At 52.8% G+C, this 115,343-nt stretch carries 95 protein-coding genes (1 of these 95 running past the window's edge); 51 read left to right on the forward strand and 44 right to left on the reverse strand.

From position 1 onward, the window contains the following. The 14 genes from ACS5NO_RS15555 to ACS5NO_RS15620 all read left to right on the forward strand — a co-directional run. Nucleotides 1-500, forward strand: the end of a protein-coding gene (locus ACS5NO_RS15555) for a glycoside hydrolase family 88 protein (protein ID WP_439416012.1). Its footprint begins 1,003 nt before the window's first position; only the last 500 of its 1,503 coding nucleotides appear in the window; the start codon falls outside the window, past its left edge; it ends in the stop codon at nt 498-500. 7 nt (nt 501-507) lie between these two features. Next, on the forward strand, nt 508-1,206 hold the full coding sequence (locus ACS5NO_RS15560; protein WP_439416013.1) for an SGNH/GDSL hydrolase family protein: 699 nt from the start codon (nt 508-510) through the stop codon (nt 1,204-1,206). Continuing rightward, complete coding sequence (locus ACS5NO_RS15565; RefSeq protein ID WP_439416014.1) at nt 1,203-4,001, forward strand: GH39 family glycosyl hydrolase; 2,799 nt, start codon at nt 1,203-1,205, stop codon at nt 3,999-4,001. Before ACS5NO_RS15560 ends, ACS5NO_RS15565 begins: the two co-directional genes overlap by 4 nt. A gap of 42 nt (nt 4,002-4,043) precedes the next feature. Then, nucleotides 4,044-5,195 carry a hypothetical protein gene (locus tag ACS5NO_RS15570; RefSeq protein WP_439416015.1) on the forward strand — a complete coding sequence of 384 codons (1,152 nt, stop codon included), beginning with the start codon at nt 4,044-4,046 and terminating at the stop codon, nt 5,193-5,195. An 18-nt stretch (nt 5,196-5,213) separates the two neighbouring features. After that, the gene (locus ACS5NO_RS15575; RefSeq protein ID WP_439416016.1) at nt 5,214-6,719 is read left to right on the forward strand and encodes a GH39 family glycosyl hydrolase; all 1,506 of its coding nucleotides are present in this window, start codon (nt 5,214-5,216) and stop codon (nt 6,717-6,719) included. A gap of 514 nt (nt 6,720-7,233) precedes the next feature. Continuing rightward, the gene (locus ACS5NO_RS15580; RefSeq protein WP_439416017.1) at nt 7,234-8,721 is read left to right on the forward strand and encodes a glycoside hydrolase family 28 protein; all 1,488 of its coding nucleotides are present in this window, start codon (nt 7,234-7,236) and stop codon (nt 8,719-8,721) included. 2 nt (nt 8,722-8,723) lie between these two features. Further along, nucleotides 8,724-10,463, forward strand: coding sequence for a sodium:solute symporter family protein (locus ACS5NO_RS15585; RefSeq protein ID WP_439416018.1), 1,740 nt, complete (start codon nt 8,724-8,726; stop codon nt 10,461-10,463). 102 nt (nt 10,464-10,565) lie between these two features. Continuing rightward, on the forward strand, nt 10,566-11,267 hold the full coding sequence (locus ACS5NO_RS15590) for an SDR family oxidoreductase (RefSeq protein WP_439416019.1): 702 nt from the start codon (nt 10,566-10,568) through the stop codon (nt 11,265-11,267). Continuing rightward, nucleotides 11,264-11,971, forward strand: a complete 708-nt coding sequence (locus ACS5NO_RS15595; RefSeq protein WP_439416020.1) for an RraA family protein — start codon at nt 11,264-11,266, stop codon at nt 11,969-11,971. Before ACS5NO_RS15590 ends, ACS5NO_RS15595 begins: the two co-directional genes overlap by 4 nt. Then, nucleotides 11,971-14,067 (forward strand): heparinase II/III domain-containing protein, encoded by a 2,097-nt coding sequence (locus ACS5NO_RS15600; protein ID WP_439416021.1) that lies wholly within the window; start codon nt 11,971-11,973, stop codon nt 14,065-14,067. The genes ACS5NO_RS15595 and ACS5NO_RS15600 overlap by 1 nt, the downstream gene beginning before the upstream one ends. Then, entirely contained in the window at nt 14,060-14,452 is a 393-nt protein-coding gene (locus ACS5NO_RS15605) for a VOC family protein (protein ID WP_439416022.1), read from the forward strand. Before ACS5NO_RS15600 ends, ACS5NO_RS15605 begins: the two co-directional genes overlap by 8 nt. Before the next feature lie 51 nt (nt 14,453-14,503). Beyond that, complete coding sequence (locus ACS5NO_RS15610; RefSeq protein WP_439416023.1) at nt 14,504-15,520, forward strand: zinc-dependent alcohol dehydrogenase; 1,017 nt, start codon at nt 14,504-14,506, stop codon at nt 15,518-15,520. A 157-nt stretch (nt 15,521-15,677) separates the two neighbouring features. Next, nucleotides 15,678-16,472 carry a sialate O-acetylesterase gene (locus ACS5NO_RS15615; protein WP_439416024.1) on the forward strand — a complete coding sequence of 265 codons (795 nt, stop codon included), beginning with the start codon at nt 15,678-15,680 and terminating at the stop codon, nt 16,470-16,472. Beyond that, the gene (locus ACS5NO_RS15620; RefSeq protein ID WP_439416025.1) at nt 16,469-17,356 is read left to right on the forward strand and encodes a CE1 family esterase; all 888 of its coding nucleotides are present in this window, start codon (nt 16,469-16,471) and stop codon (nt 17,354-17,356) included. Before ACS5NO_RS15615 ends, ACS5NO_RS15620 begins: the two co-directional genes overlap by 4 nt. A gap of 10 nt (nt 17,357-17,366) precedes the next feature. On the opposite strand, the gene ACS5NO_RS15625 is transcribed toward ACS5NO_RS15620, so the two are convergent. The 3 genes from ACS5NO_RS15625 to ACS5NO_RS15635 form a co-directional block, all read right to left on the reverse strand. After that, entirely contained in the window at nt 17,367-17,768 is a 402-nt protein-coding gene (locus ACS5NO_RS15625; RefSeq protein WP_439416026.1) for a type II toxin-antitoxin system VapC family toxin, read from the reverse strand. Then, a complete protein-coding gene (locus ACS5NO_RS15630) occupies nt 17,765-17,995 on the reverse strand; it encodes a type II toxin-antitoxin system Phd/YefM family antitoxin (RefSeq protein WP_150880116.1) in 231 nt (76 codons plus the stop codon). The genes ACS5NO_RS15625 and ACS5NO_RS15630 overlap by 4 nt, the downstream gene beginning before the upstream one ends. Before the next feature lie 94 nt (nt 17,996-18,089). After that, the gene (locus ACS5NO_RS15635) at nt 18,090-18,827 is read right to left on the reverse strand and encodes an IclR family transcriptional regulator (protein ID WP_439416027.1); all 738 of its coding nucleotides are present in this window, start codon (nt 18,825-18,827) and stop codon (nt 18,090-18,092) included. A gap of 56 nt (nt 18,828-18,883) precedes the next feature. Here ACS5NO_RS15635 and ACS5NO_RS15640 point away from each other — a divergent pair, with 56 nt between their 5' ends. From ACS5NO_RS15640 to ACS5NO_RS15650, 3 genes are all read left to right on the forward strand, one after another. After that, a complete protein-coding gene (locus ACS5NO_RS15640; RefSeq protein ID WP_439416028.1) occupies nt 18,884-19,891 on the forward strand; it encodes a bile acid:sodium symporter family protein in 1,008 nt (335 codons plus the stop codon). An 84-nt stretch (nt 19,892-19,975) separates the two neighbouring features. Beyond that, nucleotides 19,976-21,250 (forward strand): MFS transporter, encoded by a 1,275-nt coding sequence (locus tag ACS5NO_RS15645; RefSeq protein WP_439416029.1) that lies wholly within the window; start codon nt 19,976-19,978, stop codon nt 21,248-21,250. A 98-nt stretch (nt 21,251-21,348) separates the two neighbouring features. Then, a complete protein-coding gene (locus ACS5NO_RS15650) occupies nt 21,349-22,020 on the forward strand; it encodes a GNAT family N-acetyltransferase (protein ID WP_439416030.1) in 672 nt (223 codons plus the stop codon). Nucleotides 22,021-22,156: 136 nt separating this feature from the next. Here the strand turns inward: ACS5NO_RS15650 and ACS5NO_RS15655 are convergent, their stop codons facing one another. Further along, the gene (locus ACS5NO_RS15655; RefSeq protein ID WP_439416031.1) at nt 22,157-22,588 is read right to left on the reverse strand and encodes a hypothetical protein; all 432 of its coding nucleotides are present in this window, start codon (nt 22,586-22,588) and stop codon (nt 22,157-22,159) included. A 270-nt stretch (nt 22,589-22,858) separates the two neighbouring features. On the opposite strand from ACS5NO_RS15655, the gene ACS5NO_RS15660 reads away from it, so the two are divergent. Next, nucleotides 22,859-23,896, forward strand: a complete 1,038-nt coding sequence (locus tag ACS5NO_RS15660) for an SDR family NAD(P)-dependent oxidoreductase (RefSeq protein ID WP_439416032.1) — start codon at nt 22,859-22,861, stop codon at nt 23,894-23,896. An 85-nt stretch (nt 23,897-23,981) separates the two neighbouring features. Next, nucleotides 23,982-25,052: an alpha/beta hydrolase gene (locus ACS5NO_RS15665; RefSeq protein ID WP_439416033.1), complete on the forward strand. Its 1,071-nt coding sequence runs from the start codon at nt 23,982-23,984 to the stop codon at nt 25,050-25,052. A 108-nt stretch (nt 25,053-25,160) separates the two neighbouring features. Here ACS5NO_RS15665 and ACS5NO_RS15670 read toward each other — a convergent pair whose 3' ends face one another. Both ACS5NO_RS15670 and ACS5NO_RS15675 read right to left on the reverse strand, forming a co-directional pair. Beyond that, complete coding sequence (locus ACS5NO_RS15670; RefSeq protein ID WP_439416034.1) at nt 25,161-25,394, reverse strand: hypothetical protein; 234 nt, start codon at nt 25,392-25,394, stop codon at nt 25,161-25,163. A 143-nt stretch (nt 25,395-25,537) separates the two neighbouring features. Further along, the gene (locus ACS5NO_RS15675; RefSeq protein WP_439416035.1) at nt 25,538-25,867 is read right to left on the reverse strand and encodes a hypothetical protein; all 330 of its coding nucleotides are present in this window, start codon (nt 25,865-25,867) and stop codon (nt 25,538-25,540) included. Between the two features lie 32 nt (nt 25,868-25,899). Here ACS5NO_RS15675 and ACS5NO_RS15680 point away from each other — a divergent pair, with 32 nt between their 5' ends. From ACS5NO_RS15680 to ACS5NO_RS15700, 5 genes are all read left to right on the forward strand, one after another. Then, nucleotides 25,900-26,190, forward strand: coding sequence for a hypothetical protein (locus tag ACS5NO_RS15680; protein WP_439416036.1), 291 nt, complete (start codon nt 25,900-25,902; stop codon nt 26,188-26,190). Continuing rightward, nucleotides 26,159-26,899 (forward strand): response regulator, encoded by a 741-nt coding sequence (locus ACS5NO_RS15685; protein WP_439416037.1) that lies wholly within the window; start codon nt 26,159-26,161, stop codon nt 26,897-26,899. Before ACS5NO_RS15680 ends, ACS5NO_RS15685 begins: the two co-directional genes overlap by 32 nt. Before the next feature lie 30 nt (nt 26,900-26,929). Beyond that, a complete protein-coding gene (locus ACS5NO_RS15690; protein WP_439416038.1) occupies nt 26,930-30,370 on the forward strand; it encodes a sensor histidine kinase in 3,441 nt (1,146 codons plus the stop codon). A 203-nt stretch (nt 30,371-30,573) separates the two neighbouring features. Next, nucleotides 30,574-31,860, forward strand: coding sequence for an Hsp70 family protein (locus tag ACS5NO_RS15695; protein WP_439416039.1), 1,287 nt, complete (start codon nt 30,574-30,576; stop codon nt 31,858-31,860). 153 nt (nt 31,861-32,013) lie between these two features. Further along, complete coding sequence (locus tag ACS5NO_RS15700; protein ID WP_439416040.1) at nt 32,014-34,656, forward strand: putative Ig domain-containing protein; 2,643 nt, start codon at nt 32,014-32,016, stop codon at nt 34,654-34,656. A 39-nt stretch (nt 34,657-34,695) separates the two neighbouring features. On the opposite strand, the gene ACS5NO_RS15705 is transcribed toward ACS5NO_RS15700, so the two are convergent. Then, the gene (locus tag ACS5NO_RS15705; RefSeq protein ID WP_421826337.1) at nt 34,696-35,079 is read right to left on the reverse strand and encodes a winged helix-turn-helix transcriptional regulator; all 384 of its coding nucleotides are present in this window, start codon (nt 35,077-35,079) and stop codon (nt 34,696-34,698) included. Nucleotides 35,080-35,179: 100 nt separating this feature from the next. On the opposite strand from ACS5NO_RS15705, the gene ACS5NO_RS15710 reads away from it, so the two are divergent. Together ACS5NO_RS15710 and ACS5NO_RS15715 are read left to right on the forward strand one after the other, a co-directional pair. Next, complete coding sequence (locus ACS5NO_RS15710; protein WP_439416041.1) at nt 35,180-36,073, forward strand: NmrA family NAD(P)-binding protein; 894 nt, start codon at nt 35,180-35,182, stop codon at nt 36,071-36,073. Between the two features lie 117 nt (nt 36,074-36,190). Further along, complete coding sequence (locus ACS5NO_RS15715; protein ID WP_439416042.1) at nt 36,191-37,615, forward strand: arylsulfatase; 1,425 nt, start codon at nt 36,191-36,193, stop codon at nt 37,613-37,615. A gap of 205 nt (nt 37,616-37,820) precedes the next feature. Here the strand turns inward: ACS5NO_RS15715 and ACS5NO_RS15720 are convergent, their stop codons facing one another. Further along, nucleotides 37,821-39,680: an alkaline phosphatase gene (locus ACS5NO_RS15720; protein WP_439416043.1), complete on the reverse strand. Its 1,860-nt coding sequence runs from the start codon at nt 39,678-39,680 to the stop codon at nt 37,821-37,823. 46 nt (nt 39,681-39,726) lie between these two features. Continuing rightward, nucleotides 39,727-39,975, reverse strand: a complete 249-nt coding sequence (locus tag ACS5NO_RS15725; RefSeq protein ID WP_439416044.1) for a hypothetical protein — start codon at nt 39,973-39,975, stop codon at nt 39,727-39,729. 307 nt (nt 39,976-40,282) lie between these two features. On the opposite strand from ACS5NO_RS15725, the gene ACS5NO_RS15730 reads away from it, so the two are divergent. After that, complete coding sequence (locus ACS5NO_RS15730) at nt 40,283-41,794, forward strand: choice-of-anchor I family protein (RefSeq protein WP_439416045.1); 1,512 nt, start codon at nt 40,283-40,285, stop codon at nt 41,792-41,794. Between the two features lie 87 nt (nt 41,795-41,881). Here ACS5NO_RS15730 and ACS5NO_RS15735 read toward each other — a convergent pair whose 3' ends face one another. From ACS5NO_RS15735 to ACS5NO_RS15745, 3 genes are all read right to left on the reverse strand, one after another. After that, nucleotides 41,882-42,199, reverse strand: coding sequence for a hypothetical protein (locus tag ACS5NO_RS15735; RefSeq protein WP_439416046.1), 318 nt, complete (start codon nt 42,197-42,199; stop codon nt 41,882-41,884). A 28-nt stretch (nt 42,200-42,227) separates the two neighbouring features. Then, nucleotides 42,228-43,199, reverse strand: a complete 972-nt coding sequence (locus tag ACS5NO_RS15740; RefSeq protein WP_439416047.1) for a Na/Pi cotransporter family protein — start codon at nt 43,197-43,199, stop codon at nt 42,228-42,230. A 145-nt stretch (nt 43,200-43,344) separates the two neighbouring features. Then, nucleotides 43,345-43,632 (reverse strand): hypothetical protein, encoded by a 288-nt coding sequence (locus ACS5NO_RS15745; protein ID WP_439416048.1) that lies wholly within the window; start codon nt 43,630-43,632, stop codon nt 43,345-43,347. A gap of 100 nt (nt 43,633-43,732) precedes the next feature. Here ACS5NO_RS15745 and ACS5NO_RS15750 point away from each other — a divergent pair, with 100 nt between their 5' ends. Together ACS5NO_RS15750 and ACS5NO_RS15755 are read left to right on the forward strand one after the other, a co-directional pair. Next, entirely contained in the window at nt 43,733-45,874 is a 2,142-nt protein-coding gene (locus ACS5NO_RS15750; RefSeq protein WP_439416049.1) for an alpha-amylase family protein, read from the forward strand. Nucleotides 45,875-45,960: 86 nt separating this feature from the next. Further along, nucleotides 45,961-46,458 (forward strand): DinB family protein, encoded by a 498-nt coding sequence (locus ACS5NO_RS15755; RefSeq protein ID WP_439416050.1) that lies wholly within the window; start codon nt 45,961-45,963, stop codon nt 46,456-46,458. 117 nt (nt 46,459-46,575) lie between these two features. Here ACS5NO_RS15755 and ACS5NO_RS15760 read toward each other — a convergent pair whose 3' ends face one another. After that, a complete protein-coding gene (locus ACS5NO_RS15760; protein ID WP_439416051.1) occupies nt 46,576-47,718 on the reverse strand; it encodes a DEAD/DEAH box helicase in 1,143 nt (380 codons plus the stop codon). A gap of 122 nt (nt 47,719-47,840) precedes the next feature. Here ACS5NO_RS15760 and ACS5NO_RS15765 point away from each other — a divergent pair, with 122 nt between their 5' ends. Continuing rightward, a complete protein-coding gene (locus tag ACS5NO_RS15765) occupies nt 47,841-48,095 on the forward strand; it encodes a DUF6364 family protein (RefSeq protein WP_439416052.1) in 255 nt (84 codons plus the stop codon). Then, nucleotides 48,092-48,514 (forward strand): type II toxin-antitoxin system VapC family toxin, encoded by a 423-nt coding sequence (locus tag ACS5NO_RS15770; protein WP_439416053.1) that lies wholly within the window; start codon nt 48,092-48,094, stop codon nt 48,512-48,514. The genes ACS5NO_RS15765 and ACS5NO_RS15770 overlap by 4 nt, the downstream gene beginning before the upstream one ends. 120 nt (nt 48,515-48,634) lie before the next feature. Here the strand turns inward: ACS5NO_RS15770 and ACS5NO_RS15775 are convergent, their stop codons facing one another. After that, nucleotides 48,635-49,966, reverse strand: coding sequence for a DEAD/DEAH box helicase (locus tag ACS5NO_RS15775; RefSeq protein ID WP_439416054.1), 1,332 nt, complete (start codon nt 49,964-49,966; stop codon nt 48,635-48,637). A gap of 70 nt (nt 49,967-50,036) precedes the next feature. Here ACS5NO_RS15775 and ACS5NO_RS15780 point away from each other — a divergent pair, with 70 nt between their 5' ends. Continuing rightward, nucleotides 50,037-50,474 carry a DUF6526 family protein gene (locus ACS5NO_RS15780; RefSeq protein WP_439416055.1) on the forward strand — a complete coding sequence of 146 codons (438 nt, stop codon included), beginning with the start codon at nt 50,037-50,039 and terminating at the stop codon, nt 50,472-50,474. A gap of 203 nt (nt 50,475-50,677) precedes the next feature. On the opposite strand, the gene ACS5NO_RS15785 is transcribed toward ACS5NO_RS15780, so the two are convergent. Beyond that, complete coding sequence (locus ACS5NO_RS15785) at nt 50,678-51,457, reverse strand: TlpA family protein disulfide reductase (protein WP_439416056.1); 780 nt, start codon at nt 51,455-51,457, stop codon at nt 50,678-50,680. 269 nt (nt 51,458-51,726) lie between these two features. Between ACS5NO_RS15785 and ACS5NO_RS15790 the strand changes: the two genes are divergently transcribed. The 3 genes from ACS5NO_RS15790 to ACS5NO_RS15800 all read left to right on the forward strand — a co-directional run bounded on the left by ACS5NO_RS15790 (nt 51,727) and on the right by ACS5NO_RS15800 (nt 55,899). Next, nucleotides 51,727-54,207: a TonB-dependent receptor gene (locus ACS5NO_RS15790; protein WP_439416057.1), complete on the forward strand. Its 2,481-nt coding sequence runs from the start codon at nt 51,727-51,729 to the stop codon at nt 54,205-54,207. 12 nt (nt 54,208-54,219) lie between these two features. Continuing rightward, nucleotides 54,220-55,074, forward strand: a complete 855-nt coding sequence (locus ACS5NO_RS15795; protein WP_439416058.1) for a GNAT family N-acetyltransferase — start codon at nt 54,220-54,222, stop codon at nt 55,072-55,074. Between the two features lie 171 nt (nt 55,075-55,245). After that, a complete protein-coding gene (locus ACS5NO_RS15800) occupies nt 55,246-55,899 on the forward strand; it encodes a hypothetical protein (protein WP_439416059.1) in 654 nt (217 codons plus the stop codon). A 9-nt stretch (nt 55,900-55,908) separates the two neighbouring features. Here ACS5NO_RS15800 and ACS5NO_RS15805 read toward each other — a convergent pair whose 3' ends face one another. The 19 genes from ACS5NO_RS15805 to ACS5NO_RS15895 form a co-directional block, all read right to left on the reverse strand. Next, the gene (locus ACS5NO_RS15805; RefSeq protein ID WP_439416060.1) at nt 55,909-56,700 is read right to left on the reverse strand and encodes an SDR family NAD(P)-dependent oxidoreductase; all 792 of its coding nucleotides are present in this window, start codon (nt 56,698-56,700) and stop codon (nt 55,909-55,911) included. A gap of 103 nt (nt 56,701-56,803) precedes the next feature. Further along, nucleotides 56,804-57,742, reverse strand: a complete 939-nt coding sequence (locus ACS5NO_RS15810) for an aldo/keto reductase (protein WP_439416061.1) — start codon at nt 57,740-57,742, stop codon at nt 56,804-56,806. A gap of 29 nt (nt 57,743-57,771) precedes the next feature. Beyond that, entirely contained in the window at nt 57,772-58,800 is a 1,029-nt protein-coding gene (locus ACS5NO_RS15815; protein ID WP_439416062.1) for a hypothetical protein, read from the reverse strand. 43 nt (nt 58,801-58,843) lie between these two features. Continuing rightward, on the reverse strand, nt 58,844-59,674 hold the full coding sequence (locus ACS5NO_RS15820; protein WP_439416063.1) for an SMP-30/gluconolactonase/LRE family protein: 831 nt from the start codon (nt 59,672-59,674) through the stop codon (nt 58,844-58,846). A 112-nt stretch (nt 59,675-59,786) separates the two neighbouring features. After that, complete coding sequence (locus ACS5NO_RS15825) at nt 59,787-61,274, reverse strand: M81 family metallopeptidase (protein ID WP_439416064.1); 1,488 nt, start codon at nt 61,272-61,274, stop codon at nt 59,787-59,789. Nucleotides 61,275-61,284: 10 nt separating this feature from the next. Further along, nucleotides 61,285-61,668, reverse strand: coding sequence for a RidA family protein (locus ACS5NO_RS15830; protein WP_439416065.1), 384 nt, complete (start codon nt 61,666-61,668; stop codon nt 61,285-61,287). After that, entirely contained in the window at nt 61,665-62,309 is a 645-nt protein-coding gene (locus tag ACS5NO_RS15835) for an RraA family protein (protein WP_439416066.1), read from the reverse strand. Before ACS5NO_RS15835 ends, ACS5NO_RS15830 begins: the two co-directional genes overlap by 4 nt. A gap of 82 nt (nt 62,310-62,391) precedes the next feature. Beyond that, nucleotides 62,392-63,648: an MFS transporter gene (locus tag ACS5NO_RS15840; RefSeq protein ID WP_439416067.1), complete on the reverse strand. Its 1,257-nt coding sequence runs from the start codon at nt 63,646-63,648 to the stop codon at nt 62,392-62,394. 35 nt (nt 63,649-63,683) lie between these two features. Beyond that, nucleotides 63,684-64,733 (reverse strand): pyridoxal-phosphate dependent enzyme, encoded by a 1,050-nt coding sequence (locus ACS5NO_RS15845; RefSeq protein WP_439416068.1) that lies wholly within the window; start codon nt 64,731-64,733, stop codon nt 63,684-63,686. A gap of 35 nt (nt 64,734-64,768) precedes the next feature. Further along, the gene (locus ACS5NO_RS15850; protein ID WP_439416069.1) at nt 64,769-65,584 is read right to left on the reverse strand and encodes an SDR family NAD(P)-dependent oxidoreductase; all 816 of its coding nucleotides are present in this window, start codon (nt 65,582-65,584) and stop codon (nt 64,769-64,771) included. Next, on the reverse strand, nt 65,574-66,497 hold the full coding sequence (locus ACS5NO_RS15855) for a succinylglutamate desuccinylase/aspartoacylase family protein (protein ID WP_439416070.1): 924 nt from the start codon (nt 66,495-66,497) through the stop codon (nt 65,574-65,576). The genes ACS5NO_RS15850 and ACS5NO_RS15855 overlap by 11 nt, the downstream gene beginning before the upstream one ends. A 1-nt stretch (nt 66,498) precedes the next feature. Next, nucleotides 66,499-67,296, reverse strand: coding sequence for an SGNH/GDSL hydrolase family protein (locus ACS5NO_RS15860; RefSeq protein WP_439416071.1), 798 nt, complete (start codon nt 67,294-67,296; stop codon nt 66,499-66,501). Between the two features lie 12 nt (nt 67,297-67,308). After that, a complete protein-coding gene (locus tag ACS5NO_RS15865) occupies nt 67,309-68,424 on the reverse strand; it encodes a sialidase family protein (RefSeq protein WP_439416072.1) in 1,116 nt (371 codons plus the stop codon). A gap of 43 nt (nt 68,425-68,467) precedes the next feature. Further along, nucleotides 68,468-70,270 (reverse strand): exo-alpha-sialidase, encoded by a 1,803-nt coding sequence (locus ACS5NO_RS15870; RefSeq protein WP_439416073.1) that lies wholly within the window; start codon nt 70,268-70,270, stop codon nt 68,468-68,470. A gap of 33 nt (nt 70,271-70,303) precedes the next feature. Continuing rightward, nucleotides 70,304-71,434 (reverse strand): sialidase family protein, encoded by a 1,131-nt coding sequence (locus ACS5NO_RS15875; protein WP_439416074.1) that lies wholly within the window; start codon nt 71,432-71,434, stop codon nt 70,304-70,306. A 30-nt stretch (nt 71,435-71,464) separates the two neighbouring features. Next, nucleotides 71,465-73,060, reverse strand: coding sequence for a sialidase family protein (locus ACS5NO_RS15880; protein ID WP_439416075.1), 1,596 nt, complete (start codon nt 73,058-73,060; stop codon nt 71,465-71,467). Nucleotides 73,061-73,211: 151 nt separating this feature from the next. Further along, nucleotides 73,212-74,123, reverse strand: a complete 912-nt coding sequence (locus ACS5NO_RS15885) for a dihydrodipicolinate synthase family protein (protein WP_439416076.1) — start codon at nt 74,121-74,123, stop codon at nt 73,212-73,214. Between the two features lie 119 nt (nt 74,124-74,242). Further along, entirely contained in the window at nt 74,243-75,715 is a 1,473-nt protein-coding gene (locus tag ACS5NO_RS15890) for a RagB/SusD family nutrient uptake outer membrane protein (RefSeq protein WP_439416077.1), read from the reverse strand. Between the two features lie 13 nt (nt 75,716-75,728). Beyond that, nucleotides 75,729-78,917 carry a SusC/RagA family TonB-linked outer membrane protein gene (locus tag ACS5NO_RS15895; RefSeq protein WP_439416078.1) on the reverse strand — a complete coding sequence of 1,063 codons (3,189 nt, stop codon included), beginning with the start codon at nt 78,915-78,917 and terminating at the stop codon, nt 75,729-75,731. Nucleotides 78,918-79,115: 198 nt separating this feature from the next. Here ACS5NO_RS15895 and ACS5NO_RS15900 point away from each other — a divergent pair, with 198 nt between their 5' ends. Further along, a complete protein-coding gene (locus tag ACS5NO_RS15900) occupies nt 79,116-79,811 on the forward strand; it encodes a FadR/GntR family transcriptional regulator (protein WP_439416079.1) in 696 nt (231 codons plus the stop codon). A 125-nt stretch (nt 79,812-79,936) separates the two neighbouring features. Here the strand turns inward: ACS5NO_RS15900 and ACS5NO_RS15905 are convergent, their stop codons facing one another. Beyond that, nucleotides 79,937-80,731, reverse strand: coding sequence for a 3-keto-disaccharide hydrolase (locus tag ACS5NO_RS15905; protein WP_439416080.1), 795 nt, complete (start codon nt 80,729-80,731; stop codon nt 79,937-79,939). A gap of 177 nt (nt 80,732-80,908) precedes the next feature. On the opposite strand from ACS5NO_RS15905, the gene ACS5NO_RS15910 reads away from it, so the two are divergent. Further along, nucleotides 80,909-82,282, forward strand: coding sequence for a Gfo/Idh/MocA family protein (locus ACS5NO_RS15910; RefSeq protein ID WP_439416081.1), 1,374 nt, complete (start codon nt 80,909-80,911; stop codon nt 82,280-82,282). A gap of 206 nt (nt 82,283-82,488) precedes the next feature. Here ACS5NO_RS15910 and ACS5NO_RS15915 read toward each other — a convergent pair whose 3' ends face one another. After that, nucleotides 82,489-83,022: a YfiT family bacillithiol transferase gene (locus ACS5NO_RS15915; protein WP_439416082.1), complete on the reverse strand. Its 534-nt coding sequence runs from the start codon at nt 83,020-83,022 to the stop codon at nt 82,489-82,491. 270 nt (nt 83,023-83,292) lie between these two features. On the opposite strand from ACS5NO_RS15915, the gene ACS5NO_RS15920 reads away from it, so the two are divergent. Together ACS5NO_RS15920 and ACS5NO_RS15925 are read left to right on the forward strand one after the other, a co-directional pair. Beyond that, nucleotides 83,293-83,748, forward strand: a complete 456-nt coding sequence (locus tag ACS5NO_RS15920; RefSeq protein ID WP_439416083.1) for a DUF4920 domain-containing protein — start codon at nt 83,293-83,295, stop codon at nt 83,746-83,748. A 93-nt stretch (nt 83,749-83,841) separates the two neighbouring features. After that, a complete protein-coding gene (locus tag ACS5NO_RS15925) occupies nt 83,842-85,134 on the forward strand; it encodes a metal-dependent hydrolase family protein (RefSeq protein WP_439416084.1) in 1,293 nt (430 codons plus the stop codon). A 108-nt stretch (nt 85,135-85,242) separates the two neighbouring features. Here ACS5NO_RS15925 and uxaC read toward each other — a convergent pair whose 3' ends face one another. Continuing rightward, nucleotides 85,243-86,655 carry a glucuronate isomerase gene (gene uxaC / locus ACS5NO_RS15930; RefSeq protein WP_439416085.1) on the reverse strand — a complete coding sequence of 471 codons (1,413 nt, stop codon included), beginning with the start codon at nt 86,653-86,655 and terminating at the stop codon, nt 85,243-85,245. Between the two features lie 214 nt (nt 86,656-86,869). Continuing rightward, on the reverse strand, nt 86,870-88,075 hold the full coding sequence (gene uxuA / locus ACS5NO_RS15935) for a mannonate dehydratase (RefSeq protein ID WP_439416086.1): 1,206 nt from the start codon (nt 88,073-88,075) through the stop codon (nt 86,870-86,872). 149 nt (nt 88,076-88,224) lie between these two features. Between uxuA and ACS5NO_RS15940 the strand changes: the two genes are divergently transcribed. The 4 genes from ACS5NO_RS15940 (at nt 88,225) to ACS5NO_RS15955 (ending at nt 93,235) form a co-directional block, all read left to right on the forward strand. Further along, on the forward strand, nt 88,225-89,562 hold the full coding sequence (locus tag ACS5NO_RS15940) for an MFS transporter (protein WP_439416087.1): 1,338 nt from the start codon (nt 88,225-88,227) through the stop codon (nt 89,560-89,562). Between the two features lie 220 nt (nt 89,563-89,782). Next, complete coding sequence (locus ACS5NO_RS15945) at nt 89,783-90,778, forward strand: PfkB family carbohydrate kinase (RefSeq protein ID WP_439416088.1); 996 nt, start codon at nt 89,783-89,785, stop codon at nt 90,776-90,778. Between the two features lie 91 nt (nt 90,779-90,869). Beyond that, nucleotides 90,870-91,544, forward strand: coding sequence for a bifunctional 4-hydroxy-2-oxoglutarate aldolase/2-dehydro-3-deoxy-phosphogluconate aldolase (locus ACS5NO_RS15950; RefSeq protein WP_439416089.1), 675 nt, complete (start codon nt 90,870-90,872; stop codon nt 91,542-91,544). Between the two features lie 146 nt (nt 91,545-91,690). Continuing rightward, complete coding sequence (locus ACS5NO_RS15955) at nt 91,691-93,235, forward strand: tagaturonate reductase (protein ID WP_114409082.1); 1,545 nt, start codon at nt 91,691-91,693, stop codon at nt 93,233-93,235. On the opposite strand, the gene ACS5NO_RS15960 is transcribed toward ACS5NO_RS15955, so the two are convergent. Then, the gene (locus ACS5NO_RS15960; RefSeq protein WP_439416090.1) at nt 93,207-93,962 is read right to left on the reverse strand and encodes a LytR/AlgR family response regulator transcription factor; all 756 of its coding nucleotides are present in this window, start codon (nt 93,960-93,962) and stop codon (nt 93,207-93,209) included. The genes ACS5NO_RS15955 and ACS5NO_RS15960 overlap by 29 nt on opposite strands. Continuing rightward, nucleotides 93,959-95,029 (reverse strand): sensor histidine kinase, encoded by a 1,071-nt coding sequence (locus ACS5NO_RS15965; RefSeq protein WP_138993274.1) that lies wholly within the window; start codon nt 95,027-95,029, stop codon nt 93,959-93,961. Before ACS5NO_RS15965 ends, ACS5NO_RS15960 begins: the two co-directional genes overlap by 4 nt. A 492-nt stretch (nt 95,030-95,521) precedes the next feature. Here ACS5NO_RS15965 and ACS5NO_RS15970 point away from each other — a divergent pair, with 492 nt between their 5' ends. The 4 genes from ACS5NO_RS15970 (at nt 95,522) to ACS5NO_RS15985 (ending at nt 102,591) form a co-directional block, all read left to right on the forward strand. Next, the gene (locus tag ACS5NO_RS15970) at nt 95,522-95,914 is read left to right on the forward strand and encodes a T9SS type A sorting domain-containing protein (protein ID WP_439416091.1); all 393 of its coding nucleotides are present in this window, start codon (nt 95,522-95,524) and stop codon (nt 95,912-95,914) included. 182 nt (nt 95,915-96,096) lie between these two features. Then, nucleotides 96,097-98,784, forward strand: coding sequence for a TonB-dependent receptor (locus tag ACS5NO_RS15975; RefSeq protein ID WP_439416092.1), 2,688 nt, complete (start codon nt 96,097-96,099; stop codon nt 98,782-98,784). A 97-nt stretch (nt 98,785-98,881) separates the two neighbouring features. Then, entirely contained in the window at nt 98,882-99,535 is a 654-nt protein-coding gene (locus ACS5NO_RS15980) for a YceI family protein (RefSeq protein ID WP_439416093.1), read from the forward strand. A gap of 179 nt (nt 99,536-99,714) precedes the next feature. Next, nucleotides 99,715-102,591, forward strand: coding sequence for a PQQ-dependent sugar dehydrogenase (locus ACS5NO_RS15985; protein ID WP_439416094.1), 2,877 nt, complete (start codon nt 99,715-99,717; stop codon nt 102,589-102,591). 71 nt (nt 102,592-102,662) lie between these two features. Here ACS5NO_RS15985 and ACS5NO_RS15990 read toward each other — a convergent pair whose 3' ends face one another. Continuing rightward, entirely contained in the window at nt 102,663-103,427 is a 765-nt protein-coding gene (locus tag ACS5NO_RS15990; protein ID WP_439416095.1) for an NUDIX hydrolase, read from the reverse strand. Nucleotides 103,428-103,529: 102 nt separating this feature from the next. Between ACS5NO_RS15990 and ACS5NO_RS15995 the strand changes: the two genes are divergently transcribed. Beyond that, nucleotides 103,530-104,720, forward strand: coding sequence for an esterase (locus ACS5NO_RS15995; protein ID WP_439416096.1), 1,191 nt, complete (start codon nt 103,530-103,532; stop codon nt 104,718-104,720). Nucleotides 104,721-104,747: 27 nt separating this feature from the next. Here the strand turns inward: ACS5NO_RS15995 and ACS5NO_RS16000 are convergent, their stop codons facing one another. Beyond that, nucleotides 104,748-105,167, reverse strand: a complete 420-nt coding sequence (locus ACS5NO_RS16000; RefSeq protein ID WP_439416097.1) for a DoxX family protein — start codon at nt 105,165-105,167, stop codon at nt 104,748-104,750. A 734-nt stretch (nt 105,168-105,901) separates the two neighbouring features. Here ACS5NO_RS16000 and ACS5NO_RS16005 point away from each other — a divergent pair. The 3 genes from ACS5NO_RS16005 (at nt 105,902) to ACS5NO_RS16015 (ending at nt 112,981) form a co-directional block, all read left to right on the forward strand. Continuing rightward, a complete protein-coding gene (locus ACS5NO_RS16005) occupies nt 105,902-106,135 on the forward strand; it encodes a response regulator transcription factor (RefSeq protein WP_439416098.1) in 234 nt (77 codons plus the stop codon). Nucleotides 106,136-106,254: 119 nt separating this feature from the next. Next, complete coding sequence (locus ACS5NO_RS16010; protein WP_439416099.1) at nt 106,255-110,709, forward strand: PA14 domain-containing protein; 4,455 nt, start codon at nt 106,255-106,257, stop codon at nt 110,707-110,709. Nucleotides 110,710-111,361: 652 nt separating this feature from the next. Next, nucleotides 111,362-112,981 (forward strand): glycosyltransferase family protein, encoded by a 1,620-nt coding sequence (locus ACS5NO_RS16015; RefSeq protein WP_439416100.1) that lies wholly within the window; start codon nt 111,362-111,364, stop codon nt 112,979-112,981. Nucleotides 112,982-113,014: 33 nt separating this feature from the next. Here the strand turns inward: ACS5NO_RS16015 and ACS5NO_RS16020 are convergent, their stop codons facing one another. Both ACS5NO_RS16020 and ACS5NO_RS16025 read right to left on the reverse strand, forming a co-directional pair. Next, complete coding sequence (locus ACS5NO_RS16020; protein WP_439416101.1) at nt 113,015-114,583, reverse strand: hypothetical protein; 1,569 nt, start codon at nt 114,581-114,583, stop codon at nt 113,015-113,017. Continuing rightward, the gene (locus tag ACS5NO_RS16025) at nt 114,573-115,178 is read right to left on the reverse strand and encodes an RNA polymerase sigma factor (RefSeq protein WP_114409068.1); all 606 of its coding nucleotides are present in this window, start codon (nt 115,176-115,178) and stop codon (nt 114,573-114,575) included. The genes ACS5NO_RS16020 and ACS5NO_RS16025 overlap by 11 nt, the downstream gene beginning before the upstream one ends. Between the last annotated feature and the right edge of the window lie 165 nt (nt 115,179-115,343).

Raw genomic sequence — 115,343 nt, forward strand, 5'->3', positions numbered from 1 at the left:
TGTATCAGGGACGAAGTCAAGCGGGAGAATGGAATGCGTATCCCAACTGGGGGCGCGGGCTGGTCTGGTATCTGCTGGGCACGGTGCGAACGCTCAACGAACTGAACCCTTTGGCGGCTCAACTCGACCCGGCGGTTCTGCAAAACCTGAAAGTCACCTTCCTGAAAACCGCCGAACGGATGCTGAAAGACCGCGACGCACAGGGTTGCTGGCACGGCTTCGTGGGCGAACCCCAAACCGGTATCGACACCTCGGCCACGGCGGGCATCGCGGCCTCGCTGGCCCTGGCGGCCCAGTACGGCTGGTTACCTTCCGAAACGCTCAAAACACTCGAAATCACGAAAAAAACCTTGTTTCAGTACCTCACACCCGACGGTTTTCTGAAGGGAGCCTGTCAGTCGAACCGGGGCGGTGTTGAATTACAACGCAGTGGTTATCGGGTCATTTCGCAATATGCCGCCGGGTTAATGGCGCAGTTTCTGGTGGCAATGAAAACGTAATTAGAACATGAAAAAAACAACCGGTATAGTTGGTCTTCTAGTGATTTGGCTGCTGATTAATGCAGTACAACCCCTGCCGAAACTGTACGTCATCGGCGATAGCATTTCGATGCGGTATGGTCCATTTCTGGAAAAATACGTCCAGGGCGTTTGGCAATATGACCGGAAAAGCGACGACGGACAGGCGGCCAAAAACCTGGATGTGCCGGTGGGAGCCAACGGGGGCGACTCGCGCATGGTGCTCGAATACCTGAAACTGAAAGCCCCCGACAAAACCTTCCAGCCGGATGTGCTGCTCCTGAACTGCGGGCTGCACGACATCAAACGGCTCCCGGAAACAAACGCCATTCAGGTCGATTCGGCCAGTTACCGGAAAAATCTGGAAGCCATTTATCAACTCCTGAAAAAGCGCAACATCCGGCTGGTCTGGATGCGGACCACCTCCGTGGAAGACGAACGGCACAACACCCGCTCGAAAGCCTTCAAACGCTACGCCCGCGATCTGGATGACTACAACCGCATTGCCGACGAGGTGATGCAGAAACACGCCGTTCCGGTCATCGACCTGTACACCTTCACACGAAGTTTGGGTAGTGAGCATTTTGTCGATCACGTGCATTACGACGACTCGGCGATGCAGTTACAGGCCGCTTACATTGCCGGTTATTTACAGGCCAACCGTTCCCTAATCCTGAAAAGAAAATGAAATTCCTAACCCCTTTCCTTCTGTCAATCAGCCTGTTTTCGATTGGGCAACCAACGGCATCGGCCCAAAATCCGGCACCCGGCCTAACGGTTTCAGAGCCAAAAGGTTTCCGGGAAGTGGCGCAGCTTCGGCTGCGTTCCACGAAAGAAATCAAGTCGTCGACCTGGTCCATCGGGGGCGAAACCCTCGACCGGGACTATACCGACTACCAATCGTACCGGCACTACCTCGGTCCACTCGGGGCCAAACGAATCCGGTTGCAGGGCGGCTGGTCGAAGTGCGAAAAAGTCAAAGGGCAGTACGATTTTGCCTGGCTCGATGCCGTCATTCCGGATGCTTATTCGCGCGGAGTAGCGCCCTGGGTGGAGTTGTCGTACGGCAATCCGATTTACCCCGGTGGTGGCGAACCCAAACTGGGCGGGCGGATTCCCACCTCGGAGGAAGCGCTGACGGCCTGGGACAACTGGGTTCGGGCGATGGTAAACCGCTATAAAAACCAGGTGACGGAGTGGGAAATCTGGAACGAACCCGACCTCAACAAGCTGAATACCGGCGAGGAAGTAGCGGTTTTCTACATCCGCACCGCCAAACTGGTGAAGGCCATTCAGCCCAACGCCAAATTGATTGCTCTGGGTGTCGCCGGGGTTCCGGCAACGGCCTTCATGCGGCCATTCCTCGATCATTTGAAGAAGGAAAATGCGCTGGATCTGGTCGATATTCTGACCTACCACGGCTACGCGCCAAACCCCGACACCTCGTATCCCAAGATCGAAGAGATGCGGAAAATGGTCTGGAGCTACAATCCAAAAATCACCTTCATGCAGGGCGAAAACGGGGCACCTTCAACCGCCAGTGCGGTCACGATCGGGGCTTTGCGGCAATACGACTGGACCGAACTGAGCCAGGCCAAGTGGGATTTGCGCCGGATGCTGGCCGACCACGGACGCGGCATTGCCACCAACCTCTTCACGATCAGCGACATCCACTATGCCGCCGGTGACCACATGACCGGCGTCAACACGAAAGGTTTGCTTAAAACCAATCCTGACAAAACCATCGAACGCCCGAAACTGGCCTACAAAGCCGCCCAACACGTTTTTTCAACCTTTGACGATCAGTTAGAATTGCTCGATCAGGCCAAACCAAGTGTCAGCCAGGCCACGGTTTCCGCGTTTCAATACCGCCAGCGGAAAAACAGCGGGAGCCTCGTCACGCTCTGGAGCGCCGAAGCCCGGCCCGCCGAAACCTATGAACCGAAACCCACCGATGTGACCATCAAGGGGAAATTTGACCAACCGGTTTTTGTTGATCTTGTGTATGGTAAAGTATACGAAATTCCGAAAAACCAGTGGAAAAAATCGGGCGACAGCTACACGTTTACGGCCATTCCAGTACCGGATTATCCGGTATTGATCGCCGAAAAAACCGCCCTGCATTTGCTAACGCCCACCGGACAATCGGCCAATCCATCGTTCAAATTCCTGGGAAAAATTGCACCCAAAAATTCACGTGATATTCAATCGTCGAACTGGTCGGTGGGTGCCGAATACATGGACCGGGATTATACGGTTTATGCGAACTGGAAAGACTATTTAGGCAAACTCGGCGTCAAAAAAGCCCGCATTCAATCGGGCTGGGCAAAATGTGAAAAGGTGAAAGGGAAATACGATTTTGCGTGGCTGGATGAAATTGTTTTCGACATGGTGAAACAGGGCGTCACGCCCTGGATCGATCTGTGTTACGGCAATCCGCTGTATTCGGGCGGTGGCGGAACCACGCTGAATGCCGCCATTCCGTTTTCGGGTGAAGCCCTGGCGGGTTGGAAAAATTACGTAGCCGCCGTTGTAACCAGGTATGGTGATAAAGTAACAGAATGGGAAATCTGGAACGAACCGAACTACAAAATTTCCATTCCCGATTACGCCGATTTTTTCATTACGACTGCCGAAACCGTTCGCTCGGTGCAGCCTAAGGCTCAAATCATTGCGTTTGCCTTGGGCAGTGGTGTCGATTACAAATTTGCGGACAGTGCCTTACAAATTATTCAGGAGAAAGGAAAACTAGGTTTAGTCAACCAAATCAGCCACCACCGGCACATTCCAAACCCCGATAACCGGGATTCGGAAGTAGAACTGGAGAAAGTGGTCGCCAAATACAGCCCTGCCATTCGCATTCGGCAGGGTGAAGCCGGTTGCCCGTCGGAATGGAATAACAATTTCGCGCTGAACAAGTACCCGTGGACGGAATTGACTCAATCGAAGCACATTCTGCGCCGGTTGCTGACGGATCTGGGCCACGACAAGGAGTCGTGCTGCTTCACGATTATGGACGCCAAAACGCCCCAGGAATGGAATCACAAAGGGCTGCTGAAAGCAAATGAAGACCTGACTGTGGCGCATGCCAAACCGGCGTATTACGCGTTTCAAAATCTGATTTCCGTTTTCGACGATCAATTGGAGCGGCTCGAAACGTATCCGTATTCCGTAAAAAAAGAAGAGAACAATACGCTTTCGCTGTATGCCTACGCCGACAAAGCCAATCAGCTTCAGGCCGTCACAGTCTGGATAAAAGACAACGTTCCTTCCGATAACAACGAGCAAACCTTGTGTGATTTTACATTCGCCAACGCCCGGTTTAAAAATCCGGTTTGGGTGGATCTCATCGCCGGAACAGTATACGAAATCCCGAAAGAGAACTGGTCGAAAAAAGAGAATGTGTTCCGGCAAATTCCGCTGTATGATTCGCCCATTCTGATTGCGGACAAATCGCTGATTAATCTGTCGGTCAATCAGTAAAAAGACGGCAGATAAAGAGACCAACGAGATAAACATACAACCATGGAAACACCAGGCTATCAACGAATTAAACAATCGGCACTGCGGTTTGTCGATGCTATGAAAATCGGCGACACGCCCGGCGTGTACCGCAAAGAAAAGGGCGAAGGGGAGAGTTTTTACGGCTCCTACCATGCCGCTCACGTCCTCGATCTGTTCGGCGAATTGCAAAACCGCCCGGCGGCAGACCTCGACATTTGGGCCAGACAATTCCAGGGTCGCCAAACCGAGCAGGGGTATTTTTCGGGGAAACCCGCCGAGTTCGGGCGCATCCGGACGCTGGACGAACTGGAACCGGTCTGGCACTACACGCGCGGTAACATCTGGGCCTTGCGGATGCTCAACCGTCAACCCGAACGCGAACTGCGGTTTCTGGACCCCATCCTCGACGCTGACCGGCTGTATCGTTGGGTGAAGCATTACGACTGGCGCAATTCGTGGGCGGCTGGGAATCAGGTACTGGCAGCGGCTACGGCTCTGTTTGCGCTACGCGATTGGTTTGGTGCCTCAGAAGTGGATTCGTTGATGGAAAAGGCGGTTTTCCCGGCCCTGGAAGAATTGCAGGACCCGAAAACCGGCTATTGGGGAACGCAACTGGGCGCCGATCCGGCCAACGGGTTGTTCGGAACCATTCACGTCGTCCCGATCTATTTTGCGCTGGGCTGGCCGCTGCGCCACCTTGAACGTTCCGTCGATTCGACGCTGGCGTGTCAGTTGCCCGACGGCTCGTTCTGGCCCGGCGGCTCCGACTGCCCGGATTTCGACGGCGCCTATCAAATGGTGAACCTGATGGCCCTGACCGACTACCGGCGCGACGATGTCGAAGCCGCCTGCCGACGGTATCTGGCTCACGCGCTACAGCATGAAAGTGCCGACGGCGTCGGCTGGCTGTTGCACCGCCGGGACAGCAAACCCGCCGACTGGGTGCCGCGCCCGCACTGGATCTGGAAAGAAGGCGAAACCACAGCCTCGGCAGAACTGCGGGATGAAGATCCAAACCGCACGCACATCATGCTGGGTTCCTGGTTTTATCCCCTTTCGATTGCGCTGGTCAGTCACTTCCTCGGCGATACCGGATACGAAGGCCCCTATCATTTCAACAGCCATTCGCTGCACGTCTGCAATGTGTTCAATGAGCCGTTGAGTTATTCCTAACCCCTGAAAAACAACCTGATGATGGAAAATAACCGCCGGGATTTCCTGAAAACACTATCCATTCTGCCGTTTACAACATCCTTAAAAATTGACTCAGAACCGGTTGATTTGGTTTCTGAACCCGCCAACCCACTGAAAAAAATTGGCTCGGTTCGGCTGAAAAAACCGTCTGAGATCAAGCGTTCGCCGTTCGGAATTGGCTGCGAAACGCTGGACCGGGACTTGTGGAAACCGAAAGAAGTGTATCCGTGGATCGATAACCTGCCGGTGAAATGGGGACGTTTACAAACCGGCTGGGGCCGCGTAGAACGCGAAAAAGGCAAGTATGACTGGGCCTGGCTCGACGAAAGTGTCGATGGGCTGGTCAGCCGGGGTGTGAAGCCATTTTTCAATGTTGGCTATGGCAATACCAATTACACGGCTGGCGAAGTGGGCCATCATCCGCTGGACATTCCTGTGGCAAACGAAGCCTGGAAACGGTACGTAACCGCCCTGACCAAACGCTACAAGGATAAAATCAAGCATTACGAAATCTGGAACGAGCCGAATCTGGGAGGATTCTGGGCACCCGATAAGCCCAACGCCAAAAAGTACGTTCAACTGGTTCGAGAAACCGCGCCGATTATCCGGAAAAACTGCCCCGATGCCGTCATCGTCGGCGGGGTGGTTTCGAGGATGCCCGCCAAATACATCCGGGAGCTTTTCGAAGCCGGTCTTGCCGATCTGATCGATATTTTTTCCTTCCATCCCTACACCACCATTCCCGAAAGTTACTCGGAGCGGACGCTGGCGTTGCGCAAACTGATCGATCACTACAACCCCAAAATCAAGATCTGGCAGGGCGAAAACGGTTTTCCGTCCGATCCCAACAGCACTGGTTTTTCGGGTGAAGGGCCGTGGACGGAAGCCATTCAGGCCAAAATCATGCTCCGCCGGTTGCTGACCGATTGTTCGCTGGATCTGCCGATGACCTTATGGTTTCTCATCGTCGATCTGCACGATTATCCGAAGGGTTCGGGCAAAGTGAATTACAAGGGGATTTTACGGCAAAAACCGGAAATCAAACCCAAGATCGCCTATAAAGCCCTGCAACATTTGGGAAGTCTGGTTCACGGTGATGTGCATACCCGCGGCTCCATCGTTCATGCGGTGTCGGGGAAAGAGCCGGTTGCGGAGAAAGACTACCAGCTTTTCGGCGATGGCACTAAAAAGAGCCTTGCTGGCATCTGTTCAACGGTTTTGAATACCGACAACGGCCCGGTGCTGGCCTACTGGTCGGGCGAGAAAGCCGCCGACAGCAAGCCCGCCGACAGCATCCACCTGTATCATTGGGACTGGGAAGGTCCGGGATTTCAGGAACCGGTTCTGGTGGACTTGATCACGGGCGATATTCTCGAATTGACGGGTCAGGAAAAACTCTTCGACAACGACAAATACCGCGTCGGATCGGAGGCCCAGCTTTTCCGGCAACTGCCTTTGCAGGATTATCCAATGCTGATTATGGAGAAGAGTAAAGTGGTGTAATATCAATCGTTTGAAATTCAGACAATTCTACAACTCATTGGCTTTCAAGAATCAACCGTTTTCGGGCGTTAAATGCGTCATCCCTACGGGATTAAGGGCATGGGGTCCATAAAATTTCTACAAAATGGTTCATCCCTATGGGATTATTAAATCCGAAAATCCCATAAGGATGAACCATTTTGTAACCCCCGGTTTCAAACGGAAAAAACGAAAAAGACAGGGTCAAATCCCGTAGGGATGAACCATTTTGTAACCCCCGGTTTCAAACGGAAAAAACGAAAAAGACAGGGTCAAATCCCGTAGGGATGAACCATTTTGTAGACCCCGGTTCAAACGGGGAAAAACGAAAAAGACAGGTCAAAATCCCGTAGGGATGAACCATTTTGTAACCCCCGGTTTCAAACGGGGGAAATCGAACGAGACAGGGTCAAATCCCGTAGGGATGACGCATTGTGTAGACCCCGGTTCAAAGGGGAAACCATAACCGGTCTGATTACCCATAAACCACTTGAAAATGAATTACTTACTAAATCCTCTCTTACTCTGGATGGTCTTCACAACCATCGGTTTTGCCCAAAAACCGCCCGGGGTGTGGGATGTTTTCGACACGGGCGCGAAAGGCGACGGCAAAACGATGGATACCAAAGCCATCCAGACCGCCATCGACCGCTGCTACGCGGCCGGGGGTGGCAAGGTGTATTTGCACAACGGCCAGTTTTTGTCCGGAACGATTTATCTGAAAAGCCAGGTAACGCTGTATGTAGAAGCCGGGGCGGTTTTACTGGGCAGCGAAAAAGCCTCCGATTACCCGGATCAGTCCTCTGAGTATCCAACGTACGACGAACATCCGCTGACCAGCAAAGCGTTTATTTACGCCGAAAACAGCCAAGATGTGACGATTGAAGGGCGCGGAACCATCGACGGCCGGGGTGATTTGATCGACAACCGCAAGCTGACCGATCCGTATGTACGGCCCTCGTTCAAATACCGTCCCCGCATCATCCACCTGCGCGGGTGCGAAAATGTTCAGGTCAGAAACCTGACGCTGCGCAATGCGGCCTCCTGGCTTCAGACCTATCAGGCGTGTAAAAATCTGGTTATCGATGGGATTACCGTCGACACCCGGGAGAACAAGGACGTCGAGAATCCGAATCGGGAACACGCCGTTCGCCACCGCAACACGGACGGTCTGGACGTGGTCGATTGCGAGCAGGTTCGGATTGCCAACTGCCTGATCAGCAGTGGCGACGACGGAATTTGCCTCAAGAGTTTTTCGCCCGACCGCGGCTGCCGGAACATTACCATTTCCAACTGCATCGTCAGTTGCGGAGCCAGCGGGATCAAAATCGGGACCGAAACCGCCGGGGCTTTCGAGGACATTACGATCCAGAACTGCACGGTTTTCGACACCTTTGGCGAAGGAATTGCCATCATGACCGTCGATGGGGCGCGGATCGAACGGGTCACGATTTCGAACATTACGCTGCGGAATATCAAACGCTCGGCGCTGTTTATCCGGCTCAACACGCGCAATAAGAAATTCGGCCAACCGGGCACGGTCAACAAACCGGTTCTGAAAGACATTATGATCGAAAACATTCAGGGAAGTCGACTCGCGTCGCTGGGTTGTTCGATCACCGGCCTGGCCGACTATCCGCTGGAAAATGTGCAAATCCGATCGATCAATTTTGAATTTGAGGGTGGAATTACGGACGTAAAACCGGATGCTCCGGTGCCGGAAAAAGTCGATGCCTATCCGGTCGGAACGATGTTTGGCCCTACCCTGCCCGCGTACGGTTTTTACGTTCGACACGTCAAAAACATCACATTCGACCAGATTCACCTCCGTTTTGTCAAACCGGATCAGCGGCCCGCGTTGGTCATCGACAGCGCGGAGGAGGTGGAAATTCGGGGACTGAAAGCGCAACGTGTGGCCCAGACGCCGGAATTGATTCAACTGAAAAACGTCAGAAACTCCCCCAACCTTCCAAAACTTAACTAACCGTGCAAACCCTCCAATCCTTAGACTATTGGGCCATTGCCATTTACATGCTGCTGATGGCGGGCATCGGGCTGTTCCTGGGCAAGTTTGTCAAGAACATCAGCGACTATTTCAAAGGGGGCAACGCGATTCCGTGGGTGTCGGGCGCGATCAGCAACTTCATGACCAAGTTCAGCACGTTCATCTTCGTGGCCTACGCCGGGATTGCGTATCAACACGGTTTTGTGGCCCTGACGCTGATCTGGAGTACGGTTTTGCCCGCGCTGGTCGGCGTTGCCATTTTTGCGAAACGCTGGCGTCGGGCGGGGGTTCTGACGCCCCTGGAATACCTCGAAACCCGGTTTAATGCGCCGGTTCGTCAGGTGTTTTCCTGGATGGGTGTTTTCTTCAAAATCCTCGACAACATGGTGCGGCTGTATGCCCTCGGCCTGTTTGTCAAAGCTGCCACCTCGCTTTCGCTGGAAACGTCGATTCTGGTTTGCGGCATCATCGTCGCGCTGTACACGGTGGTCGGCGGGTTGTGGGCAGTCGTCGTCACGGACGTCGTTCAGTTCATTATCCTCATCGTCGCCACGCTGATTCTAGTGCCGCTGACCATTCAGGCTGCCGGGGGATTGCCCAAGATGATGGCGACGATTCCCGAGCATTTTACGTGGTTCAACGGCCCGAAAGGCATGCCGCTCTACCTGATGGTGTATTACCTCATGATTCTGGTGAAATATAGCGGCAACTGGACGTTCATCCAGCGGTTTTACAGCGTCCGCGACGAGCGCGCCAGCCAGAAACAGGGAATGCTGACGGCGGTTTTCTTTTTCCTGTTTCCGATTATTTTCCTCTTCCCTTCGATTGCCGCCAAAGCCCTGATTCCCAATCTGGAAAACCCGGAAATGGCCTACGTCAGCGTGTGCCTGAAATTACTGCCGGAAGGCATCATGGGGCTGATGGTCGCGGCCATGTTTGCGGCCACCATGTCGGTTTTGAGTGGCGAATACAACGTGACGGCGGGCGTGCTGACCCGCGACATTTACCAGCGGCTCTTCAATCCCAAAGCTGCCGACAAGGAAATGCTCTGGGTCGGTCGGCTGATGACGGTGGTGCTGGGGTCACTCATCACGATTGGCGCGCTGTACGTCGGCGGTTTTGGCGGGGCATTTGAAGCCAATAAACTGTTTACGGGCCTGTTTGCCATTCCGATGACGTTGCCGCTGGTGCTGGGCATTGTTCTGAAAAAACCGCAACCCTGGGGTGCCTTCGCAACCTTGATCGTCGGCATGGGACTGGGGCTGATCCTGAACGCCATGCCGCAGGTTTCGTGGGAATGGGCGACGTTCATCGAGATTGTGGCATGCGTACTGGTGTTCCTGCTGTCGGGCATTACGTCCGTCCAAACCGATGCTTACCGCCTTCGCGTGGAAGCTTTTTTCCGACGATTAAATACCCCCCTGACCGAAGCCGAAAAACCGCAGGAAAACCCGGCTTTCATGCAGGTCATGAACCGCTTGTATGCCGTGGCGCTGACAGTAACCGGGTCACTGTTCCTCGTCATGAGCCTGCCTTCCCTGTCCGAAACCAGCGGCCGGGTGGCCTGCGGTGCCGGTTTGCTGTGTCTGTTGCTGGCCCCGCTGATGTGGTACCGAACCCGGAACTTGCCGAATGCTGGTTCGGATTTGAAATCCGAACCCCTGTCTGTCGCGGATTTGAAATCCGCAGCCAAAGTCCATTCGGATTCCAAATCGAAATGAGCAAGCTAGCATCAAACGACGGGCGGACTTGAAATCCGCAACAGAAATTAAATTCATTCGGATTTGAAATCCGAATGAGCAAACTAGACAAATCAACTGATTATGAATAACGTAAAAGACAAAACCATCTTTATCACCGGCGCATCCGGCGGCATTGGAAAAGCCACCGCACTGGAACTCCTCGAACAGGGAGCAAAGGTGTTCGACTTCAGCCGGACACACCAGCTAGCCGACGAAATCAGTCACGAAAACCTGCGGTCGTTCAAAGGTGATGTCAGCCAGGAAGCCGATGTGCTGGCCGGTTTTGCGGCTTGTGTGGAAGCCTTCGGAACCGTCGATGTGCTGATTAACAACGCCGGCATCGGGCTGCTTTCCACGGACCTTTCGACCACCGACCTCGACACCTACGAACAAATGATGAACACCAACGTTCGGGGCGTTTTTCTGTGCAACCGCGAAGCCCTGAAGGTGATGAAACCCAAAAAACAGGGCCACATCGTGACGGTTATTTCGATGGCGGGCTACCGGACCAATCCAAACGCACCGATCTACTGTGCGTCCAAATTCGGAGCACGCGGACTCAGCAGCGGGCTGGCCGATCAGGTGCAGAAAGAAGGCATCAAAGTCACCGACGTCAACCCCGGCCCAACCGACAGCAACTACTGGGGCGACCGCAAAGTGGCCCGCGAAAAATTCCTGAACGTGGCGGATGTCGCCCGCGTCATCGTCTTCGTGCTGAACCAGCCGGACTACGTCGTCATTCGGGAAATCAATTTTGACAACATGAAATTTTTAGCAGGATGAACACCATCGAATCCAACGGACATAGCCCGGCAAAAACCGCGTCGATTTACCCTATTTCCATTGCCGAAATGCGGGAGCGGTATCTGAAACTCTATACCGGAGCCGTCAACGACGTACTACGGTTTCGCTACACCATGCAGGCCAGCAGTCTGCCCGCGCAGTTTGCGCCCTTGCGGGAAGAAATGAAGCTGGCCGGGCAGGCTTTCACCATTAAAGGCGGGCCCGACATTACGACCGACGGCGAAATGGAAACCCGCGCCGAAATGCTCGAAGCGCTGCACCAGGATTCGGTCGTCGTCTGGGATTGCACCGGCGATACCGTGACCTCACAGTGGGGCGAAGTGATGACGATGGCGGCCCTTCGCGCGGGGTGTCGGGGAGCCATCATCAACGGCATTCGAGACACGCAAGCCATTCTGGAACAGCACTTTCCAGTATTTTTCAAGTATAAGGCCAATACCGGGATGCTGGGCCGGTTTCGCATGTATCATTACCAGAAACCGATCCTGATGGGTGAAGTCGTGGTGCAGCCCGGCGACTGGATTTTTGGCGACATCGACGGCGTTATTTCGGTTCCGCAGGCGATTGCCTACGATGTGTTGCTGGCAGCCGAGGACATTGTCCACAACGAGGTGAACATCAAGGAGATGGTCGTAAGCGGCATGCGACCGACGGAGGTGGTTCGTAACGGCGGCTATTTCTGATGGAAACCGTCGACACCCTGCGTCTGTTTTTGACCGAGTCCGAAAAAGAAGCGATTCTGACCAGCACCGACGCAACGGTCAAGCGGTTTCGGAACGCACTCGAACGGCGGGTCACCGAGCGATTGGCGACACCCGGTTTGCAAGCTGAAAACCCGGCACCTGGCCGGGCCTCGCTGGGTTGGTGGTATCCGGCGGCCGAATACCTGTCCGACGCAGCCATGCAGTATGCCCTCGCCCCTACCGACGAGCTGGCCAACTGGCTGCGGAGCGTGACGCTGTCCATCGCCCGCCGTCCTGCCAGCAACTGGGTCGGCCCGTGGTTTCGGGATCATTCCCAGCCGTTTACGGGTCATCTGGAAACCGCTCACCTCTGTTGGGGCGTGTCGGCGGTGCTGGATCTGGCCGGAACGGTTTTCACCGAAGCGGAATGGGAAGAAGTGGGCGAAGCCTTGTCCGAAAAAGGCATCGTTTTATGCCGCCGGTGGTTGCAAAAAAACAATCACCTGGCCAACTGGCGGGGCATTCTGGCATCCGGGGCGCTGGTGGCTTCGGCTACTTTGGGCCGGGAAGACTGGCTCGACGAATTGACGCCTGAACTGGCGCAGATGGCGCACGCCTTTCAACCTGACGGTTCCTACGGCGAGTCGTTGCAATACGGTAACTACCTGGCGAATGCGCTGATGCTGGCCTACGAGTCGCTGGTTCGGAAATACCCGGTTCACGCCCGGCAACTGGCTATCGACGCCTATGGCCGGGGCATGAGCTGGATGTCGCAGAGCATGTTGTATCGAAAACCGATGGAAAACTGGGGTGACGAACCCCGCGCCCGGGCCATCAATTTCAATGATTCGGCGGCTTTGTTTCGGCCCTCGGGCGATTTACTGCTGCACGTCGCCATCCGTTCCGACAATCCGGTACAGGCGGGTTTGGCGCGCTGGCTGTTTCAGGAATACTACGAACCCTGCCCAACGCAGGGACCGCACGATCTGGCCACGTTCGGCATGCGGAACGACTGGGGTTTTCTGACCCTGCCGCTGTTGATTCCACCAAGCCAAGCCATCAGTCCGCAGAAAACCGGGTTGCCCCTGACAACCTCGTTCAGCAACGGTCATGCGTTTATGCGCGATGCCTGGGATGGCTGCACGGTCGTTGCCATCAACGGCGGTGGCGACGGTTTGCACGGCCCCGGCCACCTGCACGGCGATCTGAACAGTTTCATTTTGGTTCACAACCGCGAACGGCTGTTGGTCGATCCGGGTCATAGCTGCTACCGAAACCTGATTCATGGGCTGGAAAGCAGCACGCAAACCCACAACACCTGTACGTTTCTGGTGGAAAGCGAATCGCTTGGTTTGCAGGAAGACCTCGCGAAAGCGTCCCTGCTCGAACAGAAAAGTGTGCTGCCCCGGCGGTTGCTCGTCAATGGCATTCCCGGCCCACCCATCGACCGGGGCAACCGGCGACGGGTGGTGGAACGCGAGGGGCTGGTTTCCGTCATTGGCTCGGACGTCGGAACTGCTTATGGCTCACCCATTCAACGGTTTACGCGGCTCTGGCTGCTGGCCGGTAGCCATGTTCTCTTCGTCGTGGACCGGATCGAAGCGACGCAACCCGTTACGACGGTCTGGAACTGGCTCGTCAACAACCGCGATGGACAGGCCCGGGTAGACAGTCCGGGCAATGGCCTGACGGTTCGCCGGAATGATGCCGGCATGAAACTGTTCCACACGGGGGCGGGCCGGTCGGGTCATCCGGTCTATGGCTACGTTCACGATGCTTATCACGTTGAACCCGATCAGTTGGGCGAAGGACGACCGGGAAGCGGTTTGCTGTACCGCTGGACCGAGACCAAACCGGCCCTGAACCGAACCGTAGTCCATGCAATAGCCCTCGATGACGCTTTCCAACTGGATCAATGGCAGTTACAATCGAATGATGCGTCTTTTACGCTCACCAACGGACCGCAGCACTGGACGCTCCGGATTCTGGACGAAACCGCCAGCCACCTTTCGCTGACTTCGGGACAGGGGCAACAGTGGACCATTCAGCAACACGATGAAATATATACCTTAACCCGACAATATCCACATGGCTAACCCTCTGAAAATTACGGGCATCGATCACCCCGGCGTAGCGGCTAACGATGTTGAACAACTGGCCGACTGGTACTGCGAGGTCTTTGGCTATGAAAAATGGTTTCGCCACGAAAAACCGGTCTGGATGCTCAAAGCCCCCGACGGGACGCTGCTCGAAGTGATGCCTAAAGACGACACCGTCCGGCCCGAACGCACGACCTGGACACCCGGCTGGTCGCACCTGGCCCTGCGGGTGGCCAATCTGGAGGAAGCCATTGCTTTTTTAGATACCAAAAACGTCGTGTGGGGCGGATCGGTCATCAACGCCATCGGGGGCGGCAAAGTCCGCACGCTCTACGACCCCGACGGCAACATGCTCCAGATTCTCGAGCGAATACCTGGGTGACACTATATGGCATTCACACATTCGCTCATTCACTCATTCACTCATTGAAGGATGAAAGCACTCCATTTTACAGGAAACAAAACATTTGATTTACAGGAGGTTGACCATCAGTCGGTTTTGCCCGGTGAGGTTCGTCTGAAAGTGGCCTACTGTGGCATTTGCGGAACCGACGTGCATATTTACCACGGCGCAATGGCCCAGCGCCTTTCGCTGCCGCAAGTGATCGGCCACGAGGTGTCGGGCGAAATCGACGCGGTGGGCGAAGGCGTTACCGGCTGGCAACCGGGCGACCGGGTGACGGTTCGGCCCCTCAAACCGGGGACGGAAATGCCCGTCGACAACGGCGTTCGGCACATTGGACAGAACCTGAAATTCATCGGTATCGACACGCCGGGCGGGATGCAGCAATACTGGAACGTGCCCGCTTACACGCTCCACCGGCTCCCCGACCAGTTGCCGCTCCCGATCGGCGCCCTGATTGAACCGCTGGCGGTGGCCTGCCACGATGTGCGGCTTGGCGACGTAAAACCGGGGGAAAACGTCGTCATCATTGGCGGTGGTCCCATCGGCATGCTGGTCGCGCTGGTCGCTCAACAGAAAGGTGCTAATGTCCTGATTTCCGAAGTCAACCCGACGCGTCTGCAACTGGCTGAATCGCTGAAACTGGCGACGGTGAACCCCAAGGAAACCGATCTGGTGGCCCGCGTAGAGGAGTTTACGGGTGGCGCGATGGCCGATGTCGTTTTTGAGGTTTCGGGGGTACAGGCGGGGGTGACGGCCATGACCAGTCTGGCGCGGGTACGGGGTCGGATTGTGATGGTTGCCATTCACGCCGAACCCAAAGCCGTCGATCTGTTCCGGTTTTTCTGGCGCGAACTCAAGCTCATCGGTGCCCGGGTTTACGAACCCGAAGACTTCGAAGAGGCCATTGCATTGGCCGCCAGCGGATTGCTGCCTCTTGACGCGCTCATTACGCAGGTTTCTCCCTTAGCCGACGCTCAGGCGGTTTTTGAAACGATCGACAACAATCCGGCCGGGATGAAATACCTGCTGCAATGTGACGTCTAGTCCTTTAGTTACCAACGAAAAAAGCTGCCGGGTAAGGATCGTCGACCAGACGAATCCGTTCTCTTTCTGTTGGGTCAGCCTGGAAACAAATGAGCGTTTTAAACGAAAAATACAGTATAACTGGCGCTCCTGTGAGTTTTATCCCAAAATTAGCCCCATGAAAACATTCGTCAAAGCCGCGGTTTTCACGCTGGTTTTCGGTATTGTCCTGGCGTTCAGGCAGGATGCCCCGCCCCGTTTGCAGCTTTTCCTGCTCATTGGCCAGTCGAACATGGCGGGTCGCGGAGTTCCCGAAGCCGAGGACCAGCAGCCCAATCCGCACATCTGGATGCTGACCAAAGAGCAAACCTGGGTTCCGGCCCGTGACCCGATGCACTTCGACAAACCAGCAGTGATCGGCGTCGGTCCGGGTCTGGCCTTCGCGAAACGGCTGGCCGAAACCGATCCCAGCCTGAACATCGGGCTGGTTCCCTGCGCGGTGGGCGGTTCGGGTATCGATGTCTGGAAACCGGGGGCTTATTACGAACCGACGAAATCCTATCCGTACGACGATGCCATGCGACGGGCGAAAAAAGCGCTTGAAAACGGTCAACTGGCCGGTATTCTCTGGCACCAGGGCGAGTCGGATTCCAAACCGGGCAACACGGCGGTGTATGGTGAAAAACTGGCGGAACTGGTGCAGCGGTTGCGGAAAGAACTGAACGCGCCGAAGGTACCGTTTGTCGTTGGAACGCTGGGAGATTTTGTCGTGAAGCGAAATCCAAATGCCGGTCTGATCAACGAAGCCTTGCAACGGGCCACCAAAACCATCCCCCACTCGTACTATGCCGTTGCCACCGGTTTGACGCACAAGGGCGATTCTACGCATTTCGATACGCCTTCGGCCCGAACGCTGGGCCGCCGGTATGCCGACGTTTTTATTCAGCATAAACTCCTGAAACCCAAACCATGAGTATCTTCTTTCCTTCTCCGGTGCAGCGATGGGTAGCCGTTCTTGTTCTTGTTTTAACGGCTGGCCTGGCCAAAAGCCAGCTCGTGAGTGATTCCGTGTCGATCGAAAGCCATTCCCGAACGTTTCATTTTTTAAAACCGTCGAAGCCGAATGCAACCCTGCTGTTTGTGCTGCACGGTTCGGGCGGGAATGGACCAGGAATCCGGAAAGGTGCCGGGAAGCTGGAAGAAATTGCGCCCGCTGAAAACATCCTGCTGGTGTATCCCGACGGTTATAAAAAATACTGGAACGAATGCCGGAAAACCGCCCAATCGGCGGCTAATCAGGAAAATATCAACGACAATGCGTTTTTTGAGACGATGATCGGGTACTTCCGGAAAAACTACCAGATCGACCCGAAACGTGTTTTTGCGGTCGGCACGTCCGGCGGTGGTCACATGGCCTACAAGCTGGCATTGACGATGCCCGAACAATTCCGGGCCATCACCGCCCTCATTGCCAACCTGCCCGACACGAACAACCTGGATTGTCCGGAAAAACGGATGGCGGTTCCAGTACTGATCGTGAATGGAACGGCAGATCAAACAAATCCGTATGAAGGCGGGGAAGTCAAAACCAACGGGATCAGTCTGGGAATGGTGCGATCGACGGACCGGACGTTCCACTACTGGTCGGAACTGGCCGGTTATGCCCGAAAACCGAAGAAAAGCCGCCTGCCCGATACTGACCCGACCGACGGAAAAACCATTGAGCGATATACCTACAAGCAGAAAGGCAAACCGGAAGTGACCTTGCTGAAAGTGCTGGGAGGAAAGCATGACTACCCCAACGACATCAACGTCTATCTGGAAGCCTGGGCGTTTTTTAAGCGGCAACTAGAGTAGTAAAGATGGGTTAACTAATAACTTTCAGCCCTTCTGAACCGTATTTTTTCACATTCTCATCGTCGCTAATAAATGTGTAATTGGCTTTGAGCGCTTGCCAAATTAAGATCCGATCAAAAGGATCTTTGTGATAATCAGCCGATAATTGGTGAAATGAACTTGTTTCCAAATCAGTAAGTGGAAGTAATTCATAGCCGGATTCAAGGCAAATTTTCGGTAAGTCGTCAGGCCAGAGATCGTCTAACCCTATTTTTCCAGTACGGAATTTGATGGAAATTTCCAAGAAACTCACGGCACTCACGTAGACTTGATTAGCTTCCCGATCCGCCAAAACAGCACGTACACGACTGGATAGTTTAGAAGGTTCAAACAGAACCCAAATCAAGATGTGTGTATCCAGCAGATACTTCATATTTCAAATTCTTCACTGGTCGTTATACCGAAATCATCCCTGAGAAAATATTTTTTTCCTTGCAGGGCTCCCAATTTTCTAGGCTTTATTTCCTCTTCTTTAGGAACCAGAAAAGCCTTAATCTCTTTCTTTTTACCAAAAGTGATGGCCACTTTTGCTCCGGCTTCAACTTCTTTTAAGACTTCAGAAAAATGAGTTTTCAACTCGCCTACACTCATCGTTTTCATAGAACATTATCATTTTTTACTAAACTATATTTTTCTTGCCAACTTGACAAGAAAAGCTCCATTTAGGTTCATATCAAACGCAAAACCTTTGGTTTCAACTCGCCAGTCGCTTGTTGATCTGCCCGGCGGCTTCCCGAACGGCATTGATGATGACGGGGATGCGGTTGGGTGTGTAGCGGCTTTCTGGCAAAAACACGCTCAGACTGGCGACCACCTGCCCGCCTTTCCACAACGGAACGGCAATGCCCACAATGTGTTTGATCGAGCGGGTGATGACCATTTCTTCCCGACGAATCGCGTCCAGAGCCGCCAGAAACTGCTCCCGGGTTTCGACGTTCGGCCAGACCGGTGCAGCCGGCAGCCCAATGGCTTCTACCAGGGCGTCAATTTCTTTCAGGGACAAAAAAGCCACCAGAATGCGCCCGGTAGCGGTCGAATAAATGTCCGATTCGGTGCGGCTTCGTACCTGCAAATCCTGGTCGCTGTTGGCAATATGGAGCAAAAACCGCTTGTTGTTTCGCAGAATACCCAGCAGGGAAGTCTCGTTTAGTTGGGCCGTCAACTCCTCCATGATGTCTCTGGCCGCCAGAACCAGATGTTCATTATACGCCACATTATCAGTCAGTTGGTAGGCCATTGCGCCCAGCCGGTAGCCCTTTCTACGGCCCACGTGATCTAAATATTTTTTATCGACCAAAGTCTTTACAATATTTGCACAGGTAGGCTGATTCAGGCCGACAGCTGCAGCCAGTTCCGTCAGAGTCGTGGGGTCATTCTCTTTCTTGGCCACATACTCTAAAATTTCTAACGCGCGGACAACAACCTGAATCATCATGAGAGGGAATTTGGGGCCGTAATTTACGAATAATTCAACCATCCTGACGTGTTGTGAAAAACCGCTCCTTTTCAATTTCCTCCCTTCGTTCGGTAGCCGCCCGGGCGGGATTAGACTGGTTTTTGCTGGCCCTGCTCAGCATGATCGGTCTGGCGTATCTGTGGCCCACACCCGGCATTCAGGAAGGTCCCTTTTCGCTGTCGAATCTGGCCAATCTGGGCGTTTCGGTCATTTTCTTTTTCTACGGCCTGCGACTCAGTGGCGACAAGCTCCGGGCGGGGCTCAGCAACTGGCAACTCCACGCGACGATCCACCTGACCACGTTTGTGGTTTTTCCGCTGGTGGTCTGGGCAGCCATGTATCTGTTCGGCACCGACGAAACCCGCCTGCTGTGGCTCGGCACATTTTACGTAGCCGCCTTGCCGTCAACGGTTTCGTCGTCGGTGGTGATGGTTTCCATTGCGGGCGGCAACATTCCGGCGGCCATTTTCAACGCCAGCATTTCCAGCCTGATCGGCGTCTTCCTGACGCCCTTGTGGATGGGCCTTTTCCTATCGACCGGTTCGGGTGATTACGATCTGGCGAGTGTCATCGGAAAGCTGGCGTTGCAGGTCATTGCGCCGGTTGTTCTCGGTATTCTACTCAACCGCTGGCTGGGTGCCTGGGCCGAGCGGTATAAAAAAGCGTTGAGTACCTTCGACAAGATTGTCATCCTGATGATCGTCTATACCTCGTTTTGCGAATCCTTCGAGCGCCGGATGTTTCAGAGTCTGACGGTTTCGGATTTGCTGGTACTGGGCACCTGTATGCTCGGTTTGTTTTTTCTGATTTACGGTCTGGTCAATGGCATCAGCCGCCTGCTCGGTTTCAACCGCGCCGACCGGATTACGGCTTTGTTCTGCGGCTCTAAAAAATCACTGGTTCAGGGCAGCGTGATGGTCACGGTTTTGTTTCCGGCCAATGTCGTCGGCATCGCTCTGTTGCCCATCATGATGTACCACGCCCTGCAACTCATTGCCGCCAGTGTGCTGGCCCAGGCCATGGCTCGGCGGGGTGCGTAATGGTCATTCTTCCGGGCAAAAAAACTTTTGCATTTTCTCCCGTACGCCCCCGCAACTTTGCAGAGTCCTTTTAGTTGTAAGGGAATGTCATCTTTTCCCCCACTGGCTGAAAGCGCCCGCTTACGGTATGCCACTTTCTTTTATCTGTATTTTATGCAGGGTATTCCGTCCGGATTTGCCCTCACAGCATTGGCTAACTACCTGATTGGACGAGGATTGCCAGCGGCAGCCGTGGGCAGCTTTGTTTCCATTGTGGGTCTGCCCTGGATTCTGCAACTGGTATGGGGGCCGTTCATCGACCGCTATCGCTATTCGGTGGTGGGGCATTACAAACATTGGATCGTTCTTACCCAATGGGCGGCAGCGGGAGCGTCACTGGTGCTGTTAGTGGTGCAAGATCCGGCGGTTCAGACAGGGTTGCTGGGGACGCTTTTCTTTGCGCATTCGGTGGTGGCGTCTGTGCAGGACGCAAGTGTCGATGCCATGGCAATTCTGATAACGCCCGAACGCGAGCGGGGACGCGTAAATGCCTTCATGCGGGGCGGTCTTCTGCTGGGCATTTCGTTCGGTGCGGCTGCCTTGTCAGTGGTGTTGCATCGCTACGGTTTTCGGGTGGCGGTGGGCGTGCAATCGGCTCTGCTGGTGATTTTTTCACTGCTGTTTTTCGTCACGAAATTACACCGCACCGATCCGCTTTTGCCCCGGTTTGGTCGGCCAGCCACCGGCGGCTCCCGGGCCGAAGAGCGGAGCTTGCGCCACTTGTTTAGTCAATTGGGTGCCGCTTTGATCAACCCACTGAGCCTGCGCATCTTCGGGGTCATCGGGCTATCGTACCTTAGCTTTGCGGTTTTTATCCGATCGCTGAATTTTTACCTGATCCGTACGCTTCATTGGAGTGATCAGGACCTTTCGGTACTTACCGGCGGTTGGGGAAGCCTGACAACTCTGGCCGTTGTGTTTGCCGGCGGTTATCTGGCCGACCGGCTGGGTCCCATTCGTCTGCAAATCCGGGTGTTGCTGGTGCTGGCGTTTTTTTTGATTGGATTCAATGTGCTGCTCTTTACGATGACGAACCGAACGTTGATAACCGCCGGCCTTCTGTTCTGGGGCATTGCTGATCCGCTGTACAGCATTGCCGCTTTTCCCATTTTAATGACGCTTTGCCGGAAAGAAATTGCCGGTTCGCAGTTTACCGCGTATATGGCACTGATCAACCTCTCGGACATTGGCGGAGCCTACGCCAGTGGCTGGTTGCTGGAAGTGGTGCCCGGACCGCTTTTGGGTCTGTCGGCGGGCTTGGTGCTGCTGATTTTGCTGGGATGGCTCGCACGGCTGCAAAACAAAGAAGAAGCGGTTTAGAACATGCCGGACGATAAGCCCTCTTTTCGCTGGCTAATCTGCACTTTCGTCCTTAACTTGAAACCGCATTAAAAAAAGCACCCTTATACGCCCCAATAATGAGAGGAGGTCAACTGGATTTGTACCTGAGCCTGGGTTATTTTCGGATGCATCAGAAGCTGTTTACATGCCGGTATTTGCTTTCCTACGACTCCATTCTGCCCGTTCACTGGCTGCGGTTTACGCTGGCAAAGGTGAATTACGGGAGCAAACAACGCAGTTTGCTGCGACGAAACGAGAAATTTTCGCTAACCGTAAAGCCCTTTGTGCTGACGGAAGAAGCCGAAGAACTTTTTAGCCTGTATCGCGAAACCGTCGACTTTGAAGCCCCGGATTCGGTCGAATTCTGGCTGTTTAATGAGGCCATCTATCCCTACAGCGTGTTTGATACGTACGCCATCGAAGTCCGGGATGGCGAGCGGTTGATTGCGGTTGGCATTTTCGATAAGGGCGACCAAAGCATTGCCGGGATCATGAATTTTTACCACCCCGACTACCGCAAATACAGCTTGGGAAAGTACCTGATGCTGCAAAAAATCAACTACGCCCGGCTTCAGCACATGCAGTTTTACTACCCCGGCTACATTGTCACCAATTACCCCAAATTTGATTACAAACTGTTCCCCGGCGAAGCGGCCAGTGAGGTCTACGATGACAACAGCGGGGATTGGCTTCCGTTCTCCTGGGAAACCGTTCACGCGCTGGCCGCCGTGATTCTGGACGAACCTTAACCAGCCGTTCCCCGGCCACAAAAAAAGCGGATTGCTCCGCTTTTTCAGTCAAGAAAGGGTGGGTATGTAAGCGCTGGAGTTGATGGGAACGAGCCTGCAATGTACAGGACCCGTAAACCAAAAACCGTAAACCGATTTAGTACCGGCGACCGTAATAACCGCGGTCGTTCCGGCGGTATTGTTGTTGGTAAGCAAATAATCTTTCGCGTTGGAATGGCGTCAACACCGACATCATTTCCTGATTTTTCCGACGCAGCGTATATTGGTAGGCCTGTGGGTCCCGGCGTCGGGCGGCTTCCATTTCGCGGTAATCATACCGGTCTTCGATGCGCTTCAACTCCCGTTCCTGACGACGGGACAGACCGACGATGGCATCCAGGCGGTCAATTTTAATGTCTTCCTGAATATCGTCCCGGCGTTGGTTATCATAGCGGCCATTGCCGTAGCGATCGTTGTCGTAGCGCGGGTTGGGGGCCGGGTAGCGGTCGTTGTCGTATCCGCGTTGGGCCATAACAGTTCCGGTGCTTAAAAAGGCTAAGGTGACGAGGGTGATGATGGTCGTTTTCATGGTTGGTCGTTTTTATTTGTTGTAATATGCCTCTTAGAGGGGCAACCCCGGCCAACGTTTAATGCGGTTTTATTTATTTCTTTCTCCCCCCGCCTTTTATCGACCAATGGCCTTTTTTTGCCGATAAATTCTATTTTTTAATCGATCAATCTTATTTTACCCCTTCATTCCGCTGGTTTCTCCGTGTACTCGTACGCAAGAATACCGCCGGGCAACAACATTCCGTTCCGAAGCGGGTTGAATAAAGAAGGACTGAAAGACAAACGAACCATGAGATTATCCAACACAAATAGAATGGGGCTGTGGGGATTAGCGGGCATTGGTGTCGCGGTGGCGGCCAAAACGCTGATCGATCAATGGCGCAAAACCGACTTTCGGGGCAAAACCGTTGTCATCACGGGCGGTTCGCGCGGGCTGGGACTGGTGCTGGCGCGGGAATTTGCGCAGGAAGGTGCCAACCTGGCCATTTGCGCCCGCGACCCGGAAGAGCTGGAACGCGCCAAAGCCGACCTCGAACTGAATGGCGGTACGGTTTTTACCTACGCCTGTGATGTCACTGAGAAAGCGCAGGTCGTAGCCTTCATTCAGGCCGTTCAGCAGGAAGTGGGGCCGGTGGACGTGCTGGTGAACAACGCCGGAACGATTCTGGTGACACCCATCGAACACGCAACAGAAGCCGACTTTCGGGAAGTGATGGAAACCAATTTCTGGGCGGCTTTTCACACCATCAACGCGGTGCTGCCCCAGATGCGCGAACGCCGGTCGGCGGGGGGACGCATCATCAACATAGCGTCGTTCGGCGGAAAAGTGGCTTTTCCGCACCTGCTGCCCTATTCGACCAGTAAATTTGCGTTAGTCGGTTATTCGGAAGGACTCCGGGCCGAACTGATCAAAGACGGTATTTATGTCACCACCGTTTGCCCCGGTTTGATGCGAACCGGAAGCCCGCGAAATGCCCTCTTCAAAGGCCAAAACGAAAAAGAATATGCGTGGTTCAAGATCGGCGACTCCCTGCCGGTTTTGTCGAAGAGCGCGGAAGAAAGTGCCCGGCAAATTCTGGAAGCCTGCCGGTATGGCCGCGCCGAACTGATCATTTCACTGCCCGCCAAAGTTGCAGCCGCCGTACACGGGTTGTTTCCGGGGCTGACGGCCGAAGTGCTGTCGGTCATCAATTTGTTACTCCCGGCACCCGGCGGCATTGGCGAACAACGGGCCAAAGGAAAAGACAGCGAATCATCCCTGAGCCGCTCGGTTTTCACAACCCGGACCGACGACGCTGCGGAAGCGAACAATCAATATGCCTGGTAACTTCTTTTCGGTTGCGGCTTCAGGAATGCTTTGTCTTTGTTCAACTTATCGGTAAGTTGCTGGAAAAAGCATTCCTGAACCGTTCATGAAAACGTCACTGGTTTCCGCCCTTGCCATCCTGTTCGCCGTCTGCATCGCCTTTCCGGCCACCAGCCAGTCCGTCGCTACCAAAAAAGGGACCGCCGAACGCATCAAAGTTCACGGCAAAGGCCTGGAAGGCAATCTTTCCGGCGATTCGCCCGACCGCGATGTGTCGGTTTATTTGCCACCCAGTTACAAAACCGACAAAAACCGCCGGTATCCGGTTTTGTATCTGCTGCACGGTTTTACGGATAATGACGCCCAGTGGTACGGTTTTACCAAACACTGGATCAACCTGCCGGAAGTAGTCGACAAAGCCTTGTCGGACCCCGCCGTGCGCGAAATGATCATTGTCACGCCCAATGCGTATACCAGGTTTTTTGGAAGTTTTTACTCCAATTCAGTCACCACCGGCAACTGGGAAGACTACGTAGCGAAGGAACTGGTGGGCTACATCGATAGCCATTACCGGACTATTCCCACTGCCGCCAGCCGCGGGTTAAGCGGGCATTCGATGGGTGGTTACGGCACCATGCGGATCGGTCAGAAATACCCGGATATTTTTTCCAGCATCTACCTGCTGAGTCCCTGCTGTATGAGCGCCAACCTCACCCAAAACCGGAACGAAGCGGCTGCGGGCCGGATGGAAGCCATCAAAAGTATGGAAGAACTGGAGAAAGCCGATTTTGGCACCAAGGCGGCTTTTTCAACGGCTGCGGCTTGGGCTCCTAACCCGACCAAACCGCCTTTTTATCTGGATTTGCCGGTCAAGGACGGACAGCCCCAGCCGGGCATTCTGGCGAAACTGGCGGCCAATGCCCCGCTGTCCGGCATTGACCAGTCGATTTCGAACCTGAAAAAACTGCACGCCATTGCCTTCGATGCCGGCTCGAAAGACGTTAGCATTGCCGCCAACAACAAAGTGCTGGACGGCGTTCTGAATGATTACCAGATCAAGCACACCTACGAAGAATACGAGGGTGACCACATCAACCGGATTGGCGAACGCATCGGGACCAAAGTGTTGCAGTTCTTTTCGGCCAATCTATCGTTCGATCAACCGAAGCGTCGTTAGGATTTCCTGATGGGAACACGAATGAAACGGATGGAACGGATCAAAAACGGATTTTAATCTTCGCTAATCCGTTCCATCCGTGTTCCTAACAAGTAAGTAGCCCATCTCTTATTTTTGCGTCGAATCCTTTTTCAGTTCCCGGTAATCCTGACGGGCGGAATCCAGTTCAGCCTGTTCTTCCTGAACTTCACTGCTGTCTCCTTCCTGCTGGGCCTCAATTACATCCTTGTATTCATCGCCGACTTGCTCGGCTTTATTTTCGGTTTTGGAGTCACAGGCCAACTGCGTGGTGGCTGTGAGCAGGGCCAGCGAAAGCCCCCATATCCATGGTTTCGTTTTCATACGTTGAAGATTGTTCTTTCGAAAAGAACCACTTGCGGGTTGGTTTGTTTGAAAAATCCTGGTGATGGCACCGCGTCACTGTCGTAGCGTTGTAATTTTCAGGCCATCGACTGGTTGGCTGCGGCCTGGATACCGTGATCCGGTCAATGCCGACGTACCCAGTTTTCCAGGGCTGGCAAGGGGCCTTCAAAACGGCCGGGGCCGCAGATGGCTTCCCCCTTTCCGGCCTGAAGGTCGAGCACCAACTCGCAGGAAACCCAACCCGGATACCGGCGAACCGTCAGTTGAACAACCGAATCACTGAGCCACGTAACCGGCCCGGCACTCCAGACATCGCCCCGCAAGTCGAAAAGCACCAAGTCATCCGCCACCCGGAAGATGCCCGGCACTTCGACCCAGTGGCTCATTCGAACTTCAAAAACATCGAACCGGATGGTATAAGTCCCCTCGGGCGATAACGATTCGTCTTTCATCGATTCCGGCAAAAACTGCGTGGGTAAAGTAAATGAGACCAATTGATCCGGCTTCAAAAGCCATGTTACCATTTATTGCGAACAGACACAAAGATGCGGTTAAAAAGTTGGAGAAATGGTACGAAAAACTTATCATTGAATCACTATTCTACGCTTTTTGTCCAGAATTTATAAGCCAATCGTTTGATCGTCAAGCGAAATCCTGCCTTTTTCATCCCGGTAGTGCCGCGAATGCAAACCTAAAAATTACGATTTCTCTGAGCCCTATTTTGAAATGTAACCCGTTTGAAAATGCCGATTCACGTATTGGTCATCGAAGATGAAGCACAAATCCGGAAAAACTTACAGGAAATGCTGGTCATGCGGGGCTATGAAGTGACAGCCGCTGCCAACGGTCAGGGAGGCATCGCCGAGGCCATTCAGCAGCCCCCGGATGTAATTCTGTGCGATATTATGATGCCGAAACTGGATGGCTACAAGGTTCTGGAATCGATCCGTACCAACCCGACCTTAGCCCATGTTCCGTTTATATTCCTGACCGCAAAAGCCGACATGGCCGACCTGCGCCGGGGCATGACGCTGGGCGCGGATGACTACCTTGCCAAACCTTTTGGCATGAAAGAACTGGTGGCCGCCATCGAGAGCCGGCTCAAACGGCAGCAACAGAAACAGCAAGCTCCCCCGCCAACTCTGTTTATGAAAACCATCCAGGGGCACGATGAACGAGGGCATATGGTGCTTCAAACTGAGGACTGTCTGTATTTTTTCATCCGGAACAAAAAGAATTTTGTACGACACCTGCTGGGCACGTTTCAAATTCATGTCCCATTTGAGAAGTTAGCGACCGATCTGGACCCGAGCCTTTTTTTCAGGGCCAATCGAAACAGCATTATTCATCGGAAAACCGTCCAGAAATACGCGTATTGGGAAAATGGCAAATATTGTCTGTTTCTGCTGATCGATGGTCAACCTCTGGAAGCCATTCTGCCCAGAGCGCGGTATAATTCGTTTAAAAAGTGGCTGGCCGAATAGTCCGCCCGCTCCTCCTAAACCCGGTCTGATGTGGAAAAGCTTTTGCAGTATTGGTTCAATCGTTCGCAGCAGGGTGTTGCCATTCTGGAGCCGATTCGCAATGAACACCGGGCCATTACCGATTTTCGTTGCCGACTGGTCAATACAGCGTTCGCCCAGATAGCCGGGTTATCGGTCGAGGAAATAACCGGAAAAACCGTCAGCGGGTGCTGGCCAACGGCCGATGCCCATCGGCGGCTGGAGCGACTGGTGTCGTTTCTCCAGTCGGGGCATCCTCAGCAACTCGATGAACACTACCAGAATACCAACCTGAACGTTTGGGTTCACATCACCCTCACGCCCATTGAAGACCAATTTTTAGCTGAAGTTCAGGATATTACGGAGCAAAAAACCGCCGAACTGGAACTCCAGCGACGGCTGTCCATGGAATCCATCATTTCGGCTATTTCGAGTCAGTTCATCACCCTCGACGGCTTTGAACTCGATGCCTGCATCACCGATGCGCTGGAACAGATCAGTCGTTTTAACGGTGCCGACCGGGCCGCGATTTTCCGGTATTCAGACGATCAGCAGCGGGGAAGTTGTTCACACGAATGGTGCGGACCGGGCATTACGTCGAGCAGCCACCGATTTCAAAATTTGCCGCGAGCCGTTTTTGCCTGGCTCTACACCCGGTTAGAAAACCGGCAGGTAATTCAGTTGACCACCGACAAACTGCCCCCCGAGGCCGCAGAAGAAAAAGCCATTTTCGATTCCATTGCCATTCGGTCGATGATTGCGGTCCCCCTGGTTCTGGATGATAAAACACAGGGTTTCATCGGTTTTTACGCCATTGATAAACCCAAAATCTGGGACGAAAACGACGTTCATTTGCTCCAGACTTTCAGTACCCTCGTCGTAAATGCCCAGCACCGGCAGCACCAGGAGTCGGCCATTCGCCGGGCGAATCAGCGGCTACAGGGTCTCCATACGATCGACCAGGCGCTCCTGAGCCACCAACCGATCGAACAATCACCCCTGCTGACTGCCCTGCACCACATCAATGCACTGGTCCCCTGTGAACGGCTAACCATTTTTCGTTTCCATGAAACCACGGGCCTGGCCGTGGCCGAATACCGGCTGGCCGAGGGTGTGCTGGAGGTAACCCCCGGTCTGGCTTTTTCAAGCCATTTTATCCTGGATATGCTCCGGCAGTCGAGCCACGTTCAGTACCTTCCCGATTTGCAACCTGACGACGACGGTTTTCCGCCGGGACTTGACCTGTATGAACGGGGTTTCCGCTCACTGGTAATCCTTCCGCTCTACCGCCGTCAGGTATGCATCGGCGCGTTCACCCTCGTGTCGACGGTTTCCCATTTTTTCACGGAAGAACACCTGCAGATTGCCCAGGAAGTAGCGAGCCAGTTGGCATTTGTGCTGAATCAGCAACTGGCTGATAAAGAACTGAAACAACAGAACGAACACCTCGAACAGCGGGTGGAAGAACGTACCCGGGAGATCGGGCAGTTGTCGGCCCTGCACCAGGCGGTGCTGCAACACGCCGGTCAGGCCATCGTTTCCACCGACATCAACGGGGTTGTTCAGACGGCGAACCAGGCTGCCGAAAAATTACTGGGTTATCAAAGCCATGAACTCCTTGGGCGGGTTCCGAAGATCTACCCCGGCCCGCCCGACAACCCCCTCCCCTTTATTACCTACGAGTTGAAAGATTCGGACAGTGCCCCGGCCGATCTCTTTCAGGTGGCCCTGAAAAACAAGGACTATTCGTATCAGGAATGCATGGCCATCGGAAAAGATGGCCGACAGGTACCGATTCTGCTCGTCACCACTACCTTAAAAGAGCAGGACGGTACGGTGGTGGGCTACGTGGGCATCTGCACTGATATTTCGGCGCTAAAAGCCGCCGAAACCCAGTTGCGAAACCTCAACCAGCGGCTCCAGTTGGCAACGCAGGCCGCTGGGCAGGGAATCTGGGAGGACGATCTGGTCAATAACCGGTTGATCTGGGACGATCACCTCTGGACAATTTTTGGAATGAAACCAGGCCGGACCGACTGGACTTTTCAGAAATTCATTCAGATGGTTCATCCGGACGATCTGCCTGCTTTTCTGGAAGGAACCCGGCATGGAAAACACCAGAATACCTGGGACGATCGTTTCTCGAACGTCTGCCGGATTATAAAACCGGATGGGACCATCATGTATCTGGAACAGGACGGGCTGGTGGTCCGAGATCACCAGGGGCATCCGGTCCGGGCCATCGGCATTGCCTGGGACGTTACGGAGCGAAAACTGGCCGAAGAAGCCCTCCGGGAAAGTGAACAGCGGTTTCGGGAAATTGCCGAAAATGTCGATGAAGTTTTCTGGATTCATTCCGTCGAACCGTTCCAATTGCTGTACATCAATCCGGCGTATGAACGTGTATTTGGCAGTTCGTCGCCCCACACAGCGTCGTTTCTGAATACCATTCTGGAAGAAGACCGGGCGCTGGTCAAAGCCGAATTTAAAAAATACCGGCAGGGCCAGGAAGTAACGCTCCAGTGTCGGGTGCTGGGCATCCACCAGGAAATCTGCTGGCTTCACGTTCGGACCTTTGTCATGAAAGACGACCGGGGCCTTCCGATACGCTACATTGGCATTGTCAACGACATTTCCAGCCAGAAAGAAAAAGAGATCGTGCTACTGAAATCGCTGGAACGGGAGCAGGAACTGAATCAACTCAAGTCACAGTTTGTCAGCACGGCTTCGCACGAGTTTCGGACGCCCCTGACCACCATTCAATCCAGCGTCGATCTGGTCCGGCTCTACCTGGATAGTCCGGCAACCACCGCTCAACCCGCCATCCGAAAACATTTGAGGGTGATTGAAAAAGAGGTCGAACGCGTGAGCGAACTGCTCAGCGATCTGCTGACCATCGGTAGCATTGAGGCTGGAAAAGTCAGTTTCAAGCCCCGGTGGGTTGATGTCATCGCAGTCTGCATGGAAATTATTGCCACCCATTTTCGCCAGCGAAGTGATGAGCGGGCTGTCCAGGTGCTGGTCGAGGGAACGCCTTGCCCGGTGTATCTGGACGAAAAACTGATGAACCATGTGATTGTCAATCTGCTGTCGAATGCCTTTAAATTTTCAAAAGACGATCCGCACCTCCGCATTCAGTTCAAAAAAGACGGTCTGGTTTTGCAGGTCATCGACCGGGGCATCGGCATACCGGCCAAGGATCTTTCAAGGCTTTTTCAGAGCTTCTTCCGGGCCAGCAACACCGCCGGGATTCAGGGAACCGGCCTGGGCCTGGTCATCACGCGGCAATTTGTGGAAATACACGGAGGGCATCTGGACATTCAGAGCGAGGAAAACAGCGGAACAACCGTCACCGTCACGTTGACCAAAGCCTTGAATGAATCACCGGTTTCAGACGCGACCAGTCTGCCGAAAGTCGTAGAAGCTGCTTTTCCCGGTACCCCTCACTTTTAACGCTGGCTCTATATCAACCTAAACTAAAGCCGGGAAGAATGGTGCAACCGTCCTATAAAAATCATCGTTTGCGAGAATTTTAAAAAGTTTACTCGTACCTTTGCGCCCCTTTATCCAATCACAGCCGTGCTTTCCTGCTTCGGTCAGGCTCTTTTCCTGACGGTGAAAGGCTTTTGCGGGCTACATTTTGAGCTAAAACCGGGATGACAACACTCTCTTGCGGAATCGACTTTGGTACCTCCAACTCCAGCATTGCCCTTGCCAACGACGACGAAATCAGCCTCGTACCGGTTGAACAGACGCACGTAACCATTCCGAGTGCCATTTTCTTCCAGCGCGCCGACAACAAGGCTTTCTATGGCCGAACCGCGGTCAATCTGTTTTTCGACCGCCAGCAGGGCCGCTTCATGCGGAGTCTGAAGCGGGTTTTGGGAACCCCTCTGATGAAACACGGCACCGTGGTGAACGGCACGACCATGAATTTCTCCAGCATCATCGCATCTTTTCTAAAAAAAATGAAGGAAAAAGCGGATGCCGTGGCAGGTCAGGAAATTGAGAATGTGGTGATGGGCCGACCCGTTCATTTTGTCGATCACTCGCCCGAATCGGATGCCCAGGCGCAGGCCGAACTGAAAGAAATTGCGTTGCGGATTGGCTTCAAAACCGTTGAATTCCAGTTTGAACCCATCGCGGCCGCCTTTGCCCACGAAGCCCGGCTCACCGGCGAAAAGCTGGCGATCGTGGCCGATCTGGGCGGTGGAACCTCCGATTTTACCGTAATCCGGTTATCGAGTCAATCCGTCCGGAAAACGGATCGTTCGTCGGACATTTTAGCCAATACCGGGGTGCGGGTTGGCGGCAACGATTTTGACAAAGACCTGAGCCTGGCCGCCATCATGCCCGAACTAGGTTACCGGAGCCGCTATGGCGACAAACAACTGGAAGTTCCGCTGAAACCGTTTCACGATCTGGCCGAATGGAGCAAGGTCAACTTCCTCTACACGCCCAAACTCATCATGCAAACCCGGCAGTTGCTGTTTCAGTCGCACGACAAAAAGCGGTACAAACGGCTGCTGAGTGTTCTCGAAAACGAAACCGGTCACGCCGTCCTGGCGGCTACCGAAGGCGCCAAAATTGCCCTGACGGATCAGGATGAACACGATACGCCCTTCGATTTTGTGGAATCGGATTTTGTAATTCCGATCCGGCGGAAGCTGTTTGAAACGGCTATTTTCGGCGAAGTTGAAAAGATTGTGGCATCAGCTAGAGACTGTTTGCAGGATGCCGGGGTGCGGCAACAGGACATCGACCTGGTCATTCTGACCGGCGGCTCCACCGAAGTACCACTGATTCAGACCGAATTCAAGCGGCTTTTCCCGAATGCGGCCATTGCCGACGAAAACAAGCTCTCCAGCGTTGGCCTGGGGCTGGCCTACGACAGCCAGAGCAAATTCGGCCGGAATTCGGCCCGCCAAATCGCATCGGTCTAGCCCGCAAACGGTAGCAAACCGGGTCGGTCGGCTCGCTGCCACAAAACCCGGTTTTTATCGAACGGTCAATAGTAGTCGCTACAGTATCAGGTATTTATCAAAAAAAGGTGGAATTTTAGGGTCGATATCCTCACCCGTTCAATCTTCGTTTTGATGAAAACTTTTCTACGCATTTCCCGACCGAATCAGGGCCAGCGGCTGTTGCTGGCCTGCCTGTTCCTGACCAGCCTGACGGTTTACAGCCAGGAGATTTATTACGTTACCCCAGGCGGAGGGGCCGTTACCAAAGACGGTTCTTCCTGGGAAAATGCCTTCGATGGCACCCAACTCCAGGCCGCCATCGAAGCCGCCAGCACCTATTCCCAATCCAACGGTAATGTGGACGTTCAGGTCTGGGTGGCCGCCGGTCTCTATAAACCCACCGGCTCTGCCGACCGCACCATCAGTTTTTCCATGCGAAACCACGTCGCCGTGTATGGCGGTTTTGAGGGCGACGAAAACCTGTTGAGCGAACGCCCCGCCCTCAACCTTTCTACCCCTTCCAGCACCACCCTCAGCGGGGAAATCGGGGGAGCCGGGAACACCGACAATTCCTACCACGTCGTCAGCAATCTCTCCGGATCGCTGACCACCAGCGCCGTGCTCGACGGTTTTGTGATTACGGCAGGCAATGCCGATAGTGCCGTTGAAGACGTTCATAGGGTTGGCGGAGGAATGACCAATCTCAACGACAGCCCCACGGTTCGGCACTGTTTCTTTGTGAGCAATACCGCCAAATCGGGCGGAGCAGTGCACAATCTGGCCAATTCGGGCGGCATCTGCAGCCCGGAATTCATCGATTGCCATTTTATGAGCAATACGGCGGGCATCTCGGACGGGCCGGGCGGGGCGATGTATAACTATGCCGACCTGGGCAGCCAATGTCGCCCCAGGCTGACGCACTCTAGCTTTACCCTGAATACCGCCGGAAACGGCGGGAGCCTTTTTAACGGAACCAATGCCGGAGGCACCTGCAGCCCGGTGATCACCCGGTGTCAATTTACCAACAATACCTCCACCGGCAACAGTGGTGTACTCGCCAACGATGGCGGTAGCCCGACCGTAACGAATTGCAGTTTTGTTGGCAATTCGGCATCACGCGGAGGCATATCCGTGAATTACTCGATTCAGCTTTTCACCAATTGCAGCTTTTCGGGCAACTCAGCAACCCTGGGCGGAGGAATCGCGTACCAAACCGGGGGTGGAACTACCTTTAAAAACTGCATTGTCTGGAACAACGGCGGTTCTCAAACCTTCTTTAACTCAAACGGTTCCACCATCACCGGCACCTACAGCCTGTTCGATACGGAAGTCACGGGGTATGGCGGAGCCAACAACCTGACCACCGCAGTTCTGCCTCTTGTCAGCGAAACCGACCTGCAACTCTCGCCCGGCTCGCCCGCCATCAACGCCGGTGATCCCACCAGCAGCACCACCACCAGTGGCACCACGGACCTGGCCGGGAATCCCCGTTTCTACAACGGCGGCCCCATCGATCAGGGCGCTTTTGAATTTCGGGGGGAATTGCCGACGCCAGTGAGCGGCAGTTTCGACGGGTATATTTATGGCGCCGACTGCGAAAGTTTCCGGGGCTGGGCCTGGGATCGCGACAAGAGCAATACCGTCGTTTCTGTTGACATCCTGGATGGTGATGTAGTGATTGCCACATTGCCCGCGGGTGATTTTCGCCAGGACCTGCTCGACGCGGGTAAAGGCAATGGCCAACACGCTTTTCGGTATGTCCTGCCCGAATCGCTCAGAGACAACCTGCCCCACTTCCTGTCGGCCCGGGTGACGGGCAGCGGTTTCATCCTCAAAAATTCGCCCAAAGCACTCATTTGCCAGAACAGCACCGAACCGGTGGGCAACCAGCCCCCCGTGCCGCCCTCGCCCACGGTGCTGATTACGCCCCTGACCGCGCAGGTGGATGTGCCTTTCTCGGCTACCCTTCCCGCCTTCACCGACCCCGAAGGCAGCCCCCTGACGTATGTCCTCAGCGGTTTACCGGCGGGTTTGAGTCTGGGTTCGGAAAACAGGATGATCAGCGGAACACCCACCGAACCGGGGAGCTTCCTGCTGACGTATTCGGCCACGGATGTGCCCGGTTCCACCAACAGCGTGAGCTTTGTTTTAACCGTCCATCCCGCGTCAACTACCACCGTAACCGGGAGTTTCGACGGCTACCTGGACAAAGTCGAATGCGGTACGATCCGGGGCTGGGTGTGGGATCGCAATAAACCCAACACGCCGGTGACGGTGGAGTTCTACACCGATGAAGCGGTTTGGGGCAGCACCGTCGCCAACATCTACCGGGATGATTTGAAGAATGCCGGGAAAGGCAACGGGGCGCATGCCTACCGCTTCGAAGTTCCGGTCACACTGAAAGGAACCGGCCCGCATCTGATCTCGGCGCGGGTGCAGGGCAGCACGTTTGTATTGAAGAACTCGGGAAAACTTTTGAACTGCCCCCTGCCCGGCCGGAAGGGTGCGGAACAACCCGAAGCGCTGGAAATGATTGTGTTGGGCAATCCGGTTTTCGGCCCAACGCTCGGGGTAGAAGTCCGGGGGGCAGAGGGACGCCCCCTGCGCCTGCAACTGACGGATGCGAACGGCCGGGCCGTGGCCGATTGGGCGGTTGAAGCAGCCGCGAAAATAGAACAAAAAACGTTGTTCCTCGGTCATCAACCTGCAGGGCTGCTGTTCCTGCGGGCCACCAGCGGGGCAAGAACCGCAACCTTGAAAGTACTCAAACCGTAGACCCGATCGGGGCGGTTTTCAAACCACACGAAAACCGCCCTAGTGCAATCCCAGCGTCTTTGCATACGCTTTCCCCCAGTCCACCATCGACTGCAAAACCGGCAGGGTGGCTTTTCCCTGTTCCGTCAGACTGTATTCGACCCGGGGCGGAATTTCGGCGTAGATTTTCCGGTTCAGGATTCCGTTTCGCTCCAGATCCCGCAGTTCCTGCGTCAGCATTTTCTTGCTGATACCGGGCATGGCGCGCTGCATTTCGCCGAATCGGTTGATCCCCCGCGACACGTTGTAAATAATAACCGGCTTCCATTTTCCGCCAATGATCAGGCTGGTGAGCGTCACCGGACACTTCGTCAACCCATAAGCCGCTAAATCTTCCGAACTATTTCCTTTTTCAAGTACCTCATTATCAATTATAGTCTCCATTTTGATACTAAGAAACATTAAAGTGATTACTTGACAAATATAAACTATTAGGTCTAGTTTTGGCAAGATTTATTTCTAAAAAGTAATCAACTTAAGTGCTATGTACGTCATCACAGGAGCCAGCGGCCATACGGGCACACCCATCGCCCGGCAACTTCTACAAGCCGGAAAACCGGTCAGGGTCATCGGTCGGTCAGCAGACCATTTGAAAGAACTCATCGACAGCGGTGCCCAGGCGGCCATCGGAAGTCTGGAAAACCCGGATTTTCTGATCGAGGCTTTTCGGGGTGCTACGGCGGTCTATGCCATCATTCCTCCCAACTTTACGACCCCCGATTTTACAGGCTATCAAAAACGGGTCGCCGACGCTCTGACAGCCGCCATTCGGGCCAATCACGTCCCCTACGTGGTCAGTTTAAGCAGCTTTGGGGCACATTTGCCCGACCAGAACGGCGTCATTCAGGGCATGACCTATCTGGAAAACCAACTCAACGCGGTGGAAGATCTGCGGGTCGTTCATCTGCGGGCCGGTTTCTTTTTTCAGAATCTTTTCAGCAGCATCGGTTTACTGAAAGCAACGGGTTTGCTGGCGGGTTTTCCCATCGAAGGCGATAAACCGCTGGCGCTGGTTCACACCGACGACATTGCCGCCGTAGCCGCCCACCAGTTGCTGGCGTTGGATTTTGAAGGCAAAACCGTCCGGTTTGTGGCCGGACCGCGTGACCTGACCTTCGATGAAGTGGCGCAGATTGTGGGCCAGGCCCTCGGAAAACCGGATTTAGCCTGGACCGCTTTCCCCTACGAGCAGGCGCGGGCGGGCATGATCCAGTCGGGCATGACGCCCAGTCTGGCCGATAACTACGTGGAATTCTGCCAGCGCGTTAACGATGGCGGTCTGATGGGCGGTTTTGAACGCAATGCCGACAACACCACGCCGACAACCCTCGAAGACTTTGCCCGCAACGAACTGGTCCCCGTCTATCAGGCAAACTAAGCAGAAGCGACGGAAATCCTGCTCATGATCCGGGTGATTGCTCACAAAATGCCGGATCGTGAGTAGGATTTCCGTCAAATCGATTTTAGGAGGAAGAAGCCGACTAACCGTTCGATCATGCGTACCCTGCTTGTTTCCTTTTATCTGCTGTTTTCCCTGCCTGCTTTTGTTACGGCCCAAACCCGTCCCAACATCATCTTCATTCTGGCCGACGACCTGGGCTACGGCGACCTGGGCATCAACGGTCAGAAGCTGATCAAAACCCCGAACATCGACCGGCTAGCGGCCGAAGGGGTGCGGTTTACGCAGTTTTACGCGGGAACGTCGGTTTGCGCGCCCTCCCGTTCGTCGCTCATGACGGGCCACCACACCGGGCATACCTACATCCGGGGCAACAAAGGTGTCGACCCCGAGGGCCAGCAACCCCTGGCCGATTCGGTGGTGACAATGGCGGAAATTCTGAAGAAAGCGGGTTACACGACGGCCGCTTTTGGCAAATGGGGACTGGGGCCAGTCGGTTCCGAAGGTGATCCCAACCAACAGGGCTTCGACCGCTTCTACGGCTACAACTGCCAGAGCCTGGCGCACCGGTATTATCCGAATCACCTCTGGGACAACAGCAAAAAAATCGTTCTGGCTGAAAACGAAAACCTACTAAAAACCAGCCAGTATGGCCCTGATCTGATCCAGCAACAAGCACTGGGCTTCGTTAAAAACAACGACCCGAAAAAACCATTTTTCCTCTTCCTGCCCTATACCCTCCCCCATGCCGAACTGCTGGTTCCCAACGACAGCATCTTCCAATACTATAAAGGAAAATTCGCCGAAAAACCGTACAAAGGTGCCGATTATGGCCCGAACGCCAGCGTCGGCGGCTATGCCTCGCAGGCGTATCCCCGGGCTACGTTCGCAGCGATGGTCACCCGGCTCGATCTGTACGTCGGTCAGCTTCTGGCGACGTTAAAAGAAAAAGGACTGGATCAGAACACGCTCATTATTTTTTCCAGCGACAACGGCCCGCACCGCGAAGGGGGTGCCGACCCGGTTTTCTTCAACAGCGGGGGCGGTTTTCGCGGTTTCAAGCGCGACCTCTACGAAGGCGGCATCCGGGAGCCGATGATTGCCCGCTGGCCCGGCACCATCAAACCCGGCACCCAAAATGAGCACGTGGGAGCCTTCTGGGATCTGCTGCCCACCTTTGCCGAACTGGCTGGAACGAAAGCCCCCGCAGGTATCGACGGAATTTCGTTCGTTCCGGCTCTGACGGGAAAAGGCACTCAGAAAAAACACGCCTTTCTCTATTGGGAGTTTCACGAACAGGGGGGCAAGCAAGCCGTTCGGCAGGGCAACTGGAAGGCAGTTCGACTGAATGCCGCCGGGAATACCAACCAACCCGTCGAACTCTATGACCTGGCAAAAGACCCGGCTGAAACCACAAATCTGGCGGCCAAACACCCCGCGAAAGCCACCGAATTAGGCCGATTGATGACGGAATCCCACACGCCCTCGGCTTTGTTCCCGTTCGGAGGTGCAGGGCGGTAACCCAATTCTTCAGCATTTAACAGGTGGCGAAACTGTCCAACTTCGGAACCAAGGATTATTACTACCCGATTCCGTTCGATGAGAACAAATTGAATCCGGAAAAGATGTACCAGAATCCGGGGTATTGTTCCGCCAAACCGGCACGAATGCAAAAGAGGAGTCATCCGGGTGGTGACTCTTCTTTTTTTATTAACCGCCGGAAGAATTATTTGGTCTTTTGCGTATTCCGATAACGGCCCAAAACCGCCATAATCTTATGGTGAATGGCGGTATTTTCGTAGATGCCCCGAAAGTCCAGCGAATGAGGGCCATACGCAAAAACCGGCACCATCACGCCCGAATGGTCATTGGTGCTGAAATGTCCATCCACATACCCGCGTTTTAGATCGCCATCGAGCAGGGTCAGCCCCCCGGTTTCGTGATCGGCGGTGGCAATCACCAGCGTTTCCCCGTTCTGGTCGGCAAACTTCAGCGCTTCGCCGACCGCCTGATCAAAATCCAGCATTTCCTGAACCACATACCGGACATCATTCGCGTGGCCACCATAATCGATCTGCGCGCCTTCGGCCATGATAAAGAATCCGGCGGGGTTGGGGCTTAACTCAGCCAGGGTTTTGCGCAGACTCGTGGTCAGAAAATCCTTCCGGCCCTGGCCGACGGAAACGACCGATTCATCGTCCAGCAACACAAAAGGCGCTTTCAACTGCGCCAGTTTGCCGAATCGATCCGCTACCGCATACCCCCGCTGCCGGAGGGTATCCAGGACTTTCTCCTCGTTAAAAAACCGGTAGCCGCCCCCAATCAGAATCTGAACCGGATTTTGCAGAAAATCTGCCGCAATTTCCCGTTCGAAAGACCGGTCGGGCTGGTGCCCATAGAAAGCGGCTGGGGTGGCATCCGTCACGCTCCCGGCACTGATCAATCCACTGACCATATTCCAGGGTTTGATGAGAGCCGGAATGGCCGGACGGGGCCTTCCCGTCGAGTCTACCCCAATGGCCCGGTTGTTGGTCTTCTCACCCGTTGCCATCGCCGTTGCTCCGGCGGCCGAATCCGTAATGTAGGTATCTGCGGCACTGGTTTTGGAAAAGCCCAGATTCAGCACCTGCGTCAGATTCAACTGACCCTGATTGGCAGTTATCCCGGCGTAGATCTGGGCCAGTCCCATGCCGTCGCCAATGAGCAGAATCACGTTCTTTACCCGGCTGAGCGCGTCGTTTTGCCGGTACGTCGGCTGGTAAACCGCGTGAACGGTTTTATTCCGGTATTCAGCGGTGGGGCGGCTGTTGAGAAAATTGGCCAGTTCGGTAATGTGGTCGGTATTGATGTAATCGACGCCCAGATTGATCAGCGTCTTCCAAGTGTTCACGTTGTCGGGTGTCGCCCACAACCGCAGCTTTTTGCCTTGCTGGTGGGTTTTCCGGATCACTTCGTTCAGCTTTTTCCGTTCAGCATTGACGATCAACCCCTTGCCATTCCAGCGCGTATAGGTCAGAAACGACTGGCTGATTAAGCCAATGCGTTTCAGTTGATCTGGCGAGTACGTTATTTCAGGACGTCCGTCAAAGAGCAGCCAATCCGGATAGGTTTTGAATTCTTCCGGTTCCGGCACTTGGCCGCTCACCACGACCTGTACCGAAGCCCCGGAGCCGAACACGTTCGGATGGGCCGCCAGAGTCTGAACCAACAGCGGCAGCGTCTGGCGGGCCGGGGTTTTGAGATCGATCAGGAGTTGCAGCGGGCGAGTTGTTTTCGGCTCAATCTTCCCCTGACCGGTTTTCACCTGCTGAACCAGGGGCTGAATATACAACGCATCCAGGGTTCGGCCGGGGTCGATGTCCGTCTCATCGTGGGCCACGTAGAGAACGCCGTTTCGGGCGTGAACATCGACTTCGATCGAACCGAATTGTTGGTGGTAGGCCTGCCAGAAAGGAATCGATTGCTCGTAATCATTGTGCGAATGCGCCTGGGCCGTCGTGTAGAGGCCATTCGGTTGGGCAAGGGCGGAGCGAATGGGCATGAAACTGGCCAGAATAACGATAAGCAGTGCTTGTTTCAAATTCATTTCCGGGAGGAAGAAAAATAATGAACGGATTGCTTTCTACAGCTACTCAACTCCATTTCCCCACACCTTCCGGAACCTGCCGGTAGTTCAATTCCTCCAGAACCGCCCGGGCAAAAGCCGATCGGTCGGATTTACGATACTGGTCGGGCGTCAGAGCGCCGGAGGGCGCGACAAAAACCTGGCTAACCCGTTGGCAGGCTGACCAGAGTGGACGGTTTCTCTCAATTTTGAATTGCCGAATTGGCGTGTCAGCGCCAAACCACAGGCTGATGATGTTGTTTGAAGTGCCTTTCATGACCTGTTGGTCGTTACAAGTTGTGATGCGTGTCCTGGCTGGAGATTCGGTCGGATTGCGGAGCCGGATGCGGACTGAGCAAAGGTAAAAGCAAGGCGTAACAAGCAGATTACGGTACGATCAAGTCTGAAAAGGTTCTGTTAACCTTCCGGTAACATCCCTACGGCTTCGGTCAAAAAAGCGACGAACACTCACCATAAATACCTGTCAAGGAGCCTGTTAAATAATTGTTAAGCTTTTTTCCTGCGTGGTTTCTGTCCCTGATCGGCTCCTATTTTTGTTTCTTTCACCCCTCATAAACACGAGCATGATTCAGAACAAATGGCGGATCGGGCTGGCCCTTTTAGCGGTATTGACCAACGCCTGTATCAACGATCACCAGCCACCCGGGGCGTCGCAGGAAAACCCGGCCACCTTCAAGGAAATTTCCTCAACGGATTTAGGCGGGGAAGCCTCCGCCGAAATTGCGACCTACGACCCGATCAGCAAACGCCTGTTTGTGGTCAACAATGAATCAACCCCCAAAGTCGATGTCCTGGATCTGACGGCCTACCCCACGGTGACCAAATTACAACCCATCGATTTGACGGCCCTCGGCGGTGTAGCCAACAGCGTGGCGGTATACGGCGGAAAACTTGCCATCGCCCTCGAAGCCACCAACAAACAGGCGAACGGGAGCGTGATCGTTCTGAACACGACGGATTTGACTTCCGTCAAACAGATTACCGTGGGCGCGCTGCCCGACATGGTCACCTTTAGCCCCAATGGTGCTTACATCGTTACAGCCAACGAGGGCGAACCCAGTGCCGACTATACCACTGATCCGGTGGGTTCCATTTCGATCATCAACGTCGCCGATAACTACAGCGTCAAAACCCTCACCTTCGAGTCGTTTGCGGCTTCGTTGCCGCAGTTGTCGGCGGGCGGTTTCCGGATCTACGGCCCCGGTGCGACCTTTGCGCAGGATGTGGAGCCGGAATACGTAGCGATTTCGTCGGATTCGAAAAAAGCGTGGGTAACGCTCCAGGAAAACAATGGCATTGCCGAAGTTGATCTGGTGACGGGAACCATTTTAAAAATCAACCCACTGGGAACCAAGGACATTAACCTGGCCAACAACGCCATGGACCCCAGCGATCAGGACAGTAAAATTAGTCTGGGGACCTGGCCCGTTCAATCCTTTTTCCTGCCCGACGCGATTTCCTACTTTTCAGCCAGTGGCAATGGGTATCTGATTACGGCCAACGAAGGCGACGCCCGGGAATATTCGGCGTTTGATGAACAGGTACGGGTCAGCAGCCTCACCCTGGACGCCACGGCTTTTCCAACCGCAGCGAACTTGAAACTCCCCGCCAACCTGGGCCGCCTGCGGGTGACCAAAACGGCCGGCAATACCGGTGGCGTCTACACCGAGCTTTACGGCTTTGGTGGCCGCGGCTTCAGCATTTACAACGCATCCACCGGAGCACGGGTGTATGACTCGGGCAAAAGTCTGGAAGAGCAGGTTATTGCCGCCAATCTCAACCTCTATGATGATGGGCGTTCGGACGACAAGGGTGTTGAACCGGAAGGCGTCACCGTCGGAATGATCAACGGCAAACCCATCGCGTTTGTCGGCATGGAACGGGCTGATGCGATTGCCATTTATGACGTCACGAACCCGGCGGCTCCCCAATTTCTCCAGCTTTTCAAAACCGGGGATGCCCCGGAAGGCGTGTTGTTTGTTCCGGCCGAAAATAGCCCAAACGGCCGCAGTATGCTGGTGGTGAGCAGCGAAGGCGACGGAACGGTCAAGATTTATCAGCCGGATAAAGTATAAAAAAAGACGCTTTACTTTTCCTGTAAAAAGACAACACCGGCGTTGAGAAACCAACGCCGGTGTTGTCTTTTTACAGGAAAAGTAAAGCTAGTCCCGATCCTGTGGAATGACCATTCGTACCCGAAAAGCACCAATCTCCTTTTCAACCAACCGGATCAGGTGCGTTATCGCCGATTCGATTTCCTGACTTTTGGGCGGATTGATACCCAGAAAAAGAATCGCCGAGTTGATCTCGATTTCGCAGTCGACCTCGTTCAGATAAAGCATAAAATCGCCCAGTGAAATCCGGATTTCGCCATTAAAAAAATACTCGACACTTTGGATTTGCCGGTGCCGGGGACCAATCTCCAACCCTTCCCGGGCAATAAACCGCAATCGTTTCTCTATCTTATCAAAAATGTGCATATCCGTGTAGGTTAACACCGAAAAACTATCAATGGGACATGACCGCCCGTTTTGGGGTTGAAATGGTATCCGGAACCCACCGCTCGAACACAGCGGCTAAGCGGGACGTAAAAGGAGCAGCCATCAAAACCCCCAGAACGTTAAACAGGACGTGGGCATTGGCCAACTGGCGCCCAACCGGGGCCTGTTTACTGATCAAAAGCACGAGTTCGGTGAAAGGCACAATCAGCAATAAGCCCAGCGTGATGGACAGCAGGTTGAAAAGGAGATGGAAAAGCCCGGTACGAACAGCCGCTTTCGTGCGTCCAACGGATGCCACCAGCGTATCGGCGCAAGTTCCCAGTTCGGCTCCCATCATGACGGCAATCCCCGCCCCGATAGTCAGCAGACCTTGCCCGGCCAGAACGACCGACATGCCCACGGTGGCAGACGACGATTGCAGCAAAACCGTTACCCCCGCACCCGTAAGGGCACCAATCCACGGTTCAGCCAATCCCTTCATCCAGTTCACCACCTGGGGAAGATGTTTCAGCGGTTGAACGGCTTCCTCCATGAGAAAGAGTCCCAGAAAAAGCATTCCGAACCCCAGGATGACCTGCCCCCATTGGGTGAGGGTTTCGCGCCGGGCCAGAATCATGATTCCCAGACCAACCGCCATGGGTACGCCCGCCCATTTTCCGATGTCAAACGCAATGAGTTCACTTGAAAAGGTGGTTCCGATATTGGCCCCCAACACAATGCCGATAGCCTGTCGAAAGGTCAACGCCCCGGAATTGACCAGCGCGATGGTCATGATGATGACTGCAGAAGAAGAGTCCAGCAGCGTGGTGACCACGACGCCCGTCAAGATGCTGGTGAATACCGTCCGGGTAAATGTCTTCAGCCAGCCCTGTAGCTTGTCCCCCGAAATCGCTTTCAAACCGTCTGACAGGTAATTGAGGGCAAACAGAAAAAGGGTCAAACCGGATAAGACGAGCAGGATAATTTCCAGATACGCCATAAAAGAAAGCCACTTGGTTCATCGAAGTTACGGCTTGCCCGGTTTTTATCACTGCACGGAAGATTATGGATTTGTTATGATTAACCGGCTCTAAAACCGGGCGACGAACCAGGGCTTTGTTTCAGTCGACAGTGGTATAAGCTGCTCATTCCGCCGGGTCGTTGCCCTCCGGCGTAAACCGCACCAGCGCATCGCCGAGCATCATGTCCTCCTTTTTTGTTATGCGTTTTAACCGAGCAAACGCATCTTTCCGCACCTTGATTGAGGCATCATCGAAGCGTTTAAACGTAGCCCAGTCGACATAAGCCCGGTTGGAATCGGTATCCAGAAAACCGCCGTATTCGAGTTGGTGTTTGTCCAGTTCCAGCACGTAAATCACGGTCAGCGTAATGGGCTGGTTCGTTTTGGAGTAGAAAGTCCAGGTCAGTTTCATACCGGTAAGGTACGTTCTGGTTTTGTAGAAGCCATTGATTTGCGCCTACTTTCTGACTACTTTTATTCTTTCCAGCTTTCCATCAGCCCATTCCGTTCCCGTGAAAAAACCGCTTCTTCTTTGTTTGGTTTGCTTTCTGTTTTCGTTTACTGCCGGAATTGCCCAAAAAACAGCCCAGCCAGCCCCATCCGTAAAATGGCCGGACAACCTGCCGTGGTGGAAAGCCAACAACCTGCGCGTGATCCAGACCAATTTACCGGCCTACGAAGCCGCCACGCTCCAACCGGATTCGCTGCTGAAAGACCTTCTGGCGTGTTCGGCCAACACGCTGCTGATCAACGCGGGCGGCATTATGGCCTTCTACCCCACCCGGCTCGATTTTCAGTATACCAACCCCTACATGAAACCGAATACGCTGGCTGAGGTCATCAAAAAGTGCCACGAAAACGGCATTCGGGTGGTGGTGCGGTTCGACTTCAGCCGGGTTCACGAAAGCATCTTCAAAGCCCACCCCGACTGGTGTTATATTTCCCCAAAAGGCGAACGGATCATCAACACGGATATGTACGTGGTGTCGATCAACGCGCCGTATGTGCAGGACCGGGCGTTCAAAATCATCGCCGAGGTGATCGACCAGTTTCCGATCGATGGTATTTTCCTGAACATGCCGGGTTATCAGGTCAATAACCCGTATGAAGGCAAATACCACGGCATCGACCAGAACGAAGCGGATAAAAAAGCCTTCGCAGCCTTCAGTTCGGGAATGACCTTGCCCACCGTCGAGAACAAAGCCGACCCGGTTTTTCAAAAGTACCTGGCCTTTAAAAAAGCCACGGTCGAAGACTGGTCGAAGCGATTGCACGAACTGGTAAAGTCCAAAAATAACCAGATTGCGATCTGCACGTATATGGACAAATACGTCGACATCATCCGGCACGAATCCCAGTCGAACACCAGCCTTCCCTACTGGCCTTACACAGCTTCCGACAACGTGAGCAATGCCGTCAATTCCTTTCCCGATCACATCATTAGCAACGCCAGCATTCAGCAGATTTCGTTTCAGTCGCGCTACAATGCCGTGGAACCAGAGGAAGTCGGAATTCGGTTGTACGAAAACATCGCCAACGGTTCGGGTCTGGATATCAGCCTGATGGGTGATATGAGAGGGTACGAAGATGAACGAAACTTCGACATCGTCAAAACCATTTACGCCCACCACAAGAAGCATGAACCGTATTTCGGGAACTACCAATCCGTCGCTAAAATTGCCGTAGTAGCTCCCGGCGCCTGGCCGAGTGGCGAACCCATGCAGGAATACCGGGGCATCGTACTGATGCTGAAAGAAGCCCACCTGCCATTCGACATCATCGAAGACGCACAGATCGGCAACCTGGCCGAGAAAGTCAAAAAATACAAACTCCTGATTTTGCCGGAAATCACCTACCTGAGTGCCGAAGCCATCCGGGTTTTGAAAGAAGCGAGCCAGCAAGGTACCCACCTCATTGCCACCAACCGGACGCTGTTCGACAGTCCGGAAACCTTGCAGGAGTTGTTCGGGGCCAAAATTATCCAGAAAGACCACGACGGGGCCGGGTTTTACCTCAACCCCGAAAACAAAACCGTCTTCAAGCGTTTTCAGAAACAGTCGATGCTTTTCTGGAAATTCAATCTGGGACTCTACGATCTGAAAGCCGCCGATGCGGTTTTTCTGCCCATTCTGGCAAAGGGCCGCCCCGGCCCGCCAGAGATCATTGGTGGCCACGACCCCACCGGGTATTACGCGATGGGTGTCAAAAAACACGCTAAAAGTCAGGCGGTTATCTTACCGATCAATCTGGGGCGGCTCTATTACATGCACGGCTACGAACAACACAAAAACATTCTGCTCGACGCCATCGACTACCTGTTTCCGGAAGCGGGCCAACTGGTTCAGACCAACGCGCCCGAACGAATCGAAGTCATTTTGCAGGAATACACGAAAAACGTCCCGGCCAACATCACGAAGAAAACTTCCGACGGCCTGATTCTGCACCTGGTCAACCTGACCGGTTTTAGCGGAAACACGTATTTCAAACCGCTGCCGGTTTATGAGCTAACCTTCAGAATCAAGTCGGATTTCAAACCTTCAAAAGTCTTCTCATTGGTGACCGAAAAACCGGTTCCGTTTACCTGGAAAGACGGTTTTGTGGAGTTAAAAGTGGCCAAACTCGGCGACTTCGACGGGCTGGTGCTGGACCGGTAAATTTAATGGCTTTCCGCCAAAGGCTACTGACATAGGGCTGTCACCGGGTCGCGTTTACTTTGTATCGTAAACAAACCCCAACGACTATGTCACAGATCGAAATGCTTTTGAAGGAAATGGAGCAGGAAGCCAAAACCACCCGGAACATGCTGGGCCGCGTTCCCAACGATAAATATGACTGGCGACCGCACGAAAAAAGCATGACCGTCCGGGCGCTGGCCACCCACATTGCCGAATTGCCTTCGTGGGTGACGCTGGCGTTGACCACCGAAGAACTCGATTTTGCCACGACTCCGTATCAGCCCGTAGCGATTAACGATACAGCCCAGTTGCTGGACTATTTTGAACGGATGCTGGCCGACGGAAAAGCGCATCTGGAACAGGCTACTGAAGATCAACTGGAAGGTCGGTGGGTGCTGCGCGAAGGCGAACAAATTTACAGCGACACCTCGAAAGGCGAAATGATCCGCATTTCGTTCAGTCAGATTGTGCACCACCGGGCGCAACTGGGTGTATACCTGCGTCTGCTGAATATTCCGATTCCGGGCAGCTACGGCCCAAGTGCTGATGAACCTGGTTTTTGATTGAGCGATGAAAGAGATGAGACGAGAGAAGAAAGACATACACCTGCACCGGATTATTATCGGTTCGATTTCTTTTGCCCCTTGTCTCTGCTCTCTTGTCTCTTGTCTTTTTTCCGGTCAATACCCCTTCAAACTCAATTCTTCGGTATCGACCATTTCAACGCGCTTGCCCATTTTTTTCTGGATGATTTTAAAATGGTGTTCGTCGTCGGGGCAGATCAGGGAAATGGCTTCCCCTTCGGCCTCGGCGCGGCCCGTTCTGCCAATCCGGTGAATGTAATCTTTGGGAGAACGTGGCAATTCGTAGTTGATCACAAACGGCAACAATTGAATATCGATCCCTCTGGAAATCAGATCGGTAGCCACCATCACCGGCAACTTCCCCGACTTGAATTTACTCAGCGTTTCGGTCCGCGCGCCCTGGCTTTTATCGCCGTGAATGGCTTCGGCCTGCACGCCGTTTTTCCGCAGCTTCACCACCAGATTGTCGGCCGTCCGGGTCGACGAAACAAACACCAGCACCTGCGTCATCTTCCGTTCCTTGATCAAATACCGCAGCAACGGCCCTTTCCGTTCCGGGTCGATCCGGTAGGCGACCTGCTTGATCAGATCCAGATTCTGCGGTTCTTCGGCAATTTCAATTTTAATCGGATTGCGCAGCAGGTTTTCCCGGATTCCCTGAATCGCATCGCCCAGCGTGGCCGAAAACAGAATGTTCTGACGGCTTTTGGGCAACATTTCAAAAATCTCATTCATCTCGCCGGCAAAGCCCAGGTCCAGCATTTTATCGGCTTCGTCGAGCACCAAAATTGCCACTTCCCAGAGGTGTAAGGCGTTGGACGACACCAGATCCAGCAGGCGGCCCGGCGTTGCCACCACAACTTCGGCACCCAGCAAGGCAATCATCTGCGGATTGATCGACACCCCACCATAAACCGCCAGGGTTTTCACTTTTCGGGGTAAATTGGCACTTAAGGTTTGAAACACTTCGGCCACCTGAACGGCCAGTTCGCGGGTGGGCACCAGCACCAGTACTTTTACATTGCGATCGTTGGTGGTCTTTCTGCGCTGAAACATTTCCAGAATCGGCAGCACAAAACCGGCGGTTTTGCCCGAGCCGGTTTTGGCAATTCCCAGCACATCGTGCCCTTTCAGAATGGTCGGAATCGCTTCCTGCTGAATGGGATAGGGTTCGGTATACTGTTGCTCCGCGACGGCTTTCAGGAGCGGTTCGGATAATCCAAGCGATGAAAAAGACATAATCTTCTAAAAGGAGGAAGGATAGAAATGGCTTCCGGCTTCAAATATACCACTAAATACCGGGGCGGTGGTTTTGTACGTATGAAATTACTATATTTACACGTACAATTTTATCTTTTCGTATGGACACGAAATTAACGCTGAAGCTCGATGAAGACGTGATTCAGCAAGCTAAAATCTACGCAGCATCGCAGAACAGAAGCCTCTCTGGGTTGGTAGAAGGGTATTTAAAATCGCTGGTCAGTCAGAACGATTCAGAAAACGAGGAAATCAAAATTTCTCCGTTCGTTAAAAGCATGACTTCACGGACAATGATCCCGTCAGATTTGGATTCAAAGGATGAATACAGCAAGCATCTGATGGAGAAATATCGATGAACGTGCGGCTTTTTCTGGATACCAACATCATGCTGGATTTACTCGGGCATCGCATTCCCTACTACGAACCCATAGCCAAATTAGCCAGTCTGGCGGAGAAAGAAGAAATCCAACTAGCGGTTTCGGCTCTTTCGTTTGCTACGGTGAATTATTTTCTGTCCAAATATGAAGGCAAAGAAAGAGCAAAGGATATGCTTCGAAAATTTCGGATTATAGCCCGGATCATTAGCGTCGATGACTTGATTATTGAAAAGGGATTAAATTCTAATTTCTCTGACTTTGAAGATTCCCTGCAATACTTCTGTGCCTTGAAAGGCGAGTGCAACAGTATACTAACCCGAAACCCAAAGGATTTTAAGGAGTCAGAACTTCCAATCATGACCGCCCAGGAGTATTTGGTCAGCATTGGACGGAAATGATCAGTTCTCTTTGATCCACAAAATGCTGTCAATCAGTCACTTCATACCTAGAAAAGCTTCATGATAGTATCAAATGATACTATCAAAGGTAAGACGTCCGGTGCAATTGTAGTCTTCCCGTCAGTTATTTTTCCGGGTTTTCTTGATCGGTTTCCCGTACTTCTTCATCATCTCCTCCGCGTGGTTCCGGCGCACATTGACCTTCTTGTTTTTCTCGATTTTCTCGTGAAACGCCCCCCCGAACGTATCGCTCAGGTGAATTTTAACGCCCGGGTTTTTCATGTTCACCTTCGGTTTTTCATCTTCGGTCAGCACGTCCGAAATGACAAGGTCCTCGGGGAGCGGCAAGATCGGAATGGCGTAATTCATCAATTGCTCGATGGTGGCCTGCTGCTCTTTTTCCTTTTCGGTGATGAACGCAATGGCGATCCCGTTCCGGTCGGCGCGGCCCGTCCGGCCAATCCGGTGAATGTACATTTCGGGCACTTCCGGGATGTCGAAATTGACGACGTGCGACACCTCGGCCACATCCAGCCCGCGGGCGATGATGTCGGTCGCAATCAGAATGCGGTAGTTCCCCTCCTGAAACTGCCGGACCGAATTGAAGCGGTGATTTTGTTCCTTGTTGGAGTGAATAACGCCGATTTGCTCGGGAAACTTCGCTTCCAGTTGTTCGTAAAGCTGGTTAGCCAGATTTTTGGTCGCCACAAAAACCAGCACTTTGGTCATATCGGCATTCTGGCGGAGCAGCAACTCCAGCAGATTGATCTTGGTATAAAAATTCGGAACCGCATACGCCGTCTGGCTGATGTTTTCCAGGGGCGTTCCCACCGGAGCCGCTTCGACCCGAACCGGATTGTTGAAATACGTTTCGATCAAACCCTCCACCTCTTCGGTCATGGTGGCCGAAAACAGCAGGTTCTGCCGCCGGACCGGCAACAAATCCAGAATGGTGGTCAATTGCGTCCGAAATCCGAGGTTCAGCATTTCGTCCACCTCATCGATCACCAGCCGCTTGATGGTTTTGGTTTTCAGTAAACCCTTGATGGACAAGTCGATCAGCCGACCCGGTGTAGCCACCAGCACATCCATTCCCTGCTCCACTTCGGCAATCTGCGGCTTGATGTTCACCCCGCCGTAGATGCCCACCACGGCCAGATTCATATAGGGGGTCAACTGCTTCACCGCTTCCACGACCTGCACCACCAGTTCCCGCGTCGGAACAATGATGAGCAGTTGCGGAAGCCGATCTTTCGAAAACTGGAATTGCCGCAGACACGGCAGCAGATACGCAAACGTCTTGCCGGTTCCGGTTTGGGCAATGCCACACACATCTTTTCCCGACATCACCACCGAAAATACCGTCTGCTGAATTGGCGTGGGTGTGGTGTAGCCCAGATCCGTCAAGGCATTTAAAAGCGGTTTATTCAGATTTAATTCTTCAAAAGTCATATCCTTTTCTATATCCAAAACCATTTAGGCTCTTTTACTCTTTACGTAGGAACGCTTACCCATAGCCTCCATGAAAACACAAAATTACGAAAACCACGTTCGGTATTACCCTCCGCACCACTTTGTATTTTACCCGGTCGTTCTTATTCTGCTGGGAATCAGCCTATACTACACGTTCAAAGCCGATGAGCCGACCTTGATCTGGTTGTTCATTTCCCTGCTGATTGTCCTGATCACCTGGGTAGCTTTCATGCTGCGGCAGCATTATGCGCTTAACAATCAGAACCGAATCGTTCGGCTGGAGATGCGGTTTCGGTATTATCTACTGACCAACCGGCGATTGGAAACCATCGAAAACCAACTTTCGTTCGGCCAGCTTCTTGCCCTGCGGTTTGCATCGGACGACGAACTACCGGATTTGACCCAACGCGCTATTGCTGAAAACCTTAGCCCGGACGAAATCAAAAAGTCGGTTGTCAACTGGATGCCCGATCACCTGCGGGTGTAAGCAGAGCGGTATACGGTTTTGGCTTTTAGGGAAATGCTGGGTGTGTTTTAGGAAAATCAAAGAATTCCCGTAGGGATGATTCATTTTGTAGCAACCGCGGCCCCAGAATTCCAAAAAATCCCGTAGGGATGATCCATTTTGTAGCAACCGTCCCGACAGAGTTTCGGCCTTTATTTAAACACTTCTACCCGATTGAACGGGTATTACTGCGCCGTTTCTTTCTTCAATGCATACACCAGGGCATGATAATCAGTTACTTTTTTGGTGATCAGTCCCTGCTTATTGATCACGAAATGAGTGGGATACGCGTTGATTTGCAATTGGTCGGTCAGATAACTTTCCTGATCCGGAATCACAACATAATCGAATTGTTTTTTCTTTAAAAACGCGGCCACCTTCTGCCGGGAATCCAGACAAAGACTGAGAAACACCACGTCCGGGCGGTTTTTGTAGTGGCTTTTCAGTTCATTCAGCGCCGGCATTTCCTGAACACACGGCAAACAGGCAATAAACCAGCATTTCAATACCACAATTTTCCCTTTTGTCGTCTCATTGGTGTAGGTATTTCCTTCCATGTCCGTAAAACGATAGGCAGGCAGTGCCGTCCCTTCCTTCTGAAAATGCTCCAGTTCTTCCAATCCCCAGTACTTCACTGTCGTTTTAATATCCTGACTAGCAGCGTCCTCTATTTTAGCCAGTTGATACACGGCGACCGAATCGTCCGATTTCAGCCGCAAGGGAAAATACCGTCCGGTGGAAATGGATTTCAAAAAACTTTCCTGCGTCATGGAGTTGGCAAGTGTATCCAGCGCCTGGTAGTCGTCAGACAACTTTACATTTTTTTCGCGGTAAGCCAGAAAACTCGTGATGTCTTTCAGAAGGATAGCAGGCTCCGCAACGGGGTCGCCGTATCGTTTATTCTGACTACAGGAAATTGTGAACAGATTCACCAAAACAATTCCAAAAACAAGGCTCCACTTCATCGTAGTAACGTACTGATTATCGATCATTTTTCACTCTTTTTTGCCAGAAAAATCCTACTTTTGCAGAAATAGGTAGTTGTAAGCTATCCGGACCATTCTGTTTCGAACGCAAACTACACCCATTTCAAGTAGTTAAGGCCATCTCTTCACGATTTGCGAGCAGTATCACATCGCCGACCCAAACCAACCGGAGTCGATCTCACCATCTGTGCGTATCTAATAGTAAAAAAAGCATCAAACGGCCTTTGTTGTCTATACGAAATAAGCGAATGAACCGAACCTTTACCACCCTTTTCCTGCTACCGGGCATGTCTTCCCTAAACTTCAAAAAATACATTTTTTACGCAAGTCAACTGGTGATTTTCTGTGTCTTTACCTTCTCGTCTGGCTACGCCCAGGATGGCAAACTGAAAGTGAAGGGAAAAGCACTGGACGCCCAAACCAACGCGCCACTTATTTTTGCCAGCGTCCGGTTGTTCAAACAGGCCGACAGTTCATTCGTTGCGGGGGCCATTACCACCGAAACCGGCGAATTTTCGGTCGATGCTGTCGCCGGAAATTACTACGCCGTTCTGGAATTTATCGGGTATAAATCCCTGAAAAAATCCGCCATCCGCCTGACCCGCGACAATTCTCCGCTCGACATCGGCACGCTTAAACTCGCGGCTTCGGCCAGCACATTGGATGAAGTGGTGGTGCAGGGCGAAAAAAGTTCGATGGAATTTTCGCTGGATAAAAAGATTTTCAACGTGGGGAAAGACCTCGCCAACGCGGGCGGAACAGCCGCCGATATTCTGAGTAATGTGCCGTCGGTGGCCGTAGATGTCGAGGGCAACGTCAGCCTGCGGGGCAGCAACAGCGTCCGGATTCTGATCGACGGAAAACCGTCGGGCCTGGTCAGCATCAAGGGTGGCAGCGGTTTGCAACAGTTGCAGGGCAGCAGCATCGAACGCATCGAAGTGATCACCAACCCGTCGGCGCGCTACGAAGCGGAAGGCATGGGCGGTATTATCAACATCATTCTGAAGAAAGAACGGAAAGAGGGTTTCAATGGCTCCTTTGACGTCATTGTCGGACACCCGACCAATTATGGGCTGGCCGCCAACGTCAATTACCGGCGCAAAAACCTGAATTTTTTCGTCAATTATACCGCGGCCTACCGGAACACGCCCGGCCGCAGCACCCTGTATCAGGAGCTGTATCGCAACGATTCGACGTTTCTGACCGAGCAAAACTCGACCAGCAAACTCAAGGGGCAAAACAACAACGCCCGGGCCGGGATCGACTATTTTTTCAACGACAAAAACGTCCTGACTGGCGCGTATACCTGGCGGATCAGCAAAGGCAAACGGTTTACGGACATCCGGTACCGCGATTACATTTCCAGCCTGAGCAACCCGCAGAGCATCACCTACCGCACGCAGGACGAAACCGAAACAGAACCCAATTCCGAATACGCCCTGACCTACAAACGGTCGTTCAAACGCCAGGGCCACGAACTGACCGCCGACCTGCGGTATCTGGACAACTGGGAAAGTTCGGATCAGTATTTCGGTCAGCGGACGGTTCTGCCCGATGGCGGCCCTTCCGGCATCCCGAGTTCGCTGCAACGGTCGATCAACGACGAAACCGAGAAGCAGTTTCTGGTGCAGATCGACTACATCCAGCCGTTTGCAAAAGACGGCAAGTTTGAGGCCGGTTTGCGGAGCAGTACGCGCGACATGACCAACAACTACTGGGTGCGGGAACAGACTTCCGATGGCGGCTGGATTCCGGTTCCGGGCCTGACCAACGACTTTCTGTACGAAGAAAACATCAATGCGGTTTACGGGATGATTGGCAACAAAACCCGCAAATTCTCATACCAGGCGGGGTTGCGGGCCGAGTGGACAGACGTCACCACGACGCTGAAACAAACCAACGAGGTCAATCCCCGCAGCTACGCCAACCTGTTTCCGAGCGTTCACGTCACCTACGACATGCCGCAGCAGAATGCGCTGCAACTGAGCTACAGCCGCCGGGTTCGCCGACCAAACTACAACGACCTCAGCCCGTTTTCGACCTTTAGTGACAACCGGAACTTCTGGAGCGGCAACCCCGATCTGAACCCGGAATTTACGGATGCCTTCGAAATTGGCCACATCAAATACTTCGCGAAAGGTTCGATCGGGTCGTCGCTGTACTACCGGCATACCACTGGCAAAATCGTGCGCATCCGCCGGGTCGATGAAAACGGTTTTTCGAATACGCGCCCCGAAAACCTGGCAACTGAAGACTCCTACGGGGCCGAGTTTACCAGCTCGTTCACGCCGGTTAAATGGTGGAAAATGGATGGTAGCTTTAACTTCTTCCGCGCCGTTACCAACGGCGACAACCTCGACGCTAACTTTCAGAGCGATACCTATAGCTGGTTTGTGCGGGCCACCAACCGGCTGACGGTTTGGGAAAAAACCGACGTTCAACTGCGCGCCAACTATGAGGCTCCCCAGCTTACGCCCCAGGGCAAACGGAAAGCCATTGCCACGCTGGATTTTGCGGTCAGCAAAGACATCATGAAAAACAACGCCACGCTGACCCTGAACGTAATCGACGTGTTCAATTCCCGCCGGTTCCGCTCCATCACCGAGGGTGCCAATTTCTACACTGAAACCAACTCGCAGGGGCGGCTTCGTCAAATCAACCTGACGTTCAATTACCGCTTGCGGCAGGCCAAAAAGAAAACGAAAGACGTCGGCGAAGGCGATTATTAAGATTTTTCGGACATGAACACCCTCCAAATCCGCCGGATGACGCTGCCGGAAGTACAGGACATTGCCGTGGAATGGGCGGCTGCCGAAGGTTGGAATCCTGGTTTGGGCGACGCAGCCTGTTTCTATGCAGCGGACCCCGACGGTTTTCTGGCGGGCTGGCTCGACGGCCAGCCCGTTGCCTGCATCTCGGCGGTGCGCTATGCTCCGGATTTTGGGTTCATCGGTTTCTACATTGTTCGGCCCGGCTACCGGGGGCAGGGTCACGGTTTGGCCCTCTGGAAAGCGGCTATGCAGCACCTGGAAGGGCGCACCATCGGTCTGGATGGCGTGGTCGAACAGCAGGAAAACTACCGGCGATCCGGTTTTGCGTTGGCCTACAACAACATCCGTTTCGAAAGCACCACGCCACTGCCCATTACCGCAGAATCCGGTGCCACGGTCGTTCCGGGCGACCAGCTTCCTTTCGAATCCCTCCTGGCCTACGACCGGCGTTATTTCCCGGCTGACCGGGCGGATTTTCTGGCGGCATGGCTTCAACAACGTGACTCCAAGGCGTTGGCGGTTGTTGTCGGCGAGGAAATTCAAGGGTATGGCGTGATTCGGCCCAGCCGCGAGGGGTATAAAATTGGCCCCCTGTTTGCCGAAACGCCCGTTTTTGCCGATCAGCTTCTGACCCGACTCGTTCAATCCATTGCCCCCCAAACCCGGTTTTATTTGGATGTTCCGGCAGCTAACCCGGCAGCCGTGGCCCTCGCCCGGCAGTACGGCATGCAGCCGGTTTTTGAAACCGCCCGGATGTATACCGGAAACGCCCCCCGCATTGCCGTGAACGGCATCTTTGGCGTAACCACCTTCGAACTGGGCTGAGCCCGCTTCCATTCGCTGGCTCACGGGCTACGAATCCTGAAAGAGCACCCGTTATGTACCCAATCCCGCCAGTTACCAATTTGGCGTATTGGAAGTCCTTCAGCCTTGCGATCTTTGAATACCGATCCCAACGACCTGGTCAGCGGGAGCAAACGCTAACGAACACGACGCATGGCCCTTACACACCCCTTTAACACGACTCCACAACCGTACTCTCAGGAATCCACCAACGTCATTTACGAACTGCTGTTCTGTGACTCCCTGGCGTATTACAAAAACCGCATTCAGTCGCCGTACGAATATCCGTGGACGGTTTTGCTGGCCGATACCGCAGACGCTTCCGATTTGCAGAACGTAGCGGCTGATCCGGACGTCGAAACCCGGATCAAAGCCCTTGCCTGTCAGCGGTTACGGGAAAATGGACTCCCCATCGAAAAAAGAGAATTGCTGGCAGTTGTCGTCGAAGTCGGTTTGGATAATGGACTCGATGTGCTGGCTTCGTATCAGGACGGAACCGCCCGCTACATCAATCATACCGAACGGATGGTGATTTGGGAAGCCACCGATTCCCGATCCAACATTCTGACATCCAACCTGTTCAACGCCAGCATCAACATCGTGACCAAAATTGGTCCCTGGGACGGCCCCCGGCGACCTCATCCCGTCGAGGGAAATGTCCGGATTTCGTTTCTGGTGTCTGACGGACTTTATTTTGGCGAAGGTCCCATCAACGTTCTATTCAGTGACGCCCTGGCGAGTCCGGCCCTGACGGCCGCCACCGAACTCATGCAATATGTAACGGAAAAAGACCTCGCCAATCAGTGACGTTCTTTTTTACCAGCTTGTCCAACCACCATCGACCAGTAAATTCTGCCCCGTAACAAACGCTGACGCATCAGAGGCCATGAAAATAATCGGACCTTTGATGTCGTCATCGTTGGCAAAACGGCCCAGGGGCGTCAGGCGTTTGTAGTTTTCGACAAATTCTTCCTTCCCGCTCATCTGCTCCACACCGGGGCCATAGCCGCCGGGGCTGATGCAATTCGCCCGGATGTTGTCTTTCCCGTAGTAATTCGCCAGCCATTTGGTGAAACCCACCATACCCCATTTGTCGTACGTATAATTGACCGGACTGGTCATGCCGGTATTTCCATACACCGGAAAATGCGGACCAACCGCGCCCTGAATCGAGCTGATGTTGATGATGTTACCGGATTTTTGCGGAAGCATCACGGCAATCACGGCCTGGGTGATCAGCACCAGACCGGTCGAATTAATCCGCTGGGCTTTTTCCCAGCTTTCCCGGTCGATATCGGCCAGATTCTTAAATCCTTCGCGGGAAACCGCATTGTTGACCAGCACATCAATCCGGCCAAAGCGGTTTTTCACTTCGTCTACAAACGCGCGAATCGAGTTTTCATTTTCCAGATCCAGCGCCATGCCCTCGGCCCGCCAGCCTTTTTCTCGAATGGTCGCGGCAAATTTCCGGCATTTTTCACCATCCCGCGACGCAATGATGACCTCCGCACCGGCTTCGGCCAGAGCCCACGAAATGGGCGTCCCAAAAAAGCCCGCGCCACCGGTTACGATGGCAGTTTTGCCGTCAAGACTGAATAGGTTTTTCATTTATTTTTCCTTCGATATTCGTTATTCAATATTTAATCTATAACTGATAGACAAACAACACTTTAATATCGAATAATGAATTACGAATATTGAATAACGAAGTTTAAAAACGCCACACCGCCGGTGTCACGATCTCTTCCTCCACCGCCTGAAACACGTCCTGGATTTCGGCCAGCACGTCGGGTGGAATCGCCGGGCCATTCAGCAAAGCAATATTCTGCTGGATTTGGGCCTGATTGACTGCTCCGAAAACGATGCTATCGACCGCGGGCAAATCCCGGACGAACGAAAAAGCGAGTTGAGCCACGGACATTTGCGCCCGCTGCGCCAGTTTTTGCAGTGCAACCAGGTGCAGTTCTGCTTTTTTCAGACTGCCCTTCAACTGCGCCGGATTCATAAAAAACAGCCCCTGCAAAAACACGCTGCGCGCAAAAACCAGCTTCGACTGGCTCCGCAACTGATTCAGCAGCCCGGTTTTCAAGAGCCGTTGATCGAAAACGTTCACCGGAATCTGCGTCGCTTCCAGCACCTCTTCTTTCAGGATATACGCCACATCTTCAGGCTCATACGCCGAAACACCCCCGATGTCGATCAGCCCTTCCTCTTTCAGTCGGCGCACCATCATCGGCAGAATTTTGATCACTTCCGCCATTGGTTCCGCGCCTTTGTGATGCAGGCAAACCGGCAGTCGATCAACTTTCAAAGCCGCCAGCGACTCCTTTACGCTCCGATGTACCTCTTCCCATGCCCGCTCCGGATGGCCGAGGTTGGCCGGGTTGATTTTGAATTTTGACACCAGATTCAGGTCGTACGCCTGACCGGTTTCTTCCAGAAAATCACCCAACACCTGCTCCGAATGTCCGTACTGACGGGCGGTATCCAGCGTATTGATCCCGGCTTGTGCGGCAAGCTGAAGCATTTGGAAACTCTCCGCCCGATCCGGCATCCCTTCCGAATTCGAGATACCGTAATTTAACCCCAACTGAACGGTTCCCAGCGTCAACTGCGAAAACCGGTAATTATGAAAAATGCGATACGTCATGAATGACTTATTTTTTATACACCAGGCAACTAGTTCACACTCACCACCGACGGCGTCCGAATACCCGGTTTTATTTCTCCGCTGACGTACACCCAACGGTTGTTCCAGAACACCACGGGCAAGGTTACCCGGGCTTCGAACCGGGTTTGCTGACCGATGTATTCCCAGCTATCGGCTTCGGGAAAATAAAAAAGCAGACTTTGAATAATTCCGGGATGGGTGGCCGGTGTTTTATAAGCTGCCGTTACCGCATCGACCCCGCCCCAGAACAAAAACCGGTCGTTGTTCAGAACGGGCAAAACCGTTCCGCCAGCCGACATGCCCCGGGGCATTGGCGCCAGATTTTCCCAGACACCAACCCATTTGTTGTTCTTTTGCTCCAGCCGTAAACGAAACGCATCCAGCAGAATAGACCGGTATTTCTCACCTTTGGCATTAAGTCCGACGGTTTCCCCGCCAAAAAGATAAAGGTGATTACGATAAACCGTACAAACTGGAAACTGCCGCTCCGGCCCCGGCCACGAATCGATTTCGAACCAGCCCTGCGAGCGGTTTTTCAAATCCAGCGCGTAGCACTTTTTCAAGGGTGTTCCGGTTGGCGTGCTGATTCCTCCGGCAATCACAATCACATCACCCAGCAGCGTACCGGCCATGTTCGCCAGCAGAACCGGCAGTTCCGGGTAACTCGATTGAATCAGTTTCTTTCCATTCCATTCATACCCGATTACCCGGTTTAGATGACCGCTTTCCGTGCTTCCACCAATCAGAATGAGGGTATTCTGGTACGAAACCGTTACGCCATAGCCCGACGGTTCGGGCAGTTTTTCATCCGCTTTCAGCCAGTTTTTCCCATCGGCCAGAACGTAGATATCGTCGTACCATTTCTTTTTTCCGCCTTCCCAGGGGTATTTGTCGGGGAAATTGGCCCCGCCCAAACAAACCAGCGCGCCGCGGCTAACACCCGCGAACATCCCCGCCCAGCCTTTTCTACCCGGCAGCGGGGGCAATTCCGACCACTCGACCGCAGGCTGCGCTACGGTTTTTAATGCAATTGTCATGAGTAAAACCAAGCGATAAAAAAGTAACTTCATCTTCGTTGGGTTAAGGATAAACCGTGATCAAAACCACTCCGCCCGGCCCCGGTTCGCCGAATCCGCCGGTTACGAGCAGCGTCTTACGTTCCGGCTGATCTTCCAGAAAGCACAGGTTGCTGGTTAGTGGCAAGGTGGTATCCAGTGAAAACTGCCATTCGCCCCGGGACGACAACACCTGAATCGCCTGCATCCCGTAATGCGCCACCCAAACCCGACCCTGCTGATCAAGCGCCAGGCCATCGGGTAAATTGTCAATGGGATTCCCGGAGGGATGGGCTGGAAGATCCGCAAAAACCGTCGCCGGGTTTTTCGGCATTCCCGGTTCGGTCAGTTCGATCACCAACACCCGGTTTTGGTAACTTTCGGCAACGTACAACTTCGTTTCATCGGCCGACAGCACCAGCCCGTTGGCGTAATCAATGCCGTCGGCAACCAGGCGCTCGGTTCCGTCCGCTCCGACAAAAAACATTTTTCCATGGGTTCGGATCGAGTCGGTAAAATAGAAATTCTGCCGGGAGTCGATCACCAGATCATTGGGCGACTGCACATCCACACTGGCACAAACCTTCTGAATAACAGACCCTTGATACGCTCCATCCGAACCGAACCGGCTGATGGCAGCCTGCTCAGGATCACACACCCAGTGTTCTCCAGTGGGCAAAACAACCTGCCCGTTGGGGCAAGCGGTTTTTCCCCAGACGGTGTAATCCCCCGCTTTATCCAGCCGAATGATTTCACCGCCGGTGAGCGTCGTAACATACCAGTTTCCATCCCGATCCACCGCCGGGCCTTCGGTGTAAAAAGGCAGATCAAAAAGCTTTTCGACGGTGTAGTTCATGTCTTTTTATATTTCATTATTCATTATTTAATATTCGATATTTAACTACTTGATAAAAAACGACTTAAGAATAAATATCGAACACTGAATATTGAATAACGAATAATGAAGTTTAGGGGAGCTGGTAGGTTTGTTCAAACGGAAACAATGGCCTCCTCCGGTTTTGGTACGCAAACAGCGTCATATCGGCCTGGGTCACGCCCGGCGTGTCGACCTGCACAATGGCCGGGCAAACCGGGGCATAGGCGGCAATCGGAGCGTTGACGCCTTTGGCGATGATGATGGCAAACGCGTCCGGTTTCAGGCCAAAAGCCGTCATTTGACGAAGGCTGTAGGGCGGTGTTCGGCGGGTGGTCAGCATGACGGTATTGCCTTTTTGGGTTTCCACCAGCACGGTTTCGCCCATGTCGTAATTCACAAAACCGCCGTGTTTGGGCGTCGACTCCGTAAATTTTCCGTCCGAAAACCGCGTGAGCTGCACCTCCGTTTTGTAGGGTTTTCCGGCTTCTCCCATCGCCAATGGAAACGCATCACCAATGGCATGTTGACTCGCTTGCTCCACCGCCGACGGATCGTACAGGCAGATAAAAACCGGTCCGATGTCCTTCATTTCCAGCGCTTCCAGCAAATGCGTGCTGTTGCCGGGTGCGCCCCCACCGACGTTGTCGCCCATGTCCAGCATCAAAACCGGTTTGGGTAAAGCCGCCAGCGTCGGCAAGACGGCCTGAATACCGGTTTTTAGTCCGTTAAATTCTTCTTTTCGGTCAAGGATATAGTCAGAAAGTTGCTGCCCGGTTTTCTGGATCAGCTTCTGCGCGTCGGCTTCCTGTTTTTGGTCGGCAACCAGAATGAAAGCCGAACCCATTTCGGCCACATCGGCATACGGGAAACCCAGCAGCAAACTCGCCGACAGCAGGTGGTTTTGTTCCCCCGTTTCCGTCAAATGCGCCAGCAAACTCCGGCAGGGGTCCTGCGAGGTGTATTGTTGCTCGATGCTGATCGCCATCGGCAATTGCACCAGGTGTTGCAAGGGCTGAACCGTGCCCCGCAACATGTCCACCAGAATCTGGGCGGCTTTCCGGCCCGTCGCCCGCTGGTCGATGTGCGGATTGGTGGCATATGCGACCAGCGCATCCGTGGCCGAAACCATCGCCGGGCTGACGTTGGCGTGTGGGTCCAGCGTGCCGGTTATCGGTATTTCAGGACCCAGTTTTTCCCGCAGCAAACCCAGCCAATGCCCATCCAGATCGGGATACGATTCGGCCACCCCGGCTCCATGCGGCACTACGACGCAACCATCGACCGGCAAAACGGCCTCAAGTGCCGACCACATTTCGGCCAGGATAGCCTCGTAAGCTTCTCGTTGGATCAAACCGCCCGGCGTGGCGGAGGCATACAAAACCGGAACGAGTTCCAGATCGGGAGAAGCATCGATCACGTCGATGACGCCACTGATTTCGTGGTGTGCGCCCTCGTATTCGGTTCGAATGGCCTCCCCCGCCAGCCAATAGCCGTTTTTGAAATCGTCCAGCGTGGTGGGGGTTTCAATAAAAGTGTTGGTTTCGTGGTAAATGCCCAGCAGCGCAATTCGTTTTCGCATTGTTGCGGTTTTATTTTCCTACGTAAATCACGACATCGACTTCAAACTTCAGCAAATCGCCCAGGCAACCGATCAGCGTGGTCCGGGCCGGATACGGAGCGTTAAAATACTCCCGGTAAATGGCGTTGAACTCGGCCAGGTATTCCTGTTTGCCGACGTAATTCCGAACCTGAACGGCATCGTCCAGACTCGCTCCGGCGGCTTCCACAATCCGTTTCAGGTTTTCGAACGACCGGCGGCATTCGCCTTCGAAAGTGTCATTGACGATGGCTCCGGTGTCGTCCACTGAGGCTTGTCCCGACACAAACAGGTAATCGCCGGACACAATACCGGGCGAAAAAGGGAGGTGACTTTTCGGGATGTTTTCCCCGCTTACAACAACTTTCTTGCTCATAATACACCAAATTTTTGATAGGCTTCCCAGGCTTTCATGCCGTTTTTAATGGCGTCACGCGTGATATTTTCAGCATCCACTTTCTGAATCGCGGCCGCAATCACCTGCTCTTCCACTTCCTGCGGAACGACGACAATACCGTCTTCGTCGGCCATCACCAGATCGCCGGGCCGGAATTTTACGCCGTCGATTTCCACCGTCACGTCCAGATCGACCACCCGCTGGCGGTTCTGGCTGTCGTACGGATTTCTGGAGGTTGCAAAAACCGGAAATTCCATCGCCCGCATTTTGTCGATATCCCGAACCCCGCCATGAACGATGACGCCCAGACAACCGCTGTTGCGGGCCGCCGTCGACAAGAGTTCACCCCAGATGCCGGAACGCGTGGAACCGCCTGCCGCACAGATCAGTACATCGCCCGGCTGGCAGGAATCGACGGCCTGTAGTTCCAGTTCGTAGGGATTCGGGTCGGCGTCATACATGTCCGCCCACAAGCTGGTTTTGCAACGACCCAGCAACTTATTGATGCCGGTATAGGCGTGAAACGGAATGCGCGTGGCCTGGTGTGTATAGCCCAACTGGTCGAGTACATCCGACAGCACGGCCACGTATAGTTTGTCTTTTAATTCTTCCAGATTCATTTTAAAACAGGTTTATTTATTAGCCCCTAAATCCCCTGAAGGGGACTTGGACGCGGAATCTTCCAGATGCATAAAGTCCCCTTTAGGCCGGGCCGACGCTTCGGGATTTAGGGGTAATATCTTCCGGTTTTGGTTTGATGGTATATAGCAAGGCGGCAGAAATCAGCATGGTAAGGGCGGCAAACTGGAACATCCGGCTGAGATCCACGTCGGCATCCCGCAACATACCGCCCGCATACAGCCCCACGCCACCCACGATGCATGCCACCAGATTCAATACGCCGTAACCCGTGGCGCGGTATCGCTGATCGGCAATCAGACATAGAATCGGCATCATGTTCGCATCCAGGAAGGTGCGCGTGAAGGCATAAATCATGAAACAGACAATGGCAATGGGAAGGACGCTGGTGCTGCTGGCGATAAAAATACCGGGGGCGGCAATCACTAGCCCGATAAAAGGCACCAGAATCCGGCCGCGTGGGTTGGTACGACTCCAGCGGTCGGCCAGAAAACCGCCCGTCAGAACGCCCACCAGCGAGGCCGTGTGAAAATAGCCCGTGGCATACAGACCGGCGACGGTTTGGGACAGGTTGAAATGCTCTTTGTAATACGTTGGTAACCAACCGACAACCAGCCAGCTCACAATTCCACCCAGCCCCCAGAAGGTTAGTGCTACCACATAATTCCGTCGACTGAACAGATCCCGAAGGGCTGCCGTGAAACGAATGGCCGGTTCCGGTTCGGTCGAAAGCGTATCTTTTTCGGGTACAACCGGATCGCGCAACACCAACGCCAGCAACACCGCATACCCAACACCAATGAGTCCAAAAACGCCAAATGCGTAGCTCCAGGTCCGGCTTTCGGCCAACCAGCCGCCCACAAAGCCCAGGCTCTGCCCAATCATGATCCCGCCCATGTGAATGCCCGTCGCCAGCGAGCGCGTGGCACCCCGGTGGTAGTCGACAATCAGCGCCAGAGCCGCCGGAATGTAACAGGCTTCGCTGACGCCCATGAGCGCGCGGGTCAGCAGGAGTTCTTCAAAGGTGGTGGCCCGGGCAGTGAACCAAGTGACGATTGACCAGACAAACAGGCTCCCGACAATGACCCGGCTGCGGTTGAACCGGTCGGCCAGAAACCCGGCCAGCGGACTCAGCAAACCGTATACCCACAGGAAAACCGAGGTCAGCAAGCCGAACTGCCCGTCGGTCATCGGAATTTCGGCCAGAATGGAACTCCGCATCGTGGTAATCATCATCCGGTCGAGGTAGTTCAGACAGCCGACCACACAGAGTAAACCCACGATGAGCCACGGATAAAAAGACGGTCGCGATAGAGTCATGGCTTGATAACGTGGGGATTAGTTGAGAAAAACAATTACAAAAACGGCTGAATCAGCCCGATGGCCCGGCCAACGTCCACCGTCTCCACGGGCGGCAAGCCAAAGTTTCTTTCGACCGACGCCATGTCCTTAAAACCGCTGCCAGTGACCAGGCAAACCACAGTTTCGTCGCGGCTCACTTCGTTTCGGGCCACGGCGTCCTCCAGCCCGGCCAGCGCGACCGCTCCGGCGGGTTCGCTAAAAATCCCCTCCTTCTGAGCCAGTGCTTTCTGCCAGGCAAAAACCCGTTCGTCCGTCACGACGTAGCCCGTGCCGCCGGTTTTCCGACAATTCGCGATTACCTCATCGCCATCCAGCACCCCCGGCACCTGCAAACCGCTGACCGTCGTGGTGGAGGCTGCCACCGCGCTGGCTTTCCGATCCTGGTTCCGCAACGCACTCGCGATCGTATCGTTTCCTTCGGGTTGAACACAGTTGACTTTCACTAAAGCAGAAGCCGGTTTTTCCGTCAGAACACCCCGGGTAATGGCCAGCGTCAGCCCGCCCCCACCGGCTGGCGAAAAAATATGATCGACCCGACCTTCCAGCGTTTCCAGAATTTCGGAAGCCATCGTCTGCACGCCCTGCATGGCGGACGGGCAATACCGGTAGGCACTGATCGGCAGCGGTATTGCATGGGTCCGGCAGAGGGTTTCGAGTTCGTCAAATACCGCCGAAGTGATTGCCGGATCTTTACCAAAACCGTGTACCATAAAAATATGGGCTCCGTATAACTGCATCTGCCGGATTTTGGGCAAGGGCGCCCCGTCTACCACCACCAGAATGCATTGAATGCCCGCAGCCGCGCAGTACGCCGACAAAGCCGCGCCGGTATTGCCGCTGGAGGTGGCAATACAGACTTTCTGGCCTTTGGCATTCAGCTCACTCACCAGAACAGCCGCGAAACGGTCTTTGTAGGAACCGGTCGGATTTAGGCTTTCCAGTTTGAAATACAGGTTGTTGAGACCCAACGATGGCCCAATTGACCGGGAACGGACGAGTGGCGTCTGCCCTTCGCCCAGAAGTACGCGGTGTTGAGGTGCCACCGTCGGTACTTGATTTTGGTATTTCCAGATCGTGTTCAAAACTCGGTGGGGAATTGGGTTTTCTTGGCTGAATAATTACTGAAATTGGGCTTAAAACCGCCGTCGATGGTCAGGGTAGTGCCGCTGATGTAGGAAGCCTGCGGGGAACACAGCCAGAAAACCGCTTCGGCCACTTCGCGGGAATGACCACCCCGCGCGAGCGGAATGAAATCGGTGAGTTCGGCGGTCAAGCGGGCGCTGATGTTTTCTCCTTCCGGATCAACGTAGTCGTTGCTGAGTTCCGTATCGATGTAACCCGGCGCAACGCCCACCACCCGAATACCGTTCCGACCATAGGTAATGGCAAATTCCGCCGTCAGGCTTTCCAGTGCTCCTTTGGCCGCAATGTAGGCCGGGCCGCAGCCCCCTGGCCGGGACGCCATGACGCTGGAAACGTTGACCACTACGCCCCCATCGGCCTGTTTTTCCATCTGACTCGCGACCCCTTTCGTCAGAAAAACCGGGGCCGTCAGACAAACCCGGAGCGTTTTTTCCCAGGTTTCAAGGTTCATGGTCCGCAGCGTTTCCAGCGTTCGCCAGGCGGCATTATTCACCAACGCGTCAATCTGCCCACCCCATTCCACAGTCTGATTGACCAGCTCTTGCAGATAGGACGACTGTTCCAGATCGCCCGGAATTGCCAAGCAATCAGCACCGTATGCACTTTTTAATTCAAGCCCTAACGCATTTAGCGGTTTTTCGGCAATATCCGAAAGTACCAGCCGAAAGCCTTCTTCGGCGAATTTCGTGGCCGTGGCCCGACCGATTCCCCCGGCGGCTCCGGTGATGAGCACGACTTTTTTATCTCTCATGAATCACAATTTTACCGGGCTTTTCGATGGGCAGAACCCCGCCCAACGCATCACCCTTTTTCACGTTTACCGTCGTTCGCAGGAGAAAAGCCAGCCCGGCGATTTCCGAGATTACGTCCGTAGCGTTGCCCGAAACCGGGTCAACAATTCGGCCCCAACGCTGCCCAGCCCGGATGAAATCACCCGGTTTTACGGCAGTGATAAAAATACCGTCAGCCGGCGAAGGCATCTTGGCCTGTAGATAGCCACTGTCAGGCCGATCATCTTCCACCCAGTACAGTTCAGTAATCGGCATGGTTTGAGCAGGTTCATCGATCATTTTCAAGTGCTTCAGCAGATTGAGAAAACCGTCCTGATAGGCCGTCACGACCGGCTCCCGGAAGCCGGTTCCTCCGCCGTATTCCAGGTAAATGGCCGGAATGTTGGCATCACGCGCCACGGAAAGGGTGCGTCCGTTCGGGCAGTGATCGGTTCCCCACACGATGGGGAGGTTATACGCCAGCGCCATTTCTCGCTGTTTTTCCAATACCTCCGGCGACAGATGAAGCATGTAACCGGCCAATGGATAAATGTCGTACGCCAATCCACCGGTGTGCATGTCGACATAATAATCCGCTTCCCGGATGAGCGCACTAATGCGGTCGGCGGTTTGCTCCGACACCGAACCGGTGGCATTTCCCGGACAAATCCGGGCCAGATCCAGCCCGTCTTCCCCGCAGCGGCTGGCGAGCGCGTAGGCCGACGCGTTTACCACCGGCACAATCGTCACGCTGCCGGACACCAATCTCCCTTCCAACGCCCCAATCAGTTCACGAGCCGCCAGCATTGGTTCGTATTCATCCCCGTGAACACCCGCCGACAGCAGGACGTGAGGGCCGGGTAAGACTCCATTTATTCGTTGATAGTCAATCATTTCAGTGTTCCCCTTCATAATACGGCCCTCCACAAGTCGGTTCTTTGGGGTCAAAAATGGCTACTGCTTTGAACAACTGGCGGGCGATTTCCTGATGGCCCCGCGCGCCCGGATGCAGCGGATCGTTGAGCCATTCGCGGTTTACATCAACGCCGGTCGTGGTTTGCCAATGGTGGTAGTTATCGACCAGAATCACCTGTTTCGTTTCTGCTACGGTTCGAATTACCGAAATGTAATCCGGCAGCGTTTTACGTTCCGGGGCTTTTTGGATAATGATCGGATTCGGCGTATGCAGAATCGGGATCGCGCTCAACGCACGGATTTTCTCCACAAGGCTAATCAGATTTTGCTCAAAAACGGCGGGCGTGATTTCTTTCCGCGCACAGTCGTTCGTTCCGATCATCAGCGACACCACCGCCGGTTTGAACTGCGCGACCCGCCAGTCGAAATCGCTCAGGATGTTGCTGGTGGCATTGCCGCTGATGCCGGTATTGACCACCAGATCACGCACCCTTTTCAACTCCCAGCGAAGCCGTTCGGCGAAAATTTCGGGGTAGCTGCGAAAACCGTGCGTGTGCTTGGCTCCGTGCGTGATGCTGTCGCCGGTGAAAAGCCAGACACTCGGCTCTTTTTGTGCGAACAGCCCTTTGATCCGTTCCAAATCCGGAACCGTGGCCCGGTTTTTCTCCTCCGCTGACGCCATTCCGGGAAAAACCGGCACTAGAACGGTCGGCAGAACCACACCCAGTCCGGCCATTTTGATGAATTTCCGACGGGAAAAGTCCGACTCTATTTTCATGCGAAAACCGGTTTATTGGTACAAGGCCGCCAGATTCAGCCGGTTGATTCGGGTGGTCGACAAATGGGTTTTGGCTTTCTGGCTACCCGCGCAGTACCCCAATAAAGCCTCTTTTTTGGTAAAATGAATGGCGATGTAGCAATACCAGCCGTCGGGATCGGTTTCGATGTTGCGGACGTGTTGCCAGGTTTTGCCGTCATCTTTGGAAATGGACACCGACAGCGGGGTGCGCTTGTCTTTGATGGCCGGAATGCTGCCGTCGTTGTTGTTCCAGACCACCAGCAGATCGCCGGTCGAAGGAATGCGGGCGATGGACGCTGGCGACAGGGGCGATTTCAGATTGCTCGGCTCGATGTGGCTCCAGGTCTGGCCTTTGTCTTTGGAATACGCCAGTTGCTGCACCCCGCCACTGGCGCGAATGAACATCATAATCGTGCCGTTTTTCAATTCGATCAAACCGGGTTCCTGCGTGATGATATCGGTCGTGTTGGGGACGGCTTCACCGGATGATTTCCAGGTGACTCCGTTGTCATCCGAATAGTAACTGTACAAAGTGGCTTTGTTCTGCCATTTTCCGTTGAGAGACCGGTGGAGTGCCACCGCCATGAGCAAACGGCCATTTTTCAATTGGATCACGCGGTTGTTGTTCAACACAAAATAGCCTTGCTGGTCCGTAATGCAGGGCGTGGGTTTGCTCCAGGTTTTGGCTTCGTCGGTCGAAATCCGCATCTGGGGAATGCAGTCCTGCTCGGAGTTCTTTTTGAGGTAAAACAGCGCAATTTTGCCATTTTTCAGCCGCAGCAACGAAACCGACATCACGTTCATATCGCCTTCTTTTTCCACAATGAGCTGATCCTGTTGCGTCCAGGTTTTGCCGCCATCTTTCGAAAACCGCCCCGCCAGATAGGCCGGGGCGTGATCGCTGGTGCTGCCGCCGGTGTAATGGCTATAGACAAACAGAATGCGACCGTCTTTCAGCGTGACGAAATCGCCTTCGCTGTTGCGGGGGTTGTTGTCGCCGGGGTTCAATTCCAGAGCAACCGTGGCCACGGATTCGGTATCGGGCTGCGCCCGGGCGGCTCCAAAAGCCAGTAATATGAATGACAGGATTAACAGTGGTTTGGTCATGGGTTTAGTAATTAGTCGTGTCTCTTGTCTCACTTCTCTTGTCTTACCTCTTCGTATTATAAATCCAGTCCAGGTTCAGGCGTGTGACGTTGGTGACCGATAGTCCTGTGCCTTTGGGGCGGTTTCCGGCGCAGTAACTCAGCAAAACCTCCTTTTTCCCCACGAAATGGATGGCCGTGTAACAATACCAGCCATCGGGGTCAGCTTCCAGCGTTTTGACGTGCTGCCACGTTTGGCCCTCGTCTTTCGAAACGGCGATGTTCAGGGGCGTCCGTCGGCCTTTGATCGGGTTGCCTTCCTGGTTGCCGTTGTTGTTCCAGACCATCAGCAGATCGCCGGTGGCCGGGATTCGGGCGATGGTGGCCGGCGAAACCGGCGACGCAATGGTGGTCGGCTGCGACGGACTCCAGGTCTGCCCCTGATCGGTCGAATAGGCCGCATACTGAACCCCGGCATCCGTCCGGATGATCATCATCAGCCGGTCTTTCAAAGCAACCAGCCCCGGTTCCTGCAGGGTAATCACATCCGGATTGGCCACCTCCTGACTCACCTTCCAGGTTTTGCCGGTATCGTCGGAATAATACGAAAATAAGCGGCCTTTTCCATTAAATCGGCCTCCCGGTGGTGTTTCGTGCAAGGCAACCGGCATCAGGAGCCGACCGGTTTTCAACTGAATCACGCGGTTGTTGTTCAACACAAAATAGCCTTTCCGGTCGGTGATGCAGGGAATGGCGTCGCTCCAGGTTTTGGCTTCGTCGGTCGAAATCCGCATCATCGGAATGCAATCGTCCATGGAATTTTTCCGGGCGTAAAACAGGGCGATTCGGCCATCCTGCAACCGCAGTAGCGAAACCGACATCACATTCATGCCGCCTTCATTGCTGACGATGAGTTGGTCGTCTGGCGTCCAGGTTTTGCCCCCGTCGCTGGAATACCGCCCTACGAGCGTGGCCGCAGCAAAATCGCTGGAGGAGTTACCGGCAAAACGCGAGTAAATGAACAGAATCCGGCCGTCTTTCAGCGTCACAAAATCGCCCTCGCTGTTGCGCGGGTTGTCGGCTCCCGGATTGAGTTGCAGCACGAGGCTTTTCTCACCGACCTTGTTCTTTCCGTTGAGTTTGGTCACCCGCAGGATTTCGTCCACCATGTTCCCGGCAATCAGTTCGTGGCCCCGGTCGTTGGGGTGAACGCCGTCGAGCATCAGCGAATCGAAGCTGACACCCGTCCGGTTTTGGTAATCCACAAACGCTTTGTAGTTGTCGACCAGACCCGTCCGGTATTTCCGGGAATAGTTCCGTACCACCTCGACATACTGCAAAAGCCGCTCGTTCTGGTAGTCTGCGTATTTTTTACCCAGCAGATTCGGAACCGTCAGAATGACTAGACTTTCGTTTTTTTGCAGCGATTCGATCATGTAGGCCAGGTTCTTCCGGTAGTTCTCCAGCGGAATCCGCGACGGCCCCGTGGCTCCTCCGCTGTCGATGTGGGCGTCGTTGATGCCAAAGCCGATGATTACCAGATCGGGATGAACCGCCAGCACATCCGACTCAAACCGGTCGCGGGCGTGTCTGATTTTGAACAGGTTATGATCCGTCTGACGACCGGTATGGCTACCGGGAATTCCGGCATTGATGACCGTGGCACTCACGCCTTTCTGAGACAGCAGGTGGGGCAATCGCTGCGCAAAAACCTGATTGACGGTTTTGCGGGTGGCCGTGATGGAGTTGCCGAAAGCGACAATGGTCAAATTGCCATCACCACCTTCCACCGGTTTTTCGGCAAAAACCGGAAAACCAAGGAAAAAGCAGAAAACCGTTATTCGCAAAAATCGTATCGAAAGTCGCATAGATCACCTGTTTAAAGAGCTACGTGCCGCTTTCTACCTTAGAAAGTCTTTTTCGTTCAGCTTCACCCGCAACTCGCCCTGCATGACGGTGATCCAGAGCACGCCCGGTTTTTCTTCGAAAACGTACGGATACGAAATCCGGGGCTGCTTTCCGCGTTCAGCAAAAACGACCGGTTTGCTCCAGCTTTTACCTTCATCGTCCGAAAACGCAATCGACAGTTCATCGCGGTGGTTGCTGGCCGGAATTTCCGACCATTGGCTGTCGCCCCCGCTCAGCTTATACGACACCTGGCCATCCGGGAAACGGCGGTTCCAGACCAGCACCAGCTTGCCATCCTGCAACCGTTTGAGCAGACCAGGTGCTGAACTCGCGCTGATGTTTGTGGGGTTGAACCTGTTCCAGGTCACGCCGTCGTCTTTGGAATAGGCTTCCCAGAACGTTCCCCAGTTGGTGCGCAGCAGCAGCCACAGGCGTCCGTCTTTCAACTGTTCCAGCGTGGCTTCCGTGACGCCCCCGTGGTGGCCGGTTCCGCCCAAGTCGATGATGGTGCTGCGGGTCCAGGTTTTGCCGTCGTTCTTCGACGAATAGGTCAACACCGAATGTCGTCCGGGGTTGTGCCTCATCATCATGGAGGTAAAAACGATGCTGCCGTCTTTGGTTTCGATCATGTCGCGAATGGCACCGGTCCAGTCGTCGTGCAGTTTCTGGGCGTCCTGCCAGGTTTTTCCGCCGTCAAGGCTGCGGACGGCGTAGGTCGGCAGTTTGGCGTCGGGCGAGTCCGAGATTTCCTTCTGCCAGTTCCAGTTGGCCCGCTCTTTCAGGTTCATACAGGCCAGAATGATCACATTCCGTTTGGTACGGATCAACGCCCGTTCGTCGCTGATTTCAAATTTCGCCGGGTCTTTAAAGATCGTGTATTCCGTCCAGGTTTTCCCGTCGTCCTTGCTGATCAGGCTTTTGGTTTTGTCGACGGTTAGAATACTGCCGTCGGCCAGCCGCACAAACGGCCCCATTTTCAGGCCCGGAATTTCCTGAACATGCTCCGCAATCCAGGACCCCGACGCGGTGATTTTTCCGGCGTCTTTATTGATCTGAGCGAGCAGAGAACCGCTGGCCATCAGCGCCAGAAGGCTAGCTACTTTTAATCGATGCGCTATTTTCATACAAAGCAGGTGGTTTAAGGTTTAGGATAGTCAGTTTGTCTTTATTGTGCCCGTCATCGCGACCGAGTGAAGCGACACACCGACGGGTTTTCCCCGTTGGTCGCGCAGGCTGATCCGCAGGTAGTTTATTCCAAAATCCGGTTGGCGACAAAAATTCGTCCGGGCCACGATTCGGTTGTTCATCACTAAAAGAGCCTCTTGTTTCTGGCAATTCCACCGGATTTCCACCGTCATCCGGGACGGTTTCGGCCCGGTTTTGGCCAGTTCGGCGGATTTAATCTTGAATTCGGCTACGGCATGGTCAGCCGCCAGCGAGTCGTCCGGCACCGAAAAATGGTCGGTTAGCGCCAGTGAAACCGCCTGCGCATCGGGCGGTAGATCCAGGTCGGCTTTCAGCGTTCCCTGCCGGGTCGCCGGAAAATTCCAGACCAGGGCCGGGCGTTCGGTTGTCGAAATCAGGGCCGTTTTCCCCTCATCGCGGGCTTCGGTTTGCTCGAGCCAATCGGGGTCAAACAACACCACGGATTTGGCGTCACCCTGTCCGGCCACCAATGCCACCTTGCCCTCCGCCGTTTCCGCTGCCGATGCGTAGGCGGTGCCCCGGTCGTTTTTTTCAACCCGACCCGGTTTGGCCGCAGGCATCGTCAGCACTTCCCGAAAGCCCTGCCAGGTTTTGCCCTCATCGCGGCTGATGGCGGCATGCAGCATTTCCCGGCCTCCGGCGGCATAACTCCGGGGATTATCCCAACGCTGGTTGCTATTCAACAGCAGCACCAGACGGCGGTCCGACAGCCGGAGCAGTTCGGCCGGGGAGTCCGACGAAATAAACCGGGTTGGCCGGGCCGCCTGCCAAGTTTGGCCCTGATCACCGGAAAACGATTCATACAAATGTCCTTTGTTGGTCCGAACCAGCATCCACAACCGCCCGTCGGTTAATTCCACCACATCCGGCTCAATACCGCCGTACCGAACCGGCATCGTGTTGTCAATTTCGACCCGGATCGGATTAGCCGACGGTTTCCAGGTTTGTCCGTTGTCGTCCGAATACAGTGAAATGATGTCGTTCCAGCCGTAATCAACCTGCCCCGCTCCCGGTTTTTCCTGCCGCTCGGAAACCGCTTTGGCAAAAGACACCAACAGGCGTCCGGTGCTGAGCCGGATGAAACTCCGGATCGAACCGACATAGCCGTCGTAAATCTTCTGGGGCTGACTCCACGGCTTTCCAGTGCCGGTTGTCCGGCCATACCACACATCCAGATGCCGCCCCCGGTAGCCGTTGGTACCGGTACCCCACAGATGGAAAATGCCGTGCAGTTCGCCCTGCGGGTCTTCCAGCACCCGGTTGGCGTAATATGCCTGCCCCGGCAAATCAAACTCTTTCACCGGTGGCTCCCAGTGAATACCGTCGGCCGAAGATATGGACCGGAGTTGGTTGGCATCACCGGGGCGGTTGATGTAAAAGATGGTCAGTCCGCCGTTTTTCCGCCTGATCAGGGTTGCTTCATTCCCCGGTGCCGGAGCCACCCAGACCGGTTCGTAGAGATCGGTTACCCGCTTCGGCACCGGACGCAGTCGCATCCCGGCAGAGGCTTCGGCAACTTGCGCATAGCTTTCCTGTAATGACATCCCAAAAGACACCGTGAGACCACACACCGCAATTTGGAGTGTCCGTTTCAGGGATGTATTTAAAAAGAAAGCGGTCATTTTTCTGGTATTAAACCTGTAAGGTCTGGGCGACCCCGTCTTGAAGACCTTGCAGGTTTAGCGGTTTTCTCAACTAGTTACTAACCAATCCACTAACCGCCGAAATCCGGTCGCAGATCTCCAGCACGTCTTTTTCGTTCCATTCACCGTTGCCCATGCCCAAAGGCGGGTTGGGCAATCCGATGTTGATGTCGTGTTTGAGCAGCATGGCCTGGTGGAAGAACGACCAGATGTTGGGCAGCACGTCATGAATAATCTCCTGAAAGGTCAGCATGAAGCGGTTTCCCAGTTCAAAATTTCCCTTAATAAATTCCTCCCGCACAAATTTGCACTCTTCTCCCCAGAGGTTAAAAAAGCTTCCGATGGCGCCCACGGTGCCGCACAGGGTGGCCTGACAGAACAGTTCGTCGGCCCCGCTGAACAGAATCAGCTTGTCCTGCGAAAGAATATGAATCAGGCTCACTTCGTACAGATTCTGGGTGGTGAGCTTCATACCGGCAATGTTGGGCAGGGTCAGAATCTGCTCGATGTAGTGCCGGGCGTCGCCCCCAAACACGCTGTGGTTACCGATGTGATACGGAAAAAAAGGAATGTCGATGGACGAGCCAATGGCCTTATAGTGTTCCAGCGCATTGCGAACACCGGACTGGTAATAAATCGGGCCAACGGTCGAAATCCCGTATACGCCCTGTTCCTGAGCGGCCTGCGCCAGCCGAATCGACTCCCGCGTGTTCAGCGCGCCCACCTGGGCAATCACCGGCATGGCCCCGCTGACGGTTTCCATGACGGCCTGGGTGATGTCCATCCGCTGTTTTTCCGAAAACAGAAATCCCTGTCCGGTGGAGCCCAGCACATACAGGCCGTCCAGTTTTTGTTTGATACAGAGTTCTACAATTTTTTCCAGTTGTTGAAAGTCAGGGTTGCCGTTCTGATCGACCGGTGTGAACAAGGCTGGCCACAGGCCACCGATTGGTGAATGCATCATGGTGTTTGTGTACTTGAATTTGGTTTATGGTTTACGGTATTCAGTTTACGGTATTCGGTTTACGCGTCAGTCCCGGCGGAGAACCGCACCGTAAACCGAATACTGTAAACCGTAAACCGCTATTCATATCCCGGATTCTGGACAAGTTTAGAATTCCGGCTTATGACGGTTTCGGAGAGCGGGAACAGCAGCAGGTTGGTTTGCCCTTTGCGGTCGGCGAGTGAGGGAACGAGGTCGAACGCTTTGTTGAACCGAACCAGATCCCACCAGCGTTTGCCTTCAAAAGCCAGTTCGAACAGGCGTTCCTTGAGAATGGCGTCGTCGTTGGCGGCTTTGGTGGATGACACGAACCGGTGTTTCTCAAACTGATCACCGTAGGCCCGCTGCCGAATCAGATTGATTTCGGTGGCCGGGTCCTGCCCCAGCGCGTTTTTGGCTTCGGCAATCATCAGCAACACGTCGGCGTAGCGGTAAATGATGACATCGTCCAGAAACCGCCGACCATTCGCATCGATAAAACCGCTGAACTTGGTCATGATCGACGTGTAGAAGGTTGCTTTCCCCTGGGCATCTTTGCCGTAAATTTCCACGAACGATTTGTCCTTGCGTTTGTCGTCCGTCGTAAACTGTTTGCGCATGGTTTCGGAGGGTGCCCACCAGTTCATACCGCCCCCCAGACCAATTTTCTGGAGGGTTGCGGCATCCGTTCCCGGTGGAAGGTCGCTGTCGCGGATGTACATATCGCCACTGTAGTTGTTGATGGCTTCCAGATCCTGGTAGCGCACCGCAAACACGATTTCCTTGTTGCCTTTGTTGGTATAACTGAACACGTCCGCAAAATTCGGCAGCAGGGCGACATCGCTTTTCTGAACTTCCTGCAAAGCCGCCAGAGCGGTATTGAGGGCCGCTTCTCCGCCGTTCCTGCGTTTGGCAATCCAGAGATACACATCCCCTTTCAGGGCATTGGCCGCCGGTTTCGACCAGGCTCCGCGCCGAGTCGGGTAGGTATTGGTGGGGAAAAGCTCCAGGGCTTTGGCCAGATCGTCGGTGATCAGTTTAAACATCTCCTCTTCCGAAGCCCGCGGTTTGTAGATCGTTTCCGGGTCCGACGATTCCGTTGGCTCCAGCAGCAGTGGTGTTCCGCCCCAGGTACGCACCAGCACGAAATAGAGATACGCCCGCATGGTATACGCTTCCGCCAGAATGGTGTTTTTGGCACTTTCTGATGTAAACGCGATGGCTGGTGTGTATTTCAGAATCAGGTTAATGTCGTGGATCACCGTGTAAATCGTCCCCCAGTCGGGGCCGGGCGCGGTAATTTTATGCAGGCGGTTTTGAAAATAGGGGATCCGGAAATCAGCATTCAGGATACCGGTTCCCATGATTTCGCTGCGGGACTCGCCGAGGTAGTAGAGGTTAAAATTGGTGAAGGCCCGGAAACGGGCGTACATCCCACTTTTGGCACCCGTTACGTCTTCCTGCGTTTTCCAGTAGGAGGCCGCCGTGATCTGGCTTTCGGGTTGAACATCCAGTTCTTTGTCACAGGAACACAACAAAGAAATGAACAACAGGGCGATGAGGTTGTTTTTCATGATCGTTTCTTGATTAGAATGACACGTTCAGACCTACGATGAAATTTCTAGGAACCGGATACCGACCGTTGTCCTGCCCCCCTTCCTCGGGATTGAGTCCGGAATATTTCGTAAAATACTTCAGGTTGTTGGCCGTCACATTCAGCCGCAGGTTGCTCAGGCCGAGCTTCGATGTCAGACCGGATGGCAGGCTGTAGCCCAGCGAAATTTCCCGGATGGCCAGAAAATTGCCTTTCTCGAAATAGTAGGAATTCTGCCGGAAGAGGTTGCTCTGCACCTGCTGATCGGCGTAGTAATACCGGGCAATGTCGGTCTGATCGCCCGGTTTTTGCCACGAGCGCAGGATGTCGGTGGAGGCATTGTTTTCGCCCACAAACTGACCGTTGTACAACGCCCGGGTGTAGTTGTAGATGGTGTGCCCCAGTGTGAAATCGGCGCGGGCCGTCAGGCTGAAATTCCGGTACGCCAGCGAGGTGGTAAAACCGCCCGTCACCGTCGGATATATATTGCCGAGGTAGACGCGGTCGAACGAGTTGATTTCACCGTTGCCGTCCACATCGAGCCAGTTGACATCGCCCCCGAACTTCGTTTTGCTGGCCAGTGGCACAATAATATCGCGCGGGGCTGCAGCCGCTTCTTCGTCGGTGGCAAAAATTCCAAGCTGTTTGTAGGCGTAGTAATCACCGATCCGGCCCCCTTCCTGAAGCCCTCCGCGCCATTCGTTTTTGCCCGTTTCGGGGTCATAGACCAGCACTCCGCCGACCCGGTTCCGGTCGTTTCCGTTGTCGGGCAATTTCAGAATTTTCTGCTGGTTGGTGGCAATGTTGAAGCTGGCGTTCCAGTTAAAACCCGACTCCGAACGGATGATCGTTCCCGCCACTTCCACTTCAATGCCCTGATTTTGCAGACTGCCGTAGTTGGTTAGAATGGATTGAAAACCGGTTTCCAGCGGCAATTCCAGGTTGGTGAGCAGGTTGTCGGTGCGTTTCCGGAAGTAGTCCACCAATAGATTCACCCGCCCGTTGAACAAGCCAATGTCCATCCCGACGTCATACGTCTGGGTCTGTTCCCACTTGAGGTTCGAGTTCGGAATGACGGTATTCTGAATGGCCGCCGTGCCGTCATACCGTGACCCCACGCTGTAGGTTCCCTGCGCCTGAAAATCACCCAGTTGCCCGAGATTTCCGTTTACGCCGTAGCTGGATCGCAGTTTCAGCGTGTTCACCACCCGCGCCAGCCCGGCTTCTTTCCAGAATGACTCGTTGTGAATATTCCAGCCCACCGAGGCTCCGGGAAACAAGCCCCACTTGTTGTTCTGCCCCAAATTAGAAGCCCCGTCGTAGCGGGCGTTCAGCGAGAGTAAATACTTCTGGGCGAAATTGTAGTTGGCGCGTCCGAAAAAGCTCAAAATCCGTTGCTGCGTGATCGAACTGCTGACGGCGGTTGGGGTGGCCGAAGCGTTCAAGGTCGGAATAATATCCGTGGAAGCGCCCTGACCCGTTGCCGACAAAGCCGATATTTTCCGGTCGAAATACGAACTACCGAGCATAAAATCCAGCCCGTGCTGATTGAAGCTTTTGGTATAATTCAGAATGGCATCGACCTGCTGCTGCCAGTGCGTCGAGCGGGCTCCGGTGGCTACCCGCGAATCGATGAAGGCCAGCGGGCCGTTCAGATACGATTTTTGAAAGGAGTTATTATTGGTTTCAATGACGTAAAGGGAGGTAGAAGGCTCAAACGTCAGCCCCGGTAGGATGTTCCAGGTCAAACCGCCACCGAGGGTCAGCCGGTAGAGGTGGTTATCGGTCGCATAGCGGTTCAACTGATACAGCGGATTGCCAATGGATCGGTTAAAACCGGGCGACATGGTGCCGTCTTCAAAATACAGTTTGGCTGTGGGCGGCAGGGCCAGCGCGCGCTGAAAAATCTGGTTATCGTTAAAGACCTGGTTGTTGCCCGAATTGGTAAAGTTGGTAAACGCATTGACTTTCAGCTTTTCCCGAATCTTCAGGTCTCCGCTGAAATCAAAGGTAAACCGCCGAAAATCCGTATTGATGGCAATGCCCTGTGATTTGAGGTAGCCGACACCCAGGTTATAACTCCCCTTGTCAGTGCCGCCCATGGCGCCCAGATAATAGTTTTGGGAAATACCGGTTTGAAACAATACATCCTGCCAGTCGGTATTCTTGAAAATCAGGGTTTTGGTCGGATCGGCGGGGTCGGCAATGCTTTCCCAGCCTTCGCCCAGTTTGTATTGATTCTGGGGGGTGAGGTACTGAACCGTCGAATAGGTGCGGTTGGACAGATCGTTTCCGGTGCCGAAACTGTTGGCGAGGGTCAGCACGTTCATGCGTTCCGGAATCTTCTTGGCCGAGTTCAGCACCCCTAACCGACCGTAGTATACGTAGTCGCGGGCCGACATCATGTTGTAGCGTTTGGCCAGTTGCGAAAACGTGGTGTTCTGCCGGAAGGTGATCAGCATTTTGCCGGATTTGCCTTTTTTCGTCGTGATAATCACCACCCCGTTGGCTCCTCTGGCCCCGTAAATGGAGGTAGATGACGCATCTTTCAGGACTTGCAGCGTTTCGATGTCGTCGGCATTGATGTCGTTCATGTCTGACCGGATAACACCGTCGATGATATACAGTGGCGAAGAACCGTCGGGATTGTTGATCGACGTTCCGCCCCGGATGATGACCCGCGGAGCCGCTCCGGGCTGGCCCGTCGTCGTTTGCACTCGCACGCCCGGCAAGGTTCCCTGCAAGGCCGAAGCGGCATTGGCATACGGAATGTTTTCCAACACCTTGTTATCCAGCTTGGAAATCGAAGTCGTTACGGTTTCGCGGGACTGGGAACCGTAGCCGACTACCACCACTTCATTCAGCGTTTTCAGATCAGGTTCCAGCACCACACTCACGTCCGTCTGGTTGCCGACAACGACCTCTTTGGTCTGGTAGCCGATGTAGCTAAAGACCAGCGTTTTGTCGCCGGACGCATTGATCGTGAATTTCCCGTTCCCATCCGTCGTGACCCCAATCTGGGTGCCTTTCACCACCACGGTAACAAAAGGAAGCGGGGCCTGGTCGGCACTCGATGTAACGGTTCCTCTGACCGATTGGGCCTGGGCTTTCGCACCGTATCCCATTACCAGCCAACAACAGAGAACGAGGACTCTACAATAGATTTGGGGCAGTGTCTTCATGGAAGTAGATGATTAGAATCATAGAAGAAAGGAATGGAATCAGGATCTTTGAGCGAATTATATTCTATCTTTACATTTGTCCTACAAATATAATAGTCGTATTTTAATTACAATGAAATTGTATCAAAAAAGATATAGTACTTCAAAAAGTGCCAAAATACCGGGGCATTGCATTACATTTGCACCAAAAAATGAAACATGAATAGTAAATTAGGGTTGCTGGAACCGTTGGAGAGTCTGTCGATGACCGATCGTGTTGAAAATATCCTGCGTGAATACTTTACGGAGAATGCTTTTAAACCCGGCGATGCGCTTCCGAACGAACTGGAAATTGCTCAGAAACTGAATGTCAGCCGGAATGTGGTTCGGGAAGCCCTGAGTCGGCTTCGGATGCTGGGGATGATTGAAGCCCGGCCCCGGCGCGGCATGATCATGTCGCAACCCGATTTGCTGGCCGGGATCGAAAAAGTGTTGAATCCGTTTATACTCAGCCAGAGCAACCAGAAGGATATTTTCGAATTGCGGCTGATTCTGGAAATGGGAATCGCCGAGTTTTTATTTGCCCGAAAAACGCAGAAGGATCTGGACGAGCTGGAGCAGATTGTCGAAAAGCAGAAGACGCTGCCGGTTCTCTCGAAAGAAGACGAGATTGAATTTCACGGCAAGTTGTATGATATGACGGGCAATGAGACGTTCCAGCGGTTTCAAAGCCTGCTATTCCCGGTTTTTGAACACGTTTTTGCTTCTATGACCAACCAGAAAGACAACTACGTGCTTATCGACCCGGTTTCCCACGCCGACCTGTTCAGGATCCTCAAGGACGGAACCCCCGAAGCGTTCCGGAAAGCGATGCACAAACACCTTGAGGTGTATTATAATACGATTAAGAAGTGAAGGCGCGGGAGGGATAATAGAATTATAAATATTAAATGATGAATGTTAAATGTAAAAGTCAAAGAGCGCCTACCACTTTTACATTTAACATTCATCATTTTACATTTAACATTCTCTTCCTTACTTCAAAAATCCGTTTCCGATTTTTTCAGATCCAGTTCTTTGATCCAGATGTTGCGGTAATAGACATCGTGCCCTTCGGCCTGGAGTTTCAGGCCACCCGGCGTATCGGTGATGCCTTTGCCGCCGTCATTCCCGCCGTCGATGCCTGAATTGGGTCCACCCCACACTTGGTTAATTTCCTGGTTGGTATGCACTTTTTTGCCGTTGAAATACATCGTCAGCCGGGCTTTTTCGGTGCGCTTACCATCCTTAAACCGGGCTGCCCGAAAAACGATGTCGTATGAATTCCATTTTCCGACGCCGTTGTAAGCGTGGTACGGTGACGGCGTTTCGTTGATCACAGCCGCCATCCCGTGCGAAGTGGTGTCGCCGTCGAGCACCTGAATTTCGTAGCGGTTTTGCAGATAAACGCCACTGTTGCCACCCGGTTTTAGAATATAAAACTCGATATGCAGCCGGAAATCCCGGAAAGCCTGTTTCGTTACGATGTCGGCCGTGCCGTATTTGCCACCCGCAGCCGTGGGGTCGTTGGTGTTCAGAACCGTGCCTTTCCCATCCGGATCTTTTTCAATGGTCCACTTGATGGGCGGAGTTGCGGCAAACCGGGGGCCTTCCCAGTAGATCCACTTCGAATCGAGCATCTGGCGAGACCCGTCAAACAGGATTTCTGCTCCTTTGGGTGCTTTGGTGCCGACGCCCACCTGAGCCTTAACTGAAACAATTGAATACAAGGCAATTACCAGAGTAAAAAGAAATTTAGAAGCAACCGTCGAAAGGCGAAAAGTAGAATAGTTCATCAGAAAAAGGGGTTTGGAATCGATCCGTAAAGGTCCGTTAAAGATAAGCGGGATTCGGTGAATTATCGATTGGAAATTTTCGATGATCCAATTAATTTACATCGGGTTAACGCGCCGGAATGGAGTAGTTGACCCGCCAATTTTGCTTACTGAATTCTAAACCTACTCCCTTTGAAAATGAAAGATAACGCTTTTACCGTGTCTCGGCGGGATTTTCTGCTGGCGGCTGCGGCCACCGCACTGGCTCCTCCGCTGGTGCTCCAGGCCTCCAAAAGAAAGATCGCTCCAAACGACAAACTTAACCATGCCTGCATCGGTGTGGGCGGCATGGGCTGGGGCGACCTCAACCAATTCGGCAAACATCCGCGGGTCAATATTGTGGCAATCTGCGATGTAGATGCGATCCGGTTGAAAAAGGCTTCCGATGCTTATCCGCAGGCCCGGACGTATACCGACTGGCGCGAACTCCTTGAAAAAGAGGGCGATAAAATCGACTCAGTCAACGTAACCGTACCGGATCATAATCACTTTGCCATTGCCATTCAGGCCATCCGGAACGGCAAACACGTGTATTGCCAGAAACCGATGTGCCACGATGTGGCCGAGGTGCGGGTGCTGACCGAAGCCGCCGTTAAGGCCGGTGTCGTGACCCAGCTCGGCACCCAGATAGCCGCGGGCAAAGGCGACCGCACCGCCGTTCAGTGGATCAAAGAAGGCGCCATCGGCAAGGTAAAACACGCCTATCTCTGCTCCAACCGCCCCGGTGCCGTTGAACATTACCGGCTCATTGGTCCGCGCCCGGCCGAACCCCAGGAAGCCCCCTCGACCCTAAACTGGGACCTCTGGGTGGGCACGGCCCCGATGCGCCCTTTTTCGCCGGACATCTACCACCCGACCAAATGGCGGGCGTGGCAGGATTTCGGTACCGGCTGGTCGGGCGACATCGGCTGCCACATTTTCGACGCCGTTTGGAAAGGGCTGGGACTGAAACCGCCCAAGTCGGTGATTGCCGAAGTGCAAAAATCCTGGGAAGACTCACCCGCCCGGCGGGGTGACACCTGGCCGCAGGGCAACCACATTACGTGGTCGTTTCCGGGCAACAAAATGACCGCTTCCCGCACCCTGCCGGTCGAGTGGTTCGACGGGGAGTTTTACCCACCGAAAGAAATTCGGGCGTTGTTCTCGGAGACCGACTATCCGGCAGAGTCGGCGATGTTGATCGGCACGAAAGGTGCCCTGCTGATTCCGCACGGCAAGATGCCGGTTTTGCTGCCGGGCGATCAATTTAAGAATTACAAAGTGCCGGAGCTGGAAGAACGCAACCATTACCACCACTTCGCGGAGGCTTGTCTGGGTGGCCCGAAAACCGAATCCCATTTTGCCCAATCCGGGCCAATGACCGAGGCTATTTTATTGGGTACCGTAGCGATTCGGGTGCCGGGCAAACTGCTGGAATGGGACGCTGCCCGAATGAAATTTCCGAACAATCCCGACGCCGAGCGCTACCTGAGCCGAATTTACCGCGACGGCTGGCGTATTGCCGGGTTGTAAAGGGCCAGGCAATGCGCCCCCGGTTAAAACCGGGGGCGACAACATGATTCATCCCTACGGGATTCATTTTCCGTAGAAGTGGTCCTGGTTCCTACAAAATGAATCGTCCCTACGGGATTGATTGCCTAAGGTAATTCCGTAGGAATGAATCGTATTGTAGCAGGTTTCAACCCGTTGACGAATGCAACCAATCCCGTAGGGATGAATCATATTATCGCTTCTCCCGCTAACGCCAGTTTGATGTGCGCCAGATGGTGCTGCGTGTGCCAGGCCGACATGGCGATGGCCTGCGCCTGACTGAACCAGAGTTTGCGAACCGGATGGAAGTATTTGATTGCCAACTGCTCATCCGTCAGCGATTTCAGCAGGTATACATACCGGCGCGTGATGCCATCAAACGAAACCAGCGAATCTTCAATCGGCGCGGTCAGCGAATCCGGTGTGGCTACCCAGGCATCCATATTAATCAGGGTGACGACCTCGTAATCAGGCTCGGTGAGGGCTTTTTTCATCCGCAAAAAATGCAGCAGTTGAATGTCGCTGACGTGGTGAATCAATTGCTGAACGCTCCAACTCCCCTCGCGGTAGGTCTTCGCCAGCTCCTCCGGCGACAGGTTTTCGACCAACTCCCGGTAGCGAGCGGGCATGGCTTCAACGATGGCAATCAAGTGCTGCAATTCCGCCGGTGCGTAGCTTTCCTGCGTCGTAAGCGGGCCGATGGGGTATTTCCGGTTTTCCATGGTGGTTCAAAAGCTGTGGTTTTGTATCCGTTGAACCGGCAAGTTCTAAAAAAAGATGGAATGCCTGTTGATCGACAGGCATTCCATTGAAATAAATGGCATGGAACGGACCGGTTTGCACGAAAGGACTCTTTTGCACTCAGATTTGCCCTATTGAAATGCAAAACAAGCTGGTATAGAAAAGCGTATTCTGTTCATAGTCGGGTTAGAATAACAAACGCTTTTTACTATTTTTGTATTCCATCACGTCAAGACCGCATCAGACAGACTATGAAAACATTAGCCATCCTGACCCTCGCCCTCGGAATCTCGCTCAGCGCCGTCGCGCAGGACAATGTGAGCTACCACGGCAAAAAAATAACCGCCGACCACGCGACGCCAACCACCGAGCTGCCCGCCAAAATGGGCGACAAGACGAAACTGGACACCAAAGTGGAAGGCACCGTCGAATCGGTCTGTCAGGTGAAAGGCTGCTGGATGCGGGTGAAAGCCGCCGACGGCCAGGCCATGCTGGTGCGGTTCCGCGACTACGGTTTCTTTGTTCCGAAAGACATTGTTGGCAAAAGCGTCGTTTTTGAAGGCACCGCCGAAACCAAAACCACTTCCGTCGCCGAGTTGCGCCATTACGCCGAAGATGCCGGGAAAAGCAAGGAAGAAATTGCCAAAATCACCGAGCCCGAAAAAGCCATCACGTTTGTGGCCGATGGGGTGATCGTGAAGAAATAAAAAGCCCGATTAAACCGCCTTCGGGCGTTCGATAAATGTGTATCTTGAAAGCCGCAACCTCTGCGGCTTTTTTGCTTTTTAAAATCCAACTGCATGAAAAAAAACTACTTTTCCGCCGTAATTCTTTTCTTATTCCTGACGTCGCCCCTGCTAACGCTGGCCCAGCAACGCACCCTGATTCACTGCGGCAACCTGCTTGACGGCGTTCGCAACGAACTCCAGCGCGAAATGACCGTGGTCGTGGAAGGCACGAAAATTACCGCTATTCAGAAAGGTTATTCCAAACCGGCGGCTTCGGACCGGGTAATCGACCTGAAAAGCAAAACCGTGTTGCCCGGCCTGATCGACATGCACGTCCACCTCGAAGGCGAAACCCGCCGGGGCGGCACCCTCGACCGGTTTACGATGAACGTGCCGGATGTGGCTTTTCAGTCTGCCAAATACGCCCAAACGACCTTGCTGGCCGGTTTTACGACGGTGCGGGATCTGGGCGGCAGTGGCGTCAACGTGGCCTTGCGCAATGCCATCAACCGGGGGCTGGTCGACGGTCCCCGCATTTTCACGGCGGGTAAAACCATCGCCACCACCGGTGGTCATGCCGACCCGACCAACGGCTACCGCAAGGATTTGATGGGTGATCCGGGTCCGCTGGAAGGCGTCATCAACAGCCCCGAAGAAGCCCGCAAAGCCGTTCGGCAACGCTACAAAGACGGTTCTGACCTGATCAAAATCACGGCCACCGGTGGGGTGCTGAGCAACGCCAAAGACGGTTCGGGGCCGCAGTTTACGGAAGAAGAAGTACGGGCGGTGGTGGAAGCCGCCAAAGATTACGGTTTTGCCGTTGCCGCCCACGCCCACGGCGCCGAAGGCATGAAGCGGGCCATCCGCGCGGGGGTGAACACCATCGAACACGGCACAATGATGGACGATGAAGCCATCGAGTTATTCAAAAAGCACGGTACCTATTACGTCCCCACCATCATTGCTGGGAAAGTGACCTCCGATTCGGCCAAAATATTCGGGTATTATACGCCTTTTGTTACGCGCAAAGCCCTCGCCATCGGCCCACTGATTCAGGCTACTTTCGCCAAAGCGTACAAGGCCGGGGTCAAAATCGCGTTCGGTACGGATGCCGGCGTTTTCGTTCACGGCTATAATGCGAAGGAATTTGAGTACATGGTCGAAGCCGGAATGCCACCCCTGGAAGCGATCAAATCAGCAACGATGGTCAATGCCGAGTTGCTGGGGATGAAAACGCAGATTGGCTCGGTCGAAACCGGCAAACTCGCCGACCTGATTGCCGTCGACGAAAACCCTGTCCAGAACATCAAAACCCTGCAACAGGTACGGTTTGTGATGAAAGAAGGGAAAGTGTATAAACAGTGAAATGAGGAATGCTAAATGTAAAATGATGAATGTTAAATGTAAAAGTGCATGGAGTTGAAACACTTTTACATTTAACATTCATCATTTTACATTTAGCATTCCCCTCTTTTAAAACTTGAAATACTCCTTCGCATTGTTGTAGCAAATATCCTGCACCAGTTTGCCGATCCAGTCGATGTCGTTGGGCAGTTCGCCGTTTTCAACGTCGTTGCCGAAGATATTGCAGAGAATCCGGCGGAAATATTCGTGGCGCGGATACGACAGAAAACTGCGCGAATCGGTCAGCATTCCGACAAACCGGCTCAGCAGTCCCATGTTCGACAGCGCGTTGATCTGCTTCTGCATTCCCTCCTTCTGGTCCTGAAACCACCAGCCCGAGCCGAACTGAATTTTACCCGGCATCGATCCATCGTTGAAATTACCGATCATCGTGGCCATCACTTCGTTATCGCCGGAATTGAGGTTATACAGAATGGTTTTCGCCAGTTGATCGCGGTCATCCAGGCCCCCTAAAAACCGGGCCAGCGGACTCGCCTGACGGAAATCGCCGATGCTGTCCCAACCCGTATCGGGGCCGAGGGTCCGCAACGCGCGTTTGTTGTTGTTCCGCAACGCACCCAGGTGGAATTGTTGCGTCCAGCCCTTTTCCCAGTCCCATTCCGCAAACCGGTCGAGCATATATGACTTGAATTGCCGGTTCTCGGTTTCACTCAATGCAACGTTCGACAGCAATTTCTCAAACACGCTGCGCACGCCCGATTCTGTATATGGCTCGGCATAAATCAGTTCCAGACCGTGGTCGGAAAGGCGACAACCCGCCTGGGCAAAGTAGTCATGCCGTTGTTTCAGGCACTCCATAAACGTGTCGAGCGAGCGAATTTCCTGGTTGCAAACCGCTCCTACTCGCGTTACATACGCCTGAAAAACCGCTACGTCGTCGATCGCCATCGCCTTGTCGGGCCGGAACGTGGGCAACACTTTTACCTCAAAACCGTCGGCGGCAATCTTTTTATGGTACTCCAGCGAATCCGTCGGATCGTCGGTGGTGCAGACGGTTTTCACGTTGAAATGCCGCAGCAGTGTGCGGGTCGACATGCCGGGGAGTTGTTCCGTACAGCGGTCATACACCTCGCGGGCGGTGGTACCATTCAAAACCGTTTCGACGCCAAACGGGTTTTTCAGCTCCATGTGCGTCCAGTGGTACAGCGGATTCCGCATCGTGTACGGCACGGTTTCTGCCCATTTCTGAAACTTTTCGTAATCCGACGCATCGCCGGTGCAGTACTTTTCGGCTACCCCATTGGTGCGCATGGCCCGCCATTTGTAGTGGTCGCCATAAAGCCAGATTTGCGTCAGGTTCTCGAACGTTTTATCGGCAGCAATCTGATCGGGTGGCAGGTGACAGTGGTAATCGATGATGGGCATCGCCTTGGCGTAGTCGTGGTAGAGCCGCCGGGCGGTATCGGTCTGGAGAAGAAAATCTTCGTCTAAAAAGGATTTGATGGGTTGATCAACCAGCATGGTCGTACGGGGTTGCGTTCCCCCAACAAAGACTAAGGCGTCGGCTTTTTACCCGTCAACAGGGCATCAAGTACAAACGAACAGCCTGGAAGGTTTTCAGTTTACGGTATTCAGTTTACGGTGGCTGACGCATTTCTTCTTGGCTCACGTCAGCCACCGTAAACTGAAAACTGTAAACCGTAAACTTATTTTTCTCCCACCAAGATACAAAAAACTACAGACTCGACCGCTCGATTCCCAGCATCAGGCCACGGAGTTCGGCGAGTCCGCGCAGTCGTCCGATGGCAGTGTAACCGGGATTCGTCCGTTTTCCGGAATTCAGGTCATCGAGCATTTTGTGGCCGTGATCGGGGCGGAACGGCATTCTGAAATCTTCCAGCCCTTCCTCCTCCCGCCGTCGCTGTTCGCCCAGCAACGCACTGATGACGCCGAACATATCCACATCCCCGTCCAGGTGATTGGCTTCAAAAAAGTTACCTTCTTCGTCGCGTTTCGTACTGCGCAGGTGAATAAAATGAATGCGGTTTCCCAGTCGATCGACCATGCCCACCAGATCGTTGTCGGGCCGGACGCCGTAGGAACCGGTGCAGAAACACAGGCCATTGGCCGGCACATCGACCGCATCCAGCACCATCCGGGCATCGGCTTCCGTACTCACCACGCGGGGCAGCCCCAGAATCGGATACGGGGGATCATCGGGATGGATCGACAGTCGAACGCCCGCGTCCTGCGCAACGGGCGCAATTTCCCGCAAAAACGCGTACAGATTTTCTCGTAACTCCTTATCACCGACGTGTTTATAGGCATTCAGGGTTTCCTGAAACTGCTCCACCGTGTAGCTTTCTTCCGAACCCGGCAAACCTGCCAGAATATTTAACTGCAAACGCCGGGCCGCGGCTTCGTCCAGGGCTTCAAAGCGGTTTCGGGCTTTCAGAAGCTGTTCAGGCGTATAGTGTGCTTCGGCACCGGGGCGTTTCAGAATGAACAATTCAAAAGCCGCAAACTCCGTGGCATCAAACCGCAAAGCCGTCGAACCGTCCGGCATCAGGTAGTCCAGATCGGTGCGGGTCCAGTCCAGCACCGGCATAAAATTGTAGCAAACCGTATCGATGCCACAGCGGCCCAGGTTAACAATCGACTCTTTGTAATTTTCAATGTACTGCTGAAAACCGTCGGAGCGGGTTTTGATGGCATCGTGAACCGGAATGCTTTCGACCACCGACCACGTCAGGCGGTGTTCGCCGGGTGCACCGGCTTCAATGATGGATTTACGGGTGGTAATTTCATCGACGGACCACACCTGTCCGTTGGGAATATGGTGCAACGCCGTTACAATGCCCGTCGCTCCGGCTTGTTTGATGTCGGCGAGACTAACGGGATCGGCGGGGCCGAACCATCTCCAGGTTTGTTCTAATGCCATTTTTTTGCGCGTATTTTTGATTGAAAAAGCAGGCCATTGGATGGCTCTACTCATTTCGCCTTCCGGCCTTTCGATCTACTATTTTTTCGTGACATTTCGGTAAGTTTGGCAAAATTTTGTCTTTATCGCATCGCTAACCCCTTTTCATAATGTCCGCCCCCTCCGGAAATTATCGCTGGCGAATCGTGCTGCTTCTGTTTTTTGCAACGACCATCAACTACATCGACCGGCAGGTGTTGTCGTTTACGATGATCGACGAAACGTTCCGGCGGGAAATGATGGGCAAGGCGGCCGATGAAGCCCTGACGGAAAGTGATCTGGATCAGTTTAAAGTGCTGTATAGTTACGTCGACACGGTTTTCAAGGTGGCCTACGCCCTGGGTTTTCTCCTCATCGGCTGGCTCATCGACCGGGTGGGCACGAAGCGGGGATTTTCCATTTCGATCATTCTCTGGAGCGTTGCCGGCATTTTGAATGCATTCATCGGATCGTTGCGGGGGCTGAACATCGTCCGGTTTATGCTGGGCGTCGGCGAAGCGGGCAACTTTCCGTCGGCGATCAAATCGGTGGCCGAGTGGTTTCCCAAAAAGGAACGGTCGTTTGCGACGGGCCTTTTCAATGCCGGCACCAACGTCGGTATCATTGCCACGGCAGTTCTGATTCCGTGGCTGACCATTCAGTTTGGCTGGCGGTTTTCGTTTGTGGCTACGGGTCTGTTGGGTTTTCTGGTGCTGATTGCCTGGCTCCGAATCTACCACCGCCCGGAAGAACACCCACGGGTCACCAAGGCCGAACTGGCTTATATTCAACAGGATTACGAAGAAGACCTTCCGGAAGAAAAGCTGTCGTGGTGGCGTCTGCTGGGTTTTCGGCAAACCTGGGCGTTCATTGTCGGCAAGTTCATGTGTGACCCCATCTGGTGGTTTTACCTGAGCTGGCTCCCCGATTTTTTCAACAGCAGCGAATCGCTCGACCAGCGGCTCGATCTGAAGAATGTCGGCTTGCCTTTTCTGGTCATTTACATCGTTTCCGATGGCGGCAGCGTGCTGTTCGGGTGGCTGTCGTCCAAGTTCATTCACATGGGCTGGTCGGCCAACCGGGCCCGCAAAACCACCATGCTGATCTGTGCGATTTGCGTGGTTCCAATTTTTTTTGCGGCTCAGACCAGTAGTATTTACGTAGCAATTGCCTTGATTTCTTTAGCGACGGCGGCCCACCAGGGCTGGTCGGCCAATATTTACACGTTTGCGTCGGATTTATTTCCCAAAAATGCCGTGGCTTCAGTCACCGGTATCGGCGGGATGTTCGGAGCGATGGGCGGTATTTTGCTGGCGGCTGTGGCGGGCAATATCCGCGTCAGTCTGGGTTATTTACCGTTGTTTATCATTGCCAGTTCAACCTATCTGATTGCGCTGGTAATCATCCATTTCCTGTCGCCAACCCTGGAGCCGGTGACGAAAAAGGAACTGGAAAGTATCGGTGTTTAAAATTGAAAGAGGGTTTTAAATGGGTTAATGGCTAAATGGTTGAATGGTTACATGGTTAAAATGGCTGGAAATGGTTACATGGTTAAAAATGGTTGTCAGTCACCCGTTTTCAACCATGTAACCATCCCAAACCATTCAACCATTTTAACCATGTAACCATTCAACCATTTAGCCATCAACCCATTTTCAATCACCAAAAACCATATCAACCATTCAGTACTTGAAAAAAATTGTCACTTTCGGTGAAGTCATGATGCGTCTGGCGCCACCGGGTTTTGCAAAATTTACGCAGGCGCATTCGTTGAATGTGGTCTATGGCGGAACGGAGGCCAATGTGGCGGTTTCGCTGGCTTGTTTCGGTTGCCAGACGGCCCACGTCACCCGTTTTCCCGACCATGCGCTGGGGCGGGCTGCGGCCGCTACGTTGCGGTATCACGGCGTCGATACGACGAGCATCAGTTTCGGCGACGGACGGCTGGGGCTGTATTTCCTGGAAACCGGGGCCGTGAGTCGCGCCAGCCAGATCATTTACGACCGCTACGATTCCGCTTTTTCGCTGATTCGACCCGGTGATTTCGACTGGGAAACAATTCTCTCCGGTGCCGACTGGTTCCACTGGTCGGGCATCACGCCCGCCCTGTCGCAACAGGCCGCCGATTGTTTGCAGGAAGCCATCGAAACGGCCAACCGGCTGGGGGTAATGGTTTCGGGTGATATTTATTTCCGGAGTAATCTGTGGAAATACGGCAAAAAACCGCAGGACATTTTACCCGCATTAACCGCCGGTTGCGATCTGGTGCTGGGCAATCAGGAAAATTTCGAAGAACTCTACGGCGTAAAAGCAGACTCCTTCGAAGATGCCTGCCGGAAAATGCAGATCCAGTTTCCGCGGATTCAGTATTTTACCGATACCGAACGGCAATCCCTGAGCGCGTCGCATAACCGGCTGATGGCCAAGTTTTTCGATGGTTCAAAAACCTATTCATCAGATGTATATGACATCACGCACATCGTCGACCGAATCGGGGGTGGTGATGCGTATCTGGCCGGATTGATCTACGGGTTGTTAACCAAAAACGATCCGCAATACGCCGTTGAATTTGGTGCGGCTGCTTCGGCCCTGAAACACACCGTCGAAGGCGACGCCAATCTGGTTTCGGTTCAGGAAGTAGAAGCCATGGTCGGTGGTGACAAGTCGGGACGACTGAGAAGATGATTGTGAATTAAGAGTTAAGAGTTAAGAGTTAAGAGTTAGCTGACGCATGTAACTCTTAACTCTTAACTCTTAACTCATAACTAAGAATACTGTGGCTCGTTTTTCAAGATTAGAAGTTTATCAAACCATTCGGCAGGTGCCGGTGGTACCGGTTTTTTACCACGCCGACGCCGACGTTTGTCGTGAGGTGCTGGGGGCCTGCTACCGGGCCGGCATCCGGGCGTTTGAATTTACGAACCGGGGTGATTTTGCGCACGAACTGTTTGCGGAACTCGCCAAAATAGCCGCCCGTGATTTCCCGGAGCTGGTGCTGGGCGCCGGAACGCTGGTGGAAGCCGGAACGGCGGCCCTTTACATTCAGTCGGGGGCCAATTTCATCGTGGGGCCGTCGTTTCACGAGTCCATCGCCCGCACCTGTAACCGCCGGAAAGTGGCCTACATGCCGGGCTGTGCAACGCTCACCGAGATTTCAACCGCCGAAGAGTTTGGGGTGGAAGTGGTCAAGGTCTTTCCTGGCGACACGCTGGGACCCGGCTTTGTCAAAGCCGTGAAAGGTCCGATGCCGTGGACGAGTGTCATGGTGACGGGTGGCGTCGAGCCGACCCGCGAAAGCCTCAGCACCTGGTTCAAGGCGGGCGTAACCGCCGTGGGCATTGGCTCCCAGTTGTTCCCGAAAGAGGTGCTGGCCAACCGCCAATACGATCAAATCGAAACAAAAGCCAAAGAAGTACTCGCCATTCTGGCGGAGTTAAGAGTTAAGAATTAAGAGTTAAGAATTAAGAGTTGGCCAATTCTTAACTCTTAATTCTTAACTCTTAACTTAAATTGCGCTCTATTCATTTAGGATTTACTTTTACACAATACTGGTAACATTTGACGCCGTCCAGGCGACCAAGCAACGTATCCATCATCATGACACCACTGAATCGTTCGAATCATCCGGCCACCATTCACCCTGAGCGCGTGTTGCAATTTGGCACAGGCGTTTTGTTGCGTGGATTACCCGACTATTTGATCCATAAAGCTAACCAGCAGGGTATTTTCAACGGCAGCATCGTTGTGGTGAAATCCACCGGGGGCGCAACGGATGAATTTGCCGAACAGGATGGGTTGTATACGGTGGTGACGCGAGGAATTCAGAAGGGTCAAACGGTGGATAAACACACGGTGGTGTCGGCCGTCAGCCGCGTCATTTCGGCCAAGGAAGACTGGAAAGCCGTGCTCGACATTGCCAAAAAACCGTCGTTGCAGGTCATCATTTCCAACACGACCGAAGTTGGAATCCAGTATGTGGCCGAGAGCATTTTCCAGAATCCTCCGCAGTCATATCCGGCCAAACTAACGGCTTTCTTATACGAACGATTCAAGAATTTTGGCGGTGGCCGCAGCAAAGGGATGGTGGTCATTCCCACCGAACTAATTACCGACAACGGGCTGAAACTGCGCGACATCGTCGAAAAAGTAGCCAAACACAACGAACTCGGCAAGCTGTTTATGAAGTGGCTGAAATACCATGTTCGCTTCTGTAACTCACTGGTCGATCGGATTGTACCGGGAAAACCCGACGCCGAAACCCTGCTCCGAAAACAGGAAGAACTGGGCTATGAAGATAAGTTACTGATCATGGCCGAACCCTACCGGCTGTGGGCCATCGAAGGCGACGACCGCGTCAAAAGCGTGTTGACCTTTGCGAAAGCCGACCCGAGTGTCGTGATCGACGAAGACATCAATTTTTACCGCGAGCGCAAACTCCGCGTTCTGAACGGAGGCCATACCATCAGCGTGCCGCTGGCGTATTTGCTCGGTCTGGAAACCGTCAACGAAATGATGCTGCACCCGCTGATGGGTCGTTTCGTGGAGGAGGTGATTACGCAGGAGATTGTGCCGACCCTGCCCGAGTGGATGATTCCGGAAGAAAACCCGGATGCCGTGCGCGAATTTGCCGCCGACGTGCTCGACCGGTTCCGCAATCCGTATATCGAACACCTTCTGCTCAGCATTACGATGCAGGAAACCTCCAAAATGCGCGCCCGGAATCTGCCGACCATTCAGCGGTTTGTGGAACAGCAACAGCAGGTGCCACAACGAATGGTACTCGGTTTTGCGGCTTACCTGCGGTTTATGAAAGCCGTTCGGTTCGAAAAAGGGGCCTATCTGGGCGAAGCGACTACGCCTTCCGGTGGCATCATCACCTACCCCATCCGCGACGATTACGCCGAATATTTCTTCAATATGTGGCAGAAAGTCGATGTACACGATGCGGCTTCGGTGCGCAATTTCGTTCACGCCATCTGCGACGATTCGGCCCTGTGGGAAATGGATCTGCGACCCCTCAGCGGTTTTGCCGACGCCGTTGCCGAACAGCTCAATAATCTGCTCACGCTGGGCGTTGAAGCGACTATTGAACGCCAGATGGCAACCGCCGAGTCTACGACCAGCGGCTCAGGAATTGATTGAAAGCATCTTTGTGCTGGTCACTGACGGGAATGGTGGCCGAACCAATCTGGATGGTGTTGCGCGTTACGGCCTCAATTTTGTCCAAAGCGACGATAAACGAGCGGTGAACGCGCATAAACCGCCGGGAGGGCAGTTTGTCTTCCAGGGCTTTCAAACTCGTTAGCGACAGAATCGGCTTCGGAACAGCTTCGGGGCGGTCTTTTCGTAAGTGCACTTTCACGTAATCCTTCAGTCCTTCGATGTAGAGAATGTCATTGAAGGCAATCCGGACCAGTTGGTACTCCACTTTCAGAAACAGGTATTCTTCTTCCGGTTCGGGCGCAACCGGCAGCGTGATGGTGGGCCGGTTGATCAACTCAAAGTAGGCCCGGGCCTTGTTGGCTGCCCGCAAAAATTCTTCGTAATTAAACGGTTTGAGCAGGTAATCCAGCGCATCGACCTTGTAGCCTTCCAGCGCAAAATGATTAAAAGCCGTTGTGAAAATGATCCTTGGGGCGCTGCCGGTTTGATTCCGCTCCAACACACGGGCGAGCTCCATCCCCGTCAGATCGGGCATTTGAATATCCAGAAACAACAGATCGACCGGATGATCGTGCAGGCCCTGTAAGGCTTCGACGGCGCTGCTGTAGCGACCAGCCAGGGTAAGAAACGGCGTTTTTTCGACAAACGCACACACCAGCCCGAGGGCCAGGGGTTCGTCGTCTACCGCAATGCAATTGAGGGTCATGTAAGTTGCAGGTTCAGATGAACCAGGTACTCGTTTTCGGGGGTGTCTTCTTTCACCGAAAGCTCATAGCGCTCGGGATAGAGCAAATCGAGCCGCCGACGTGTGTTGGTAAGGCCGATGCCACTGCCGACTTCGAGTGACTGATTTTTTTCGGGAAAGATCGTGTTTCTCACTTCCATTTCCAACTTTGACCCTTCCTGGTGAATAACAATACTGATCCGGCTGGGTCGCATGGCACTGACCCCGTGTTTAAAAGCATTTTCGACAAAAGGCAGCAGCAGCATCGGCGCCACCGGCACATCCTGCAAAGGTGTTGGCTGTTCGAGCGTCACGGTTACTTTATCCGTTAGCCGAAGCTGCATGAGTTGAATGTAATCCTGAACAAAGTCGATTTCCTTGCTCAGCATGGTGGTATCGTTACCGGTTTCGTAGAGAACGTACCGCATCATACGCGACAGCCGGTGCAGGGCTTCCCGCGACGCTTCTACGTCGAGGAGCGTCAGGGCGTAAATGTTGTTGAGCGTATTGAAAAAAAAGTGGGGATTGATCTGGGCTTTCAGAAAAGACAATTCGGAACTAACCCGGGCCTGTTCCAGACTCAGCCGCAGCCGGGCGTCTTCCTGCCATTTCTGAACGGAGGCAATGCTGGTTCCGATGCCTAACATCAAAAACGTGGTAACCAGCACCGACTGGCTCCAGCCCCAGATATTCCGGGGTTTCCGAACTCCACCCTCGGGGTGAAACGCCCTGAACATCAGTTCCGGTAAGTTAAACCAGGTGTCGATGCTAAACAGCAGGATCAGGACAATGGCCGCCGTCAGAACAAGCGATCCAACATACATCCCGGTTTTATCGCGGAAGAGCAGTTGAGGCACCAATACCAGCGTGTTGAGGTAAAAGGCACCGACCAGCAGACAGAAGTAAATCCCCTGTTTGATCCAGAACAAAGTGGGCAACGTAACATCCCAGTTCAATGGCTGATAAACCAGCAGGGCAAAGCCCAGCAAGCCCCAGGCCAGAACGTGCGTCAGGACCGGGACATTACGACGTAACGTGAGTAAATTCATGGGATGATAGGATGATTGCGAGCAAAACACTCAGGTTCAAAAATCTTCTGAAACGACAAAACAACCTGGTATCAAATGAAACCAGGTTGTCCAACTACCATCTCTATTAAAAAATATCTGTGCAGCAAGTGTATCTATGTAGTGATCGTTCGACGGAAATCAAGGAAGGTGTCGAAACGGGTAAAAGTGTCAATTGATTTACAATCATACGGCACAAAAGCCAAAACCGACGGGAAGAATCGACAAATTGCCAGCTTGTCCCGACCAATAGCCGATTTTTACCTATTAGCCACCTCCGAACCTCTTTTCGGAACAAAACCGGTTCATTTTTGGCATTAATCGGTCGAAACACGCCTTTAGTCGACATCCGTAACTTGCTGGTATATCGCGTTTTGCGGGCCGTTTTTTCCGCTGTTGCTTTGTATCGTTGATCAGCCGAAACCGGCCACCAACCCACCAATCAGTTCATTTCACACAAAAATACATAATCGTATGAAAACCGCATTTGCTTCCATCGTTGCCGCTCTTTTGGTCAGTGCCTCATCCTTGAGTTTCGCCAACATCACCCCCAAACCGGGTGATCAGGCCCCCTTCGAGTCCTCGGTCATTGCGTTTCCGTCTACCATGAAAATTGACGTAGTTGTTCAGAATCTGGAAGGTGCCAACCTGACGATCCGGCTCGTCGACCGCCTGGGCAATATCCAGGCCACGCAAAGACTCGGCAAACACGAGAAAGCCCTCCGTACCCGCTTCGATATCAGTGCTCTAACCGACGGCATCTACAAAGTAGTGGTGTCGGATGGTGCCAACACCCGGACGCAGGAAATCAATATTTCGACCAACGTGCCAACCCCCACGACCTACCGCACGGTTTCCATTGGGTAATTTGTTGATCAGGACAACCGCCGATGGGTAGTTGTCCTGATCTTCATCCCAATAATACCATTTGGATTCATCGGTCAAAAGACGTCATCCGGCGACGTTTTCACGCCCTTAGTCTATTTCGTTTTCCAGAATCCCCCCACAATCGTTGATTTGCATATTCATTGTCTAATGAACTCGAAATCATGAACAAATTTTCCCTCTCTCTATTTGTTACAGTACTATGCAGTCTGGCTGCCGTTCAGACATTCGCCCAGTTTCCGGGCGGGGGCGGTGGTTTTGGCGGGGGTCGCATGGGACCCGGTGGCCAGCGCGGTGGTGAAAAAGAAAAAACATTCATTCCCGGAACGGTAGACGACGATAAACCCCGCGGCAACGGCAAGATTTCCGGTCTGGTGATGGACTCGACTTCCAACAAACCCGTTGAATATACGACCATTGCCCTGCTCGACATCAAAACCGGCAAGCCCATTGACGGAACCACCGCCGACGGCAAAGGAAAATTTACCCTATCCAAACTCGCTCCCGGCGAATACCGACTCCAATACTCTTTCATTGGTTACCAAAATAAAGTGTCGGCTCCAATCAAAATTGAGAAGGGGTCGGATATGAACGTGGGCGTCATCAAACTGTCGCAGGACGTGCGGCTGCTCAACGAAGTAACCGTTACGGGTCAGGCGGCTCTGATTGAAGAGAAAGTAGACCGGCTGGTGTATAACGCCGAAAAAGACATTACGTCCAAAGGGGGCGATGCCGCCGACATCATGCGGAAAGTCCCGATGCTGAGCGTCGACCTGGACGGTAACGTCAGTCTGCGTGGCAGCAGCAACGTTCGGGTTCTGATCAACAACAAACCGTCGACCATTGTGGCCAGCAGCGTAGCCGACGCGCTCAAGCAGATTCCGGCCGACATGATCAAGTCGATTGAAGTCATCACCAGCCCATCGGCCAAATACGACGCGGAAGGTTCAGCTGGTATCATCAACATCGTCACCAAAAAGAATACGCTACAGGGCGCAACCCTAAACATGGACGTCGGCACGGGCAACCGGAGTTCGAACCTGAACCTGAACGCCAGCTACCGTCAGGGCAAAATGGGCTTCAACCTCGGCGGTTTTGGCCGGGCGATGTACAACATCAGAGGAGCTTTCAACAGCACGCAACAGACCATCGGCCAACTGGGCACGACCACCACAATTCAAAACGCCGATACCCGCCAGGCCGGGATGTTCGGTAACTATCAGTTGGGGTGGGATTACGACATTGACAAAAACACCTCGCTGTCGGCCAGCCTGCGCTACGGGATGCGGAACATGACCAACTATCAGGACAACCTGCAAACGCTGTCGTACATCAACCTGCTGTCTACCATGACCGGTCGGAACGTGGAAACCAAAAACCTCTCCGGTACGGTCGATGCCAACGTGAGCTACACCAAGACGTACAAGCCAAACCAGGAATTCAGCGTTCTGGGGTTATACAGCCGCAATAACAACACCAACAACTTTGTGGCGGAACTGCTCAATGGCACCGACATGCAAACCATCACCAGCCGCCAGCGCAACGACAACCTGAGCTACAACCAGGAATCGACCTTGCAGATGGATTACCAGACGCCGATCAAAGCAAATCAGTTGCTGGAGTTTGGCGGAAAAGGCATCTTTCGGAATGTCAACAGCGACTACCAGTATTATACGACGATGGGCGATAACGAGAACTATCAGATCAGCCCGATTCAACCGGCCAATACGCTGGACTACAACCAGAACATCATGGCAACGTACGTTGCCTACACGTATGCATCCAAGACGAAATGGACACTGAAAGCCGGTGGCCGTTACGAGTACACGTTCATCAACGCCAAGTTCAGTAACGAGCAGGGCAGCGATTTGAGTGACATTCCGGACTACGGTGTTTTTGTACCGAGCGTGAACCTGTCGAAAGGACTGAAAGGCGGAAAAATCGTGAAACTAGGTTACAACCGCCGGATTCAACGGCCGGGCATCCAGTTCCTGAACCCCAACATCAACGCTGCTAACCCCCTCAACACCAGCCAGGGGAATCCGTATCTGAGACCGGAATATACCGACAACGTTGAACTGGGCCTGAGCGGTCAGATCAAGAAATTCTACATGAATGCAACGCTGTTTGCCCGCCAGACCAACAACTCCATTACGAGTGTTCGGGATGTGACACAGATCAATACCGGAACCACCGAAAACCCGGTGTTTCAGCAGGCCATCAGCAGTACCTTCCAGAACATCGGGAAAGAGCAGGCCTATGGGGTGAATTTATTCACGAATGTGACCCTGTTCTCCAAATGGCAACTGGGTGGTGGTGTTGATCTGTACCACACGTATCTGACCAACAACAACGCCAGTGCCATCTACGGCGCTTCCAACTCGGGCTGGGTCATCGGTGGCCGGTTGTTCACGAGCGTTACGCTGAAAAACGGCTGGGGCCTACAGGGCTTCGGTGGAGGACGCGGGCGGCAGATCAACCTGCAGGGTTATCAGGGCAGCTTTGCGTTCTACAACCTGGGTGTCAAGAAAGATTTCAATAACAAACGGGGCAGCATCGGTCTGGGTGCCGAAAACTTCCTGAACCACCCCTTTAAAGTGCGTTCGGAATCGTCATCACCGATTTTGACCCAGAGAAGCGTCAACAGCATGTACAATGCCGGGGTTCGCGTGAACTTCTCCTACCGGCTGGGTAAAATGAGTCTCGACGGTTCCGGTTTCAGCTTCGGCCGCCGGAAGAAAACCATCAACAACGACGACCAGAAAGGCGGTGGTGGTGACGATGGCGGTGGTGCCGTACAACAGGCTCCCGCCACCGGTGGCGCAACGGGCGGACGTCCCCGTCAAAAATAATTTGGAGTACCCTGAATCCATGGCCGCACTTTCAGACCAAACTCTGAAAGTGCGGTTTAGTTAAAACCGTATCATTTAACCAACCTCTCTATTTTTTATGAAAACGAAGCAAATTTTTGCCGGCCTGTTAGCTCTGGGTATGCTGGCTTCCACCCCATTGACCATCATCGCCGGAACGCCGGGATCGGACAAACGTCCGGGAAAAGTCGTCGCCAAAACCGTTACCTACGCGGTTGATACCGAACAGAGTACCGTGGTCTGGAACGCCAAGAAAGTGGGCGGTGAACATACCGGAAACATCAAATTATCGAAAGGCGAATTCGTTTTCAATGGCAACAAGTTGACAGCGGGTACGTTTACGGCCGACATGACGACACTGAGCGAGAATAAAAACAGCGAGCGCGTGGTGAACCACCTGAAAGGCGATGATTTCTTTTCCGTCGACAAGAACCCAACGGCCGCTTTCAAAATCACGAAGCTGGATGCCATTTCGGGAGCCAAAGCCGGAGAAGCCAACTACAACGTAACCGGCGATCTGACCATCAAAGGAAACACCAACCCCATTACGTTTCCGGCGGTTGTGAAAGTAGCGGGCGACGCGGTGGAAGCTACGGCGAAACTGGTTGTCAACCGGCTGGCGTACGACATCAAATACCGGGCTGCGGTTATCGGTACGGCGGCTGATAAAATCATTGAAGATACCTTTACGCTGGATCTGAAACTGGTCGGCAAGAAATCGAAACCGATGTAATTCAGAACCGTGCAGTTTCTGCTCACCGTTTTAAGTCATTCGTTGTCAAAAGGATTTACGCGTTTTCATTAATTAATACTATTTTTAATGAAAACCGCTACATTCTAATGGCAACGAATGATTTTTTTATGGCATTCGCTGCTCAACAACAAACCACAAAGAATACCGGACCAATTAGCATGAACTACAAAGACTATTTACCAAAACCGCTTTCCATCCTGCTGAATACCGGGTTGCTGATTGGGTTGGCTTCGTTTACGATACAAGACAACCCCAAAGATCAAAAACCGGATGAAAGCCGGTTTACGCCCGTCGTCATTGCTGAGAATTTAGACGAACCGATGGTGTTTGAAGTGCTCAAAGATGGCACGGCCTACATCATCGAACGCAAAGGCGCTTTCAAAAAATACGACCCGGCGACCAAAACCGTCAATCTGATTGCGACCATTCCCGTCAACACCAAATACACCAGTGCAGAAGGCGTCTCACGCGAAGCTGAAGAAGGGCTGATGGGGCTGTCGCTCGACCCCAATTTCGATAAAAACCACTGGGTGTATCTGTATTATGCCCACCCAACCGAAAAGAAGCACATTCTGACCCGATGGAATCTGGTCGATGACAAGCTGAGTTCCGAAAAGGTGGTGCTGGAAGTAACAACCCAGCGCGAAGTATGCTGCCATACCGGGGGTGGGATGACCTGGGACAAAGCCGGGAATCTCTACCTGACCGTTGGCAACAACACCGGCAACCAGCAGGCGGCCCAAACCGACGAACGACCCGGCCGCGCCAGTTGGGATGACCAGGGACACGCCGGTAACACCAACGATTTACGCGGTAAAATTCTGCGCATTCACCCCGAAGCCGATGGTTCGTATACCATTCCGGAAGGCAATCTGTACCCAAAAGGAACCGCCAAAACCCGTCCTGAAATCTATTCGATGGGCCACCGCAACCCCTGGCGGATTTCCATCGACAGCAAAACCGGTTTTCTCTACTGGGGCGAAGTTGGCCCCGATGCGGGTGAAGACACCGAAATTGGTCCGCGCGGGTACGATGAGCTGAACCAGGGCCGGAAACCGGGCAACTTCGGCTGGCCGTGGTTTGTCGGCAACGACCAGGCTTTCCCGGTTTTCGATTATGCAACGAATAAACCGCTGGACAAAAAAGACCCTAAAAAACTTGTTAACAATTCGCCCAACAACACCGGTTTGACAGAACTACCGCCCGTAGCGCCTTCTTTCATCTATTACCCGTACGGTATTTCGGAGAAATTCCCGCTGGTGGGCAGCGGTTCGCGCAGTGCGACGGGTGGCCCGATTTATCACCGCTCCGATTTCAAAGATCCCAAGCGTCCGTGGCCAGCGTATTACGAAGGAAAATGGATTGCGACCGACTTCTCCCGGGGCTGGATTATGGCCATCACGATGGACGAAAATGGCGATTACCAATCCATGGAGCGGGTATTACCCAACTACCGCCCGGTTGAACCGATCGACATGAAATTTGGGCCGGATGGTGATTTGTATACACTGGAATACGGCAGCAACTGGTTCCGAAAAAGCGATAATTCGCGGCTGGTTCGGCTCGAATACAACGGCGGAAACCGCAAACCGCTTGTGCAGGCAGCCGCCAGCAAAAAAGGCGGCACGGTTCCTTTCCAGATCACCTTATCGTCGGAAGGCAGTAAAGATTTTGACGGCGACGCGCTGAAATACCAGTGGAAAGTGGCTTCGGGCGGTGGGGCCGCCCGGGTTTTTACGACTGCAAACCCAACCGTATCCTTCGATAAACCGGGCGTTTATACCGCCACGCTGACGGTGAGCGATCCGAAAGGCGCCAGCAACAGCCAGTCGGTAAAAATCATCGCAGGCAATGAACCGCCCGTTGTGGCCGTGAATTTAACCGGTAACAAGTCCTTTTTCTTCCCCGATAAACCGATTCAGTACGCGGTTCAGGTAAGCGATAAAGAAGATGGTAAACTTGCCGGGCCGAATGCAACATCGGGGCAAATCAGTCCGTCGCGGGTCGCCATCAGCATCGATTACACATCCGAAGGCTTCGATTACGCCGAAGTGATTCAGAGTCAGCGCAGTGTCGATGCTTCGACGCAATTCGCCGTGGCCCAGACCCTGATCGGCCAGAGCGATTGCAAAGTATGTCATCAGGTTACCACTAAATCCGTTGGGCCGTCTTTTCATGACATTGCCAACCGGTATAAAGGCAAATCCGAAGCGTCGGGTCAATTGGTCAAAAAAATCATCAACGGTGGTGGTGGCGTCTGGGGCGAAGTCGTGATGCCCGCTCACCCGGCAATGTCGGCCGGTGATGCCGCTGCGATTGTTAAATACATTCTGAACAGCACCGAAAAAACCTTGAGTACCCTGCCGACGCAGGGTAGTTATGCGCTCAAAATTCCGGAAGGCGACAACGGAAAAGGGACGGTACTGGTGCGGGCGGCTTATACCGACCGGCCGGTCAAAACCATTCCTTCGCAGACCTCGGAAAGCCAGCTTATTCTGCGCAACCCGGAAGTCAGCCCGGCCGATGCTGAGGTCACCAAAGGCGTTGATATCAAAGCCCGGGGTATGGGAACCGGGGTGAGTTTGGTGGCTTTTTCAAAGGGGTACATCGGGTATAAAAAGCTGGACCTGACCGACATCAAACAACTGGAACTCATTGCTTCGGCTCAGAAACGCGATGGCAGTATCGGCGGAACCATTGAAATCCGGCTGGACTCTCCAACGGGCGATCTGATCGGTCAAACCGTTGTGGAGGTGGCCCAACCGAGAGCGCCAGGGGCCGCACCCACGGCGACGGCCATTCAAACCGCCGGTGGCAATGCGCCCACAGCCGGAACGGGTGTTACCACTCCGCCAAAATCAACCACGGCGGCTGCTCCTTCTTACACGCCCCGTGGCCCGGTTCCTCTGAAAGTTGCACTGAAAGAAACCAACGGGGTTCATGATGTCTACCTGGTTTTCAAAAATGAACAAGCGAAAGCCATTGAGCCGCTACTGTCTCTGGTCAGTATCAAGTTCAGCCCGGTAGAAAAATAGGCATACTCTTACCAAAACGAACAGAGCCCGAATGGAGGTTTTCTCGGCTCGGGCGCTGTTCGTTTTGAACGTTAACTAAAGGCAAGATTACCTTCCTGCAACGCTTTTTCGTACTTTTCTTTATTAAACCGGAACAAATACGGCGACTTGAAAGCTCCTCCTTTCCGTTGCTCTTCCAGCCGTTCGATGATGCCCAACGCCCGCATTTTCTTGGAAAAATTACGGGGATCCAGCGGTCGGTTCAGGATTGTTTCGTAGAGTCGCTGGAGTTCGGGCATGGTGAATTTTTCGGGCAGCAGATTATAGCCAACTGGCTGCCAGCTCAGTTGAACCCGTAACGTTCTGAGGGCCACGGCGACAATATGGTTGTGATCGAAAAGCAAGGAGGGCAATTTTTCAACATCCCACCACCGGCATTCATCCGTTAGAAAATCAGCGGTGGGAGTTACTTTCGAAAAATCGACCAAGGCAAAATAGCCAATTGACACGGTGCGGTCGGGCCATTGTCGGGTCGAGGTATCCGGCCAACTCAGTTTCTGGCTGATTTCCTGCCGATTATACCGTACGTCTTCGCCAAAGGTGTGAAACTGTTGCAGAAAAAGCTCCTTAATCCCGGTGCGTTCTTCCAGAATACGTTGAGCAGCCACGTCGACCGATTCATTCTTGTAGATAAAACCGCCCGGCAATCCCCACTCCTCGGTCTGCTTCCATCGTAACAACAACACTTTCAACTGGTTATCATAAAATCCAAAAATCACGCAGTCGATTGAAAGGCCCAACACACACCGTATGTCGACCTCTTTGAAATACTCCTCCAGTTGTTTTTTGTAATTCATAGGGAAAAAATAAAAAATAAGCTTTATGTATTCCTTACATATTCACTATTTATTTTTATACCCTGTCAGCGGTCGCAGACTCTGACAGGTATAAACCTACCCATGATGAAATCATTCCCCATCCGAATTTTCCTGGGCTTTCTGTTTGTGACCCAGTTTCCATCCGTTCAGGCGCAGCAAGCGCACGTTAATTTAGACTGGAATCCGCATAAAAACACCCAAAACCTGAATCCCTTTGGTGCCAACGTCATCTCACCGGAGGTAAGCGACGATCACAGGGTGACGTTTCGACTCAAGGCACCCCGGGCTCAGGAAGTGCTGTTAACCGGTGGCCCCATGCTGCTGGCACTCAAGGCCAGTAAACCGATTCCGTTTAAAAAGGACAACGATACGCTGTGGACGCTGACCGTCGGGCCGGTGAAACCGGACATTTACGTCTACAAATTTATCATCGACGGTGTAACCGTGGTCGACCCCAACAACACCCTCACCGGTTTTTCGGACCAGCCGGGCTACAGCCAGTTGGTCGTTCACGGCGATGGCCCGGCGTATTACGATGCCCGCCAGGTACCACACGGAACCTTAAGCCGCCACACGTACCATTCTGATGTGCTTAACGGCGAACGTGAATTATATGTCTATACACCACCTGGTTATAACCCGAAGAAAAAATACCCGGTTTTATACCTGCTGGGCGGAAGCGGGGAACTGGCTTCCACCTGGTCGCTGGACGGTCGGGCCAACTTTATTGCCGACAACCTGATTGCGGAAGGCAAAGCCGTTCCGATGATTATTGCCATGCCGAACAACCAGGTGATTCACCGTAGTGACCCAAGGCATACCGAGTTGACATTCAAGCTGTTTGAAGAAGAATTGAGAAAGCAGATTGTACCGTTCGTCGATAAGAACTACAGTACGCAAACCACCCCGAAAGGCCGGGCGTTGGCGGGTCTATCGATGGGCGGACGACACACCCAACTGGTGGGTTTCAATTGCCTGGATTTGTTCAGTTCGTTTGGTTGCCTGAGTTCCGGCGATCTAAATACTGAGCAGACCAGCGCAACATTCCTGAACGATCCGGATATCAATAAAAAAGTAGATTATCTCCTCGTTGGACAAGGGACCGGCGAGGTGGCCACCATTGGGCTACGGGCGGTTGCGTTGCATGAGGCTTTGCAAAAACACAATGTGAAGCACGATTATTACGTAGGGGGCGATGGTGCTCACGATTGGGCAACCTGGCGACATTTGCTCTATTACCGCTTGCTACCAAATCTATGGCAAAAGAAATAGTTTAGTTTTCTCCTACCCTACCGGCTATCAACCCGGCCAAGTTTTATTGGTACGGCCATCGACAGAGTGCTTGCCGGGGCCTACAAAATAGAGGGTAAAATAGACCAGGAAATACAACAAAGGCATCTCTTTTTTCCCAAAAGGGTCTGCTCCGTGGGCAAAAAACGTAACCACGAGCATGTTGATCATGAGGATGATGGCTCCTACCCGGGTTTGAAATCCGATCAGAATCAGAATTGAGCACACAAACTCGGCCATCATAGATAGAACCAGCGATGGCGCACTACCAATTCCAATGGGATCGCCGAAGGTGAAATTGCCGGTAAGTACTTTCATGAATTTAGGCCAGCCATGTGTCAACATTAGAGCTGCGACACCCATTCTCAGCACCAGTAGTGAAAAATGCACCATCAATGGGCTAGCTTTTGTTCCTAACAGTGGTTTCATAGCAAATTGTCTGGTTACTTACCTAAACGGCCTTTCGCAGGCGTCTGTTTAGGTTTTTTTGCAAAAATACGTTTTGCCCGAATCCAGAGACCAATGTAGAATCTCTCCCGCCCGGATCGTTTTCCTTTCCTAATTTTCTATTCTTTGAAAGTTGTCAGCCAATTTACCTTTCATTAATAACGCTCTGAGTCAGGACTTTATATAGTGTTCGGCAAACCGTAAAGTCCTATAAAACAAATCATTTTGACTTCAACTGGCAGCAATTATTTCTCAAAAAAGTACTCTATAATTTACAATATATAAATAGTATATTGCCTATTATTAAAAACAGAGATCACGTCTTATGAATACAATAATTGGTATACCATCTAACCATTTTATAGCCTCTTACATGACCGAAATTGCCAGATCGGTATGTTTAAGTATAAACATAATTTTTGATGTTCAACAAGTTGAAAAGGTCTTAAAACAACAACCTATTGATTGGATTTTATTTGACATCTATGAAAAATCGACAATTTATTTTGATGTTCTTCAAGAATTAAGATTGCGGAACCAACGTTTCCAATTAGCGATATTAGTAGACAATAGCGTAAATTATACAAAAAATTATCGACTATCATATTCAGGATTTAAAGCCCGATTTAGTCTGTGGTTTTCATGAATTACCACAATGTTTAAGGTTAATTTCCCTGGGACAGCGCTTTCTTCCGTCATTACCCCCCAAGTCGCGAATGCATGCTATACAAGGATGGAATGAATTGACTGGGCGCGAAAAAGAAGTACTGTGGGAATTAGCGGAAGGCAAATCTACAGCAGAAATAGCCGGTCTATTATACATTAGCACCAAAACAGTCGAAAACCATAAAGCAAGTATTTCTTCGAAGCTAAATGTAAATGGAGGGCCGGGGTCTTTGTTAAGATTCATTTTTAAAAACAAAGTAGACATTTTATCAACTAAATATTAAATACAGAGACAAAAATAGGTAATCTACCCTAAAAATATACATAATATCACTCATGTAGTAAAGGAAAGGCTTTGTGAATTTTACAAAAACACTATCGTAAAATTTACATCCTTGCTATCATGAGAAAAAGAATCTACCTTGCAGGAGGAAATCGTGCCTTAATAAACTTAATAGCATTATTGACGCTATTAAGTTTACCATCTTTTCGATTTAGTAACATAAATAAGGAAGAAAAATTCCCGACTATTTTGCTAAAGAATATGGAGAAACCCGCTACATACGTACTTGAAAAGAGCCGAAACCCGGGAAGCGGTAAATCCAGGAGATCGATTCTTTCTCCTTCCTATCCATCCCCCAATCGCAAATCAGCCTCCTCGGGTAGCGATCCGATTCGTTTTGTCTTTTACACCAATAAAAAGCAGGTCAGCCTTGGTGAAGAAGTGGAATTAACGATAACGGCTCACTACATGGCCATGCATCCCGGCTTGCTAGCGACCTTTCCCGGCTCAAATGCGTTTAGCCTCAAAGTGCTCGTCCCAGACGGTTTCGTTCAAACGGGCGGTGACTATGTCGACCTCATCGGTACAGAGCTTTCAACCCAGCGGAAAACGGTTACCTATTCTCTCAAGGGAAAGTTTGTTTCAATTTCCAGCAATAACACCTTCCGCTTGCTACGAAGCCACAAGGACGCCGGTGCTGACAGCAAATTTATTGAAAAAGGCAAATTCCAGATTCATTGCCACAACTCCGCCGAGAGCCTTGCCAATGCTGGGTCTTTGAAAGGATCGCGAATTGCTGCTGAATTAGCTTCACTTACCGGTTGTTACATTATCCGATCTAAAAAAACCGGTCAATTGCTCCAATCGCTATCCGGCGATGTGGTCGAACAACGAACCGCCAACAACCAGGCAAACCAGATATGGAAAGCTGAAAGTGTAGGAGCCAATCAATACCGGTTCACCACGCAGGATGGCTCCGGCAAAACCATGCAGGTCAATGCCGCCAGCCAAGGCGAATTAGTCCGAATCGGAACCTACACCGGAGCCGATTTGCAGAAATGGACCCTTCAAAGCGACAACAACGGCAGTTACCGGCTTATCACCTCCAATGGACTTACCTGGGATATGCGAAATTATGGCGCAGAACCACAGCTTCAGTTGTGGGGTAACCTCACCGAAGATTTCGCCGACCAGCGTCTGTTTGGCTTCGAGTCTACTGGTTGTCCTACCGCCCCTCCTGCAACCGGTTCCTGCACCACCTTGCGAAATGCCGACTCTCCTGCCAACCTGACTAGCGGTTTGACTTATAAGTATTATCAAAGCATTGCCAATAACGACTGGTGTTCGGCCACCGGATTCAGCAACCAGGCTATCGTTAGCTCCGGCTCAGTTGGCACCATCAGTCTAACGCCCCGCCAACGCGATGACCATTTTGGCTTCGAGTTTGCGGGATACATCCAAGTACCGGCTGATGGACAGTATACCTTCTTCATCACCAGTGATGATGATTCCCAACTCCTGATTGGGGACCAGTTGATCGCTGCCGACCGGGGTTGCCACGGCATCAACTCAACAGGCCAGGAACCCAATGGGAACATTTGTCTGCGGGCCGGTTACCACCCCATCCAGATTCTTTACAGCCAGGGAACCGAAGGCTTGGGATTAAAAACATTCTGGCAGGGTCCCACCTTTGCCAAACAGGAGATCCCCGCCAGTGCTTTGTTTCGCAGTGGAAGTGCTACTGTAGCCTGTAACTTCGTTGTCAGTGCAACGGCACCGGCCACAGCGGGTTGTGGCAGTGCCATCACACTCAATGCCCCCTGCACAGGATCTGATTGCGACGGAGTTAGTTATCAATGGAGCACGGGACAAAATGGCCAATCAGTCAACACCACGGCCGCTGGCAATAATGGCACTACAACATATGCGGTTACTTCCAGTAAAGCCGGATGCGATACCAAAACCGCTCAAACATCGGTCACCGTTAACGGGTGTGAATCATCACTTACAGGCTGTTACGTTATTAGATCCAAAAAAACTGGTCAGTTGCTCCAATCACTGTCCGGCGAGGTGGTCGAACAACGAACCGCCAATAGCCAGGCAAACCAGATATGGAAAGCCGAAAGTGTAGGGACAAATCAATACCGATTCACCACGCAGGATGGTTCCGGCAAAAGCATGCAGGTCAATGCCGCCAGTCAAGGCGAATTACTCCGAATCGGAACCTACACCGGAGCCGATTTACAGAAATGGACAATCCAAAGCGACAACAACGGCAGTTATCGAATCAACACCTCCAATGGACTTACCTGGGATATGCGAAATTATGGCGCAGAACCACAGCTTCAGTTGTGGGGTAACCTCACCGAAGGTTTCGCCGACCAGCGTCTGTTTGGCTTCGAGTCTACTGGTTGTCCTACCGCCCCTCCTGCAACCGGTTCCTGCACCACCTTGCGAAATGCCGACTCTCCTGCCAACCTGACTAGCGGTTTGACTTATAAGTATTATCAAAGCATTGCCAATAACGACTGGTGTTCGGCCACCGGATTCAGCAACCAGGCTATCGTTAGCTCCGGCTCAGTTGGCACCATCAGTCTAACGCCCCGCCAACGCGATGACCATTTTGGCTTCGAGTTTGCGGGATACATCCAAGTACCGGCTGATGGACAGTATACCTTCTTCATCACCAGTGATGATGATTCCCAACTCCTGATTGGGGACCAGTTGATCGCTGCCGACCGGGGTTGCCACGGCATCAACTCAACAGGCCAGGAACCCAATGGGAACATTTGTCTGCGGGCCGGTTACCACCCCATCCAGATTCTTTACAGCCAGGGAACCGAAGGCTTGGGATTAAAAACATTCTGGCAGGGTCCCACCTTTGCCAAACAGGAGATATCTGCCAGTGCTTTGTTCCGCAGTGGAACTCCAACTACAGTGGGTTGTAATTTTGTCGTCAGTGCCACAGCACCGGCTACAGCTAATTGCAGTAGTGCCATAACCCTCAATGCCCCCTGCACAGGAGCTGATTGCGACGGGGTTAGCTATCAGTGGAGCACGGGGCAAAATGGTCAATCGGTCAACATCACGGCCGCTGGCAATAATGGCACTACAACATATGCGGTTACTGCCAGTAAAGCCGGATGCGATAATAAAATTGCTCAAGCCACTGTAACTGTTAGTTCTTGTCCCAGCAGTACAAACGTTGCCACTAAAACGTTTATGATGACCTCTATAGTTGGTGAGGAATGGAGTGACAAAAAAGACTATGGCACACGTAAATACGTAAACATGCCTGAACCCGGATCTAATTTGCCCTCACCCCATCGTTTAATACCTCCTAAAAACTCAGATCTTAAAGTAACAAAGATTAGGAATATTGCAAAAATAATGGATTACTGGCAACAACTGGGCGGAACCCATGTGTCAATGCCCATGAAATGGGATGATACAGAAATGAGTCCAGGGGAGTTTGAGTTCCGTCATTGGGACTATATATTTGCTAAAGCCGATAGCCACGGACTTAAAGTAAATATTAACATCTGGCCATTATTGGATTTTAGTCAACCTCCTGCTAGTTCGCAATATAATACCAGCGCACCATGGCGCTATGAGGGAGCAGATGCTGCCCAGAAATTTGTATCAGATGCCAATGGGGGGCATACTGAACCTATAAATCATTTCATGAGCTACCATTCGTCCAAAATGGCGAACTACCGACGATGGCTGAACGGTGTGGCCAATTACCTGGCGACGAAAGCTAACCTGATTGGGTATGTTGCTGTTGTAGTCAACCACCACAAAGAGGCAAATTATTACCTTAATGCTTATACAGATTACCACCCCAGCACGGTAAGTGCCTGGCAAGATTGGCATGATATTACTTATTCAGGACGTCCGAATCCTCCTGTTGATGGAGGGTCAAGTTTAAATCACAAACGCTGGCTTCAGTTCCGATCGAAGGTTCTTATAGATTTTGTTAAGGAATGGGTCGGAATTTTTAAAGCCAAAAATATCAAAACAGTACTTGACGTCGGAAGCTTTACCGATAGTAATGACAAACGGGGTACTTGGGCTTTGTTAGGAATGCTTCCTCCGGAGTTGGATGGAGTAAAACATAACCCTGGCTATAACTATCAGTCGGCTTTTGAAACCCGTATCGTAGCAACTGCACGACCTTCACTTGCGTCAGTGGAATGGAGCAACGAATGCAATGAGCAACCTTGTCCGTCAACTCTTGTACCTACTTTAATTGACAAAATCAAGACCAGTATCGACGCAGGAGCAACTGATATTTCATTTGCTATCTTTGATTTACCTCTTGATTATTTCCCCCCTGGAAATGATTTAGAGCAAGTTGTGAATGCGCTCAAAAATTCAGGGTATTGGAATAAAACTATACAATCACTTCCGAATAACTGTGTGATGGAGGTAAAGGTAACTGATGCACTCAATAATGGCTCTTACAATGGGGGGAGCATTATCAATATTTTTAACAACTTCCAGAACAATAATAATGGCTGCGTGACGTGGCCAGCCATTAAAGTAATCGATGATTTAAAGAACTTAAATTAATTCTTCGGGGGATCGAATCAACAAAAACACACTATATAGTGTGTTTTTGTTGATTCGATTTAGTATGAAACGAATCCCCTCTGATCTATCTATACCCTATTTCTGCCATCGAAAAAAAGGTATCCCCCGAAACCAACAAACTTAATCACGGCCTAAATGAGTCTTTTACCGCAAACCATAATGAATAAGGCCTTCCAAGAAAAAAATGGAATGAAGCCCACTTCTCTTCTCTAAAAAAAATACAAATTTCAACTGGCGTTGGGCACAAAAAACTGGTTCGACTAAACATGGTTAATGATCAAGTCAACCCAGTCCGACATCTCGGTGAAGGCTATGCCGTAATTATGGCTTCCCAGAAAGACACATTTCTTCTGTGGTCAATGGTGGCTCCAACTGGTTTACGAAATTTTATTAAAACCGGAAACCACTGTTCAAAAGGATACCGGGTTGAAGTTGAATTAGACCCCAAAAAAATACCAAAGGGCATCTATTTTTTCCATCAATTTTATTACTCGTGTGAAAATGCAATTGCGAGAAAAAAACCCGACGGAAAAATCATTGTACTGTAAAATGCATGAGCATACAATTTACAATACAATATTTTCCCTTTATGAACATTTAAAGATTTTTATCACTGATCAAGGCTACTCACATGAAAAAATTATTTATCAAAAATAAATCTTATCCCACAATCACCGCATCTTCATTTTTATTTTCCTATGAATATTCCCTACTAGCGGTATTATCTATTCTTTTACTCGCGCAAAAATTGCCGTTTATTTTTTATAATGATCAGCTAAATCCTGACGAAAGCCAGATGCTGACTCAAGCAATTACATTGGCATATGACCCGGTTTTCTGGCGATCAGTCGATGGCACAACTGGTGGCCCAATCAACAGTTATCTTATCTTACTCTTAAAGTACATCGGGTTTTCATTTGATTATTTTACGCTCCACCTGTTATCCGTCGTCCTCATCATCATATCCCTTTTTACAACGTATTGTACATTGCGTCTTTTTTACGATTTCAAATCGTCATTTTTAAGTTTATTGATCCCATTTCAATTTTTCTTTTTTACAAATCACGGCGATTTCAACCATTACAATAGTGAATTGCCTTCTGTCACCTTACTTACGGCAGGAGTCTTCCTATTGGGTCAAATTTTCCGCTCTGCGAAGAACTCATTTTTACTAGTAGGGACATTAGGCCTTGTTTGTGGCCTTGTTCCGCTCGCAAAATTACAAGGGGGGCCACTTGCTTTCCTATACATTTTTTGCGCCTTCCTGGCTATCATAAAAGGCAAACTTTCTACTTTACGAAAATCCTTATTGATCGTATCAATGGGATCCGGAATAATGATCGTAGCTACATCATTGTTTGTCTACCTCATTTATAATCATCTCATGTACGATTTTTACATCATGTACATTAAAACAAATCTTAGTCATTATAATCCGGGAAATAGCTTTCAATCATTCATAAAACTATTCTTTAAATCGTCGTACGACTACGTGTTCTTTCTGATCTCTTGTTTTCTTCTATGGATTGTAGCGACAATTATGGCTTTTAACAATAGGATGTATTCTTTTTTTTACAATAAAAAACTATGGTTTTTACTTCTGAACGCTACCATATCATTGCTTGTCGTAACAAAAACTGGTTATATATTTGAACATTATCTCTTTTATACTATTTTCCCAATCACATTACTCACCGCCTACAGTTTAAATCAAATCCTGGAATCCGGAAATAATCAGGAACAGGCCTACCGGAAAGTGGTTATCCTCAGCATAGGATTGCTCATTGGCTCCACTTTAGTATATGCCTTAAAGCTCCCCAGGAAGAATCAAAACTTTACAATGACCTCTACTCCCCTCCATGAAAAACGAGTTGCCAGATTGATCAAAAAGTATTCAAAACCAACCGATTGTCTGGTGGTCTGGGGGTGGAATATGCGGTATCATACCTTGAGCGGATTGAGGCAAGGCACAAAAGAAAACCATTCGATTCGCTGTATGACCACAAATTCGTTGGGGGCGATTCATGATCCTCAACTCATTGCCTATTACGGGAGAGCGTATATAGATGACCTAAAACGAAACAATCCTCCCGTCTTCATTGACGAAGTAAAAGCAAACCGTTTTTTTGAAAATCCCGAATGGGTTGTACACGAAAATATCCCCGGGTTAAAGCAAATTATCGCCGATAAATACCAGTTATTGACCCACGAATCCGGCGTTTCGGTTTACATACGCAAAGGTCTTTTGTAGACCTACGAACAACATTTCGCTTTAAATACGATCTCAAAACTGATACAACAACCGCGCCCGCATCCCGGCCGAAGTCCGGTTCAAACTAAACTGCGAAGACAATAAAGGGCTTGACAGATACGGATTGGCCTGAATGACCCAGTGACTCCATTGCTTCTCGACAGCAACCCCCACGAGCCAGTTGTTGTAGACCCCGGGAGAACAATCTTCGTAGAACTTTTGCGCCATAAATTCATACGGCCCCATGCGGTTGGTAAACGAAATTTTCTCGCGGGCTTCCAGACTGAAACTCGCGCCAACGGATGGCGTAATCGTAACAGAGTTCCCGACCGGCAGACGATACCCAAAAGTGATCGGTAACTGCCAGCTCTTTCCACTGCGGGCAATGTTCAAAATTTCAATGCGCTTGTCCCCAGGCACTTTACCCGGATAATCCCGCCGGAATTCAGTTTTTTTCTTGATAAAATACTGTCCTTCCGTAATGTACTCCTCGCCCGAAACGCTCAGGCGCGTCAATCCGATGCCAATCGTCAAACGATCCCCCATCAGAACTTCACTCGCCAGCCCGTAACCCGATTGACCGCCACTCAACTGCGCACTGCCCCCAATCCGGACGTGAACGAAACGCTGCCGTTCTTCTACCACCGGTTTTGAACCCGAAGTGGTGGCTACGGCCGAATGTGTTGCCAACGGACGGATTCGGCGGACCCGGCGCTGGTAGTTTTCGACATAATAACTGGAATCAATTTTCAATGCCCGATTCAGCACCGGCTCCCAGGAAATAGAAGCTGATGAGGACGAACCGGCTGGCGACCCGGCATTTCCCGGAACATCTACCGAACCCGAAGAACCACTTGACAACGGCCGGGAGGTTTCCAAACCGGCGGGTTTCTGCCGTCCCGAATACCGATCCGGGTTCCGATTCCAGCGGTCTGTAGCGGATTTCGGCAAACGGCCCGAAGGAAGTGTATTTGGCTCCGATTGCTCCGCAGGCACACGACCGGTTTTTGAAGGATCCGATTCCAATCCATTCAGCCCCGTTTCGGATTCCGTCAGACGCTCTTTTGAGCCGGATCGACCCGATAAAGTACTACCTTCCAGCCGGTTGCGTTCCCGATTCGGATTTGAAGCTGATTCGATTGACGGGCTTTCGCCGGAGCGATCCGTTGCCGCCGGATCGGTTTCTGAACGGTTGGCCAACTCACGATCATCATCCTGCTGAACCCCTGGGACAGAAGGCGATAACCGGGGTGATGGAATCGATACTTCGCGTGTTATGTAGACCGTGTCTGTTTTTGGCCCTTGAGCAACCGGTGTTTCCAGCGGAGCCTGTTGCAGAATCGTGACAGTATCCTTCAGAGACTGAACGGTTTGCTCCAGTTTCTGATTGGTACGGTATTGCCACACCGCCAGAATGACCAGCCCGGCCACCGTGGCGGCACTCATCATTGGCACAAGCCACTGCGTAACCGCCCCGCCAATGGAAGGTACGCCATTGCGACGCAGAACAGACCGAAGATGCACCCAATCTGTCTCCTGGAACGGAGGGTCTATTCCCTCCAGCTTTTGTCGTATATTTTCCTCAAATTTATCAGTTTTCATAGTAACGAATAGGAATCGCGGGGTCGGATGGAAACAGGTGTGGGTACGCAGACCGGATGGCCTGTTGAAGACGTTGCCGCGACCGTAAAAAATGCGAACGGATCGTGGCTTCGTTGCTCTGTAACACCTCGGCAATTTCCCGAAGACTGTAGCCATCTACTACATGCATCGAAAACACAGTACGGTAGGCCGGTGGCAGTTGCTGCACCAGCGCCAGAATTTCGTCGGCCGAAATCTGGCCTATCACATCGTCTTCGAACGGCACATCCTGACCGGCCTCCAACGAACTCATGTCTAATTTGTGGTATTTACGGTAATAACTGATGGCGGTATTGATCAGAATCGACCGTAGCCACGCTTTGAAAGGATGCGTGGCATCGTATTGATGGAGCCGTTGAAATACTTTGAGAAAGCTCTCATTCAACACTTCTTCGGCCTCCTCCGTCGTAGCCGAATACCGCAGGCAAATACTTTTGGAATAGCCATAAAATTTTTTGAATAAAACACGTTGAGCCTGCGCATCATGGTTGCGGCAGGCTTCAATAACACTATCTATATCGTTTTCCGCGAAGGAGGGGCGCTTTCGGAAGAACAAGGCCGTAACGATTTAAGTAAATGATTCACTCATACCATCCCATGTACGTCAAAAACCGGGCGACTGTTGCAGCGGTTAACGACTTTTTTTTATTTTTTTTCACTCCCCTAATTTCTATATTTTTTTCGATTTGGTCTGCAACGGTGCCGGTTTTCCCGGCGTAAT

This window comes from Larkinella fluvii (genome assembly GCF_051857545.1).
Taxonomy (GTDB): domain Bacteria; phylum Bacteroidota; class Bacteroidia; order Cytophagales; family Spirosomataceae; genus Larkinella.

Bases quoted from the DNA above. Each gene is read 5' to 3' on its own strand.
- ACS5NO_RS16010 (WP_439416099.1), top strand. From the start codon at position 106,255: ATGAGAAAAAGAATCTACCTTGCAGGAGGAAATCGTGCCTTAATAAAC.
- ACS5NO_RS15850 (WP_439416069.1), bottom strand. From the start codon at position 65,584: ATGAGAGATAAAAAAGTCGTGCTCATCACCGGAGCCGCCGGGGGAATC.
- ACS5NO_RS15620 (WP_439416025.1), top strand. From the start codon at position 16,469: ATGAGTATCTTCTTTCCTTCTCCGGTGCAGCGATGGGTAGCCGTTCTT.
- ACS5NO_RS15880 (WP_439416075.1), bottom strand. From the start codon at position 73,060: ATGTCATTACAGGAAAGCTATGCGCAAGTTGCCGAAGCCTCTGCCGGG.
- ACS5NO_RS15865 (WP_439416072.1), bottom strand. From the start codon at position 68,424: ATGACCAAACCACTGTTAATCCTGTCATTCATATTACTGGCTTTTGGA.
- ACS5NO_RS15775 (WP_439416054.1), bottom strand. From the start codon at position 49,966: ATGACTTTTGAAGAATTAAATCTGAATAAACCGCTTTTAAATGCCTTG.
- ACS5NO_RS15625 (WP_439416026.1), bottom strand. From the start codon at position 17,768: ATGAAGTATCTGCTGGATACACACATCTTGATTTGGGTTCTGTTTGAA.
- ACS5NO_RS15635 (WP_439416027.1), bottom strand. From the start codon at position 18,827: ATGATTCAGGTTGTTGTCCGCGCGTTAGAAATTTTAGAGTATGTGGCC.
- ACS5NO_RS15860 (WP_439416071.1), bottom strand. From the start codon at position 67,296: ATGAAAATAGAGTCGGACTTTTCCCGTCGGAAATTCATCAAAATGGCC.
- ACS5NO_RS15570 (WP_439416015.1), top strand. From the start codon at position 4,044: ATGGAAACACCAGGCTATCAACGAATTAAACAATCGGCACTGCGGTTT.
- ACS5NO_RS15905 (WP_439416080.1), bottom strand. From the start codon at position 80,731: ATGAACTATTCTACTTTTCGCCTTTCGACGGTTGCTTCTAAATTTCTT.
- ACS5NO_RS15660 (WP_439416032.1), top strand. From the start codon at position 22,859: ATGAGATTATCCAACACAAATAGAATGGGGCTGTGGGGATTAGCGGGC.
- ACS5NO_RS15560 (WP_439416013.1), top strand. From the start codon at position 508: ATGAAAAAAACAACCGGTATAGTTGGTCTTCTAGTGATTTGGCTGCTG.
- ACS5NO_RS15760 (WP_439416051.1), bottom strand. From the start codon at position 47,718: ATGTCTTTTTCATCGCTTGGATTATCCGAACCGCTCCTGAAAGCCGTC.
- ACS5NO_RS15665 (WP_439416033.1), top strand. From the start codon at position 23,982: ATGAAAACGTCACTGGTTTCCGCCCTTGCCATCCTGTTCGCCGTCTGC.
- ACS5NO_RS15965 (WP_138993274.1), bottom strand. From the start codon at position 95,029: ATGAATTTACTCACGTTACGTCGTAATGTCCCGGTCCTGACGCACGTT.
- ACS5NO_RS15765 (WP_439416052.1), top strand. From the start codon at position 47,841: ATGGACACGAAATTAACGCTGAAGCTCGATGAAGACGTGATTCAGCAA.
- ACS5NO_RS16020 (WP_439416101.1), bottom strand. From the start codon at position 114,583: ATGAAAACTGATAAATTTGAGGAAAATATACGACAAAAGCTGGAGGGA.
- ACS5NO_RS15655 (WP_439416031.1), bottom strand. From the start codon at position 22,588: ATGAAAACGACCATCATCACCCTCGTCACCTTAGCCTTTTTAAGCACC.
- ACS5NO_RS16015 (WP_439416100.1), top strand. From the start codon at position 111,362: ATGAAAAAATTATTTATCAAAAATAAATCTTATCCCACAATCACCGCA.
- ACS5NO_RS15795 (WP_439416058.1), top strand. From the start codon at position 54,220: ATGAACACCCTCCAAATCCGCCGGATGACGCTGCCGGAAGTACAGGAC.
- ACS5NO_RS15725 (WP_439416044.1), bottom strand. From the start codon at position 39,975: ATGAAAGGCACTTCAAACAACATCATCAGCCTGTGGTTTGGCGCTGAC.
- ACS5NO_RS15995 (WP_439416096.1), top strand. From the start codon at position 103,530: ATGATGAAATCATTCCCCATCCGAATTTTCCTGGGCTTTCTGTTTGTG.
- ACS5NO_RS15810 (WP_439416061.1), bottom strand. From the start codon at position 57,742: ATGACGTATCGCATTTTTCATAATTACCGGTTTTCGCAGTTGACGCTG.
- ACS5NO_RS15595 (WP_439416020.1), top strand. From the start codon at position 11,264: ATGAACACCATCGAATCCAACGGACATAGCCCGGCAAAAACCGCGTCG.
- ACS5NO_RS15675 (WP_439416035.1), bottom strand. From the start codon at position 25,867: ATGAAAGACGAATCGTTATCGCCCGAGGGGACTTATACCATCCGGTTC.
- ACS5NO_RS15740 (WP_439416047.1), bottom strand. From the start codon at position 43,199: ATGGCGTATCTGGAAATTATCCTGCTCGTCTTATCCGGTTTGACCCTT.
- uxuA (WP_439416086.1), bottom strand. From the start codon at position 88,075: ATGGCATTAGAACAAACCTGGAGATGGTTCGGCCCCGCCGATCCCGTT.
- ACS5NO_RS15920 (WP_439416083.1), top strand. From the start codon at position 83,293: ATGAAAACATTAGCCATCCTGACCCTCGCCCTCGGAATCTCGCTCAGC.
- ACS5NO_RS15710 (WP_439416041.1), top strand. From the start codon at position 35,180: ATGTACGTCATCACAGGAGCCAGCGGCCATACGGGCACACCCATCGCC.
- ACS5NO_RS15900 (WP_439416079.1), top strand. From the start codon at position 79,116: ATGAATAGTAAATTAGGGTTGCTGGAACCGTTGGAGAGTCTGTCGATG.
- ACS5NO_RS15715 (WP_439416042.1), top strand. From the start codon at position 36,191: ATGCGTACCCTGCTTGTTTCCTTTTATCTGCTGTTTTCCCTGCCTGCT.
- ACS5NO_RS15870 (WP_439416073.1), bottom strand. From the start codon at position 70,270: ATGCGACTTTCGATACGATTTTTGCGAATAACGGTTTTCTGCTTTTTC.
- ACS5NO_RS15980 (WP_439416093.1), top strand. From the start codon at position 98,882: ATGAAAACGAAGCAAATTTTTGCCGGCCTGTTAGCTCTGGGTATGCTG.
- ACS5NO_RS15975 (WP_439416092.1), top strand. From the start codon at position 96,097: ATGAACAAATTTTCCCTCTCTCTATTTGTTACAGTACTATGCAGTCTG.
- ACS5NO_RS15915 (WP_439416082.1), bottom strand. From the start codon at position 83,022: ATGGAAAACCGGAAATACCCCATCGGCCCGCTTACGACGCAGGAAAGC.
- uxaC (WP_439416085.1), bottom strand. From the start codon at position 86,655: ATGCTGGTTGATCAACCCATCAAATCCTTTTTAGACGAAGATTTTCTT.
- ACS5NO_RS15630 (WP_150880116.1), bottom strand. From the start codon at position 17,995: ATGAAAACGATGAGTGTAGGCGAGTTGAAAACTCATTTTTCTGAAGTC.
- ACS5NO_RS15650 (WP_439416030.1), top strand. From the start codon at position 21,349: ATGAGAGGAGGTCAACTGGATTTGTACCTGAGCCTGGGTTATTTTCGG.
- ACS5NO_RS15770 (WP_439416053.1), top strand. From the start codon at position 48,092: ATGAACGTGCGGCTTTTTCTGGATACCAACATCATGCTGGATTTACTC.
- ACS5NO_RS15820 (WP_439416063.1), bottom strand. From the start codon at position 59,674: ATGAACTACACCGTCGAAAAGCTTTTTGATCTGCCTTTTTACACCGAA.
- ACS5NO_RS15680 (WP_439416036.1), top strand. From the start codon at position 25,900: ATGAGACCAATTGATCCGGCTTCAAAAGCCATGTTACCATTTATTGCG.
- ACS5NO_RS15670 (WP_439416034.1), bottom strand. From the start codon at position 25,394: ATGAAAACGAAACCATGGATATGGGGGCTTTCGCTGGCCCTGCTCACA.
- ACS5NO_RS15925 (WP_439416084.1), top strand. From the start codon at position 83,842: ATGAAAAAAAACTACTTTTCCGCCGTAATTCTTTTCTTATTCCTGACG.
- ACS5NO_RS15565 (WP_439416014.1), top strand. From the start codon at position 1,203: ATGAAATTCCTAACCCCTTTCCTTCTGTCAATCAGCCTGTTTTCGATT.
- ACS5NO_RS15600 (WP_439416021.1), top strand. From the start codon at position 11,971: ATGGAAACCGTCGACACCCTGCGTCTGTTTTTGACCGAGTCCGAAAAA.
- ACS5NO_RS15700 (WP_439416040.1), top strand. From the start codon at position 32,014: ATGAAAACTTTTCTACGCATTTCCCGACCGAATCAGGGCCAGCGGCTG.
- ACS5NO_RS15805 (WP_439416060.1), bottom strand. From the start codon at position 56,700: ATGAAAAACCTATTCAGTCTTGACGGCAAAACTGCCATCGTAACCGGT.
- ACS5NO_RS15590 (WP_439416019.1), top strand. From the start codon at position 10,566: ATGAATAACGTAAAAGACAAAACCATCTTTATCACCGGCGCATCCGGC.
- ACS5NO_RS15895 (WP_439416078.1), bottom strand. From the start codon at position 78,917: ATGAAGACACTGCCCCAAATCTATTGTAGAGTCCTCGTTCTCTGTTGT.
- ACS5NO_RS15835 (WP_439416066.1), bottom strand. From the start codon at position 62,309: ATGAATCTGGAAGAATTAAAAGACAAACTATACGTGGCCGTGCTGTCG.
- ACS5NO_RS15695 (WP_439416039.1), top strand. From the start codon at position 30,574: ATGACAACACTCTCTTGCGGAATCGACTTTGGTACCTCCAACTCCAGC.
- ACS5NO_RS15580 (WP_439416017.1), top strand. From the start codon at position 7,234: ATGAATTACTTACTAAATCCTCTCTTACTCTGGATGGTCTTCACAACC.
- ACS5NO_RS15730 (WP_439416045.1), top strand. From the start codon at position 40,283: ATGATTCAGAACAAATGGCGGATCGGGCTGGCCCTTTTAGCGGTATTG.
- ACS5NO_RS15785 (WP_439416056.1), bottom strand. From the start codon at position 51,457: ATGAAGTGGAGCCTTGTTTTTGGAATTGTTTTGGTGAATCTGTTCACA.
- ACS5NO_RS15780 (WP_439416055.1), top strand. From the start codon at position 50,037: ATGAAAACACAAAATTACGAAAACCACGTTCGGTATTACCCTCCGCAC.
- ACS5NO_RS15800 (WP_439416059.1), top strand. From the start codon at position 55,246: ATGGCCCTTACACACCCCTTTAACACGACTCCACAACCGTACTCTCAG.
- ACS5NO_RS15855 (WP_439416070.1), bottom strand. From the start codon at position 66,497: ATGATTGACTATCAACGAATAAATGGAGTCTTACCCGGCCCTCACGTC.
- ACS5NO_RS15575 (WP_439416016.1), top strand. From the start codon at position 5,214: ATGATGGAAAATAACCGCCGGGATTTCCTGAAAACACTATCCATTCTG.
- ACS5NO_RS15720 (WP_439416043.1), bottom strand. From the start codon at position 39,680: ATGAATTTGAAACAAGCACTGCTTATCGTTATTCTGGCCAGTTTCATG.
- ACS5NO_RS15815 (WP_439416062.1), bottom strand. From the start codon at position 58,800: ATGACAATTGCATTAAAAACCGTAGCGCAGCCTGCGGTCGAGTGGTCG.
- ACS5NO_RS15645 (WP_439416029.1), top strand. From the start codon at position 19,976: ATGTCATCTTTTCCCCCACTGGCTGAAAGCGCCCGCTTACGGTATGCC.
- ACS5NO_RS15985 (WP_439416094.1), top strand. From the start codon at position 99,715: ATGAACTACAAAGACTATTTACCAAAACCGCTTTCCATCCTGCTGAAT.
- ACS5NO_RS15745 (WP_439416048.1), bottom strand. From the start codon at position 43,632: ATGAAACTGACCTGGACTTTCTACTCCAAAACGAACCAGCCCATTACG.
- ACS5NO_RS15605 (WP_439416022.1), top strand. From the start codon at position 14,060: ATGGCTAACCCTCTGAAAATTACGGGCATCGATCACCCCGGCGTAGCG.
- ACS5NO_RS15840 (WP_439416067.1), bottom strand. From the start codon at position 63,648: ATGACTCTATCGCGACCGTCTTTTTATCCGTGGCTCATCGTGGGTTTA.
- ACS5NO_RS15910 (WP_439416081.1), top strand. From the start codon at position 80,909: ATGAAAGATAACGCTTTTACCGTGTCTCGGCGGGATTTTCTGCTGGCG.
- ACS5NO_RS15825 (WP_439416064.1), bottom strand. From the start codon at position 61,274: ATGCGAAAACGAATTGCGCTGCTGGGCATTTACCACGAAACCAACACT.
- ACS5NO_RS16000 (WP_439416097.1), bottom strand. From the start codon at position 105,167: ATGAAACCACTGTTAGGAACAAAAGCTAGCCCATTGATGGTGCATTTT.
- ACS5NO_RS15990 (WP_439416095.1), bottom strand. From the start codon at position 103,427: ATGAATTACAAAAAACAACTGGAGGAGTATTTCAAAGAGGTCGACATA.
- ACS5NO_RS15970 (WP_439416091.1), top strand. From the start codon at position 95,522: ATGAAAACCGCATTTGCTTCCATCGTTGCCGCTCTTTTGGTCAGTGCC.
- ACS5NO_RS16005 (WP_439416098.1), top strand. From the start codon at position 105,902: ATGCATGCTATACAAGGATGGAATGAATTGACTGGGCGCGAAAAAGAA.
- ACS5NO_RS15890 (WP_439416077.1), bottom strand. From the start codon at position 75,715: ATGAAAAACAACCTCATCGCCCTGTTGTTCATTTCTTTGTTGTGTTCC.
- ACS5NO_RS15790 (WP_439416057.1), top strand. From the start codon at position 51,727: ATGAACCGAACCTTTACCACCCTTTTCCTGCTACCGGGCATGTCTTCC.
- ACS5NO_RS15830 (WP_439416065.1), bottom strand. From the start codon at position 61,668: ATGAGCAAGAAAGTTGTTGTAAGCGGGGAAAACATCCCGAAAAGTCAC.
- ACS5NO_RS15755 (WP_439416050.1), top strand. From the start codon at position 45,961: ATGTCACAGATCGAAATGCTTTTGAAGGAAATGGAGCAGGAAGCCAAA.
- ACS5NO_RS15610 (WP_439416023.1), top strand. From the start codon at position 14,504: ATGAAAGCACTCCATTTTACAGGAAACAAAACATTTGATTTACAGGAG.
- ACS5NO_RS15615 (WP_439416024.1), top strand. From the start codon at position 15,678: ATGAAAACATTCGTCAAAGCCGCGGTTTTCACGCTGGTTTTCGGTATT.
- ACS5NO_RS15735 (WP_439416046.1), bottom strand. From the start codon at position 42,199: ATGCACATTTTTGATAAGATAGAGAAACGATTGCGGTTTATTGCCCGG.
- ACS5NO_RS15885 (WP_439416076.1), bottom strand. From the start codon at position 74,123: ATGATGCATTCACCAATCGGTGGCCTGTGGCCAGCCTTGTTCACACCG.
- ACS5NO_RS15875 (WP_439416074.1), bottom strand. From the start codon at position 71,434: ATGAAAATAGCGCATCGATTAAAAGTAGCTAGCCTTCTGGCGCTGATG.
- ACS5NO_RS15955 (WP_114409082.1), top strand. From the start codon at position 91,691: ATGACACCACTGAATCGTTCGAATCATCCGGCCACCATTCACCCTGAG.
- ACS5NO_RS15705 (WP_421826337.1), bottom strand. From the start codon at position 35,079: ATGGAGACTATAATTGATAATGAGGTACTTGAAAAAGGAAATAGTTCG.
- ACS5NO_RS15940 (WP_439416087.1), top strand. From the start codon at position 88,225: ATGTCCGCCCCCTCCGGAAATTATCGCTGGCGAATCGTGCTGCTTCTG.
- ACS5NO_RS15960 (WP_439416090.1), bottom strand. From the start codon at position 93,962: ATGACCCTCAATTGCATTGCGGTAGACGACGAACCCCTGGCCCTCGGG.
- ACS5NO_RS15685 (WP_439416037.1), top strand. From the start codon at position 26,159: ATGCCGATTCACGTATTGGTCATCGAAGATGAAGCACAAATCCGGAAA.